Annotated in this window: 83 protein-coding genes, 2 pseudogenes, 2 riboswitches and 1 other annotated feature (2 of these 88 cut by a window edge); of the genes and pseudogenes, 25 read left to right on the top strand and 60 right to left on the bottom strand. The window is 42.1% G+C overall.

The features are described 5' to 3' along the window. The 3 genes from putP to NSS76_RS03555 all read left to right on the top strand — a co-directional run. Positions 1 to 1,273, top strand: the 3' portion of a protein-coding gene (putP, locus tag NSS76_RS03565) for a sodium/proline symporter PutP (RefSeq protein WP_206534018.1). 209 nt of this gene lie to the left of the window's left edge; 1,273 of the gene's 1,482 nt are visible here — the last part of the coding sequence; the start codon falls outside the window, past its left edge; it ends in the stop codon at positions 1,271 to 1,273. Between the two features lie 167 nt (positions 1,274 to 1,440). Then, the gene (locus NSS76_RS03560; protein ID WP_024424547.1) at positions 1,441 to 2,133 is read left to right on the top strand and encodes an MgtC/SapB family protein; all 693 of its coding nucleotides are present in this window, start codon (positions 1,441 to 1,443) and stop codon (positions 2,131 to 2,133) included. Between the two features lie 112 nt (positions 2,134 to 2,245). Further along, positions 2,246 to 3,652, top strand: a complete 1,407-nt coding sequence (locus tag NSS76_RS03555) for an alkaline phosphatase (RefSeq protein WP_024424546.1) — start codon at positions 2,246 to 2,248, stop codon at positions 3,650 to 3,652. 40 nt (positions 3,653 to 3,692) lie between these two features. On the opposite strand, the gene NSS76_RS03550 is transcribed toward NSS76_RS03555, so the two are convergent. The 19 genes from NSS76_RS03550 to NSS76_RS03460 form a co-directional block, all read right to left on the bottom strand. Then, positions 3,693 to 4,700 carry a phosphotransferase enzyme family protein gene (locus NSS76_RS03550; protein ID WP_024424545.1) on the bottom strand — a complete coding sequence of 336 codons (1,008 nt, stop codon included), beginning with the start codon at positions 4,698 to 4,700 and terminating at the stop codon, positions 3,693 to 3,695. Next, on the bottom strand, positions 4,693 to 11,103 hold the full coding sequence (locus tag NSS76_RS03545) for an HAD-IIIC family phosphatase (protein WP_341080808.1): 6,411 nt from the start codon (positions 11,101 to 11,103) through the stop codon (positions 4,693 to 4,695). Before NSS76_RS03545 ends, NSS76_RS03550 begins: the two co-directional genes overlap by 8 nt. Continuing rightward, positions 11,096 to 18,328 carry an SDR family NAD(P)-dependent oxidoreductase gene (locus tag NSS76_RS03540; RefSeq protein ID WP_341080805.1) on the bottom strand — a complete coding sequence of 2,411 codons (7,233 nt, stop codon included), beginning with the start codon at positions 18,326 to 18,328 and terminating at the stop codon, positions 11,096 to 11,098. Before NSS76_RS03540 ends, NSS76_RS03545 begins: the two co-directional genes overlap by 8 nt. Positions 18,329 to 18,346: 18 nt before the next feature. Next, positions 18,347 to 22,849, bottom strand: coding sequence for a type I polyketide synthase (locus NSS76_RS03535; protein ID WP_341080802.1), 4,503 nt, complete (start codon positions 22,847 to 22,849; stop codon positions 18,347 to 18,349). Next, the gene (locus NSS76_RS03530) at positions 22,842 to 25,511 is read right to left on the bottom strand and encodes a non-ribosomal peptide synthetase (protein ID WP_341080800.1); all 2,670 of its coding nucleotides are present in this window, start codon (positions 25,509 to 25,511) and stop codon (positions 22,842 to 22,844) included. Before NSS76_RS03530 ends, NSS76_RS03535 begins: the two co-directional genes overlap by 8 nt. 20 nt (positions 25,512 to 25,531) lie before the next feature. Continuing rightward, on the bottom strand, positions 25,532 to 34,621 hold the full coding sequence (locus tag NSS76_RS03525) for a non-ribosomal peptide synthetase/type I polyketide synthase (RefSeq protein ID WP_341080796.1): 9,090 nt from the start codon (positions 34,619 to 34,621) through the stop codon (positions 25,532 to 25,534). A 19-nt stretch (positions 34,622 to 34,640) separates the two neighbouring features. Then, on the bottom strand, positions 34,641 to 35,783 hold the full coding sequence (locus NSS76_RS03520; protein ID WP_103132282.1) for an acyl-CoA dehydrogenase family protein: 1,143 nt from the start codon (positions 35,781 to 35,783) through the stop codon (positions 34,641 to 34,643). Then, positions 35,770 to 36,039, bottom strand: a complete 270-nt coding sequence (locus tag NSS76_RS03515) for an acyl carrier protein (protein WP_024424539.1) — start codon at positions 36,037 to 36,039, stop codon at positions 35,770 to 35,772. The genes NSS76_RS03520 and NSS76_RS03515 overlap by 14 nt, the downstream gene beginning before the upstream one ends. Before the next feature lie 27 nt (positions 36,040 to 36,066). Further along, positions 36,067 to 37,119 (bottom strand): HAD-IIIC family phosphatase, encoded by a 1,053-nt coding sequence (locus NSS76_RS03510; protein WP_025092642.1) that lies wholly within the window; start codon positions 37,117 to 37,119, stop codon positions 36,067 to 36,069. A gap of 14 nt (positions 37,120 to 37,133) precedes the next feature. Next, entirely contained in the window at positions 37,134 to 37,991 is an 858-nt protein-coding gene (locus NSS76_RS03505; protein ID WP_024424537.1) for a 3-hydroxyacyl-CoA dehydrogenase family protein, read from the bottom strand. Continuing rightward, positions 37,988 to 38,698, bottom strand: a complete 711-nt coding sequence (locus NSS76_RS03500; RefSeq protein WP_212048713.1) for a thioesterase II family protein — start codon at positions 38,696 to 38,698, stop codon at positions 37,988 to 37,990. Before NSS76_RS03500 ends, NSS76_RS03505 begins: the two co-directional genes overlap by 4 nt. Next, positions 38,695 to 39,675 carry a C39 family peptidase gene (locus NSS76_RS03495; protein WP_341080788.1) on the bottom strand — a complete coding sequence of 327 codons (981 nt, stop codon included), beginning with the start codon at positions 39,673 to 39,675 and terminating at the stop codon, positions 38,695 to 38,697. The genes NSS76_RS03500 and NSS76_RS03495 overlap by 4 nt, the downstream gene beginning before the upstream one ends. Then, positions 39,638 to 41,179, bottom strand: a complete 1,542-nt coding sequence (locus tag NSS76_RS03490) for a serine hydrolase domain-containing protein (protein ID WP_122631732.1) — start codon at positions 41,177 to 41,179, stop codon at positions 39,638 to 39,640. The genes NSS76_RS03495 and NSS76_RS03490 overlap by 38 nt, the downstream gene beginning before the upstream one ends. Next, on the bottom strand, positions 41,176 to 45,645 hold the full coding sequence (locus tag NSS76_RS03485; RefSeq protein WP_341080783.1) for an amino acid adenylation domain-containing protein: 4,470 nt from the start codon (positions 45,643 to 45,645) through the stop codon (positions 41,176 to 41,178). The genes NSS76_RS03490 and NSS76_RS03485 overlap by 4 nt, the downstream gene beginning before the upstream one ends. A gap of 101 nt (positions 45,646 to 45,746) precedes the next feature. Continuing rightward, on the bottom strand, positions 45,747 to 46,937 hold the full coding sequence (locus NSS76_RS03480) for an MFS transporter (RefSeq protein ID WP_341080781.1): 1,191 nt from the start codon (positions 46,935 to 46,937) through the stop codon (positions 45,747 to 45,749). A gap of 133 nt (positions 46,938 to 47,070) precedes the next feature. Then, positions 47,071 to 48,267: a CamS family sex pheromone protein gene (locus NSS76_RS03475; RefSeq protein ID WP_024424532.1), complete on the bottom strand. Its 1,197-nt coding sequence runs from the start codon at positions 48,265 to 48,267 to the stop codon at positions 47,071 to 47,073. Positions 48,268 to 48,282: 15 nt separating this feature from the next. After that, positions 48,283 to 50,289, bottom strand: a complete 2,007-nt coding sequence (gene ligA, locus NSS76_RS03470) for an NAD-dependent DNA ligase LigA (RefSeq protein ID WP_039176982.1) — start codon at positions 50,287 to 50,289, stop codon at positions 48,283 to 48,285. Between the two features lie 40 nt (positions 50,290 to 50,329). Next, positions 50,330 to 52,552, bottom strand: coding sequence for a DNA helicase PcrA (pcrA, locus tag NSS76_RS03465; protein ID WP_341080779.1), 2,223 nt, complete (start codon positions 52,550 to 52,552; stop codon positions 50,330 to 50,332). A gap of 57 nt (positions 52,553 to 52,609) precedes the next feature. Beyond that, on the bottom strand, positions 52,610 to 53,302 hold the full coding sequence (locus tag NSS76_RS03460; RefSeq protein WP_056767551.1) for a heptaprenylglyceryl phosphate synthase: 693 nt from the start codon (positions 53,300 to 53,302) through the stop codon (positions 52,610 to 52,612). Between the two features lie 272 nt (positions 53,303 to 53,574). Between NSS76_RS03460 and NSS76_RS03455 the strand changes: the two genes are divergently transcribed. Further along, positions 53,575 to 53,940 (top strand): DUF2283 domain-containing protein, encoded by a 366-nt coding sequence (locus NSS76_RS03455; RefSeq protein WP_024424526.1) that lies wholly within the window; start codon positions 53,575 to 53,577, stop codon positions 53,938 to 53,940. 23 nt (positions 53,941 to 53,963) lie between these two features. Here NSS76_RS03455 and NSS76_RS03450 read toward each other — a convergent pair whose 3' ends face one another. Next, positions 53,964 to 54,194, bottom strand: coding sequence for a hypothetical protein (locus tag NSS76_RS03450; RefSeq protein WP_003214314.1), 231 nt, complete (start codon positions 54,192 to 54,194; stop codon positions 53,964 to 53,966). A gap of 139 nt (positions 54,195 to 54,333) precedes the next feature. Here NSS76_RS03450 and NSS76_RS03445 point away from each other — a divergent pair, with 139 nt between their 5' ends. Then, positions 54,334 to 55,914 carry an FMN-binding glutamate synthase family protein gene (locus NSS76_RS03445; protein WP_341080777.1) on the top strand — a complete coding sequence of 527 codons (1,581 nt, stop codon included), beginning with the start codon at positions 54,334 to 54,336 and terminating at the stop codon, positions 55,912 to 55,914. Between the two features lie 240 nt (positions 55,915 to 56,154). Here the strand turns inward: NSS76_RS03445 and NSS76_RS03440 are convergent, their stop codons facing one another. After that, a complete protein-coding gene (locus NSS76_RS03440; RefSeq protein ID WP_024424524.1) occupies positions 56,155 to 56,469 on the bottom strand; it encodes a YerC/YecD family TrpR-related protein in 315 nt (104 codons plus the stop codon). 561 nt (positions 56,470 to 57,030) lie between these two features. Beyond that, the gene (locus NSS76_RS03435; protein ID WP_025092632.1) at positions 57,031 to 58,773 is read right to left on the bottom strand and encodes an adenine deaminase C-terminal domain-containing protein; all 1,743 of its coding nucleotides are present in this window, start codon (positions 58,771 to 58,773) and stop codon (positions 57,031 to 57,033) included. Between the two features lie 125 nt (positions 58,774 to 58,898). On the opposite strand from NSS76_RS03435, the gene NSS76_RS03430 reads away from it, so the two are divergent. Continuing rightward, a complete protein-coding gene (locus tag NSS76_RS03430; RefSeq protein ID WP_197172077.1) occupies positions 58,899 to 59,120 on the top strand; it encodes a YgaP family membrane protein in 222 nt (73 codons plus the stop codon). A gap of 32 nt (positions 59,121 to 59,152) precedes the next feature. Here the strand turns inward: NSS76_RS03430 and NSS76_RS03425 are convergent, their stop codons facing one another. From NSS76_RS03425 to NSS76_RS03410, 4 genes are read right to left on the bottom strand one after another with little or no spacing between them, the layout of a single operon-like run. After that, positions 59,153 to 60,418 carry a peptidase gene (locus NSS76_RS03425; RefSeq protein WP_213404873.1) on the bottom strand — a complete coding sequence of 422 codons (1,266 nt, stop codon included), beginning with the start codon at positions 60,416 to 60,418 and terminating at the stop codon, positions 59,153 to 59,155. A 14-nt stretch (positions 60,419 to 60,432) separates the two neighbouring features. Beyond that, positions 60,433 to 61,098 carry a 3-oxoacid CoA-transferase subunit B gene (locus NSS76_RS03420; RefSeq protein WP_044335241.1) on the bottom strand — a complete coding sequence of 222 codons (666 nt, stop codon included), beginning with the start codon at positions 61,096 to 61,098 and terminating at the stop codon, positions 60,433 to 60,435. Next, positions 61,074 to 61,760 carry a CoA transferase subunit A gene (locus NSS76_RS03415; protein WP_213404872.1) on the bottom strand — a complete coding sequence of 229 codons (687 nt, stop codon included), beginning with the start codon at positions 61,758 to 61,760 and terminating at the stop codon, positions 61,074 to 61,076. Before NSS76_RS03415 ends, NSS76_RS03420 begins: the two co-directional genes overlap by 25 nt. Before the next feature lie 12 nt (positions 61,761 to 61,772). Then, positions 61,773 to 63,137 (bottom strand): aspartate aminotransferase family protein, encoded by a 1,365-nt coding sequence (locus tag NSS76_RS03410; RefSeq protein WP_213404871.1) that lies wholly within the window; start codon positions 63,135 to 63,137, stop codon positions 61,773 to 61,775. 191 nt (positions 63,138 to 63,328) lie between these two features. On the opposite strand from NSS76_RS03410, the gene NSS76_RS03405 reads away from it, so the two are divergent. Further along, positions 63,329 to 64,987, top strand: a complete 1,659-nt coding sequence (locus NSS76_RS03405; protein WP_341080758.1) for a PucR family transcriptional regulator — start codon at positions 63,329 to 63,331, stop codon at positions 64,985 to 64,987. On the opposite strand, the gene ablB is transcribed toward NSS76_RS03405, so the two are convergent. The 21 genes from ablB to NSS76_RS03300 form a co-directional block, all read right to left on the bottom strand. Next, positions 64,982 to 65,827 (bottom strand): putative beta-lysine N-acetyltransferase, encoded by an 846-nt coding sequence (ablB, locus tag NSS76_RS03400; RefSeq protein ID WP_212048692.1) that lies wholly within the window; start codon positions 65,825 to 65,827, stop codon positions 64,982 to 64,984. The two genes, NSS76_RS03405 and ablB, sit on opposite strands and share 6 nt — an antisense overlap. A 21-nt stretch (positions 65,828 to 65,848) precedes the next feature. Next, on the bottom strand, positions 65,849 to 66,043 hold the full coding sequence (locus NSS76_RS03395) for a hypothetical protein (protein ID WP_212048690.1): 195 nt from the start codon (positions 66,041 to 66,043) through the stop codon (positions 65,849 to 65,851). Between the two features lie 111 nt (positions 66,044 to 66,154). Continuing rightward, complete coding sequence (gene purD, locus NSS76_RS03390) at positions 66,155 to 67,429, bottom strand: phosphoribosylamine--glycine ligase (RefSeq protein WP_046314136.1); 1,275 nt, start codon at positions 67,427 to 67,429, stop codon at positions 66,155 to 66,157. Positions 67,430 to 67,441: 12 nt separating this feature from the next. After that, positions 67,442 to 68,980, bottom strand: coding sequence for a bifunctional phosphoribosylaminoimidazolecarboxamide formyltransferase/IMP cyclohydrolase (gene purH, locus NSS76_RS03385; protein ID WP_025092624.1), 1,539 nt, complete (start codon positions 68,978 to 68,980; stop codon positions 67,442 to 67,444). A gap of 15 nt (positions 68,981 to 68,995) precedes the next feature. Continuing rightward, the gene (purN, locus tag NSS76_RS03380; RefSeq protein ID WP_095407892.1) at positions 68,996 to 69,565 is read right to left on the bottom strand and encodes a phosphoribosylglycinamide formyltransferase; all 570 of its coding nucleotides are present in this window, start codon (positions 69,563 to 69,565) and stop codon (positions 68,996 to 68,998) included. Then, positions 69,562 to 70,602, bottom strand: a complete 1,041-nt coding sequence (purM, locus tag NSS76_RS03375) for a phosphoribosylformylglycinamidine cyclo-ligase (RefSeq protein ID WP_341080746.1) — start codon at positions 70,600 to 70,602, stop codon at positions 69,562 to 69,564. Before purM ends, purN begins: the two co-directional genes overlap by 4 nt. Before the next feature lie 96 nt (positions 70,603 to 70,698). Then, on the bottom strand, positions 70,699 to 72,129 hold the full coding sequence (gene purF, locus NSS76_RS03370) for an amidophosphoribosyltransferase (protein ID WP_024424615.1): 1,431 nt from the start codon (positions 72,127 to 72,129) through the stop codon (positions 70,699 to 70,701). Then, positions 72,105 to 74,336, bottom strand: coding sequence for a phosphoribosylformylglycinamidine synthase subunit PurL (gene purL, locus NSS76_RS03365; protein WP_341080744.1), 2,232 nt, complete (start codon positions 74,334 to 74,336; stop codon positions 72,105 to 72,107). The genes purF and purL overlap by 25 nt, the downstream gene beginning before the upstream one ends. Beyond that, positions 74,320 to 75,003 (bottom strand): phosphoribosylformylglycinamidine synthase subunit PurQ, encoded by a 684-nt coding sequence (purQ, locus tag NSS76_RS03360; protein WP_024424510.1) that lies wholly within the window; start codon positions 75,001 to 75,003, stop codon positions 74,320 to 74,322. The genes purL and purQ overlap by 17 nt, the downstream gene beginning before the upstream one ends. Then, positions 75,000 to 75,254 carry a phosphoribosylformylglycinamidine synthase subunit PurS gene (gene purS / locus NSS76_RS03355; RefSeq protein ID WP_003214349.1) on the bottom strand — a complete coding sequence of 85 codons (255 nt, stop codon included), beginning with the start codon at positions 75,252 to 75,254 and terminating at the stop codon, positions 75,000 to 75,002. The genes purQ and purS overlap by 4 nt, the downstream gene beginning before the upstream one ends. Next, positions 75,247 to 75,969 (bottom strand): phosphoribosylaminoimidazolesuccinocarboxamide synthase, encoded by a 723-nt coding sequence (gene purC, locus NSS76_RS03350; RefSeq protein WP_171464016.1) that lies wholly within the window; start codon positions 75,967 to 75,969, stop codon positions 75,247 to 75,249. Before purC ends, purS begins: the two co-directional genes overlap by 8 nt. A gap of 72 nt (positions 75,970 to 76,041) precedes the next feature. Then, positions 76,042 to 77,337, bottom strand: coding sequence for an adenylosuccinate lyase (gene purB, locus NSS76_RS03345; protein ID WP_008355754.1), 1,296 nt, complete (start codon positions 77,335 to 77,337; stop codon positions 76,042 to 76,044). Continuing rightward, entirely contained in the window at positions 77,334 to 78,476 is a 1,143-nt protein-coding gene (purK, locus tag NSS76_RS03340) for a 5-(carboxyamino)imidazole ribonucleotide synthase (RefSeq protein WP_151863240.1), read from the bottom strand. Before purK ends, purB begins: the two co-directional genes overlap by 4 nt. Beyond that, a complete protein-coding gene (gene purE / locus NSS76_RS03335) occupies positions 78,469 to 78,957 on the bottom strand; it encodes a 5-(carboxyamino)imidazole ribonucleotide mutase (protein WP_024424506.1) in 489 nt (162 codons plus the stop codon). Before purE ends, purK begins: the two co-directional genes overlap by 8 nt. A gap of 169 nt (positions 78,958 to 79,126) precedes the next feature. Further along, a riboswitch (purine riboswitch) is annotated at positions 79,127 to 79,228 on the bottom strand. A gap of 79 nt (positions 79,229 to 79,307) precedes the next feature. Next, entirely contained in the window at positions 79,308 to 79,508 is a 201-nt protein-coding gene (locus NSS76_RS03330; RefSeq protein WP_012009137.1) for an NETI motif-containing protein, read from the bottom strand. Beyond that, complete coding sequence (locus NSS76_RS03325; protein WP_024424505.1) at positions 79,505 to 80,059, bottom strand: DUF2179 domain-containing protein; 555 nt, start codon at positions 80,057 to 80,059, stop codon at positions 79,505 to 79,507. Before NSS76_RS03325 ends, NSS76_RS03330 begins: the two co-directional genes overlap by 4 nt. A 204-nt stretch (positions 80,060 to 80,263) precedes the next feature. Then, entirely contained in the window at positions 80,264 to 81,055 is a 792-nt protein-coding gene (locus NSS76_RS03320; protein ID WP_172881459.1) for a hypothetical protein, read from the bottom strand. Between the two features lie 222 nt (positions 81,056 to 81,277). Continuing rightward, positions 81,278 to 81,457: a YezD family protein gene (locus NSS76_RS03315; protein WP_024424503.1), complete on the bottom strand. Its 180-nt coding sequence runs from the start codon at positions 81,455 to 81,457 to the stop codon at positions 81,278 to 81,280. A gap of 11 nt (positions 81,458 to 81,468) precedes the next feature. Then, the gene (locus tag NSS76_RS03310; RefSeq protein WP_166644707.1) at positions 81,469 to 81,630 is read right to left on the bottom strand and encodes a hypothetical protein; all 162 of its coding nucleotides are present in this window, start codon (positions 81,628 to 81,630) and stop codon (positions 81,469 to 81,471) included. A gap of 207 nt (positions 81,631 to 81,837) precedes the next feature. Continuing rightward, positions 81,838 to 83,163 carry an NCS2 family permease gene (locus tag NSS76_RS03305; protein ID WP_034282847.1) on the bottom strand — a complete coding sequence of 442 codons (1,326 nt, stop codon included), beginning with the start codon at positions 83,161 to 83,163 and terminating at the stop codon, positions 81,838 to 81,840. A 144-nt stretch (positions 83,164 to 83,307) separates the two neighbouring features. Beyond that, positions 83,308 to 83,409: riboswitch (purine riboswitch) on the bottom strand. Positions 83,410 to 83,524: 115 nt separating this feature from the next. Continuing rightward, positions 83,525 to 84,421: a LysR family transcriptional regulator gene (locus NSS76_RS03300; protein WP_151863242.1), complete on the bottom strand. Its 897-nt coding sequence runs from the start codon at positions 84,419 to 84,421 to the stop codon at positions 83,525 to 83,527. Positions 84,422 to 84,521: 100 nt separating this feature from the next. Between NSS76_RS03300 and NSS76_RS03295 the strand changes: the two genes are divergently transcribed. Next, on the top strand, positions 84,522 to 85,709 hold the full coding sequence (locus NSS76_RS03295) for an MFS transporter (RefSeq protein WP_341080734.1): 1,188 nt from the start codon (positions 84,522 to 84,524) through the stop codon (positions 85,707 to 85,709). Positions 85,710 to 85,727: 18 nt separating this feature from the next. Here the strand turns inward: NSS76_RS03295 and NSS76_RS03290 are convergent, their stop codons facing one another. Next, positions 85,728 to 87,173: a DUF4179 domain-containing protein gene (locus NSS76_RS03290; RefSeq protein WP_024424500.1), complete on the bottom strand. Its 1,446-nt coding sequence runs from the start codon at positions 87,171 to 87,173 to the stop codon at positions 85,728 to 85,730. After that, positions 87,142 to 87,687: a sigma-70 family RNA polymerase sigma factor gene (locus NSS76_RS03285; RefSeq protein WP_024424499.1), complete on the bottom strand. Its 546-nt coding sequence runs from the start codon at positions 87,685 to 87,687 to the stop codon at positions 87,142 to 87,144. The genes NSS76_RS03290 and NSS76_RS03285 overlap by 32 nt, the downstream gene beginning before the upstream one ends. 179 nt (positions 87,688 to 87,866) lie before the next feature. Between NSS76_RS03285 and NSS76_RS03280 the strand changes: the two genes are divergently transcribed. Further along, positions 87,867 to 88,040 carry a hypothetical protein gene (locus NSS76_RS03280; protein WP_024424498.1) on the top strand — a complete coding sequence of 58 codons (174 nt, stop codon included), beginning with the start codon at positions 87,867 to 87,869 and terminating at the stop codon, positions 88,038 to 88,040. Between the two features lie 148 nt (positions 88,041 to 88,188). Here the strand turns inward: NSS76_RS03280 and NSS76_RS03275 are convergent, their stop codons facing one another. Then, complete coding sequence (locus NSS76_RS03275; protein WP_335343421.1) at positions 88,189 to 88,656, bottom strand: hypothetical protein; 468 nt, start codon at positions 88,654 to 88,656, stop codon at positions 88,189 to 88,191. Between the two features lie 139 nt (positions 88,657 to 88,795). Here NSS76_RS03275 and NSS76_RS03270 point away from each other — a divergent pair, with 139 nt between their 5' ends. The 5 genes from NSS76_RS03270 to NSS76_RS03250 all read left to right on the top strand — a co-directional run bounded on the left by NSS76_RS03270 (position 88,796) and on the right by NSS76_RS03250 (position 92,618). Beyond that, positions 88,796 to 89,362: a GNAT family N-acetyltransferase gene (locus tag NSS76_RS03270; RefSeq protein WP_185854148.1), complete on the top strand. Its 567-nt coding sequence runs from the start codon at positions 88,796 to 88,798 to the stop codon at positions 89,360 to 89,362. Between the two features lie 748 nt (positions 89,363 to 90,110). After that, positions 90,111 to 91,040 carry a S8 family peptidase gene (locus NSS76_RS03265; protein ID WP_024424495.1) on the top strand — a complete coding sequence of 310 codons (930 nt, stop codon included), beginning with the start codon at positions 90,111 to 90,113 and terminating at the stop codon, positions 91,038 to 91,040. 1 nt (position 91,041) lies between these two features. Further along, positions 91,042 to 91,890: an SAR2788 family putative toxin gene (locus NSS76_RS03260; protein WP_073204090.1), complete on the top strand. Its 849-nt coding sequence runs from the start codon at positions 91,042 to 91,044 to the stop codon at positions 91,888 to 91,890. Further along, entirely contained in the window at positions 91,866 to 92,336 is a 471-nt protein-coding gene (locus tag NSS76_RS03255; protein WP_024424493.1) for a DUF7878 domain-containing protein, read from the top strand. Before NSS76_RS03260 ends, NSS76_RS03255 begins: the two co-directional genes overlap by 25 nt. Positions 92,337 to 92,408: 72 nt before the next feature. Further along, positions 92,409 to 92,618: a hypothetical protein gene (locus tag NSS76_RS03250; RefSeq protein WP_341080721.1), complete on the top strand. Its 210-nt coding sequence runs from the start codon at positions 92,409 to 92,411 to the stop codon at positions 92,616 to 92,618. An 812-nt stretch (positions 92,619 to 93,430) separates the two neighbouring features. Here the strand turns inward: NSS76_RS03250 and NSS76_RS03245 are convergent. Continuing rightward, a pseudogene (locus NSS76_RS03245) lies at positions 93,431 to 93,619 on the bottom strand (glutamine-hydrolyzing GMP synthase); the annotation flags it as partial. A gap of 104 nt (positions 93,620 to 93,723) precedes the next feature. On the opposite strand from NSS76_RS03245, the gene NSS76_RS03240 reads away from it, so the two are divergent. The 4 genes from NSS76_RS03240 (at position 93,724) to NSS76_RS03225 (ending at position 98,397) form a co-directional block, all read left to right on the top strand. Then, entirely contained in the window at positions 93,724 to 94,611 is an 888-nt protein-coding gene (locus NSS76_RS03240; RefSeq protein ID WP_163115526.1) for a helix-turn-helix domain-containing protein, read from the top strand. Between the two features lie 219 nt (positions 94,612 to 94,830). Further along, positions 94,831 to 95,094 (top strand) — a binding site (T-box leader). 57 nt (positions 95,095 to 95,151) lie between these two features. Further along, positions 95,152 to 96,813 (top strand): 2-isopropylmalate synthase, encoded by a 1,662-nt coding sequence (locus tag NSS76_RS03235; RefSeq protein ID WP_341080716.1) that lies wholly within the window; start codon positions 95,152 to 95,154, stop codon positions 96,811 to 96,813. Then, on the top strand, positions 96,814 to 97,893 hold the full coding sequence (locus NSS76_RS03230) for an AraC family transcriptional regulator (protein WP_341080713.1): 1,080 nt from the start codon (positions 96,814 to 96,816) through the stop codon (positions 97,891 to 97,893). An 18-nt stretch (positions 97,894 to 97,911) separates the two neighbouring features. Continuing rightward, a complete protein-coding gene (locus NSS76_RS03225; protein ID WP_257802951.1) occupies positions 97,912 to 98,397 on the top strand; it encodes a YbaK/EbsC family protein in 486 nt (161 codons plus the stop codon). A gap of 79 nt (positions 98,398 to 98,476) precedes the next feature. On the opposite strand, the gene guaA is transcribed toward NSS76_RS03225, so the two are convergent. The 5 genes from guaA to NSS76_RS03200 form a co-directional block, all read right to left on the bottom strand. Further along, positions 98,477 to 100,018: a glutamine-hydrolyzing GMP synthase gene (gene guaA / locus NSS76_RS03220; protein ID WP_024424487.1), complete on the bottom strand. Its 1,542-nt coding sequence runs from the start codon at positions 100,016 to 100,018 to the stop codon at positions 98,477 to 98,479. Positions 100,019 to 100,205: 187 nt separating this feature from the next. Next, positions 100,206 to 102,407, bottom strand: a complete 2,202-nt coding sequence (locus tag NSS76_RS03215) for a DUF4129 domain-containing transglutaminase family protein (RefSeq protein WP_341080710.1) — start codon at positions 102,405 to 102,407, stop codon at positions 100,206 to 100,208. Between the two features lie 9 nt (positions 102,408 to 102,416). Next, on the bottom strand, positions 102,417 to 103,502 hold the full coding sequence (locus NSS76_RS03210; protein WP_341080705.1) for a DUF58 domain-containing protein: 1,086 nt from the start codon (positions 103,500 to 103,502) through the stop codon (positions 102,417 to 102,419). A 101-nt stretch (positions 103,503 to 103,603) separates the two neighbouring features. Next, positions 103,604 to 104,566 (bottom strand): AAA family ATPase, encoded by a 963-nt coding sequence (locus tag NSS76_RS03205; RefSeq protein WP_025092747.1) that lies wholly within the window; start codon positions 104,564 to 104,566, stop codon positions 103,604 to 103,606. Between the two features lie 102 nt (positions 104,567 to 104,668). Continuing rightward, complete coding sequence (locus NSS76_RS03200; protein ID WP_257802948.1) at positions 104,669 to 105,568, bottom strand: cation diffusion facilitator family transporter; 900 nt, start codon at positions 105,566 to 105,568, stop codon at positions 104,669 to 104,671. A gap of 482 nt (positions 105,569 to 106,050) precedes the next feature. On the opposite strand from NSS76_RS03200, the pseudogene gabP reads away from it, so the two are divergent. The 3 genes and pseudogenes from gabP to NSS76_RS03185 all read left to right on the top strand — a co-directional run. Beyond that, positions 106,051 to 107,447: pseudogene (gene gabP / locus NSS76_RS03195) on the top strand (GABA permease); the annotation flags it as partial. An 89-nt stretch (positions 107,448 to 107,536) separates the two neighbouring features. Next, a complete protein-coding gene (locus NSS76_RS03190; protein WP_073204075.1) occupies positions 107,537 to 109,069 on the top strand; it encodes a multicopper oxidase family protein in 1,533 nt (510 codons plus the stop codon). A 272-nt stretch (positions 109,070 to 109,341) separates the two neighbouring features. Beyond that, the gene (locus tag NSS76_RS03185; RefSeq protein WP_044335638.1) at positions 109,342 to 109,713 is read left to right on the top strand and encodes a carboxymuconolactone decarboxylase family protein; all 372 of its coding nucleotides are present in this window, start codon (positions 109,342 to 109,344) and stop codon (positions 109,711 to 109,713) included. Positions 109,714 to 109,927: 214 nt separating this feature from the next. Here the strand turns inward: NSS76_RS03185 and NSS76_RS03180 are convergent, their stop codons facing one another. Further along, complete coding sequence (locus tag NSS76_RS03180; RefSeq protein ID WP_073204073.1) at positions 109,928 to 110,977, bottom strand: hypothetical protein; 1,050 nt, start codon at positions 110,975 to 110,977, stop codon at positions 109,928 to 109,930. Positions 110,978 to 111,050: 73 nt separating this feature from the next. After that, positions 111,051 to 111,419 (bottom strand): RlpA-like double-psi beta-barrel domain-containing protein, encoded by a 369-nt coding sequence (locus NSS76_RS03175; RefSeq protein ID WP_024424478.1) that lies wholly within the window; start codon positions 111,417 to 111,419, stop codon positions 111,051 to 111,053. Between the two features lie 209 nt (positions 111,420 to 111,628). Between NSS76_RS03175 and NSS76_RS03170 the strand changes: the two genes are divergently transcribed. The 3 genes from NSS76_RS03170 (at position 111,629) to NSS76_RS03160 (ending at position 113,385) form a co-directional block, all read left to right on the top strand. Continuing rightward, positions 111,629 to 112,303 (top strand): hypothetical protein, encoded by a 675-nt coding sequence (locus NSS76_RS03170; protein WP_341080689.1) that lies wholly within the window; start codon positions 111,629 to 111,631, stop codon positions 112,301 to 112,303. Positions 112,304 to 112,428: 125 nt separating this feature from the next. Further along, the gene (locus NSS76_RS03165; protein ID WP_044335644.1) at positions 112,429 to 112,896 is read left to right on the top strand and encodes a hypothetical protein; all 468 of its coding nucleotides are present in this window, start codon (positions 112,429 to 112,431) and stop codon (positions 112,894 to 112,896) included. A 138-nt stretch (positions 112,897 to 113,034) separates the two neighbouring features. Further along, complete coding sequence (locus NSS76_RS03160) at positions 113,035 to 113,385, top strand: DUF4064 domain-containing protein (RefSeq protein ID WP_024424475.1); 351 nt, start codon at positions 113,035 to 113,037, stop codon at positions 113,383 to 113,385. 30 nt (positions 113,386 to 113,415) lie between these two features. On the opposite strand, the gene NSS76_RS03155 is transcribed toward NSS76_RS03160, so the two are convergent. Further along, positions 113,416 to 113,850, bottom strand: a complete 435-nt coding sequence (locus NSS76_RS03155; protein WP_341080686.1) for a hypothetical protein — start codon at positions 113,848 to 113,850, stop codon at positions 113,416 to 113,418. Between the two features lie 245 nt (positions 113,851 to 114,095). On the opposite strand from NSS76_RS03155, the gene NSS76_RS03150 reads away from it, so the two are divergent. Next, on the top strand, positions 114,096 to 114,632 hold the full coding sequence (locus NSS76_RS03150) for an LptM family lipoprotein (protein ID WP_024424473.1): 537 nt from the start codon (positions 114,096 to 114,098) through the stop codon (positions 114,630 to 114,632). Between the two features lie 130 nt (positions 114,633 to 114,762). Here the strand turns inward: NSS76_RS03150 and NSS76_RS03145 are convergent, their stop codons facing one another. After that, positions 114,763 to 115,343: the 3' portion of an FMN-binding negative transcriptional regulator gene (locus NSS76_RS03145; RefSeq protein ID WP_024424472.1), read on the bottom strand. The gene runs 25 nt beyond the window's last position; the window shows 581 of its 606 coding nt (coding positions 26-606); its start codon lies off the right edge, out of view — the gene reads right to left on this strand; its stop codon occupies positions 114,763 to 114,765.

Here is a 115,343-nt window from a genome sequence, read left to right as displayed (position 1 = left end):
TTTATCGACAGCCTGGCTTGCAATTGGTTTAATCGCTGGTGCTTACTTGAACTACCTCATTCTTGCACCTCGTTTACGTTCTTATACAGAGATTGCGGATGATGCGATTACGATTCCTGATTTCTTTGATAAACGATTCAAAGGATCATCTGCTTTATTAAAAGCTGTGTCAGCCGTCATCATTTTAATTTTCTTTACGCTGTATACATCATCTGGAATGGTATCAGGCGGACGTTTATTTGAGTCAGCATTCGGTGCTAACTACACGTTTGGACTGATTTTGACGTCAAGTATTGTTATTTTGTATACATTGTTCGGCGGATTTTTGGCAGTGAGCTTAACGGACTTTGTCCAAGGAGCTATCATGTTTTTAGCATTAGTGCTCGTGCCGATCGTTGCCTTTACACAATTAGGCGGACCTGTTGCTACAATCCAAGATATTCAACAGATTGACCCTAAATTGCTTGATATTTTTAGAGGAACGAGCGTCATTGGCATTATTTCCTTCCTTGCTTGGGGACTAGGTTACTTTGGACAGCCGCATATTATCGTGCGCTTTATGGCCATTACGTCCGTTAAAGATTTAAAACCAGCACGCCGAATCGGAATGAGCTGGATGATTATTTCAGTGATTGGATCACTGTCTGTCGGTTTAGTGGGAGTTGCCTATGTTCATGAAACGGGTATGAACCTTGCTGACCCTGAAACCATCTTTATCGTCTTTTCTAAAGTCTTGTTCCATCCATATATCACTGGATTTTTACTTTCTGCCATTTTAGCTGCGATTATGAGTTCAATTTCGTCTCAGTTGCTTGTCACAGCAAGTGCGATGACAGAGGATTTATACAGAACGTTCTTTAGAAAAACAGCATCAGACAAAGAGCTCGTCATGATTGGCCGGATGTCTGTACTCGTTGTCGCTGTGATTGCTCTCTGCCTTTCACTTAACCCAAGTGACACCATTCTTGACCTTGTCGGTTATGCGTGGGCGGGATTTGGTTCTTCATTTGGTCCAGTCATCTTGCTTTGCCTATACTGGAAACGAATGAATCATCACGGTGCCCTAGTTGGAATGATCGTTGGTGCGGTTGTGGTTCTGACATGGATTACGACAGGCCTCAACCATGCCACAGGTATTTATGAAATGATTCCAGGCTTTACGCTTAGTGGATTAGCTGCCATTATTGTGAGCTTATTGACAAGTAAGCCGTCAAAAGCATCAAAACAGCTTTTCAACAAAATGGAAGATCATCTTGAAGAAGAAACAAAATAAAGAATTGAAGAGTCATCTGCCCTATGCGGATGACTCTCTTTTTAAATAAAATAAAAAGCTTTTCTTTCTTCAGAAACTGAATAAAATAAGAGTTGTGCAGCCATATGGGCTGTGAGAAGATCATATACATGTTGTGAAACGTACATGAAGTGAAAGGAGCGATACGCATGTTTTGGACAATTGAATGGGATACAGTCTTAAAATTAGCCGTGGCCACCTTAATCGGTCTGATTATCGGGCTTGAACGAGAGCTGAAGAAAAAGCCCCTCGGCTTAAAAACGTGTATTGTCATTGCTGTCAGCTCCTGCGTCTTAACCATCATCAGCATTGATGCAGCCTACAATTTCCCTCGAGTCTCTAAGCTTCAAATGGACCCACTCAGGTTACCGGCGCAAATTATATCTGGTGTTGGTTTTATTGGAGCAGGTGTAATTCTTCGAAAAAGCAATGATGTCATCTCAGGACTCACGACTTCTGCGATGATCTGGGGAGCAGCAGGACTTGGGGTTGCAACAGGTGCAGGGTTTTATAAAGAAGCCTTCCTGAGTCTTTTCTTTATTCTCATTAGTGTCGAATTTCTACCATGGCTCTTCCAGCGGATCGGACCGATTCGCCTGCAGGAAAAAGAAATCCGCATCAGAATGTCTCTTTCTGACCGAAACCGCATGACCGATATTTTAAAAGAAATGAAAGCCCTCAATATCCGCATTCATTCTGTACGAATTGATGATTTAAAAGAAAAGGACTATCCGATCATGGAAGTACGCGTACGTGTGCATAAAGACCGCTATACAACCGATGTGTACTTTGATATTAAAGATCTAGAAGGCGTCGTTGGCGTGAAGTGTGATACGGTATAAAAGGTGATGAGACAAAAGGCTCATCACCTTTTTTATGGGATAAGGGGTTGAACCATTTTGAACATTCAAATAAAATACAAATTATGAAATAAATGATAAAAGGAGATTTTTCATGGGCTCTATGGATCGTAAAAAACGTATATTTTTTTTCAGCGGAATTCTAGCAGTACTCTTATTAGCTGTCCTTTTCACCTCACATTATGTCACTCCCGTATCAACGAATGCAGCAGACAAGAAACAAACGAAAACACCAAAAAATATTATTTTTATCGTTGGTGATGGAATGGGGATGCCCATGATCAAAGCCTACCGTACATTCAAGCAGGAAAAGCATGCTTCTGTAAAAGGAAAAACCGTCTGGGACCCTTATTTAGTCGGGATGCAGACCACACATCCAGATGATCCTCGAGATAATATTACTGACTCAGCTGCCGCAGCAACAGCCATGGCGACTGGAAAAAAGACATACAATGATGCCATCGCCGTCAATCATGAAAAACAACCTCTTAGAAGTGTCGTTGAAGCAGCGAAGGAAGCAAAAATGAAAACAGCCTTTGTTGTCTCATCTGACATCACCGATGCAACACCTGCCGCTTTTGGTACACATAACGTCTCCCGAAAAAATAAAGAACAAATTGCAGACCACTTTTTTGATGAGAAAATAGGAGGAGAGCACAAAGTTGATATCCTTCTAGGTGGCGGAATGCAATATTTTGACCGAAAAGACCGTAATCTTGTTCAAGAATTTAAGAAGAGCGGGTATTCCATTCTGCGATCAAAAGATGATCTAACCTCTCAATCATCTTCGAAAATGCTCGGCTTATTCCAGGAGGACGAGCTGGATCGAGCCATCGACCGTCCGAAGCATGTGCCTAAGTTAAAAGACATGACGCAGGCAGCACTCACCCAATTGAATCAAGATAATCAGCATGGTTTTTTCATGCTACTTGAAGGCAGTACCATTGATTCTGCAGGACATGAAAATGATGTGGTTGGCGCAATGAGTGAGATGGAGGATTTTGAGAAAGCAGTTCAAACAGCCCTCCAGTTCGCGAAAAAAGATCAAGAAACACTTGTCGTCATCACGGCAGACCATGCGACTGGCGGTTTTTCGTTTGGCACAGATGGGATGACAAGTGAGACTGGCTACAAATGGGACCCAGTGCCCATCTTAGCTGCTAAGAAAACACCTGTTTATATGGCTAAGAAAATCGCAGACGGACAATCTGTACGTGATGTCCTTCAGACCTATATTGAAGTTTCTCTCACAGAAGGTGAAATATCACAGGTAGAAAAAGCAGCACAGTCAGGAAAGGCCAGTACGATCCAACTCAGCATTCAACATATTTTCGATCAGCGTTCTTTCTCAGGCTGGACAACCTTTGCCCATACAGGTGAGGATGTCCCTGTCTATGCATACGGACCTGGAAAAACAGCCTTCCAGGGCTGGATCGATAATACAAAGCAAGGAAAAAACCTGTTTCAAATCATTGAATCACCATCCACCTATCGTCCATAAAAACAATCCCCGCCTCATCATATAGGCGGGGATGTTCATTTTAAGATTGACTTAGCTTTGTAAAGTCAAACGTCGTTATAGGTGCTGCTTCTTCAATGTCGGAACGGAAGCCGGCGAGCATCGCCTTTTCTTCTTCTCCGATGTCAGCCAAATCAAATGCTTGATGCAGCAAGCCATAGATCAGCATGTGACGTAAACGAAGGAAATCAGGAATATAGGCAAGCCACTCATCTCCAAGTTCATTCTCTTCACGATAGCCTTTTAGGAACTGTTTCATAAAGTTTCCTGCAAAAGCAGCTTTGTCTTCGTATGGAATTACTGGGTACCACAAGACATTGTATAGCAAAATACTAATGTCATTCATAAACCAGTTGTACCCAATATCATCGAAATCGAAGGTCGTAATTTTCCCTTGATCCCAGTGGAAGTTTCCGTGATGAAGATCCGCATGAACCAATCCGTACGTATCTTGATTTTTCGGAAGCTTTGCCAGCTTTGCCATCAACCGATCCGCTTGTTCGAAAACAAGGGTCTGATCTGCTGGTACATATTTACGCAGTTTCAGCTGCTCCTCTTCATCCCACTCTTGTCTTTTATAACGCGGGTCTGACAAATGATAGCTTTTTGTCAGTTTGTGCATGCGACCTGTGTACTGCCCAAGGGCATAAAATAATTCATCGTTCCAGTCCGCCTCTTCGACTTTACGACCTGGTGCTTTTTCATAGACTCGAAGCAGAAATGCGCCGCCCTGCCCATCGTCTACTTGCTCGATATCACGGCCATTTAATGAAGCAATTGGTTTCGCAACGGAAAGTCCGCCCTTCGCTAAGTGATGCAGCCATTCCATTTCACCTAAAATATAATCAGGTGATCTGCGGATGGTATGAGTAATTTTTAAAATGAAAGACTCTCCATCTTTTTTTAGTTCATACACATAGTTTTCTGCATCTGCGATAAAGTGGATATCACTTCGCTTGACCCCGTATAAATGAGTAGCCTCATCTAAAATTTTTGATTCTTCATATATGGCTTTTACATCTTTATGCATGCTGATTCTCCCTCTTCATATATTTTGCTAATTCGCGAATGGTGTGTTTTTCAGCAAAATTCAAATCATCAACATACCAACCCTTCTTTTCAATCTCTACTTCCATTTTGACAGCAAGTAAAGAATTTCCTCCTAAATCGAAAAAGTCGTTGTCAATTCCTACTTTTTCCACATGAAGAATGTCACACCAAATGTCTAAAAGTAATGCCTCACGTTCATTGGTTGGCTGTGCATAAAGTCCTTGATCCTGTGTAACTTCTGTCGTTAATAATGAACGTAGACTATCTTCATCATGTACCTCAAGGGCTTTTACATAACCGCTATGCAGCGTTTGATCTGTTTGAACCGTTTCCCATGTAAAACCTTTAGAAGCGAGATGACTTGCTGCCTCCATCTTGTGACCCTCTTTTTCTTCAGTCGAGTGCTGAGGAGGTGACAGGTGACCGGCGATTTGAATGTGATCACTCAATGAACCGATTTCCGCCACTTGTATACGATACGTTTGCTGCCCCTGGATCTCCTGGATCTGTTGCTCTTCCATAAATGACTTGAATAGTTCATTACGTCCGGTCGATACAAACGTAAATTCAATGGAAGAAAGCTGGTGCTGACGGCTGTATTCGGCGAGCCATTTCAGACATTTTTGCTCAATCCCTTTCCCTAGAGCACGGCAGCTTAGCATCCATGCATCAATTTTCAACGTGTCGCCTGCATGATGAGCCAAGATCGCTCCTACAATCCCTTCATGACTGAAGCGGTCTGCTGCCTCAATGAGCCAGCCCTGAACATGCGCATTTTCCATCCGCTCTCTCAGCTGCTGTTCATCAAAGTGCTGATCATTTAAGCGGAATTGGTTAATGCGGCTGCTCATTTGTGCCACACGCGCAAGGTGCTGCTCTCCCCACTCTGTTATACTCATGTGCAAGTTCAAATCTTGTAAAAATTGTTCCATTGACGGCGACTCTGCTTTCTCTTTTTGACGAGCTTTTTCAGCCTTGTAGCTCATGGTTCGCCCTCTATCCTCATCTGTCACATCATAACGGTCAAAAGCCCAAGCATGCTCAACAAATAATGGAATGGCTTTTTCATTGGCAGGTAAGAGCAATGTCATCACTTCTGGCAGCTCTTCATTCATTCGCAAGCACTGAGCTGGATCATCATCTAAGAAAATAAACTGAGATAATGAAAGGTTCAGTGAATCTGCCATTTCTTTTAGATGTCCCGGTTTACTTTCCCAATTGATCCGCCAGTCGACAATATCGTCTTTTTGTAAGACCATATCTGGGTGGTTTTCAAACACACGCCACACATCTTCTTCATTATTTCTGCTGCTTAACACAAGCAGCATTCCCTCTTGTTGTTTTTGCTTTAAGAATCGCTGAAGCATTTGATGTTCTGGCGTAATGTCGATGCCTTCCACACCGTCTTCTGAAACAATACCTCTCCACAGCGTATGATCACAATCAATGGCCACTACCTTAAATGGTGCACCTTTCCATGCCATAATCTCTCGCGCGACTTTTGTACCGATGGCACCGCAAAAGACTTCAGTGAATGGGAGATGTGCGGCTTGCTCTCCTTTTTCATCAAAAATGTCATCGAGCTGATATTGCTGAGCAAGCTGACGACAGTCGATCAACTGAACACCGCCTATCTTAGATAACTGAGCAATCCACTCTTGTTCCACGTCTTGCAACGTGTCCCTAAGAGCCGCACTTATCGGGAGAATACCAACAAAATATAGGTTATGTTTTGTTTTTGATTTCAGAACATTTACAAGTTCTTCTGCATGCTCTGAAGCCAGTTTTTTCTTTTCATCCAGTGAGAGATGGGCTGGACCAGCGATATCCTCTAGACGAATGAGGAGAAGATTTGCACCGTTTTTCTTCTGTGAGATAAGGCTGCGCTCATTTAACAGCTCCTGATACACCTGCCCATACGGTGCAAACTGAATATCGAACTGCACATCAAACTGCTTGGTCCAATACTGAATGTAAGGAGCAACTGGATCTGCTGTAAATGTCGAGCTGATTGTGAGCACAAGTGGTTCTTTTTTCTCTGCACGATCTCTTTTCTCTTTTGCTGCTTGTTCTTCTTCCTGTGAAAGCACAGCGAAATCCTTGAGCAGTTGATCTGGTGTTTGAACAGCTTGTTCGATCAAGTGCTGGAAGTGCTTGACGAAAGCTTGCATCGTTTCATGTTTAAACAGAGCAAGGTTGTATTGAAGGACGCACTTTAACTCACCCGTTACCTCTCTGACAACATCCATTTTCATATCGAGTTTGGAAATTCCCTTTGCAAACTCATGCGTTTCAAAGGTCAGTCCATCAGCTTCAATTTTAATATTCGGATCGTATTCATTGTGATAGATAAGCATCGTATCAAAGAATGGATTGCGATGCGGCCTTGTTTTTGGATTCAAATGCTCGACCATTTGGTCAAACGGGTATTCTTGATGGTCGTACGCATCGAGTAGAACTTGTTTTGTCTGTACCAATTGTTCTATAAAGGATGCTTCTTGTGCCATGTCAAGTTTGATTGGCAGGAAGTTCGTAAACATCCCAATCGTATGCTCAATATCTGCATGACGTCTTCCAGCCACAAGAGAACCGACAATCAGTTCTTGCTGATCGGCATAACGTGAGAGCAGCAGGCCATAAAGCTGGAACAAGATGACGTTATTGGTCAGCTGATATCGTTCAGCGAGCTGTTCAATTTTCTCAACGATGTGCGGTTCAATATTAAATTTGATCGCTCTTCCCAAAAAGGATTGTTCCTTTCGTTCAAAATCATATGGCATTGTCAAAGTCGGAACATTTGAGCCCATTTGCTCCTTCCAATAATCCTGCTGCTTTTGAAACATCTCGCTGCGGAAATATTTGTCTTGCCACACTGCATAATCTTTATATTGCACAGTAAGTTCCGGCAAGGTTTCCCCGCGATAGAGCTCAGTAAATTCTTTAATAAAGATGTTCATGCTCGCTCCATCAGCGACAATATTATGCATATCAACTAATAAAAGATGATCATCTTCTACAATTTTCACAAAACGCACACGAATCAATGGTGCAGCCTTTAAGTCAAATGGACGAATGAATTCATCGATTTGTGCTTCTAATTCTTGCTCATCAGCCTCAGTCATTTCAACAGCAAATTGAAAATCATCATGGACGCGCTGAACAGGTTCTCCATCCTTTAACTCAAAGGTCGTTCGCAAGGTTTCATGACGATCAATCAATTGCTTAAAGGTCTGTTCAAAGCGCTCGACGTCGATTTCACCTTTACATCTCAGAGCCATTGGCATGTTATATGAAGTCACTTGACCAATACGCTGATGAATGAGGAATGTTCGTCTTTGAGCGGCGGATAATGGGTACGTGTCTTTCTGTTCCACCTGTTCAATTTTGAAATATTGATGCTTCTCTGCCTTTTCAATGAATGCTTGGAGCTTCTCGATCGTCGGATGGTTGAACATATCTGTGAGCGTTAGTTCTACACCAAACTCTTTGTGAATTTGAGAAATAAGACCGGTCGCATTTAACGAATGTCCTCCAAGCTCAAAGAAGTGATCGTCTCTTCCCACCTTTTCAATTCCTAAAATATCTTTCCACATCCGCTGTAATGTTGCTTCTATACCATTCGCCTCGGTGGATTGATATTGATTGCTTTCTTCTATTTCCTGCCCTTTGTTTTCCTTCGGCACGACCATTTGCACACCTGAAGACGAGGATAACGCGGCTGTATCTACCTTTTCAATCCAATATCTTTGTCGTTCAAACGGATAAGTTGGCAGGGATACTTTTTGATTCGATTTCTGATTTCGTAATTTTGTCCAGTCCACAGGCACTCCTTGAAGCCAGATGTCACCCAATCTTCCCAGCAGGTAGCGGTCATCTGCTGCCTCTTCTTTCGGGTGACGCATCAATGGAATCGGCTGCTGATGATGAACCTTTGAGACTTGGCGAATAAAGGCGCTTAACGTATTCCCCGGTCCAACTTCAATAAAAATGGGATCAAGCTCCGTTAATAATGTCTCTGCTCCATCACGGAAACGAACTGCTTGCCGCAAGTGATCAGCCCAGTATGCTGGATCTTGCACTGCTTCATGTTCAATCCACGTACCTGTGACGTTAGAAATATACGGGATAGATGGCGCATTCAATTGATACTCAGCTACCTTTTCTTTGAATGATGGCAGGATATCATCCATCATTTTAGAGTGGAAGGCATGAGAGGTGTGAAGCTTTCTGCACCCATGTCCAGCTGCCTCCAGCTTCTCAGCGAGTGCATCAATAGATGCCGTCTCACCAGACACCACACATAACTCAGGCCCATTTACTGCCGCAAGTGAAAGGTCATCCGTCAAATATGACAGCACTTTCTGTTCACTCAAAGGTACGCTCAGCATAGAGCCTTTTGGAAGCTGGCTAATCAGCTGTCCACGATAACAGACGAGATCTACGGCATCTTCAACAGACAGTAAACCAGATACGGCAGCAGCAGTGTATTCTCCAATACTGTGACCGATCATCGCCTGCGGTTTGATGCCAAAATGAATCAGCAATTTAGCCAAAGCGTATTCCATACTAAACAGAAGCGGCTGTGTGTATTCGGTTTGGTTGATCAATTGAGGATCATCGCTTGCTTCTGTTGAGAATAAAATGCTGAACGGGTCAACTGAGACATGCTGTTTGAATTGATTCAAGCATTGATCCAGCGCTTTCTTAAAAACTGGATACTTGTCATAAAGCTGACGCCCCATGTCCACATACTGAGATCCTTGGCCTGGGAAAAGAAAGACGATTGGTCGGCTCGATGTTTGAGAGCTGGCCGTCTTGACCACCTCTTTTGACCTTTGATTCAGCGCCTGTAACATGTCAGCTGTATCACTTCCAAGAATGACACGTTTATGCGGGAAATGATGGCGCCCTGTTTGCAGCGTATAGGCGACATCGCTTAAACGGATATGCTGCTGATGCTGAAGTAAATAGTCAGCAAGGCGATCCGTCATTTTTTCAAGGGCTGCCGGTGTTTTCGCAGATAATAAAAGAAGTTCACTATCTTCTGTGCGATCTGCTGGGACACGTGCAGCAGGTGCTTCTTCTAAAATGACATGAGCGTTTGTTCCACCAATCCCAAATGAGCTTACACCTGCCCTGCGAGGAGAGGTCTGCTCGCTCCATGGCGTCAAATCCGTATTAACAACGAATGGAGAATCAGCAAATTCAATTTTTTCATTCGGTGTTTCAAAATGAATCGTTGGCGGAATCACTTGATGCTTTAAGCTTAATACGGTTTTAATAAAGCCGGCGACACCTGATGCATCATTCAAATGACCAACATTTGATTTGACAGAACCAATGCGGCAAAAGCCTTTTTTATCTGTATCAAACGCTTGCTTGAGTGCTTCAATTTCAATCGGATCTCCTAGTGTTGTTCCGGTTCCATGTGCTTCAATATAAGAAATGGATTCAGGTTCAACCTCGGCCATTCGAAGTGCTGTCTTAATAGCTGATACTTGGCCTTTCGTACTCGGTGCCGTATACCCTACTTTTCTATTTCCATCATTATTAATAGAAGATCCTTTAATGACAGCATAAATGTGATCGCCGTCTTCAATTGCATCCTCTAAATTTTTTAAAATAACAGCTCCTGCACCATCTCCAAAAACGGTTCCATCTGCTTTATTATCAAAAACGCGGCAGTGACCGTCGGAAGAATGGATCATTCCTTCTTGATATAGATAACCCGATTTTTGCGGCAGGCGAATGGACACACCGCCTGCAACAGCCATATGACAGTCTCCGCTTAATAAAGCCTGAACAGCTAAATGAATCGACACCATCGAGGTCGAGCAGGCGGTTTGCACCACCATACTCGGTCCTTTTAGATTTAATTTATACGAAATCATCGTCGCCAAATAGTCACGCATATTTAGAACAGCAGCTTCCAGCGTTTTTGAATCCTCACCTTGAGCTGCCCCTTGAAGTGCTCTCATGACCCATTCTGTATTGATTCCTGCACCTGTATAAAGACCGATTTGCCCTTTATATTCAAACGGATCATACCCAGCATCTTCAAGTGCCGTCCAAACACATTCATGAAACAGTCTGAACTGCGGATCCATCATAGCCGCTTCCTTCGGAGTATAGTCAAAGAAATCCGCATCAAATAAATCGACATCGTCAAGCATCCCTTTTGCTTTGACAAAACGAGGGTTTTTCAATAAGGCTTCATCTGTACCTTCACTTCGTAATTCTTCCTCTGTAAAAAAGGAGATTGTTTCTTTTGCTTTTTTCAGATTCTCCCAGTATTCATCTACGTTTTTGGCACCTGGAAAACGACCTGCAAGACCGATAACAGCAATTTCTGCGCCATGATAGTGATTCGTTGTATCATTCATTCTCGATTCCGCCTCTCAATCTTTTATTCCGTTGCTGTTTAAAACGAGCTCTTCGATCACCTGATGTGACGACGGCTAGTTCTTCTTCCATCGTATCTTCCTTCGATTCCTCAGAAGGCTGAATATATTTTGCAAGCTCTGCGACAGATGGGTACGTAAACAAGGTCACCACGGCTTCATTTGTTTGAAGTGCTTGATTTAACCGATTGGTCACTTGAACAATATCCAGCGAGCTTGCACCTAAATCAAAGAAGTTATCGTGAATGCCCACTTGCTCCATGCCCATAAAATCCTGCCACACTTGACAGATCACTTTTTCAGTTTCATTTCGAGGAGCCACATACGGATTGCCCAGCTCTGGTCTTTCGTGCTTAGACACTTCATATGAATCCGCACTCACTGCAGCCTTCGATTCTAATGACAGCCATTGATCTATCCGTTCTTCAAGATTTCCTGTGGACACGAGCATGTGACGATTCTGCCGGTTAGACAGAACATATTGGAACAGCTCAGCACCCTCTTCTGGTAAAATCGCAAGCTCATTAATCGATTCACCAATTGTGGATTCTAGCTCACCCCAGAAATTCCACGCATCCCAGTTCACACACATCCATGGAGTTTGACTATTTTGATTGAGTCTAGCTGCAAATGCGTCCATATATAAGTTAGCTGCTGAGTAAGCAGAGAATCCTAAGCCCCCGAGCAGTGCACTTATGGATGAAAAGAGGAGACAAAAATCCGCTTGTTCTTGCTCCAGCAGCTGCTCTAGCACATCGAGCCCTTTCACTTTTGATTGGAATTGATCCTCTCCCTGCGCCAGTGTAGATGGGATATCTTTAATGGCTCGGAAGGATGTACTTCCTGGTAATCCTGCCGCATGGAACACACCATCAACGCCGCCATGCTTTTTGCGAATGATTTCAAAAACATGTTTCATCTGCTTAAGATCTCCTGCATTCGCCTGCACCGCTTCTACTGTTGCACCTAATCTTTCAAGCTCGAGTACCTTCTTAATTCTCGTACGCTGCGCTTCATCGGCATTCTCTTGTTGAACATATGACGCCCATTCATCTCTTGGCGGCAATGCCGTTCTTCCTGTTAAATAAAGATGAACATTTCCTTCTTTCGCCAGCATCTTTGATAGAACAAATCCAATGCCGCCTAAACCACCCGTGATGAGATACACACCATTTGGCCTGATCAGTTTCGGAAGTCCATCTTCTTTTTGCAGCGGCAAACGTTTGTAGCTCTGCACCCAGCGTTGACGATTGCGATACGCTACAAGCTGGTCTTTTCCAGGCTGCATAATTTCCTGCCCAATAAGATCGACAAGCTCCTGTTCCTTCCAAGTCATAACATCCGGTACATCTTCCACATCGATATTCCAGCATTTAATGTGATGGTATTCCTGTGAAATGACTTTAACCGGACCAAGCATTGCGCTTTTCTCTGCACATATCATCTCATTCCCTGTAACTGGCTGAATTCCGCTAGTGACAGTAAACAAACGGCATTCTCGAATATTTTTTTGTGCAGCAATCGCTTGAGATAAGAAAATTAAGCTGTAATAGCCCTTTTCAATGTGCGTCTGAAAGGCCGCTTGGCGATTCAAGCCGTCCTCTTCTTTCGCAGATTCCCATAAATGCAGAATCCGATTGATATTGATACCTTTATTAGACAATGAATCTAGCATGTTTCTGTAGTGCTTACCTTCTGCCGGATTGATCGTAAACGCCTGATCCAGCTCTTGATAGACCTCACCCTTTGTGACAAAAATGACCTTCATTCCTTGTTCTTTGAATGATTGTGCAAACAGTTCATGAAAGGCATCCTGTTCCTTGAAAATGAGCCACGTTTGCTCTTCTGGTTCTTTTTCGAAAACTGGTTTTAGCGGCTGCTGCTCCCATGAAGGCAGATAGAACCATTCTTCCATCTCTTTTTTCTTCGTTTCCTTAGGAATGGACAGCTGCTGAGAAGCGGGCTTTCCTGCTTCAATCCAATATCGTTTTCGTTCGAATGGATATGTGGGAAGCGATACAAGCTGTCGTTCCTCTTGAGTTGGACGCGGCTGCGTTTTGACCTCATAACCGCCTGCCCATAGCTCTCCTATACGTTTTAAGAAATACGCATGGTCATCCGCTTGTTCCCTTGCATGCCTCACCATATTTAGGACATCATGATGAGACTCTTTGTTTTCATGACGTTTCGCTAATGCCGTCAAGCTGTTTCCAGGTCCGACCTCAATGAGAGCTCGTACTTCATCGGTTAACAGCTGTGATAAACCTTCATGAAAACGAACGGTTCCACGCAGATGGTTAGTCCAATAAGATGCTGTCATCACCTCTTCATTTGTCGCCCAAGTGCCTGTCACATTTGATATGAACGGGATCGTCGGCTCATGCAGTTCTACTTTCTCTACGAATTGTTGAAACGCCTCAAGCATCGGCTCCATCATATAGGAATGAAAAGCATGAGAAGTATGGAGCTGTCTTGTCACAATTCCTTTGTCCTGTAATTTCTTTTCAAAAGCGGTGATATGCTCTTCTTTACCAGAAACGACACAAAGGTCTTTTGCATTGACTGCAGCAATCGAAAGCGATTCATCGATGATCGAATTCAGCTCCGCCTCGGGTAGTTGCACACTAAGCATGGCGCCTTTTTCCATTCCTTGCATCAATCTGCCTCTTGCCATTACGAGTGTTAATGCTGACTCCAGAGAAAAGACCCCTGACAAGCAAGCGGCAACATATTCGCCGATACTGTGCCCAATCATTGACTCTGGCTCAACACCGCTATGCTGAAGTAATTTTGCTAATGCGTACTCAAATATAAAGAGAAGCGGCTGAGCATTTGACGTTTTTGTGATGTCTTCATTCGTTTCATTCTCTGGAAAAACAATGCCTTTTAAATCAACTTGCTCCGTCTCCATTACATATTTGAAGCATCTATCCACTTCCCATTTGAACACTGGTTCTGCATCGTATAATTCGCGCATCATGCCAGCATATTGAGCACCTTGACCTGAAAACATAAAGGTAGCTTTACGCCATTTTTTGCTTCGGAACACACTGGTTTCAAGATGTTTCTGCTGCAGCCATTCATCAGCAGACGCAAGCACGATCGCTTTTCGATATGGAAATTGCTTTCTGCCATAACGCAATGTATAAGCAATATCTTCAAGCGGAACTTCAGGATGCTGTATCACATACTGCTTTAATTGATCTGTCATTTTCGCTAAAGCGGTATCCGTTTTTGCAGATAAAACGAGCAGCTGCTTTTGCTTAGAAGCTGACTTTTGTTTCACACGTATGCCTTCTTCTATGATCATATGGGCATTTGTCCCGCCGATACCGAAAGAACTAACCCCTGCTCTTCTCGGCTTATCTGATTCCTTCCAATACAGCGCCTTTTGATTCACATAAAACGGTGTATCTTTAAAAGGAATCTCCTGATTGGGTGATTCATAATGAATGGTTGGCGGGATCGTTTTGTGCTGAATAGCCAAAATGGCTTTAAACAGACCTGCAATCCCTGCCGCACTATTTAAATGTCCGACATTACTTTTAACTGAACCGATTGGGATTGTCAGCGGCTCTGTTCCTTTGAACACTTGGCTAAGGGCGGATACTTCAATTGGATCTCCCATTTTTGTCCCCGTACCATGCGCTTCTAAATAACCGATAGACGCGGGATCTATACCTGATTTTTCATACGTTTCTTTTAATACCTCTGCCTGCCCTTCCACACTCGGAGCGGTAAAACCAGCTTTTCGGCTGCCATCATTGTTTACGCCAACCCCTTTGATGACCGCATGAATCGGGTTGCCATCTCTTATCGCATCTTCATAACGTTTTAACAGAACGATCCCCGCTCCATCTCCGAAAATGGTTCCGCTCGCCTCTTGGTCGAACGGACGGCAATGGCCATCTTTTGATTGAATCATTCCATCTTGATAAATATAGCCGATATTTTCTGGAGAACTAACCGTCACACCTCCAGCCAGTGCTGCATCACATTCTTGATTCAATAATGCTTGACAGGCCATGCCAATGTTGACAAGTGAGGTCGAACAAGCTGTCTGCATCGTCACACTAGGCCCGTGTAGATTCAATTTATAAGAAAGTTGCGTACTAAAGAACTCACGATCATTTAACAGCATTGCGCTGAATTGCTCGGTTGCTTCCATTTGATGTGCAAAGCGTGTCAGCCATTCATGATTTGGGCTTGTTCCTGTATAAACTCCAATTTTCCCTGCCATTCTATCAGGGTCACAGCCAGCATCCTCCAGCGCTTCCCAAGCACATTCATGCAAGAGCCTGAATTGTGGATCCATTAGCTCTGCCTCTCTAGCAGAATAGTTGAAGAAATCTGCATCAAAACCTTCAATTTCTTGTAAACGTCCTTTTGCTCCAATGAAATTCGGATGCTGATAGACTGACGCATCCAGCCCTGCTTTCTTGAGTTCTTCTTCTGTGAAAAAGTGAATCATTTCCTCGCCATTCACAAGACGCTGCCAAAAGTCTTCTAGCGATGAAGCCCCTGGGAATCTTCCTGCCATTCCGACAATCGCAATATCTGAATTTTCCTGTGATGTATTTCTTTTTGGGAAAGAAGCTGGTGTTTGCTCACGTTCCGTTTGTTCTTTAAATAAGTATTCAGAAAGACTTGCAACTGTAGCAAATCGATACAATTGAACAGTGTCAATTTGTTGATCCAATCGCTCAGAGATTTTTGCTGCAAGCTGAGATATATCAAGTGATGTCGCACCAAATTCAAAAAATGGCGAGTCATCATCCATTTGATCAAATCCAAAATGAGTTTGAACAATGGTGTGAATATCTTTTTGTAAAGAGGCGAGTGAAGGAAAGTCACGCTTCACAGCCTTCGGCTTTTGTGGTTCAATAGCTGCCATCGTTTTTGTTTGTACAGAGAAATCTGTTTTATGAAATGGATAGCCTGGAAGCGGAATGCGCTGCCTATTCTTCTCCTCTGTTAAAGGAAAAGCTAAGTCGACCCCCATTTCCCAAAGAACACCTGCGACTTGCATCAGGTCTCCATCAAGTGGTTCGGTTGTTTTTTCTGCTCCCTTTTCAACCACAATTCCTTGTTTCTTTGAAAGATCAATCATCAAGGCTGGTGATTCTTGCTTGAACAAAGGCGATTTTACAGGCTGTTCTATATCAAGGAAACGCATTGCAGACGATGGATCGAAAGCAGTTAGTTCCTCCCCTGTCTGCGCAATGTAAACAGGCTGTTGGAGTGTCTTCTGAGGCAATGCAGCCAGCTTTTGATTGATCATCTGGTTGTCATGAAGGCGGTATACAATAGATGCCGCCTCTGTTAGCTCAAGCCCATCTGCTGCACATAAAGCTGTCCACACCCCGCTGCCCTCTCCAATCCATACGTCTGGTTCAATTCCAAGTGATCTTAGCTGGCTGGCAAAAGCCAATGTCATGATCAGCATAGCCACTTCTGCGTGACCGTTTTGTTTGAAATGGAACAGATCGTCTTTTTTAATAGGTATCACGGATTGGACGAGGCTCATTAAACGATCCACTTCTGTTTTAAATGAAAGATCTTTCTCATACAGCTTGATGTAATCACGTAATCCTGCTTCATGAAAACCAGTCAGCCTCATGTTTATCCGCTTATAAAGAAGACTTTCTCTGCCTGGCGTCTCTTCGTTTAGCACATGCAGCTGTTCTAATAATTCATCACGTGTGGAACAGACAAGCGTTTTTCGATATTTGAAGGCTTTTCTTCCCCTTTGTAAGGTATAAGCTGCTTGACCAAGTGAGAGTTCATGATGTGAGGAGACATATTCCTTCAAGTTTTTTGTCATGTTCTTCAAATCATGCGTTGATCTGGCTGACAGCACGATTAATTCTTTGGAGAAGGTCGTGCTGTTTGCTTCTCTCGGCTTTGCCTCTTCTAAGATGACATGGGCATTTGCTCCCCCTATACCAAAGGCACTGACTCCAGCTCTCCTTGGCAAATGAGACGTCTTCCACTCCTCTTTATCTGTTCCAACATAAAATGGCGTTTGATCAAATGGAATACGGTGATTCGGCTTCTCAAAGTGCGGCATTGGAGCAAATTGTCGATGATGCAGCATCATGACTGTTTTGATAAAACCAGCTACACCGCTGGCGGCATCTAAATGCCCAATATTGGCTTTGACTGACCCAAGTCGGCAAAATCCTTTTTGCTCTGTTTGAAAAGCACGAGTAAGTGCCTCAATCTCAATCGGATCTCCAACAGGCGTACCTGTTCCATGTGCTTCGATATATGAAATTGTCTCTGGCTCTGTTTCGGCCATTTCTAAAGCAGATTCAATGACACTTGCCTGTCCACTGACACTAGGGGCTGTATAGCCGACTTTGTTGCTTCCATCATTGTTCGTTGCAGATCCTTTTACAACGGCATAAATAAAATCTCCGTCTTCTATCGCATCTTTTAAACGTTTTAGTGCAACAACGCCTGCACCTTCACCAAAAATGGTCCCTTTTGCTTTTTCATCAAACGGACGGCAATGTCCATCAGGGGAATAAATCATTCCTTCTTGGTATTGATATCCTGTGATCTGTGGCTGATGGAGTGTGACGCCCCCCGCTAGTGCAAGGTCACATTCGCCGCCGATTAATCCTTGGCAGGCCATATGGATAGCAACAAGCGACGTGGAGCAAGCCGTTTGCACTGATACACTTGGTCCTTTTAGATTTAATTTATAGGCAACCCGGGAAGCGAAGGACGGGTCATTGAGATGCATGATTTGAAACACATCTTCATTCTTTTCAAGAGACGACATATGCTGCCCCATCCACGATAAATTGCTAGATGCCCCGGCATAAAGGCCAATTAACCCTTCGTATTGCTCAGGCTCATAGCCAGCGTCCTCTAGCGCATGCCATGTGCATTCGTGCATCAATCGAATTTGCGGGTCCATAATGGATGCCTCTCGCGGAGAGTAGCCAAAAAAGTCTGCATCAAAAGAAGATGCATTCTCTAAATATGGCTTCGCCTTCACATAATCAGACCGTTTTAACAGCGTCTCATCTACACCCGCTGCCTTTAATTCTTCATCAGTGAAAAACGTAACGGATTCTTTCCCTTGCGATATATTTTCCCAAAACGATTGGACATTCGGTGCTCCGGGAAACGTACCTGCTAATCCTACGACTGCAATTTCAAATCCAGATTCGATCCATTGCTCTTGATCAGACATACGCTGCATTTCTCCCATCTATTTTCGTTTTAATCTCTGTTTACGTCGATTTTTCCCTTCTGCCATCGCCTGTTTTCGAAGATTGGTTGATTCAGTAACAGCTTGCTTTTCTTCCTTTACTCCATGAATCTTCTTTAGTTCTGCTGCCAATGCCGCGATGGTCGGATGGCTGTACATCATGACCACCGGAACCTCTATGCCATAAATTGATTTGATTTGACCGCTCATCTGCAATAAATCAAGGGATGTCGCACCCATTTCAAAGAAATTCTCATTCACATCCGGCTCATGAGGAAAAAAGGAGCTGAGTACATCACTTAAGGATGCTTCTAGACAATCATCTATGATCTGAGATATCTCTTGAGACGGCTCTTCTTCTTGCTGCAGAGAGGTTAAGCGTTGTTTCATTCTCTCGCCCATATCTTGAACGGATACAAGAATTTGCGGATAATCTAGACACAGCACTTCCTGGACGGCCCTTATTCCTTGTTCTGGTGAAATTCCATCCTGTTCCTCGAGCGCCATCATGTCATTGACTTTGGCCGCTAATGCCGACTCGTGTGCCATGCCGACTTTCTCCCACCGATCCCAATTTAAGGAGATAACCGGCTTCCCTTCCTGCCTTTTGGCATGAGCAAAGCTGTCCAGAAAAGCATTTGAAGCTGCATAAGCCACTTGTCCAGCCGCTCCAAGAAAGGAAACAAGAGAGGAACAAAGTAAAAAGAAGTCGAGCGTTTCATCCTTGAGGGCTTCATTCAGCACATAGGTTCCATTGATTTTTGCCTGACACATACGAATTTCATCGTCTGCTGTTCTTGCTTGAATGATTTTCCCATCTGCCTCTCCTGCCGCGTGAATGACACCATGCAAATGACCAAATGCCGTATGAGCCAGCTGAACCGCTTGCTGCACAGCATCTTTATCTGACACATCACCTTGTACAGCTTGTACATCAGCTCCTAACTCTTCAAGAGTCATCAGCTTTTTCACGATCTCAGCTTCTTTCCCATTCGCATCACGCAGCTCATGCCAGGCAGCGCGTTCACGTATTTGCGAACGGCTCATGATCACAAGTTTTGCTTGATACGTTTCTGCTAAATGTTGAGCTAGTGTGAAGCCAATACCGCCAATACCGCCAGTAATGAGATAAACGCCACTAGACCTGAAAGGCTGCTTGGACGATCCCTCTTTTCTTAAAGGTGTTCTCGAAGCTTTTCGAATCCATCTGCTGTTCACGCGATACGCAACGACTGCTTCTTGATCGTGCATTGCGATCTCGTATGAAAGGAATAGCGGCCAATTCGCCTTTGTATCCTCACATACATCAATATGCTGACACTCAATATGCTGATATTCTTGAGGAATGGTCAAAGCTAGCCCTGTAAATGTTGCTTGAAGTGGATTGACCTTCTCCATGCCGATCACATCATGTGCTTGGCTTGTCACAAGGTGAAGACGTATGCTTGTGTTATGATACTGACTGATTAGTCTGACGAGATCGAGCACAGATAAGTAGTTTGGCTGATCATCGGTATCTTTCGTCAGTTCATCATGCATCCAGATGATCTCTTCAGGAATAAATCCAGATTCCTGCAATTCAGCCATAACCCACTCTAAGTGTGACAGCATATAAACGTCAGCCTTCAGCAAATGGTCATTTTCTTTCATCGTATGATCACTTTGACATACGCTGATCACTTCTGCATGCCGTTCTTTCAAATAGGTGCCAATATGACCATTTTTTTCAAATACCAAGATGCGTTTTCCTTGATGATGTTGCTCCTTTAGTACAGGTGAAGAGCGCTCCCATACCGGAATGTAAAACCAGTCTTGAAAATCAGCTGATCGTTTCTCCATCTTTTCTGGCGTTAAAGCAGTCATCATCTGATCTGCTTTAAACTGCGGTGAAGGGAATATTTGATGCTCAAATGGATACGTTGGCAGTGAAACTCGATATGAGGCCTTTTCTTTTCTGACAGCGCTCCAGTTTAGCTCCACTCCGTAACTCCACAGTTTCCCTATCGCCTTTTCCATATATTCATCATCAGCTGCTTGTTCTTTTGGATGTCTCACCAATGAAACAGCTGCTGCTTTGTTCACATCATAGTGATCATGGCGTCTCACGAATTGAGTTAACGTATGACCTGGCCCCACTTCAATGAAAACCATCTCTCCGAGTCCAAGTAATGTCTCTAATCCTTGACTAAATAAAACAGGCTGCCTGATATGAGATGCCCAGTAATCAGGTGATGCGGCTTGTTCATTCGTTAACCAGCTCCCTGTCACATTCGAAAGGATCGGTACCTCTCCCTGCTGATAGGTGATCTCTGAGAGAACGTTCTTCAACTGTTCGGACGCTTCGGCCATCATACTCGTATGAAAGGCGTGAGAGGTTTTCAATATTTGGACAGAAGCTCCTCTTTTTTCAGCTTGTTCGATATATACCTGTAACCGATCTGACGGACCGGAAACAACGGATAATTGTGAGCTATTCACAGCAGAAAGCTCGACACCTTCTGGAAGATCATGTTTAATCTCTTCGGCAGGGAGTGACACACCGGCCATTTCACCTGGAGGCATTTTTTGCATCAAACTGCCTCTTTTTAAAACAATACGGATTGCATCTTCAAGATGGATCATACCAGCCACACAGGCAGCCGTGATTTCTCCAATACTATGACCAATGAAATAATGCGGACGTATGCCTAGTCCCATCAGCTTCGACGCAAGCGCATACTCAAAACTAAACAAGATGATTTGTGTATATGACGTTTGCTGCATGAGTTGTTCAGCTTCTATAAACTCTTCTTCGGTTGTTGGATATAACACGTTCTCGATCTCAACACCTGATAAGGATAAAATGATGGCAAAACATTTCTGAAGCGTTTGTTTAAATACAGGGTCTTTCTCATATAAATCCTTGCCCATATTCACATACTGAGCACCTTGTCCAGAGAACATCCAAACGACCGCAGGCTGTTGAAAGGCCTTTTGCGGCTGGCCGGCTGACTGGAATGTGCGGTCAGGACCTGCAAGAAAAGCTTGGCGATAAGGAAAATGTTTTCGTCCCTCTTGCAGCGTAAATGCTGCATCGGATAGTGAGACGCTCGTTTGTTCTGTTAAATAAGATGTGATTTGTTCAGTAGACTTTTGTACCGCTTGCTTCGATCTTGCCGAAATCACCATTAGTTCATGACCTCTGTCTGCTGACGGCTTATCGGCGGCGGGTGCCTCTTCCATGATCAAGTGTACATTCGTTCCGCCCACTCCAAATGAGCTGACACCGGCACGCAGTGGGGTCTCTGATTTCTTCCATGGTACAGGTGTTGTATTCACATAAAATGGGCTTGATTCAAAATCAATTTTCGGATTAGGTTTTTTATAATGAAGGCTTGGCGGCAGCATCTGATGGTACAGACTAAGTGTTGTTTTGATAAAACCTGCAATCCCTGCAGCTGAGTCAAGATGACCAATATTGGTTTTCACAGACCCAATCGCACAAAACTGTTTTTTATCTGTTTGAAAGGCTTGCTTCAGCGACTCAATTTCAACCGGATCTCCAAGAGTCGTCCCTGTGCCATGTGCTTCAATATAAGAAATACTCTCAGCTTCTACACGACTGATGTTGAGCGCCTTTTTAATCACTTCGCTTTGTCCTTCTATGCTTGGCGCTGTGTAGCCAACCTTCCGCCCGCCGTCATTGTTATAGGCTGACCCTTTAATCACGCCATAGATATGGTCCTTATCTTTTAGCGCCTGCTTTAAGGATTTGAGCACAACAACTCCACAGCCCTCACCGCCAACGGTTCCTTCCGCCTGTTCATCAAAAGCCCGGCAGTGCCCATCCGGCGACATGATCATGCCCTCTTGATACATGTATCCTTTTTTGTGAGGGGTCGTAATGGTGACGCCGCCTGCGAGTGCCATTTTACATTCTCCAGTAATCAGGGCGCGCGCCGCCATATGAATTGCAGTCAAAGAGGAAGAACAAGCTGTATCAATAGCTACGCTCGGTCCCTTCAAATTCAATTTGTAGGATACCTTTGTGTTCATGAAATCTTTATCCGTTAATTGAACAGCCGCAAATTGTTCAGATGAGTGATTGGATCTCATCAGCATGGAAGCAGCTTGCCAGTATAAATTAGCAGAAGCAGCTCCAAATAAACCGATCGGCTCCTGATACGTTTCAGGGTTATAGCCTGCATCTTCTAGGGATTCCCATGCGACCTCATGAAACATGCGGATTTGCGGGTCCATTACTTCTGCTTCACGCTGTGAATAACCAAAGAAATCTGCATCAAAGTGATCATGCTGATCGACTGCTCCTTTGGCACGAACATATTGATTATGATCTAATGCTTCTTGTTCAACTCCTGCCTCAAGCAGCTCTTCTTTAGAAAAGAACGTAATGGACTCTCTCCCATTTGCAAGGTTGTCCCAGAAGTGATGAATATTTTTCGCTCCCGGAAAACGGCATGCCATCCCAACCACTGCAACCTCTAATCCTGTGAACTTACTCATCTATCATCCCGCCTAACAGTTGTGCGGCACTTTCTAAGTCATCCGCTTCATTTTCTCCATCACCCTCTGTTTGTTGCTCTTGCCCTGATGCTTTGTGTTTTAATTGAGCAGCTATTTGTGAAACCGTTGTATATTGGAACAGCTCCATCACAGTCAGCTCCTGCTGAAATTCCTCTTTCACTCTATTGGACAGCTCAACGATATTAAAAGAGTTCCCGCCTAAATCAAAAAACGGTTCATCTATACGAATCTGCGAAGCAGGGACTTGTAATATAGACGCGAAAATACGAACAAGCTTCTGCTCTGTTTCATTGTGAACTTGAATGGTTACCGGCTCTGCTTTGCCTTCTAACTGATCTTCTGGATTCGGCAGTGCTTGAATATCCAATTTCCCTGATAGATTCAGAGGAAATTGCTCTACTTGAATGACATGCCTCGGCACCATATAACCTGGTAATCTTTCACTTAAAGATTGTCGAAGTGCGCGCTGATCTATCACTTGTTTTGCCATAATATATGCGCAAATATATTGGTCCTGATCCTTCGTTTCCTTAGGAATGACAATGACATCTTGGACCAGTCCTTGTATGTTTGGATCATCAAGAAGGGCTCTGCGGATTTCCTCGAGCTCAATTCGATATCCTCTGATTTTCACTTGGCCGTCGTTTCTTTTAGCAAATTCTAATAAACCATCAAACCGCCATCTTGCAAGGTCTCCCGTACCGTATAACATCCCGCTGCTCAGCTCTGTTTTTTTGATAAACTTCTCCTTGTTGAGATCAGGATGATTGATGTACCCACGGCCTACACCAGCACCTGCTATATACAATTCGCCAAAAACACCAATCGGCACCGGCTCACCTTGCTTGTCACATATGAAAATATGCTCATTTGGCATCGGCTGCCCAATAGGGATGACTTGCTCATCCCAGTCATGAGGAATCAAAAAGGATGACGACTGAACCGTACATTCAGTAGGCCCATATGCATTAATCATCATGAGTTTTTCACCTGATACATGCTGTAAAAATTGATCCATCAGCTCTTTTGTGAACACTTCTCCGCCCACAAGCAGCATGTTCAAAGCAGGCAAGTCTTGTTTCGATTGCGCTGCTGCCTTGTTCATCAGCTTTAAATGAGAGGGGGTCACATCTGACAGCTGAATGTGGTTGTCTCGATAAAATGACCATAACGCATGCCCATCCATACGGACTTCATCTTTGGCAATATGCAGCGTATGCCCTAGCAGCAATGCCGGGAACAAGGTTTGAACAGATGCATCAAAAATATGAGAAGCGAGCATCCCTACTTGCAAATCACCAGGGAGTAGATCAAAAAAGCGTGTTTTCATTCCGTATACCAAATTAATAACATGACGATGTTCAATAACGACCCCTTTTGGATGCCCAGTCGTACCCGATGTATACAAGACATACGCCATGTCCGAAGGCGAAATAGACCAAGTGAGTTTCTCTGTAATTGGGGATTCTTGAAGCATGTCTTGAATAACATGAACCTCGACATCCAAACCTTCGTGTCCGTCTTCGTCCGATACTATGGCTGTAGCGCCGCTGTTTTTGAGCATATACCGAATTCTTTCAATCGGCAGATGGACATCAATCGGTAAGTAAGCATAGCCAGCCTTTAAAATGCCAAGAATGGCAATGACCAGTTCAGCAGACCGATTCATTCTGAGACCAACTGGAGTCTCACGTGTCATCTGACTTTGAGACAGTCTAAGCGCAATGCGATCCGATAAATCATCAACCTCTTCATATGTATAGGAGGTGGTGCCAAACACAACGGCCGTTCGTGCTGAATGCAATTGGACTTGCTGTTGAAATAATGACACAATATCACGATCCACTGGATAAGCGAGCGACTCACCTTGAAACGAATCAAACAGCTGACTTTTCTCGATATCAGATAAAAATGAGTGTGTGCTCATCGCTTGTTCAGGCGTTTTAAGAAATTGCTCTGTGAGTGTCATGAAATGTCTAGAGAACTGTTCCATCATTTGATCTTCATAAATGGAAGCATCCCAGTGAACTTCAGCATGAAGGTGATCTTGTTCTTTCTTCCAAACAATGAGCACATCCGCGTGCAGCTGCTCTCGATCCGTATGCCCATGCAATGTCTCAAACGCACATGCCAGATTGACACGCTTCTTGTCATCTCCTACTGAATGCCAAAGCTCATCCATTAAAATATGAACAGGATAGTTTTGATGACGCACTGCCTCCTGAAACGATTGTTTCACTGCGTCTAACCCTGCGCTAAAGCTCATATGAGGATCAATCTCTGCCTTAAGCGGCAACATATGATTAATAGTGGATTGATTGGCGGACTGTTCCATTGTAGGAACAGTCACCATCAACTCAGTTTTTCCGCTATAACGCTGAAGCAAGCCAAAAGCGGCTGTGGTCAGCACGATAAACAAGCGCAAATCAGAATCTCCACATAATTGCTTTAACGAATGGTTTACAGCCATCGGGAAGGACGAATGAAGCGATCGGTTCATAGCAGCAGGCTTGGCTTGTGAAACCGTATGAGGAATGCGGCCATCCAGCTGAACATCTGATAAAATAGATGTCCAGTAGGCTCTTTCCCTCACCCTTTCCTTCGCCGCTGCTTTCAGTTGAAAATCATCATGTTCAATCACTCTTCCATTCACCTCTTTACTTATATTTTTAAGTCATCTAATTCGAAAAGAGATACGTCGTCTAATTGCTTGAATGAAGAAGTCAGTTCAATTTCCTCTATTCTCACCGGATCTACTGAAACAGCCCGCATGATGTCTTTCAGCAAACCTGCAATCCGCTCTATGGTTTCCTCTGTGAAAAGCTCAGTATTATATTCAATCGTTGAAGAAAGACCGTCTTCCTGTTCATACGCAATCCAGAGTAAATCAAATCGCGACGTTCCTGTCTCGTACGGATAATCACTAAAGGTTAAACCGCCAACTTTCAGTTCTGGCTGATTCATATTTTGCAAGGCGAACACAGCATCAAACAATAGATTCCGGCTGACACTCCGGCTCAGCTGGAGGTCTTGCACCATTTGTTCATATTGATATTCTTGATGACCGAAATCATCGATCACATGCGCCTTTACATCCTGAAGGAATTGCTGATAAGTCAGCTCTGCTTTAGGATATAAACGAAGTGGCAGCATATTGACAAAGATACCAATGACTTGCTGCAGCTCCTCTTGTTTTCTACCTGCTACCGGAACCCCAACCGTGATATCTGATTGTCCGCTTAATTTATGAAGCAAAATCTGATACAGACTTAACAGACCCATAAACAATGTTGCGTCTTCCTTTAAAATCACCTGCTTAAACGCGTTCAGCTCCGCTTCTTCTATACGGAACGTATAATGTCCGCCGCGGAATTGTCTCACCTCTGGCCGATCGAAATCTGTTGGCAGATCAAGCAGCGGGGCACCTTCTAACCGGTTTTTCCAGTAATCACTCGATTCTTTCAATGCTTCAGACGCAAGTATGTCATTTTGCCATTCTGAAAAATCTTTATATTGCAAAGCGAGAGGCTCAAGCGTCCTGCCGTCGTATAACTGCATAAAGTCGTTGACCAAAATATCTTGAGAAAGACCATCCGAGATAATGTGATGCATGTCCAGCATGAGCACGAATTCCTCTTCTGCCAGCTTCATCACACCAACTCTCATCAATGGAGCCTCACTTAACGTAAAGGCAGTCAAAAATTGTTCAATCACTTGTTTTTGATCTTCCTCAGATCCTTGTGTCGATCCCTCTGTGAGGTCAAACAACGTGACTGCAAATGGTACCTCTTCTTCAATCTTTTGATAAGGGACGCCATTCTCTAGTACAAACGCTGTCCGCAAACTTTCGTGTCTCTTTATAAGCTGCTGAAATGCCCATTCCAACCTGTTGATATCGAGCCTTCCTTTAATTCGTCCTGCTTTAAATTCGTTGTATCCTGTGCTGCTTACATCCATTTGCTGCATGAGATACAACCGTTTTTGCGCAGACGACAGAGGATAATGCTCCTTCATTTCGGCTTTTTCAATCGCATGATAAGCAGCAGTGTCTGCTTGGTCGATGTATTCTGCCATTAATCGGATCGTTGGTATTTGGAAGAATTGTGGAAGCGTCAGCTCTACACTGAATGCGCGATGAATGATGCCAATGAAAGTAATCGCCTTTAGAGAATCTCCACCCATTTCAAAGAAATGATCATCTATGCCAATTTCATCAATTTTAAAGAAAGCTTGCCAATGCTGACTTAATTCCTTCTCTAGCTCCGTTTCAGGTGCAACATAATTCGTTGACAGCGCTGGCCGAGAATATAAGTTTCCATCTTGTGCATGCTCTCCGGCACTCTCTTCCTCACGGGATAAACGGTCTACATATCGGTGAATTCGATCATGTAAAGACGTTGTTGAAATAACCATTTGTTCCACTTGATCCAGTGAAAGCAATCGTTCAAAGATCCTTCTTCCTTCTTTTTCTGTAATTAACGTTTCGGTGACATCATCTCCGATAGGGAGATCAAGCTGCTTCCCCTGCTCAAATTCCCAGCCGTCAAAGCTAATGACAGACCACTGCATTTCTGAACGAAGATTTCGTTCATACACGTACGCATCGATGAAATGATTCACAGCTGTATAGGCTGTGAAACCGAGTCCGCCTAAGATCGGTGACAAAGATGACAGTACAAAACAGAAATCAAGTGATCGGTCACCTAAGGCGGCATCAAGATGAAGTACACCATTCATCTTCGCTTCAAAGTGGGATTCTGAGAATGTGACATCTGTTTGCTCCATCACTCTGAAGGATTGATCACCCGTCACTCCAGCTGCATAGATCACACCGTCAATCTGTCCGTAGGCCGCATCCACCGTGTTGATCAATTGCTGGATATCTTCCCTGTGGCGAACATCTACTTTCTTTATGAGAACTTCTGCACCAGCCTCTTCAAGTGCCATTACCTTTTGTATTTTTTTCTTAGTTGGATCCTGTTCATCGTGCGTAGCAAGCCACTCTTGCCACTTGCTTCTATCAGGCAGTCCAGACCTGCTCGTTAAGATCAACGTTCCCTTCGTTTGCTCGGTCAAAGACTGTGCAATATTCAATCCAATAAACCCAAGACCGCCAATTAAAATGTATACACCATCTTTTTTAGCCAACTGAGTATGTCCTGTTTCGGGAACTATAGCTTTGGCATACTTTTTCACATATCGCTTATTTCTTCGATAGACCGTGAGAAGCTGTCCAGATGTTCGATCTAACTCATCGCTAATTTGTTTCAGCAACCTCTTTTCCTGCACCCCATTTGCCACCGGGCGATCGACATCAAGAATGCGGTAACGCAAGTTCGGTGTTTCTTGTGAAATAACCATGGCAGGTCCAAGATGGATTGCTTTTTCAGGATAAAGGATAGACTCACCGCCAACGGCATACGTCAATGAGGAAAGAACTGTAATGGATACTTTTTGGTCCAAAACAGATTTTTTCAAAGCCTGTCCGATATAAAGCAAGGAGTAATAAGCATCTTGCTGCGTTTGTTTCACCCATTCTTCTTCCGATTGAGACGGCTGTCGTTCTGAAAGCCCCCATAGATGACAAACTTCTGACACGTTGATTTGGTCATCTGCCAGATTTGATATGAGCTTTTCATAATCAGATGGCTTATGTGACCGAATGGTGTAGCTTTTTTCATCATGCTTCGTAAATTCATTTCCTTTCTGAACCACTACGAACTTGTTCCGTTTCGTCAGAAGCTCGGCTGCAACCTTCTCTCCGAAGGCAGATGAATCCGCAAACAAAAGCAAGGCTCCAAAAGAGGAATCATCTGATGACACATAAGGGGAAAGGTCCGCCTCCCAATAAGGGGTATAGAACCATTCATCCATTTGCTCCTTTCGTCCAGACTGCTTAGGTTTATCGCGTTTTACACGGTCTGATGCATCATACCAATAGGAGGTTTGATCAAACGCATACGTTGGCAGCGGCATTTTCTGCGGCTGACGGTTTAGATGGAACCTGTTCCAGTCGATGGTTATTCCGTGTGTCCAGAGACGTCCAATCTGCCCAAGTAAAAATTCAGTATCCGTCACATCTTGTTTTGCATGTCTGAGCACATGACATACATGCTGATTCATGCCGTTCAGTGACCGGTTGACCATCACGCTTAAATCTTGACCTGGTCCAATCTCAATTAATTGAATATTGTCCTGCTGTAAAATATTTGTGATGCCTTCAGCAAAACGAACCGTATCGGTCATATGCCTTTTCCAATAGGACATATCCTGAGCACTCGCACTTGTCATCCAATCTCCTGTCAAATTCGAAATGAATGGAATACGTAGCTGCTTGGCTTTAATATCCTTTAATTTTTCACCAAATTGCTCCGCTGCTTCCTTCATGACATGTGAGTGAGCAGCAATGGTTCCACCTAATCGCATACACATCAATCTGTTATTCTTCAGCTCTTGTTCAAATTCACTTATCGCTGCTTCAAGACCTGACACGATACATGAGGAATCATTGACAACAGCGAGAGAAATATCTTTTGGAAGCATCGGTTTTAACTCTGCTTCAGGTAATGGAACACTCATCATGATGCCAGCTGGCGACGACTGCATCGCATTCGCCCGGCAGGCGACCATCGACATCGCTTCCTTTAAGCTGAAAAGGCCTGATATAGCGGCTGCCGTTAATTCGCCAAAGCTATAGCCGATCATTGCATCAGGACGAATCCCCCATTCAATGAAGAGCATGGAAAGGGCATATTCAATGGCAAAAATGGCTGGCTGTGCATATTGAGTGCTTGCCAATTTTTCGCGTGCCTTTTCTGTTTCAGCCGCTAATGGATAAAGAATGCGGGCAAGACTTTGCCCTGTTGCTTCTTCATATGCTTGAAAACAAGCATCCATTTGCTTCTTAAAGTACGGCTCCTCCCGGTACAAATCTAATCCCATATTGAGGTATTGATTGCCTTGTCCAGAAAACATAAAAATAATCTTTTGTTTCTCCACATGTGAATGCATGAGCTTCCCAATACCCTTGCCTTGCTTTTCTGTTAATACACGCAATGCATCTTCTCTGCTGGCCGCAACAAAGGCTTGACGGAATCCAAAGGACTGCCTGCCTGTTTGCAAGGTATAAGCTGCGTCTGCCAAATTGAGAGAAGGCGTGTTTTCCAACTGATTCACAAGGTTGTCTTTCATTCGTTCCAAACTCGTTTTGCTCTTTGCTGAAAGGACAAGCAGCTCAGCCGAACGAGGCATTTGCTGACGATCTCTTTGCGGCGCTTCTTCTAATATGACATGCGCATTGGTTCCGCCCATTCCAAATGAGCTCACACCAGCCCTCCGCAAATGTGATACTGGCTGCTTCCAGTCGGTCAGCTCAGTGTTTACAAAGAAAGGACTATGCTCAAATGCAATGTTTTCATTGGCTTTTTTGAAGTGAAGACTAGGCACAAATGTGTGATGCTGAAGAGAAAGCACAGCTTTAATCAAGCCAGCTGCCCCTGCCGCTGCATCCAAATGACCAATATTTGATTTCACAGACCCAATGCGGCAAAATTGTTTTTTCTCTGTGTCGAAAGCTTTTGTGAGCGCCTCTATTTCAATCGGATCTCCAAGTGACGTTCCAGTTCCGTGTGTTTCTATATATTCAATCGTATCTGGTGAAACATCTGCTTGATGTAAGGCATCCTGGATGACCCTTGTCTGACCTTCAACACTTGGAGCATTGAAGCCAACCTTTTGATCACCATCATTGTTGATGGCAGAGCCCTTAATGACAGCATAAATATGGTCACCATCTTCTATGGCTTCACTAAGTGCTTTTAAAGCAACAAGACCCACACCATCTCCGCCAACAGTTCCATCTGCTTGATCGTCAAAGGCACGACAATGACCATCGCTTGATTTCACCATGTTCTGCTGATAAATGTAGCCTGATTTCACTGGGTGTAAAATCGACACGCCTCCCGCAAGCGCTACATCTGAATCACCATTTGCAATGGATTGACAGGCCAAATGCAAGGCGACCAAAGAAGTCGAACAAGCGGTTTGCAATGTGAGCGCTGGGCCTTTCAAATTCAATTTATGGGCAATTCTTGTACTCACGGTATACGTATCATTGAGCGAGCCCACTTCAAACAGCTCTGACATGCTGCTATCAAGCGAAGATGCAAAACGCTGAATCCATTGAAAGTTGGATGTGGACCCAGTAAACAAACCGACCTTACCTTGATAATCTTCCTGCACATACCCCGCATCTTCCAGCGCCTTATAGGCGTATTCATGCAGCAGCCGTATTTGAGGATCCATCATTTCTGCCTGACCTGGTGAATAGCCGAAGAAGGATGCATCAAATAAATCAGGTCCATCAATCACACCTTTTGCTCTTACATAATCGGAACGCTCAAAGGTTTGGCGGTCAATTCCAGCTTCTAGCAATTCTTCATCGGAAAAGAATGAAATCGATTCTTCTCCATTCTTCAAATTTCGCCAAAATGCCTCAACATTTTCTGCACCAGGGAATTTACCTGCCATTCCAATAATCGCAATCGGCTCGTTGGCTTTTCTTTTCTTTTGATTCGCAGGCTGTGTGCCAGATCCCTTCTGCTCTGTTGCACCGCTTAAATATGCAGCTAGCTCTCTAATCGTTGGACGGCGGAACATTTCGACCATTGGAATGCTTTGATTCAATTGCTTAGCGAGCTGTTGATTGACATGAATCAGGTTTAGAGAATGCCCGCCAATGTCAAAGAATTTGTCATGAACACTTACCTCATCTAAGCCGAGGACTTTTTTCCAGATGTCTTGAATGACTTTCTCAGTATCAGAAAGACTGTCAGAGCCCGCCTGCTTTTTCATTTGTTGCCCCTGTTTCAAAGCAGGTAAAGCCCGTTTATCTAATTTGCCGTTGGCAGTCAGCGGCATATCATCCAATTGAACAAAGTGAGTTGGAATCATATAATCTGGCAGCTGATCGGCTAGTGCTCGTTTCATTGCAGCTTGATCGAGTATGGCTGTCGTGACAACATATGCGGCTAAACATGGTGTACCAGAAACATCTGGCTTTACAGCAACAGCTGCTGCTTTGACCCCTGGCTGTTCATTCAGCCAAAATTCAATCTCACCTGTTTCAATACGATAGCCTCTCAGCTTCACTTGATCATCATTTCGGCCTAAAAACTGAATGAGCCCATTAGGCAGAATGCGGGCTGCATCACCTGTTTTATAAATTTTTTCACCTGGCTGGAAAGGATGATCGACAAACCGCTCTTCGGTTAGCTCTGGACGATTCAAATACCCTTTTGCAACACCTTTCCCCCCAATATATAATTCACCGATGGTTCCTTCCGGCATAAGATTCATATGTCTGTCAAAAAGAAGAATATCTGTATGCTGTGCAGGTTTTCCGATCGGTACATACACGTCTTGATCAAGGTCCTGGTCATATCGATGAATCATGCAGCCAACCACTGTTTCAGTTGGTCCATATTCATTCACAATTTCTATAGGCTGCGGGAATGACTGCTGAATGGATTTCGCTAAAGATGTTTCCAGCTGTTCTCCGCCTAAAATAAAACATTTCATTTGGCTTTCCGGGAAAGACAGGTGCTTAATAAACTGTAAATGAGATGGTGTCAGTTTCATCACATGTACGCGATTATCTTTTATGATATCTTCGACAAGCAGCTGCCGGTTTTCATGGTGATAAATCATGATGGTATTTCCTGAAATGAGCGGTGTGAAAATTGAAGTAACTGTCAGGTCAAATGACAACGATGTGTACAAAGCAAAATGCCTTGTTTCTCCTCGAACATATACTTGTTTCGCCCAATCAATATAGTTGGCTAAACCAAGATGATGAATGAGTACACCTTTAGGTCTTCCTGTCGTTCCTGATGTATAAATGCAGTAGGCTGTTTGGTCTGAGGTGATGGCTTCTGCCAAGTTATCTGATAATCCGGTATATAGATCCGGCTGTGTGATATCAATTTTTTCTCCGTTATAGGCATAGGTGAGTCCTTTAATCGGTTGAGTTAGGAGCCATTCTACTCCGCTGTCTTCTAGTAGATACTCTATTCGTTCCTGCGGGTATTCAGGATCAATTGGCACGTAAGCCCCGCCAGCTTTTAAAATAGCTAAGCATGCTATCACCATTTCAATGGAATGCTCTGCTAAAATGCCGACACGCTGCTCCTGTTTGACCCCTTTATTTTGTAAATAGCGTGCGAGCTGATTCACTCTCTTGTTGAGTTGTTCATATGTAACCGTCGTACCGCCAAACTCAACTGCGGCTGCCGTTGGCGTTCGCTCCACTTGCTCTTCAAATAGGTCAATCACCGTTGGTTCATTGATAGACGTTGCCCCGCCATATTGCTGAAAAACTGTTAACTGCTTTTCTATCTCTTCTTCTGATAGCAGCTGTAACTGAGCAGCAGATTTTTGTGGGTGAGCACAAGCATCAGACAGGAGATGAAGAAAATGCTGACACCACTTTTCAATTTGTTCAGCAGAAAAGCTGACGGGGTTATACACCAATGAAAAATGCAGTTGTTCATCAAACGCCTGTACACTAAGCGTGAGATCGAATTCCGTCTGTTCTTTCATCTCAAATCTGCGAATACGCACAGGCTGATCGCTTTTCGTGAGCATTCGATCTAGTGGATAGTTTTCAATGACGACGATTGAATCAAATAATGATTGCTCTGCCGTCATTCCTGCATATTTCTTTAAGTCGGATAGCGGAGTATGTTCATATTCATTTCTCACTGCGATTTCCCGGCTCACTTCCTGCATCTGTTCAACAATCGGTCGATCCTGTTCGAATGAGACACGCAGCGGTAATGTGTTAATAAACAAACCTGTCATCTTTTCAATTTGAGGAACATCCGCATTTCTTCCTGAAACTGTTGTTCCAAAGACAATATCATCTTGGTTGGCGTACTTAGATAGCAAAACTCCCCACAGCGTATACATGACAGATGCCAATGTCACATCATGTTGATTCGTGAATTTGCTCAGCCTCTCCGCAATGGAAGCATCCACTTGATGTTCATATTGATGAAAAGCACCTGAATCTTCATATGCACCGCCTGACTTTGGAAGCAGTTCTGCATAACTCCAGCCATCGAAAACATTTTTCCAGTAGACAGCTTGCGCTTCTGTCTGTTGAAGATTTTGCTGCTGCCATTTAACAAATGATTGATAGGACGGTCTTTTTTCAAGAAGAGGTTGGTCTTCATTTGATAAGCGCTCATATGCACTCATCCAATCACTTAATACAATCCCAAGACTCCACCCGTCCAATAAAATGTGATGAAAGCTAATGAGAACCCAGCTGACTTCTTCATTTACTTCACATAATGTCAGGCGAAATGGAACTTCCTGTAGATCAAATCGTTCCTCTCGATCCTGTGCTGTTATTTCCTCTTTCAGCAAATGAAGAGGCTCCTCAGCTTGGGTCAAATCACGGTATCGAATGTCAGGCTGATGCTGCTTCAGCACAATTTGTACTGGCCTTGCGAGTTCCTGCCATCTAAACAATGTTCTAAGCATTTCATGCTGTTTGGTGACATGCATCCATGAATGTGCAAAGAGATCTCGCTCAACCGGCCCGTCTATTTGGATCAGCAGTTGTTCAAAATAAGCCGTTCCGTCCGGTTGCATTAAATGATGAAAAAGCAGTCCTTCTTGGATCGTAGTGATACCTAACATATTTTCAATGTTCTGTTTATCCAGCTTCTTCGGCTGTAATGCCATGGGATCATCTCCTTTCTTTCTAAGAATGTTTCACGAAATAATGGCGTAAACCATAGTTAGCAATGACCTGCTGCTGAATTTGCGAAGTCCCTTCAATAATTTCAAGTACCTTCGCTTCACGATATAATCTTGAAGCTGAGTTTTCCCGGCTAAATCCACTCCCACCATGGATTTGGACATTTGTATTTGTAATGTCGACAGCAATTTTGGAGGTGAAATATTTTGCAATGGATGTTTCTGTGATCGCATCAGGATGATTCGCTTCTCGCATTTCTCCAGCCTTTAGGCATAAAGCTCTCGCTGCATGGAGCTGAGTGACTGCATCTCCGATCATTCCTTTGATCATTTGATGCTTGTATAGTTTTTCATTAAACTGAGTTCTTTTGCGTGAATACGTAACGAGAGAATCAACGGCTTCTTGTGCAATGGCAAGCCCTGCCCAGGCAACACTGTATCTTCCATGGTCTAAAGCCAGAGACACTACGTGGTTAAAACCGCCCCCAACTGGCCCTAAGACACAGTCTTCGTGTACCTGCACATGATCAAGAGTGATTTCTGCTAAATAAGATGCTCGATTTGCCATCATTCCAGTAATTCTCTCAATCTCTACACCCGTCTGATCTCGATCGACAAGGAATGCCGTGACCTGTTCGCCGTCTCGTGCAATCACAATAAAGAAATCTGCAATCGCTCCGAAGGAAATCCACTTTTTCTTCCCATTTAATACATAGGACTGTCCTTTTTTTTGATAGCTAGTTTCAACATGATTGGCATCTGAGCCAATATTCGGCTCTGACAAAGCAAAGGCACCGATTTTTTCCCCTTTAGCTAATTCAACGAGCCAGCCTTGTTTTTGTTCTTCTGTTCCATAACGAAGAATGGCTTCCCCTACGAGTGAATTCACTGTTAATAATGTCCGTACGTTACAGCAAGCTTTCCCCACTTGTTCCGTGAATTGTCCATATGCAATCGGATCAAGCCCCAATCCTTGATAGGAGGATGGGATACCTGCCGCCAAATAGCCTCTTTTCGCCATATCTCGAATCAGCGACTCCGGCAAATGTTCTGTCTCATCGAATTCATTGGCAAATGGACGGATATGTTCATTGCAATATTGTCGTATTTCTTCAATGGCATCGATTGTTTGTTCAGCTGTTTTCATGAAGAGCCGCCCCCTGTTGTTTTTTCTCAATTAAGGCGACAATACGGTTGACCGTACTAAAATTAGCAATGTCGAGGTCTTCATTGTCTAATTGGAAGTGAAAGTCATGTTCAATATAGTTCACTAGTTTCATCGCAAATAGTGAATTGACAAAGCCTTGTTCAAAAATATGATCATCATTTCCAAGCTCCATTTCCTCATCAAATACCACTAGGTTTTGCTCGATATATGCTCTTACTTGTTCGTGTAGGTTCATCATTCAATCTCCTCGCTTTTCGCTTTTTTATTTGGCAGGGTCCTTCTGCTTTATCTCAATGTTGACATCTACGTATTCTGGGAAGGGCTGAATCATGCTTAAATCGTTTTCGAACAAAATATAGCCATCTTCCCCATTCTCGATCTCTTTGAAATTCGCAAACTTATAAGTGATATACATCATGCGGTTTCGATCGGTTTGTTTAAAATCAGCTACAAGCCGTTTCCCTCTCTTTTTCGCCTCTTGCAAAATCGTTGTCAGTAAAATGGTCCCGACTCCACGTGACATAACACGGCAAGACATAAGCAGTAGTTTGACATGCCATGTATCACCTGTTTCTTCTATTAAAGAGAGTCCTATTTTTCCATATGAACCGAATTTATCTTCAAGTTCACAGACGAGAAGCAAGTGATTGTCTGATTGACGGAAATAATCAAGCTCTGCATAATCGTAGGTTTTCCCGCTTGCATTTAATTGATTGGTTCGAACGGTAAGTTCTTCGGCTCGCTGGAGATCTTGTTCTCCTGCTTCTGATATAACGAATTTCATATTTAAAGAGGCCAAAAATTTTTCAGGCGGCCCTTCATATTTCTCTTCTTCCTGCTGCCTTTGATCTGCTTCCATGTACATTTCTCTGCGCCGTTTTGCATCCTCTGTGATAAAAGCTGGTCGCAGTCGATCATCTGTGAGCAATGTCATATAATCCACCGCATCCCAGCAAGTAATCTCTGGATGAACCGCCTTCACTTCTTCTCGTTCAAATGGCTGATCATCGATAAAGAGAATGGTATCTTTATGAATATTTAAGCGCTCGCTGATTCTCTCTAATGAACTAGATTTGGCATTCCAATGAATCTCTGGATAAAGAAAGAAATGTTCGATCCCAAAGGCGGAGAGCTTTTCCCTCACAGCAGCTTCATCATTCCGGCTTGCAATGGATAAAAGGATACCGCGCTCATCTAGTTCTGTTAGCACTTCCTTCATCGATGGCTTTAACGTCACTTCATCTGATTCAAGTAAAATTCCATCCCATAATGTATGATCTAAATCCCAGACAACACACTTGATTTGTTTAGCCATTTGTTTTTCTCCTTTCACATGTCATATTGGAAAAAGCCTTTACCTGATTTTTTGCCATACTCACCAGCATCGACCATTTTGACAAGCAGAGGACATGGGCGGAACTTCGGATCTTTGTAGCTCTCGTATAAAACAAGCAATGAATTCAAAATCGTATCAAGCCCAATTAAGTCTCCTGTCGCAAGCGGCCCCATTTTATGGCCGAAGCCCCCGCGGAAAATTTTATCGACATCAGCTGGTGTCGCGACTTGATCTTGCACCGCCCAAATCGCTTCATTGATTGTCAGCATGAGCACACGGTTGGAAACAAACCCTGGAAGATCATGCACCACAACAGGTGTTTTATCAAAGGATTTCAAGAAACCTTTTGCCGTTTCAACTGTTTCATCAGAAGTTGCTTTTCCTCTAATCACCTCAACTAACGCTTTAAGAGGAACAGGGTTCATAAAATGTGCACCAATAACTTTTTCAGGATGATGCATAAGGGACCCTACCTTTGTAATGGAAATGCAGCTCGTGTTTACAAAATAGATGGTTTCTTTCGAACAAATATCTCGCAGCTCTTCATAAATGGGTTTTTTTATCTCCCAATCTTCCGTCACATTTTCAATGACGATATGTGCGTCATGTAAGCCTTCAAATGAAGTCGATAGCTGAATTTGAGACAATACGTCTTCTAAGGACAATGAGATTTTCTTTTTTCTCACAAATTGCACCAATTGATAGGTTTTCTTGATCTTTTCTAGTGCTTCGTTTAGTTTTTCTTCTGTGACATCAACCAATGTGACTTGATAGCCATTTGCTGAAAGGTCTAATGCCATATCAGCCCCCATCACACCTGCCCCAATCACGCCTACGTGTTTCGTGTTCATTTCTCCAACACTCCAATTCGCTTTAAAATGACATTGATTTTTTCTACGACTTCATTTGTTAATGAATGAATAAAAAAGTGATCTCCATCGAATTCAAAAAACGCACAATCTTTGCTTGTATATTGATCCCAATCGTCTAAATCAAACAGCACAGAAGGTAGATCACGTGTACCATAAAAAATAGAAATTGGGCATGCAGCTGGAACGACTTCATCACACTGATAAGTCTCCAAAAGCTGAAAATCTGCTCTTAAAATCGGCAGAAAGAAATCAAGCACTGCATGGTTATCGGCAAGTTCCTCAGGAACGCCCCCCATCGCAATAATCGCCTCTTTTAATTTGGCATCTGACAGCTGATGATAGACTTTCTTCTCTGGAATATGTGGTGGAAAGCGTCCAGAATAAAAAACATGGCCAGGCTCTTTGTTTAATCTTGTTTTCATTCTTTTTTGTAATTCGTATGCAAGTACAGCTCCCATGCTATGACCGAAAATGGCATAGGGTTCTCCTTCTTTTAAGGAAGAGGACGCCTGTAGATAAAGATCATCTGCGACTTGCTGTAAATTTGTCAGCACAGGCTCTGTCATTCTTGTCCCGTGCCCAGGGAGTTCAAGGGCATGAATTTCTATAGACCGGTCTATATATGATTTCCACTTACTGAATACGGTACTTGCTCCACCTGCGTACGGTAAGCAAAATAACTTCACGACACGCCACACTCCCTTTTGCATTTGATTTTCAACATTTCCAGCCATTTTTTTTCATCTTGGATGATTTGTTGTAAGGAAGCTTTAATGTTGGCTTGGTACCGACTAGACATTTCCCCTGAAAAAAAGAGTTTTGCTGCCTGGTGCCTCGCTTTCTCCCATTCTGCTAAAATAGTTTCCATCCATTGAAACAGCTCAGGTAGATCGCCTTTTATGAGTCTCAGTCGATACATCTCTACTTTCTTCGTATTGATGATCTGATTGAAAGATGCTACGAGCTTCTCGATATCATCCCATTGAGGAAACTGTTCATAAAATGTTTCAAGAGCTGTAATTCCTTTTTCGATTGCGTCAATCTGACCATGCATATTTCTCAGGAAATAAGCCGTTTTTTGATCAAATAATTCAGTCGAGACCTTGACCGGATCAAAGTGGAAGGCCGCATAGGAATGGAATTGATCATTCGGCTGAAAATGATCATGAAAGGTATCATACCCTTTCTGCACATCTCCATATGACAGCACTTGATGCTCATACGACAAATTATCTAAATGACGATTCTCTAATACCTGAAAGGTTTGCTGATTTTCATGAAAACCCGTGATTAAAATCGAATGACGGCTATGTGTTGTCAAATACTCTTTTCTACCTCGCTGAACGTAAGGGTCTACCCATACAATCACCGGGCGGTCACGCCTCACATCTTGTTTGACCTTTTCAATGAGATGGGTACAATGCGTCATTTTTTCAACTTGAATGCCCTGTAAATTCATAATCTTTTCTGGATCGTGTGCCGACATCCAGTCAATCTGCAGCAAACCGTCTTCTGTAAGTCGATATGCAAATTGATCATTTAATAAATATGGAGCGACTTCTTGACCATGCAGCATCACAATTGGAAAAAAGCAATTGAAGAAACAGCTGCGATAAAACAAATCATTATAAGGATGAATGCCTGAAATCTGTTTGACGGTCATCTTCTTGTCCTCTCTTTCCAGCAGTAGATGTCACCATAAATCCTTTGATGAAACCAATCGTACAAAACCAAATGAAAAACAAATAATAAGAAATCGCTAATTCAATGAGAGAGAAAGGTCCCCATACAAAAGTCATTTTCCAAGGCAGTCCCTTAAAGGCTAGTTGTGAAAGAATCATTGGCAGAAGCAATATCCCAATTAGGAGCAGTACCCAGCCGATACTTTTCAGCCATACGCCAAGTGAAATGTGCCTGCGAACCAGAACGCCATTTCTTACACGTTTCCTCCATTTGATAAAACGAACGACTGACACTATTTGCAGCAAAATAAAAAGACATGTGGCTGCCACACTCAATTGATCAATGAGCTGAAATGGATCCATGGATGACTCTGCTTCTTCATTTGTACCCGTCATCGTTTTGGCAATAAGACGTGCCGTTTTCTCTGTGTAGCTGCTATTCATGTTGGCTAACACTCCGATAGCAACGTCTTCTTTTGGCTGGATCAGAAAAAATGACGAATAATTCGGATTAGATCCAGCATGAAATAATGATTCCACCTGCCCATGCATTTTTTCTATATACCAGCCGGCATTGTAATAGACATGCTCCCCTTCTTCTGGGACTTTCACAGTTAACTGATCAGGATTTTTTACAAAACGAGACCAAGTTGAATCGGTCAATTGATATTGCAGCCAAGTCCCCACATCCTGATTATTCATCACAATATAGCCTGCAGGGGTGTTGCCTCGATATTCTGGTGCTTCATAAGCATGTGGAGCAAGGAAATGCAGTTTAAATCCTTCTGAAACAACACCAGATTTCATGCGTTTTAGCCCAGCTTCTGTTTGGTTAAGATGATGCGTTTTAAACAGTCCTTTCATATATGCCTCATATGACGTTCCTGTCACATTTTCAATGATGAGACCAAGAACATCATAGTTGATGGTGGCATATTCAAAGGAGCTGCCAGGCTTGTGATGGAGCTCAATTGATTTCAGTTGATGGACTGTTTTCTTTAGCGCATCTTTTGCATGATCTGGCTGGATAAGCGCAATGGATTGAAAGGGGATGCCGCTTGTGTGATGCATTAATTGCTCCACCGTCAAACGCTGAGGCTTTCCATGGTATGTTGGAAAAAAGCCTGGAATATAGCTGCTCACCGGTTCTTTCAAATGAAGTTTCCCTTGCTTTTCTAACTCCACAATAGCAAGAGCGGTAAACGCCTTTGATGTAGAACCAATTTCAAAGAAAGTACTGGCTGTCACTTTCTTCATTTTCTTTCGATCCGCATAGCCAAACCCTTTTTGGTACACCACTTCGTCTTTTTTCACAACCACAACGGACATGCCGGGAATGCGCCCAAGCTCCATCTGTTCCTCTATCACTTGATCAATGGCTTTAGATGAAATCACTGCTTTTGCATGTGCCCCCCCGGCAAAGCCGCTTATCCATAAGACAGCTAACAAAAATGAAATGTAGATAACATGCTGATTTTTCCTCATGTAAATAATGAATCCATTTCTTCAAGAGACATATCAACTGTTTCAAAATCAGACGGTGTAAATTCGATCCCTTCTTGTTCTAAGCAATGCTGTACCATACGCTCAATTTGCTGTTCTATCTCTTGCAATAGCTGCATCATATCTGTTTCACACAGCTGTTTTTCGCTGAAAGAAAGATGGAAAATCAGCTGACCGCCCTTGATGGTAGCGACCATATCGATGACGGTTGTTAACGGGTTATCCAATGACGAATCTATCCCCGATGTAAAGTAAGACATCTCATAATCAGATGATTGTTTAAGCACCTGATCGATTTCACCTAAATAATTAAACCGTAATTGCGGCGCTGAATGATCAGGAAGCTGCCTATTGATGAGTGACAACAGCCCATATTCTGCACCTTTATTCGGCACCTCACGTATCGTTTCTTTGACAGCCCGTATGTGATCTGAGAGAGATTCAGAAACATGAACATTCACAGGATACATGGTGGTGAACCAGCCGCACGTTCTAGATACATCAATATTTTCCTCCACAGCATCTCTGCCATGACCTTCTAATTCCAGAGAAATCCGTTTTTGATTCGTTTGCTGATAACAGGCTTGCGTTAAGGCTGAAATTAACAGTTCGTGAGGCTGCGTTTGGTACGCTTTATTCGCTTGATTGGTCAATTGATCCGTCAGTTCCACTGATAAAGCCTTCGTTAATTTGACTTCGTCTTTGACATATCCCTCATTAGATGAAACTTGATACAGAGGCTGAATACCCTGCACCGCATTTTTCCAATAGTTGAACGCCTCTTTTACATCTTCTGATACTGCATACTCGTTAACCCGCTCTGTAAATGTTTGATATGAATGAGTTTTTGGCGGAAGCACTTCTGCTGAACCCTTCTCTGCATGAAATAATTGAATCAAATCCTCCACAAGAATTTGCCAAGACATACCATCAACTAAAAGATGATGGGCGGCAAAAATGAGATGTGATTGAGAAGCAGTTTGACAAAGCGCTGCCTGAATTAATGGTCCTTGATAAAGATGAGTCCTTTGCTTGATCTGACATCCTACTTCTTGCAGCGCTTCTTCCACCTTCTCTTCTGACAATGCCGTAAAATCGTGTATCGTCAGCGGGATATCCTGAATGTTTTCATCATAATAGAGTGTGTTTGTCGCCTCATGTACTTTTAACCTTAATCCGTCGTGATGAATGACCAGCTCTTTTAAAGCACTCTGCACGATTCTTTCATCCATCTTTTTCTTTGAATGAACAATGATAGATTGATGCCAGAAATGTTTATCTTTTAACCGCTGGGACCAAAACCATTCGATGATTGGGATCGATTTCACATCGCCCACAGCCTGTTCTTGTGAGATATGTAAGACTGGTTCCTGCTGAACGACTTGTGCCATTTCTCTAAAAATGGGATAAGTAAATAGATCTTTGGTTTTTAAATAGAGTCCTTTGTCTTTTAACTTCGCAATAAATTGAATCGCCTTTATGGAATCGCCGCCAAGCTGATAAAAATGATCAGCCGGTTCGACCTTTTCATGCCCTAAGATGGCTTTTGCTGTGTCTACTATGATCCCTTCAATGTCCGCTGTTTCCTTCGACCATTCAACGGCTGTTTCCACTTGAGACAACAATGGATCAGGCAGTGCTGCCCGATTGATTTTTCCATTTTGGGTGAGCGGGAGTTCTTTTAATACAACAAAATAGGCAGGTACCATATAAGCTGGCAGCTGATCTGATAATTTCTTCCTTAGTAAAAAGGAGGTTAGCTCTTCATCTTTCAATTCAATATAAGCAGCCAGTTGTTTTTCTCCAGATTCATCAGTTAGATCAATGACAGCTGCTTTATCCACTTCATCGATTGCCATAAGCGCAAGTTCGATTTCACCCAGCTCTATCCGGTAGCCCCGAAGCTTGATTTGATGGTCAATCCGGCCAATGTATTCAATCTTTCCATCACTTGCACGTTTCGCAATGTCACCGGTTCGGTACATGCGGCGTTGACTTACAAATGGATTGGGCAGAAAGCGTGATTTCTGCAAATCAGGTCTTTGCCAGTATCCTCTTCCAACACCCGCGCCTGAAATATATATTTCTCCTATTGTCCCTGGCAGCACCACTTGCTGATTTTCATCTAAAAGGTAAATCTCTGTATTCGGCATCGGCACTCCAATTGACACCGATGTCCCGCCATCATCTTGATGGAACTGATGGATCATACAGCCAACGGTTGCTTCAGTTGGTCCATATTCATTAAAGATGGATATCCTTCCATCACTTGCCTCAGTAATTCTTTTAGCCAAAGAAGTCGATAATTGTTCTCCTCCTACAATCATCCGTTTAACCACTGACTGAGACAGTGCAGCATCTGTTAACAGTGCCATATGAGCTGGTGTCAGCTTGATCACCTTTGCTTTTTGGTCAAACAAAATATGTTCTAATAAAAAGCCTGGCTGATCCTCTTGACGATAGATGACTACTGTACTGCCAATAACCAATGGCGTATAAATGGAGGTAATGGTTAGATCAAATGCAATGGACGAATACAGAGCAAAATGGTCATCTTCTGAATCTGTATAGTTTGTTTTGGCAGACATGATATAGTTCACTAAGCTTTGATGCTCAATCATCACTCCCTTTGGCTGTCCTGTAGAACCAGACGTATAAATCATGTATGCGACGTCTTCATCATCTCCAATGAATGAATGTTCCGCATCATACGAATCCAACTGATCCCACACGTTGTAGATATTGTACGTATCACCATTAAAATGGTACGCAGATGCATGATCTGTAAAAAACAGCTTTGCCTGACTGTCATCCAAAATAAACTGAATGCGTTCCTGCGGATACTCAGGATCAATCGGTACATATGCACCTCCAGCCTTTAAAATCCCCAGCAATAGTACAATCAGTTCTGGTGAATGATTCATACATATTGCAACAAAGTCATGTCTCTGTAAGCCATGTGCTTGCAGGAAATGCGCCATTTGGTTGGTCTTTCTCTCAAGTTCACCGTATGTCATGATATGAGAGCCGTCCTGAATCGCGATTCGATCAGGAGAAGTCTTTGACATGTCTGTGATTAATTCATGAATTTTTTGCTTTTGTGGGAATAGCACGCCTGTGTCGTTCCATTGATATAGCTCTCGATGTTCCTCTTCCTCTGTCATAAGCAGTACGTCTTTTAAGAGCTGCTTGGGCTGGGTAAGTATGTTCTCGACAAAGAGAAGCATCCTTTCATGCAGAAAGTTGATGTCTTCATTGCTGTAATCTGAGATTTTGTAGTCATATTGCAGCTCGATTTGCCCTTTTTCATCCCATTCTTTCACAGCTACTTGCAAGCCATATGGCTGGAATCCATTGTAAAGCTCCATGTATTCCACTTTGTATCCTTCCATCTCCTGCACCATATTTGTGCTGTAGGAGTTGATATAGATTTGAAAAAGCTGATCATACCCTGCCTTTGCAAGCTCTAAATCCTTGACAAGTGCGTCATAGGGATAACGCTGATGCAGGAAGTAAGTCTTATAGCTTTTTTGAACGTCTGACAAACTTTCTAATAGAGATAAATGAGGGTTCATCTTCATTCGATATGGCATTGTGCTAACGGTCATACCGGACGTGGCTTTTTCCTTTTGCCCGGAACGATTGAGAACTGGCGTCCCAATAATAAAATCTTTTTGCTGGTATCTTTTATGCAAGTAAACGAAGAGTCCTAAAGTAAATAAAGAGTTGATTGAACAATGATGGGTATCTATAAATTCATAGATTCGTTCTGAGAGTTGTCGATCAAGGTAATGGCTTTGCCGATGGCCTTTGATTTGGTCAGTTCCCTGTACCAAATAACTGTCAGACACATCAGATAATGTTTCTTTCCAAAATTGCTGATCTTTTTTAAATCTTGGGGAGTTCATATATTTTGATTCTTTATCAATAAAAACAGAATGATTGTCTGCTTCTTGTTCAATAGAGGAGCTTTGTGTAAGAGCAGTGTAAAGCTGGCTAATTTTATCGATGATTACTTTCATCGACCATCCATCTGCTACTGTATGATGGCATTTGATGAAATAACCGGATTGTTGTTCACCGATTTTTAATACAGCAAATTCGGCGAGAGAGGTTTCTAGTAATTGAAATGGTGTTTTGAAGGCTTTTTCAGCCCATTCCAGCATGTCTTTATGTGTGGAAAACTCATAGGCAGGAATATGATGATCGGCGTTTGGATCAACGTATTGAAGTATCTCATCATCTTTCTCTACTAGCTTAAGACGAAGAGATTCTGTCGTCATGATACATGTTGCAATGGCCTGCTTCAGTTTATCGAGCTGCAACGGCCCATTGACGAAAATAATACCGCCAATATGATTAATTGGTGTTTCTGGATAAAATGTTTCCATGTTCATCACGCGCCGCTGCGGATGTGTTAATGGCCAATATACTAAACTACTAGTCAATTACGCCACCTCTACTTTTCATATAGTTAACATTTCTACGAACTTATTAAATCACATAATGGTATTTTTGTAAATAATTGAGATAAACTGTCTAAATTTGTTCATTTTTTTAATCTAGACGCTAGGAAAGCCGACACAGTAAACAGGACAACGTTGATAAAAAAGACGACTCTTGCCCCAAAGAGATCGGTCATGGTGCTCATAACGAGGATGGACATTCCATATATAAAAGTCGATAGTGTATGTTGGGCTGATAGTATTTTAGGCAATTCAATTTGACTCAGTGTATCTTGTACATAGGTACGAATAGAAATACTGCGAAGCTGAAAAGCCGGCCCTAATAAAAAGACAAACAATAAACTCATCCATGCTGAATGATTCAACCCTAAGCACAGGGTTAACAGAGCTACGATCACCGAGCTGTAAAAAATGTGATCAAACAAACGCTGTTCCACATGCTTTGCGAACCGCAGCACGAGCAGACCGCCTAGAATGGTTCCGCCAAAATAGCTTGCGTTAATATAGCCCCACCATGTTTCAGGCTGGTGTAAGACTTCAGTGACATACACAAGAATAATAGCACCAGTCCAGATACTTCTGCCGCTCATGGACAGCATTTCTAAAATCGTTAATGTTCGAATGGTTGGCTTTTCATACATGATCTTCCAGCCTGAAAAGATTCGTGTACCAAATGATTCAGACTGTTGCTCTTGTTTAGCTGCAGCCCCAGTATCAATGATAAAGAGCATAGATATGAGCGACAAACTATATAAAACAAGTGTCGTAATGAGGAGAAACTGCGGTCCAAGAATGCCAATAAACAGCCCTCCTAAAAGCCATCCTAGTAAAAGGACAATTTGGTCAGAAGTTAAGATATAGCTATTGGCTTTTAGTAAAAAGTTCTTTTCTACTAAACGCGGGATCATCGAATTTCGAACAGGAATGGTTCCCCCATCTATCAAAGAAAGGAAAAATACAATGATAAAAAAGAGAGGAATAGTAAATGTTGATAGTTGTAAAATATAAATGAAAATCAAGCAACCGAAGAAAGCAATTTGACACATTTGCAAATAGATAATGAGTCTTTTCAGCTTAAATTGATACATAAAGAAAGGAATGAGTACCGCTCCAAGTGCTTGTCCAACAAACTGGGAGACAGCCACCATTGAAGCAATTAGTGTAGAATTTGTTAATTGGTATGTCAGGATGGTCAGAACGAGGACATATAGTGAATCCCCGAAATTAGCTAGGGATTGTCCCCCTAATAAAAAGTAAAATGATTTGTTTTTCATATTTATCTCCATTTTCTCTTCATTATCACCCATAATAATACATTATTTTCTACACTTCTACTTTTTATAACAATATTTTCATAATTTGATACATTTTTACTAATTTAAAAAACCGCCAAAAGGCGGTTTTTATTTAGTCATATATATGAACAGTCGGTTCTTTGTCTTCAGCATTTTTCGTAATCAAGGCTTCTTGTTGATCAGAAGATGTAATGTTGATTTCGATATTGGTACTCTTGTAGTAATCCATGACTTCACCGGTTAAATATTGTGTGAAGGCTACGACTTCCGTTTTTCCATAGAACTGCATTGGAATTTCGATTTTCATTTTTTGCAGGTTGCCGTTTTTGTAAAAGCCTTTTCCTACAACACCAGTGTAATTCGGGAAGTAGTCTTCGACCTTTGTCTTGAAGCGGTCAAATCGCTCTGAATCATCTTTGTAGCTGCTTTTCGCATTATCTGAAGGGAAGAATACATTCTCCTCATCGATCGTATCCCAATTTCCGATATCAGCGGAGCCTGCTTTTACATCCGTTTTGGCGATAAAGTTACCTGGAACGATAGATGATTTTGGTGCTTGCTTATAAAGGGCAATCATGACAGGCACTTTTTGCAGACCGTCCATTTGACGAATGCGCTTGATCACTTGTTCAGCGATTTTTTCACCCTCTGCCAAAAGTTTCTTTGAATTTTTCGATGAATCGATGGTCACCTCTTGCTGCGGGTCACCGATCTTTTCACGGTAATAATAAACAGAGTTCAGTGCAAGACCAATGACAACTCCGCCAAGCTGTAAGCTGTTTTTGTCTTTTCGAATTAAGTAATTATGCTCTAGCATTGAAGCTAAGTAAATTGGACTATTTTCATTTTTAGACTTTGTTGAACCTGAGTTTGGAAGAGCAGGATTTAAGCCTAGATTCTTAAAGTCTTTATCTTCTTTTTCTGCCTTTTTTAGATCACTGCCTGTTTTTTTGCGTGCCAGCCAGCTGAGAACGGTGTCCTCATCTAAATGCTGTCCTTCTTGGAAAAGATAGTCGTTTGTATTAAATGACTCTGTTGCGAGGCGCATGAGTCCTGTTTCAAATTCATCAATGTCCAAGCGTGTGTTGAGACGCTCCGCTGTTAAACCTCTCGCAGCTCCTTGTTTAAACGGCAGCACCATTTTGTAATAGGAGTCTGAGATATTGTACATCGGGATGATGGCTGTTTCCTTTGTTTCCTTCGTTTCATCCGTTTTTTGTGTGACCTCTTCCTCTTCCTTTCCCCCAAAAGGTGCACACGCTGACAATACCAGTGTGAGCATTGTCAGCAGCAATAACAACTTTTTCAATAGAAAACACTCCTCTTATTTCTTTAGCTCCTCGAGCATTTTAGCTTCGTCCCAAATTTCAATATTGAGTTCTTCTGCCTTTGTCAGCTTACTCCCCGCTGCTTCTCCGGCAATGACTAGATCTGTTTTTTTACTCACACTGCCTGCCAGCTTGCCGCCTAACGCTTCGATCGCTGCTTTTGCATCGTTTCGCGCCATTTCTTCTAACTTTCCTGTCAGCACAATGGTTTTTCCTGCAAAGTAGGAATCACTTTCTTCTGCTTTTACCGGCTTTGGCCCTGTATAGGTCATATTGACTCCAAGCTCTTTTAGTTCGTTCAGCAGATCGAGTATTTCTTCTTTCTCAAAGTACGTGACGACGGCATCAGCCATTTTTTCACCAATTTCGTCGACTTCAAGTAATTGTTCTTTCGTTGCTTGCTTTAATTGATCGATGTTTTCGAAATGCATCGCCAAGGTCTTTGCCGCCTTTGATCCAATAAATCGAATGCCGAGTCCAAATAGTAAACGCTCAAGAGAGTTTTCTTTTGACTGCTCAATCGAACGCAGTAAATTGTCGACAGATTTTTCGCCCATTCGTTCAAGCTGAATGAGCTCTTCTTTCGTTAAACGGTAAAGGTCGGACACACGAGAGACTAGCTGTTCCTTGAAGAGCTGTGTAATGACCCGCTCGCCAAGCCCATCAATATTCATTGCATTACGGGAAACGAAGTGAATGAGCCCCTCACGTATTTGGGCAGGACATTCTGGGTTGATGCATCGCAAGGCCACTTCGCCTTCGATTCGCACCAGCTCACTATGACACTCTGGACATTCAGTTGGCATGTGAAACGGCTTTTCTTCGCCTGTACGCTGATCGACAAGGACACCTGCGACTTCAGGAATAATATCGCCGGCTTTTTTCACAATCACTTGATCAAACAAGCGAATATCCTTTTCTTTGATCAAATCTTCATTATGAAGAGATGCACGCTGAACTGTCGTCCCTGCTACTTTGACAGGCTCAAGAATCGCTGTTGGTGTAATCACGCCTGTACGTCCGACACTTAGTTCAATATCAAGCAGCTTCGTTACGACCTCTTCAGCCGGAAACTTGTACGCAACCGCCCAGCGCGGGCTTTTTGCTGTGAAGCCGAGTTCTTCCTGCTGAGCGAGTGAATCGACTTTAATGACAATTCCATCGATTTCATATGAAAAATCGGCACGCTTTATTTTTAATGTTTCAATGAGGTCGATGACTTCTTCGATCGTTTGGCACATCCGTCTTTCTTTGTTTGTTTTAAAGCCAAGTTCGTCGAGAAAATCAAGTCCTGCACTTTGCGTTTCAACACCAATTTCATCAAGCTCCGCTATACTGTAGACGAATATATCAAGGTTTCGTTTCGCTGCAATTTTCGTATCAAGCTGACGAAGTGAACCTGCAGCCGCATTACGCGGGTTTGCAAACGGCTCTTCTTCGTTTTGAATTCTTTTTTCATTTAATGCTTCAAAAGAAGGTTTTGGCATAAATGCCTCGCCTCTCACTTCAATCGACAGAGGGCGTTTGATTTTAAGCGGGATGGAACGAATCGTTTTGAGATTTTCTGTAATATCCTCCCCCGTTGTTCCATCTCCGCGTGTCGCTCCTCGGACAAACACGCCATTTTCATAACGGAGAGAAACAGCGAGTCCATCAATTTTCAGCTCGACATTGTATGCGATATCGTCACCGACTGCTTGACGAACTCGGCGGTCAAAATCAAGAAGGTCCTGTTCATTAAACGCATTCCCAAGGCTGAGCATCGGTGTGCCGTGACGCACTTTTTGGAAGGCGTCTAAAACAGCGCCGCCTACTCTTTGTGAAGGAGAATCCGCTGCTTTTAAGTCAGGGTGTTCTTCCTCCAGAGAGATCAGCTCACGCATCCGCGCATCATATTCAGCGTCAGGAACACTTGGACGATCAAGTGTATGATATTCGTAGTTGTATTGATTCAAAATCTGGTGCAGTTCCTCGATCCGGCGTTTCGCTGCTTCTTTATCCATCTGCTTCTTCCTTTCAATTCATCCGTTTTGTCCTATCAGTTTATTGCTTCTCGATTGGTGCAAATGCTGCGAGAAGACGCTTAATGCCTGTAGGGCTTGGGAACGCAATATCAAGCTCTGTGCTGTCTCCGCTGCCTTTCACACTCACAACCGTACCAACGCCCCATTTTTTATGGGACGCTTTATCGCCCACAGCCCAGCCAATACTGCCGCCGCCTGTGTTTTGAATGGTTTGTGTTTGCGGACGTGAGACAGGTCCCCGTCTTTGCGGTCTTTCTCTTGTTTGGCCAAACGGTGTTTTTGTTTCTTTTTTCTCATTTAGGTTGTCCAATAAATCGGCTGGTATTTCTCGAATGAATCTAGATTCAAGGTTCATGTTTGTCCGGCCGAAAAGTGTTCTCATTTTCGCACTTGATAAATAAAGCTCTTCTTCAGCCCGTGTGATGCCAACATAAGCGAGGCGGCGCTCTTCTTCCATCTCTGCATCTTCCATTAATGAACGGCTGTGCGGGAAGACACCTTCCTCCATTCCCATTAAGAAAACAACAGGGAATTCTAGACCTTTTGCGGCGTGAAGTGTCATTAAGATGACAGCATCCTGATCTTCTTCTTCATTCTCATCCAGTTTATCAATGTCTGCGACGAGGGCGAGATCTGTCAGGAAGGTCACAAGTGACTTGTCTTCATTTTGTTCTTCAAAGTTCTTAGTGACGGATAGAAACTCGTCAATATTTTCTAAGCGGCTTTGTGCTTCAATCGTTTTTTCGAGCTTCAGCGCTTCACGATAGCCTGTTTTCTCTAGAATTTCTTCTGTTAATTCAGTGACAGATAAATAGTCCTGCATGTTCGTCATTTGATCAATGAGCTGTTTGAACTCATCAAGCGCATTGGCTGCCCGTGCACTCAGTCCAATGAAATCCACCTGACCAAGTGCTTCAAACATAGACAGGTCATTCATCTCCGCATATGCTGCAATTTTATCAACAGATGTCGCACCGATTCCGCGCTTTGGTACGTTGACAATTCGTGCAAAACTAATATCGTCATCTGGGTTTGCCACTAGGCGTAAGTATGCCAAAATGTCCTTGATCTCTTTTCTGTCATAGAACTTTGTGCCGCCGACAATGTTGTATTGAATGTTGGCTTTCATTAACGTTTCCTCTATGACACGAGACTGGGCATTTGTCCGGTAAAGGATCGCAAAATCGGATAATTTGCGCTTTCCGCTCTGATGAAGCTGACGAATCTTTCCTGCGACAAATTGACCCTCACCAAATTCATTATCTGCACGATAATAGGCAATCTTCGCTCCTTCATCATTTTCTGTCCAAAGATTTTTCGGTTTCCGGTTTGCATTGTTTTGAATGACCGTATTTGCGGCATGCAAAATGCGTTTCGTCGATCTGTAATTTTGCTCAAGCAGAATCACTTCACTGGATGGATAATCTTTTTCAAAGGAGAGAATGTTTGTAATATCCGCTCCGCGCCAGCGATAAATAGACTGATCCGAGTCACCGACAACACATATATTTTGAAAGCGCTGCGCGAGCAGTTTCACAAGCATGTACTGTGCTCTGTTCGTATCCTGATACTCATCGACATGAATGTATTGGAATTTCCGCTGATAGTGCTCTAACACTTCAGGAATGCGCTCAAACAGACGAATTGTCATCATAATTAAATCATCAAAGTCGAGTGATTGGTTTTTGAGTAAACGCTTTTGATAATCTGTATAGACATCGCTGACCACTTGATCATAGAAATCACCAGCTGTTTTGGCGTATTCCTCTGCGTCAATGAGTTCGTTTTTTGCACTGCTGATTGATCCTAAAATACTGCGCGGGTCGAACTTTTTAGGATCGATATTCCGTTCTTTTAAAATGTTTTTGATGACTGAAAGCTGGTCAGATGTGTCTAAAATAGAGAAGTTGCGATTCACACCAATGCGGTCAATATCACGTCTTAAAATGCGGACACACATGCTGTGGAACGTAGAGATCCAGATGTCATCAGCGCCAGGCCCTAAAATAGCTTGGACACGTTCACGCATTTCACGGGCTGCTTTATTTGTAAATGTAATCGCTAAAATGTTCCACGGAGCCACATGCTTTTCTGCCATCAAGTAGGCAATTCGATGTGTGAGCACCCGTGTCTTCCCGCTTCCTGCTCCTGCCATCAACAATAAAGGACCGTCTGTTGCTTTGACTGCTTCTTTCTGTGCGTCATTCAGCCCTTCTAATAGATGATTCGATATTTCATTCATTCCATTCACCGCCAATTCGAACTTATGTTCTATTTTAACCCGTTTCGTCTTATTTGACTATGATGACTTTTTGACTGCATCCACTGTTTTTAATGCTTCTTTGAAATTGTCATAAATGACATTTCCTACAACCACGACGTCTGCATGCTGGGAGAAGTCTTTTGCCTGCTTAGCGTTCTCGATGCCGCCGCCATAAAAAAGAACTGTTTCATCAAGCACTGCTTTTGTTTCTTTGACAAGCTCTATGTCTCCAAGCGTTCCGCTGTATTCCAGATAAAAAATGGGCAGCTTCATCAAATGCTCTGCCACTCTTGCATATGCCCTGACGTCATCGATATCCAGCGCTGTATTTGCCTCTGTGAGCTTGGCCGCTTTACAATCTTCATTTAAGATGACATAACCTTCAGGCACAATCTCTTCCATTGACATCAAATCACCGAATTCCTTCATCGCGTCCTTATGGAGCCCAACAATCCAGTCAGGGTGAGAGCTGTTTAAAACGGTCGGGATGAAATACAGATCAAAGCCAGGCACAATCATCTCATGTGTGGAGATTTCGAGCACACATGGCACTAGAAACCGGCGGACCTTTGACATCAATTGAAGCACGTTGTCCTCTGTCACATGATCACTTCCGCCAATCAATATGGCATCCGTCCCAGATTCGCAAATCGCTTCTAGCTGTTCATCGGAAATTTCTTTATTTGGATCGAGTTTAAAGACATGCTTCCACTCGGTAACATCATACATGAAAACGTTCCTCCATTCGTTTCATTCCATTTAAATATTATAACAAAATCAGTGTCTGCAAAAAATGGGTAACCTCCTTTAGCTAAAAGTTTCATTCTTTTGAAAATGGGTGATCGTGACTTTACATAAAATTGCTGGAGAATAGATAAAAAATCCACTAGAAGAGGAGCTGAAAGAGGTTGATATTTTGGCACTTTGTCACATGCCATTATACAATAAAGGAATATTTTACCATAGATTTAAAAACCATCTATTGAACAGAGGTGACCCCATTGAAAAGAACGATCACATATGAACAAAATATAGACATCGGATACATCTATATCACCCCGCAAGCGGAGCATATGAAAATCAAAGAAACCATTGAATTAGATGTCAATGAATGTGTCAATGTAGATATCGACAAAGAGGGCCGAGTGGCTGGCTTGGAGTTATTTGCAGAAGAATCCAAGGTCCTGCGGAACGTACCGGTATATGAGGATGAGCTTTCTTTACGTTTGACGGATCAGGAAATTCTCTCAACCTATCAACTGTCAGGCGTTGAATTCCAATTCTCAACACCTGATCACAATGGGCTGATCGGTTTTACTATTGTCGATCCTCTTCGCTATAACATCACAAGAAAAAAACCGTTTTGATCTTTCAAAACGGTTTTTTCAAACTATTGTCTCACTTCATTAAAATAATGAACGGATGTCATGGCCCCTTCGTCGACCATTTTGTTGTCTTGGATATCTAATGGATCTGGGTGGCCGGCTTTTTCAGGAATCTTTTCATCTGACCGGAACATGCTTGCCCATTTTTTCAGATGCTGTTTATTTTTTACCGCTAATAACACAGCACCTCCAACCCCTAATCCTGCAAGTACATACGCATTTGGACGCTTATTCATGTATGTTCCCTCCCCTTATGATCTTATTTGTAAGTTACCCCGCCTTTTCATTTCTAAACGTCACAATATGCTGGTGTGGTTTCTCTTTCATTAAAAAGTGGAATAACAACAGCAATGAAAGAGAAAAGAGGGGATCTTCGTGACAACAACTTTAATTGTCATCGGCACATTGCTAGTCATTTGTTTGATCATCCCAATCATTCTATTGATCTGGATTTGGATGAGAGATGAAAAACAAGAAGAACATTCAGTTCTGCGAAATTATCCGGTCATTGGAAAGCTGCGGTTTATCTTTGAAAAAATAGGACCTGAGCTTCGCCAATATCTGTTTCTGAATGACCGAGAGGAGCTGCCCTTCTCAAGAAGAGAATACGAGCAGGCGGTCATGTCTGGGAAGTACAAAAGCCGGACGATGGGCTTTGGATCAAAACGTGATTTTGACAAGCCAGGCTATTACATTCGAAACGTCCTGTTTCCAAAGCAGCGAGATGAACTACGAATCGATCAATCTGAAAAAATCAAAACAAAAGTGTATCAGATTGATCAAGACAATTTACTGCGAAGAAGTGAACATTTCAAAGAAGTCGAAGCAAATCCTTACTTTCTCCATCAAGAGGATGTACAAGTCATTGGCGAACACACATGTCAAAAGCCTTTCCATGTGAAAGGACTGATCGGTCAATCTGCCATGAGCTACGGCTCCTTAGGCGACAGGGCGATTACAGCTCTATCCTCAGGATTAAAAATGGCCGGCGGGACGTGGATGAACACAGGTGAAGGCGGGCTTTCTCCTTATCACCTCAAAGGCGGCGCAGATATCATTTGCCAGATTGGGCCCGGTTTATTTGGCGTCAGAACAGAGGATGGCGCATTTTCCTTTGAAGAATTCAAGAAAAAAAGCGAACACGAGGAAGTCAAAGCCTTTGAACTCAAGCTGGCACAAGGAGCAAAAACACGCGGCGGTCATATTGACGGCGAAAAGGTGACGGAAGAAATAGCGAATATCCGTAAATTACCGCCTCACCAATCCATTGACAGCCCAAACCGCTTTGAGATGTTCCACTCCATTCCTGACATGTTTGATTTCATTGAACAGCTGCGGAGCATAGGCGGAAAGCCAGTTGGAATCAAACTTGTTGTCGGACATAAAGAAAATATTGAAGAGCTTGCCAGCTATATGAAAAAAAACGGGAAACACCCTGATTTCATTACAGTGGATGGCGGAGAAGGCGGTACAGGGGCGTCCTTTCATGAATTGGCAGATTCCGCCGGGCTCCCGATTTTCACGGCACTCCCCATGGTTCATCAAATATTGAAAGAATACGGTGTCAGAGATCAGGTGAAGCTCTTTGCTTCTGGCAAGCTTCTCTCGCCTGATAAAATTGCGATTGCCCTTTCAATGGGAGCTGACTTTGTGAATATTGCCAGAGGTCTCATGTTTTCAGTTGGATGCATTCGCGCCCAAGTCTGCCACACGAATAAATGCCCAGTCGGGGTCGCCACGACTGATCCAAAGCTGCAAAAGGGTTTATCAATTGAAGAAAAAAAATACCGAGTGTGCAATTATATCCTGTCTCTTAGAGAAGGTTTGTTTAACTTATCCGCAGCTGCGGGAATAGAATCGCCTATTCATTTTAATGAAAAACATATTATTTTTAGACAAGAGAATGGTGAAACAAGCGAAGTGCCGATGTTCTCAGGCACACAGCCATCTGTCTAGCTCGAAAAGGTGCGGAAACGCGCCTTTTTTATTGACATTTTCGTATAAAGTTAGCAAGCAGTAGAGTTTAAGGAAATCATCTCAAGCGAAGATGGCATCTCCTATGAGGGAGAAAGATGGTTTATGGGCGAGCTAAAGTAAAAAACAGGGACACTTTATCAGCCCCTGCCCTCCTTTTCATAAAAAAACTGCAAACAAGTCCATTTTTCGTAAAAAGGATTGTTTACAGTGAAAGCTGCTTTATTTTGTTTCGTTATTTTCCTGCTGTTCTGCTACGCGGTCAAGAGCCATCGTATAGGCATCGTTTCCGTAGTTCAAGCAGCGTTTGACACGTGAGATAGTTGCAGTGCTTGCACCTGTTTCCGTCTCAATTTTATGATACGTGTTTCCCTCGCGAAGCATACGCGCTACTTCAAGACGCTGTGATAAAGATTGGATTTCATTGATGGTACATAAATCATCAAAGAATCGATAACATTCTTCCAGGTCTTTAAGGGATAAGATGGAGTTGAATAACTGATCTAAGCTTTTGCCCCTTAATTTATCAATTTGCATCTTAATACATCTTCTCCTTTACTATTGCCACACCGCTTCGCACGATCTTCTTCTAAGAAAGCGGTATCTTTCCTGACTAATTTTTTTAAAACCTTAGCAATGAGCTTTGAACAGATCATGACAGGTTTGGTTCTACGCTGAAAATGCCGTCAGGTTCTTTCGTAAGCCGAAGCTTCTTTATCGTAAACAAATTCGACAAGTTCTGTCATTTTCCTTGTATGACAATCTGACAAACTTGTTTGCTTCCAGTATAAAGATGACTTCTGCTTGGTTAGGTCTTCTGCCCTCATATACAGGCTTTGCAGAAAGCTCGGCGAGACCACAAATATGCGCCCCGCCTTGCTCGGGTTATTCAAAATATGTTGGCCGGTCAGCGTAACCGGCAAATTCATTTTACAATTAGAGTACTTCATTCGTCATGTCAAAGCCCTCTGCTTTGTCAACAGCTCCACATAAGATCATGATCACTTACATGGCAGTGAAGAGAACCATGGCTCACTTCTGCCCTATAACAGCAGTCAGAAATCCAGCAAAGATGATACAGCTCCACTCTGTTATATTTTAACGCATTATAGACGGAAAGAGTACAGTTTTTTTCATGACATCAAATATTCCTCTTGGTGTCACTCGAATATACGGCAAATGTGTACTTTGGAAAAAGACAAGTGTATCAATTGGACAGTCAAATGGATAGCCGCGCTCAATGAGCAGCTCGCGTAATGTTTGTTCCTGCTGAAGAACAGTCTCAAATGGTTCAGCCGATGCACAGCCTGATAATTGCAGCGGGATTTCGTGCAAAATTTTCCCGTTCTCTGTGAGGACGATTCCTCCGCCAATTTCTTTCATCCGCTTATGTGCCAGCATCATATCTTCTTTATTTTTCCCGATCACTAAAATGTCACCAGTGAGCGAAAATGAGCTGACAAAGCCCTGCACTTTATTTGCGAACCCTTTTAGCATCGTATTCACACGCCACTCGCCTTTTCGGTCAATCAGGCTAAAGAAGCTTTGATCATGGTCACATGAGAGCTGGTTGATTGAGTTATCAATTTCCACTGTATAAGGCTCCATGATGACGGCATTTCTCATCTTGACACCTAGCGGCATAGAGAATTGCAAATCACTCATCGTGAGGTCGTAGCTTAAATCTAATGGAAGAAGCCCGCCATTTTCCCATTTTGTTTCTTGGAATTGATGCTGGTTCTCGCCATCTAATTTGAGAATAACCCCTTTAGATATCACCGTTTCAGGATTTGGGTTCATTGGATCATCTAAAATATTTATAGAAGCCAGCCGGCCTGGGCCAACAACGCCTAATAAATCATCGATTTGATGGTATTTTGCAATGTTAAATGTCGCCATATTATACGCATCAATGATCGGCACGCCTTCTTCAAGGGCAATCGAAATCAAACGGTTAATCATGCCTTCCTCATAAAAGTGAGGAGCAGCACCATCTGTTGTATAGAAAAAGTGGTCATAGTGTCTAAAATCACGCTCATGCAGTTCTCTTAAAATGTTCACTAAATCTGGGCGGATGGAAGAATGCCGCAATGAAACATGATAGCCAAGGGACAATCGTTTTAACACATCGTCCGCATTCATCGCTTCATGATCACTGTCCGCGCCAAACAGCTTCATTTTTGTTAGCGTTTTCTCAGAAGCTCCGGGAAAATGCCCTTCAATTCGTTTTCTCTGCTTCTTCGTTTCTTGCATGCAATATAAAATGAGATCATCACCGTCCATCAATCTTGGCCAGCTTGTTAATTCGCCGCCTTGGAGGACGTCAGGATGATCAATCCATTCCTTCCGGTAGTTGACTGGCAGCATCTCATCTTCATATCTGACTTCCGTTTGAAGATCATATCTAGACCACCAGAAATACTGAAATGGCTGCTTTTTTAATTCACATAGAGTGGAAAGCGCTTTCTTTTCATTGCTTTGCAAAAGAAGAAATAAGTTATCGCTGACCATCGTTGTTGTGCCAAATTGAGACACATATTCTGCAAGTGATTGGGGATTATAAATATGGAATGGATGCGCGTGAGGCTCTATATACCCAGGCACAATGTATTTCCCTTCACAATCAATCACACGTTTAGCTGATTTATTTTGAGGAAGCTCTGCTCCGACATAAACAATTCGATCATCATGTATCCAAATATTTGCCTTCACCCATTGCTTCAAAAACGGGTTAAGCACGAGTCCATTCGTTAAAAGGAGTGTTGGAACTATTTTTGAGTCGACTACATCGATTTGTGTGCGGATGTCATTGTTTCTCCAATTAAAAGTACGTTCGGACATTCACATACTCTCCTTCATTTGTATTAGCCCTATCGTAACATAACGAACTACGTTACGCATTAATGAAACGTTACAATTTCTTGAAATCACACTTAAAATAATTTAAAAAAGGAGATTCACCTTCAATGAAACCTAATCTCGGCTTAATGGAAGCGCTCATTAGAATTGCCTGCGGAATGACAATATGTACTGCGGCTGGATCCTTATATGCTAGAAAACCATGGAGTAAAATGCTGCTTTTGGGCATCATGTTTGGCGGTATGAAACTGGGATCTGGCATTCTTCGTTTTTGTCCAGTGACATACATGTGTGAGCAGCAGGACACACATAAAGAGAAGGCTGAGTAAGGCAGCCTTCTTTTTTTGTGATCATTTTCATCTCATTCCGCTGCTTCACACCATTCTACTATTGTCCCTGCAATAATTTCTGCTGCTTCTATCACATGCTCAATGTCGATAGATTCATTCGGAAAATGGGCAAGCTCCGTTGTTCCAGGTCCAAACACGATGATCGGAATACCAGCCGCCTGTGACAGTAATCCGCCATCCGTTCCCCAAGGGGCGGCTTCGATCTTCGGCGGCTGCTTCATGACCGCTTCATATTGTTCCTTCAATAAATCTAAAAGCGGATGATCCGTATCGATTGAACCCGGAAGCCATCTTGCACCAAACCATTCGACCTCAACAGGATGCTCTTGAAACCATTCATCTTTTTCTCCGAGTCCTGCCATCCAATTTTCTAATTCCTTCTCTGCCTGTTCTACCGTTTCACCCGGCATCACCCCGAGCCTGCCTTCCATTGTGACAAGGTCTGCTACGGAGGATGGCCAATCACCGCCTTGAATTTTCCCGATATTGATTGGGATCGGGATTGGGATATGCTGAAACAGCGGCTCAGTGATTCGCTGATTTCTTTCTTCTTCAAGTTCCGCTATATGTGAAAGGACTATCGTGCTCTTTTCAATAGCCGAAACGCCGTGATATCTTGTTCCGCCATGAGCAGCCCTTCCTTTAATATGCAATCTGAACCATTTAGATCCTTGCTGAATCGGAAAGATTTTCATATGACTTGGCTCTGGAATGATGGCTGCATCTGCTGTATATCCTCTCAGTATGGCTGCAAGGGTGCCTGCGCCGCCGCTCTCTTCTTCGACAACACTATGAAACACGACATCTCCCTTCAGCGGAATCTGAAGCGCATGCAGTGCTTCAAGTGCAAAGAGTAAAGAAAGGTTTCCACCTTTCATATCTGTTGCCCCGCGTCCATAAAGTCTCCCGTTTATGATATGCCCGCTGTAGGGCGGATATGTCCATTGTTTGTGATCACCTGCCGGGACAACATCCACATGCCCATTTAATAAAATAGATTTGCCTCCGCCTTTACCTTTCAATCGTCCGGCGACATTGGGACTTCCTTTAAAGGAACGCCTCGGGGAATAAAAATACGGGTGGTTCAGCAAGTCATCCCCGCCAATGTCCCATACGTCAACATCAAAGCCAATGGCAGAAAGTTTATTTGCTACGATTTGCTGTACTTCTTGCTCATTTCCTTGTGTGCTGTCACATTGCACCATTTGCTGAAGAAGCGCCATGGCTTCCTCCTTATGCTCTTTCATCCAGCTTCTGATACGTGTGGTTGGCTGCAAGTCGGTCATCCTTTCTACACAACAGATTTGACATCAGGCGCTAAAATGAGCGGCGCCTCTGTCGCCCTCATGACATCTTCCGGCTGAAACGGCGGCATGACTTCACGCAAAATGAGCAGCTGTGATTTGACCTCAATGACTGCCATATCCGTAATAATCAGATCTACACAAGACTTAGCAGTTAAAGGCAGCGTGCAGGCTGCTTTTATCTTAGATTGTCCATGTTTATCAAGGTGGCTCATCACAACCACCACCTTTTTCGCTTTTTGCGCAAGTTCAATGGCTCCACCCATACCCGGCACTCGTTTCCCTGGCACAATCCAATTGGCAAGATCCCCATGACTGCTGACTTCAAGTGCACCTAAAATGGTCATATCCAGCATCCCTTTGCGAATGATGCCAAAAGCGGTTGTGCTGTCCATATATGATCCGCCTTTTGTTAACGTAATGGGAAAACCCCCGGCATTGCACAAATTCGGGTCTTCTTCCCCTCGTGCTGGTGAAGCGCCTGCTCCCATAATGCCGTTTTCTGCATGCAGCCACACCTCGTAATGTGCTGGGATGTAGTCAGCTGCAAGGGTCGGGATGCCGATCCCAAGATTCACAATCATGCCATCTTCAATTTCCTGTGCCGCGCGTTTGGCTATGCGGTGTCTTAAATCGATGTCTCCCATGCCCATGTCCAGTTCACTCCTTTTGATTGCACGATCTGGTTCACAAATACGCCTGGCGTGACGATTTCCTCTGGATGAAGCCCGCCCACAGGCACAATCTCTTCTACTTCCGCAATGGTCCAGTCTCCTGCCATCGCCACAATCGGGTTTGTATTCCGTGCACTTTTATCAAAAATCAGGTTGCCTGCTTCATCTGCTTTGAGGGCATTCACAATCGCGATATCCGCAGTCAGTGCAGGCTCAAGGATATACTTCTTTCCATCCAGCTGAACCAATTGTTTCTCATCAAGATTGAGACTATCCATGCCGACATCTGTCACAATGCCCGCTAAACCCATCCCGCCTGCCCTGATCTTTTCCGCTAGGATGCCTTGCGGGTAAAAAAGAACGTCTAGTGTCCCTGCCTGCATTTTCTGCCCGGCAATTGGATTAGAGCCAATATGTGAAGCAATGATTTTCTTCACTCTTCCTTCTGTGATCAGCCTGCCAACACCGATTTGCGGGAAGCCTGCATCGTTCCCGATCAATGTCAGGGCTTTAATATTGGCTTCTAGAATGGCATCGATCAATGATGGCGGGGAGCCTACACCGCCAAACCCGCCAAACATAATGGTCATTCCGTCTCTAAAATGTGTGATGACTTGATCAAAGTTCGCTGTTTTGTTCATCATCTTTCCTCCCTACATGGCAGATGGGAAAAACCCTCGATTGATGACTTCTTGCTCGACCTGCGTCATTGTCTGCCCGAATAAATGAATCAGTTCATCCATCTCCTGCTGCGTAATGGAAAGCGGCGGTGCGATCATGACCGCTGCACCTCCCACACCATCCTCTCCAGCGCTTGCTGGGTAAACAAGCAAACCATTTTGCTTGGCCGTCTCCACAACTAAATGTGTCATTTGAGCATGGGCAGGAAATGGTGTTTTCGATAATCGGTCTGCGACAAATTCAATGCCAATGAGCATCCCCTTTCCTCTCACATCTCCTATGATGGAATGTTTTGTTTGCAAATTCTTTAAAGCATTCATTAAATATCGGCCAGACAGATCAGCCCGTTCTGAAAGCTGATGTTTTTTCATATATCGAATGACAGCCAGTGAGACGGCTGCTGAAAGCGGATTGCCGCTATAAGTGTGGCCTGCCATCACAGAGCCCGAACCACTGAGAATCGGTGCAATCACATGATCCGCTGAGACAGCTGCAGCAATCGGTGAATAGCCGGCGCTCATGCCTTTTCCGAGTACCATGATGTCTGGTACGACGCCCCAATGTTCCATGGCAAACATTTTCCCAGTTCGTCCAAAGCCTGTCATGACTTCATCTGCAATCATTAAAATATCGTTTTCCTCACAAACTCGCTTCATCGCCGCAAAATATCCGTCTGGCGGAACAAGCGCCGCGCCCGCTGCTCCAACAATCGGCTCTGCAATAAAAGCCGCAATCCTCTCTTTTCCTATACGCTGGATGACGGTTTTAAATTCCTGTACATACCATTCGACCTGCTTGCTTTCTTCCTTTGGCAGCCACGAACGGTAGCTGTATGGCGGAGACAGCACCGGGTGTTTTTCGAGCAGTGGTTCAAAGCGCTCTCTCCTTGCAATATGACCTGACATCGACAGCGCACCGAGTGTGATGCCGTGATAACTCATCCATCTTGAAATGATGTGATTCTTCTCAGCCTTCCCCTGCTCCTGCCAATGCTGAATGGCAATTTTCATGGCGGTCTCTGTTGCCTCTGATCCGCTTCCGACAAAAAAAGACCAGTTCAGGTTCCCTGGGCAGAGCGTACTCAATTCATAGGCAAGTTCTTCTGCTGGTTCATTTGTGAATTGTGACCTGTACGTAAAGCTCACCTTTTCCGCTTGCTCTGTCATGGCATCAATGATGTCTCGTATGCCATGTCCAATACTTGCCGTGACAGCACCCGATGAGCCGTCTAAATATTTTTTCCCGTCCCGATCATATAAATAAATTCCCTCTCCTTTCACAGCCACAGGATAATGCTGATTCAACATCGGTTTGATTAAGTAATCCCGGGTCTCCACTTTGTCATTCCTCCCTCTCTCGTCAGCAGCTGCATCTTTCTTTTTTCATGAATCGCAAGAAAATTTTGTATACTTGTTATAAGATTAGCTTAATCAAGAGGGCAGTCATCCTCCATTCGCCACATGCCCGAATTTCACACGCATTTTTTATACATCGTGTATAAGAGTGTTCAAAAGGAGGTCATGAGTCTATGGCGATTCTCGTCAAAGATGCACTCTCGCTCGATATCATGAAGGAAACAAAGCTGCTTGCTGGGGAAAATGGACTGGACCGCCTCATTCAGTGGGTGACCATCGTGGAAATTATCGAAGATACTTCAAGGCTTTCAGAAGGGGAACTGCTCGTCACAACCGGCTTTGGGCTTGCAGACAATCAGGAAAGGCGCACCCGGCTTGAGGAGCTGATTCAATCTCAACGTCTATCGGCCATTGCGATTTATAAAGGCGTATACTTAACGGAAATTCCGGCATCACTGATCGAAGCTGCCAAAAACAGCGGCATTCCACTCATCGAGATTCCTTCACATGTCAACTTCTCAGACATTACAAAAGCCGTCCTAGAGCAAATCGTCAGCAGCCAGCTCCATCAGCTTAAATATTCTTCAGCCATTCACCAAAGACTAACCCATTTAAATGTCAGCAATAAAAATGTCACACAAATTACAGATGAGCTGGCACACCTCACTTCGGCGAACATCGTTGTGCTAGATGTTTTTTTACATCAAACCGCAGCTCATCTCATAAAAGATGAAGTGACGTACTCTCCTGCTGTTGGCTTTTTGACAGATCATGAACCAATCGAAACGATGCCTCTTCTCAAGCAGGCTGAGGAGAAAGGAAGGCTCGTTTATGACACGTGCGGTGCGTTTGTCCTTGCTGCATGTCCGGTGATTGCGATGGGTGATATTTTCGGGTTTATTGTGTCTTTGAAGAAAAAGGAAGCATGGCATCATCTCGATGCGATTGCCATCGAGCATGCCGGGGCGGTGTATGCGATTGAATGGCTGAAGCAAAAAGCCATTCAAGATACAGAAAACCAAATGCAAGGTCATTTGTTAGATGATATTTTGCAGCAGCAATACACAGAAGAAAGCTATGTGGTCGAACAGGCAACAAAGCTGCAATACGATATGAGCGATGAGCAGGTGGTCATCTACTTTCAATTTCAGCATCAGCACACACAGCTCGATCACCAAATGATGCAGCGTCTCTCTCAATTGCTCACGTCGATTTTTGAACGCAGACATATTCCTTATTTACTAAAGACAAGGCTCGATTCTATTTTTGTTCTTACACCAGCAGAAAAAAAAGCGTTTCAAGAAGCGGAGTGGTATCGTGCAGCAGAAGAGTGCCGGAGCACTTGGTCTTATTTTTTTCCCGTCCACCCGATTGTGATTGGCATTGGGAGAGCCTATGACCAGATCGGTCTCTTTTCAAAAAGCGCAAAGGAAGCGCAGTATGCAGCAAGGCTTCTTCCGCTTTTAAAGACAGAGGAATGCATCATTCATTATCAAAAGCTCGGCTTATACGGGATGCTGCTTGAAATGAATGAAGCGGGTATGAATTTGCATGACTTTTACGTGGAGCTGTTGAGTCCCTTGCTTTATACGAAAAAACAGGGGGCTGACCTGATCCATACACTCGAAGTGTATTTGGCACACAATGAAAATATTCAAAAATCTGCGGGAGAATTGTTTATTCATAGGCATACATTAAGCTACCGCTTAAAACAAATTGAAACGAGAACAGGCTGCAGCCTCAAATCCACAGATGATCGGATGAAGCTGCAGCTCAGTATCATGGCGTACCGCCTATCTGGTCTGCTTGATCAGATGAGAACCATTTCATGATTCATTCGGCGTTTTCACCCATAGATTCATATCTTCAATTTTGTCAAAAATATAGCAGTTGTTTTGGAAACGCCCGGTATACGTATAGCCGAGCTGATAAAACACTTGGTTCATTCCATAGGACAGTGCACGTGCAAGAGAATAAAAGACATAGATGTGCATGGATTGAAGTTCTTTTTCGAGTGCTAGAATCAAATGATGCATGAATCCTAGTTTTCTGTATGATGGAAGGGTCGCACAATCTGTTAATTCCGCATGACCATACGGCTCATTGATTTCAGCGGATGCTGCACTCACAATGTGACCGTCATGTTCAACGGCATAAAAGACGGTCCCTTCCTCCATCACCTTTTGGATGTAATCTGGCTCATTCATTGGCGTAGGATACGTTTCAAAAACGGCATCATAGAGCTTTGCCAGCTTGTGAATATCCTGCGTATCCGCTTTCCTCATCACATACTCATCCTGCCACGTGCCTTGGTCTTTTTTGAGAGGCTTTTCCTGAATAGACACAACAATTTCATCTTCCTTCAGCCAATACGGGCTGTTCATCCGATCCTCCGTCAGAAAGAGCGACATGCCGTACGCATCACTTCCAAGAAAATAATGAGAAAACACGCCTTCAAGCCGAAAGCCTTTTTCTAAAAAAAGAGGCATATGCTCACGCCTGACTTTCACAATGACCTTAGAAGCCTTGGAGTCTGCCGCTTCCTGAAGAACCGACTGAATCACATCCCGCACCCTGCCGCTGTAGTCATCCAAACGGATTCGCTCATTAAATGAATCAATACAGATCGAGGCAGAAAAACGCTCGTTCGCAAGTTCCTTCAATTGCACCATATACTCATCCTCTCTTATAAATCAGCTAATAAAAAAAATCCAAATGGAAAATGAAACAATGACGATACCAGAAAAAATCGACATGATCATATACCGAATGGCTGAGCCTTTTTTGACTTTGTTTTGCTTTCTCGCTTCATACATGATGAGATTTGAGAACAGTACAAATAAAATAAGTAACACGATTGCAAATAGAATGATTCCTTGAATGACCATGCTGCCTCCTCATAAACTCGTCATCCCATACTACTTCTTCATATTCCGCCGGCATCCCTTCTCATGAACAAAAAACACCTTTCCATCTCGTCAGATAGAAAGGTGTTTTGATTAAACGTTTTTCCCCGCAGCCTTCAGTGCACGGGCACCGATGTCACGGCGATAAAATAGACCTGGCTGAATGATTTCTTCAACCGCTTCATACACTCTTGATCTTGCCGCTTCAAATGTGTCGTCAAATGCGGTTACATTCGCTACACGGCCGCCATTTGTGACGAATTGATCGTTTTCTTTTTTTGTTCCTGCGTGGAAGGTCACAACATCAGACACAGTCGTTTGCAAGGCACCGATCGGTGTGCCTTTTGCATAGTCTTCTGGGTATCCTTCTGATGCAAGAACCACACTGACAGCCGCAGTGTCTTTCCACTGTAAGTCCACATCTTTTCCATCAAGAATATCGAGGAATACTTGGACTAGATCTGATTCAAGACGAGGGAGAACCACCTGCGTTTCAGGGTCGCCAAAGCGTGCATTGAATTCAATCACCTTTGAGCCTTCTGGTGTCAGCATTAAACCTGCATATAAAATGCCTGTAAATGGACGCCCTTCCTGCACCATCGCGCGAGCTGCCGGTTTGACAACATCTTCCACAGCTTTCTGAACCACTTCATCTGAAATTTGCGGAACTGGTGAATAAGCGCCCATTCCGCCAGTGTTCGGCCCTTTGTCATCTTCAAAGGCCCGTTTGTGATCCTGCGCAATCACCATCGGATACACCTTTTCCCCGTTGACAAAAGCCATGAGTGAAAATTCTTCGCCTGTTAAAAATTCTTCGATGACAACAGATGCACTTGCATCGCCAAACTTTTCATCCTCTAAGAAATCATGCAGACAATCGACCGCCTCTTCAAGCGTCATAGCCACTGTGACGCCTTTTCCTGCGGCAAGCCCGTCTGCTTTAATGACAATCGGCGCACCTTTTTCTTCCACATATGCCTTTGCTTCTTCAAACGATGTAAAGGCAGCGTAAGCGGCTGTTGGGATATCGTAGTTCTTCATTAAGTCTTTTGCAAATTCCTTTGAGCCTTCAATGACCGCAGCTTTTGCATTCGGTCCAAATACTTTTAGACCTGCTTCTTCAAATGCATCAACGACACCTGCGATTAAAGGGACCTCTGGACCGACAATGGTTAAGCCGATTTCGTTTTCTTTTGCAAAACGAATTAATGACTCATGATCGCCTTCGTCGATTGGTACAAGCTTCGCAGCATCTGTCATTCCATCATTGCCGGGTGCGACAAATACTTGGCTGACAAGTTCACTTTGATTCACTTTCCATGCGATGGTATGCTCTCTTCCGCCTCTGCCGATAATTAATACGTTCACACTGTCATCCCCTTAATGTTTGAAATGTCTAACGCCAGTGAAGACCATGGCGATGCCGTATTCATCTGCTTTTTGAATCGATTCTTCATCACGAATAGATCCGCCTGGCTGAATGATCGCTGTGACGCCTGCCTTTGCAGCAGCTTCCACTGTATCGCCCATTGGGAAGAATGCATCAGAGCCTAGTGCGCTTCCTTTTGCCTTTTCACCAGCTTGCTCAATTGCAATGTTAGCTGAGCCCACGCGGTTCATTTGACCAGCACCGATTCCTGCTGTCATTTGATCTTTCGCAAGGACAATGGCATTTGATTTCACATGCTTGACTACTTTCCAAGCAAGCTTTAAGTCTTTCCATTCGTCTTCTGTTGGTTCTCTTTTCGTTGGAATAGAAATCGTTGCTTCCTCTAAGCCGTACGTGTCAATATCCTGAACAAGCAGTCCGCCATGGACACTTGTCAGCTGCTTTTCTTTTTTCCCGAGATCCGCTTCTACATCTAATGTTAATAGACGAAGATTCTTTTTCGCCGTTAACACGTCAAGCGCTTCTTGGCTGAACGATGGGGCGATGACAATTTCTAAGAAAATCGTATGCAGCACCTCAGCCGTTTGTTTGTCTACTTCACGGTTAAGTGCCACAATGCCGCCAAAAATAGACGTCTCATCTGCTTTGAATGCTCTGTCAAATGCTTCTGCAATCGTTTCTCCTGTACCAACGCCGCACGGGTTCATATGCTTCACAGCGACAGCTGCCGGCTCCGTGAATTCACGTACGATTTGGAGTGCTGCATCTGCATCTTTAATATTGTTATAGGAAAGTTCTTTTCCATGTAATTGCTTTGCAGTAGCCAAAGAACCTTTGGCTGGAAGAGCATTTTCATAGAAAGTCGCCGCTTGGTGCGGGTTTTCTCCATAACGAAGGGATTGTTTTTTCTCAAACGTGACAGTGAACTGTTCTGGCTCTGTTTCGCCCACAAAATTTGTTAAGTAATCCGCAATCAGAGCATCGTATGCAGCCGTATGACGGAATACCTTTGCAGCGAGCTCACGTTTTTTCTCGAGTGACACGCCGCCTTCTTTGATTTGCTGGATGACTGTATCATAGTCACGAGGATCGACAATCACTGTGACGTCTTGGTGGTTTTTTGATGCCGCACGAAGCATTCCCGGTCCGCCAATATCAATGTTTTCAATCGCCTCTTCATACGTCACATCGTCTTTTGAGATCGTCTCTTTGAAAGGATAGAGATTCACGACAACAAGATCAATCGGCTGAATGCCATGCTTCTCAATCTGTGCCATATGCTCATCGTTTTCTCTCACTGCTAAAAGTCCGCCATGAATGTTCGGGTGAAGTGTTTTGAGTCGTCCGTCCATGATTTCAGGGAATCCAGTGACTTCTGAAATTCCAATGACATCAATGCCGTTCTCTTGAAGAAGCTTATGTGTACCTCCAGTTGAAATCACTTCAACGCCAAGTTCTGTTAATTCTTTCACAAAAGGTACAAGATTCGTTTTATCGGAAACACTGATTAATGCGCGTTTGATCGTCATGCCTTCGTCACCTCATTAAGATAATTCTAAAAGTGATTTGATCACTTTTGGATATAGTGTGTGTTCTAGTTCATGCATTCTTTTTTCAATCGATTCAAGCTCTTCCCCTTGTTCGATATAAATCGACGCTTGGTCAATGATCGGACCTGTATCCATGCCTTCATCGACAAAATGGACGGTGATACCCGCCACTTTGACGCCTGCTTGATAGGCTTGTCCAATGGCATCCAGCCCTGGGAAGGCTGGCAGCAAGGACGGGTGGATATTGACAATTTTCCCTCTGAATGCTTCAAGTAATGTCGGACCAATCAGTCTCATATACCCAGCAAGGAAAATCCATTCCACTTCATGCAGCCTAAGCTGTTCAATGATCGTTTGTTCAAAAGCGGCTTTATTCGGAAAAGCCTTCGGTGTAAAGGCAAAGGAGGGAATGCCCTCTTTCTCAGCACGCTCCAGCACCTTTGCACCCGGTTTATCACAAATCACAATGGCGGCCTCTGCCTGCCACTGTTCTTTTTTTAATGTATCTATAATGGCTTGAAAATTCGTCCCGCTTCCAGAGGCGAAGATCGCAAACTTCTTCATGAGAGGCTTCCACCGCCGAATGTGACACCTTCTCCTTTTTGAACACGGCCGATGAGAAATGCTTTCTCTCCGTCTTTTTCAAGTCCTCTGATCACTTCGACAAGGTCATCTTCTTTTACCGCTAAGACAAAACCAATGCCCATATTAAACACGTTGAACATTTCTTCTGCCTTTAACTGTCCTTTTTCTTGAATAAAGGAGAAAATTGGCGGTACTGGCCATGAGCCGTTATCAATCTCAACGCCAAGCCCTTCAGGCAGCATACGCGGTAAATTTTCAATAAAGCCGCCGCCTGTCACATGTGCCATGCCGTCAATCTTGCCGGCTTTCACTTGTTTGAGAACAGGCTTCACATAAATTTTGGTCGGTTCAAGAAGCTCTTCTCCAAGCGGTCTTGTAAAAGGTTCATACGTTTGATGCAGATCCAGACCAGCGTCTTCCAGCAATACTTTACGAACGAGAGAGTACCCATTGCTATGAATTCCGCTTGAGCTGAGTCCAATAAGCAAGTGCCCCTCTTTGATGCTCTCTCCTGTCACGATTTCATCCTTTTCAACGACGCCTACTGAAAAACCAGCAATATCATATTCATCTTCTGTGTAAAGACCCGGCATTTCTGCTGTTTCTCCGCCGACAAGCGCTGAACCAGACTGCTCACAGCCGTCAGCCACACCTTTGACGATTGATTCAATTTTTATCGGATCTGCTTTTCCAACTGCTAAGTAATCTAAGAAAAAGAGCGGCTCTGCCCCTTGTGCCAGCACATCGTTCACACACATTGCCACGGCATCAACACCGATCGTATCGTGTTGATCCATTAAAAAGGCAAGCTTTAATTTTGTTCCGACACCATCTGTTCCTGAGACAAGAACGGGCTTTTTGTATGGCAGCTCAGATAAATCAAACATACCGCCAAATCCGCCTAGAGCACCCATGACACCTGCTCTTTTTGTACGTTCCACGTGTGTTTTCATTCGTTTGACGGCTTCGTATCCTGCTTCGATGTCGACACCGGCGTTTTTATATGCTTCTGACATCCCATTCACTCCTTTTAGCTGCTTCTCTTCCATTTATTTTCAGCAGAATGAAAGAGCAGCATATCAAATCATCTTGACTGCTGCTCCTTTATTCGATTATTTCGTCAGTGCTGTTTCCTTCACATGCGGAAGAACAGTATCTTCATAAATTTCAGTCGGATATTTCCCAGTAAAGCATGCTAAACATTGACCGCGCTGCGGATCATCATACTTCCTGCCAATCCCGTCCATTAAACCGTCTACGGATAAAAATGCAATGGAGTCTGCACCGATTTCCTGTCTAATTTCTTCCACTGAATGAGAAGAAGCAATCAGCTCTTCATGTGTGGACGTATCAATTCCATAAAAACATGGATGTGCGATGGGCGGTGAACTAATGCGGACGTGGACTTCCGTCGCACCCGCTTCTCTTAGCATCGTCACAATGCGGCGGCTCGTAGTTCCGCGTACGATGGAATCATCCACCATCACGACACGTTTTCCTTCGACGACCCCGCGCACAGCTGACAGCTTCATGCGCACGCCCTGCTCACGCAATGCTTGAGACGGCTGGATAAAGGTCCGTCCGACATAACGGTTTTTAATTAAACCGAGCTCATATGGAATACCTGTTGCTTCGGCATATCCAATCGCTGCAGAAATACTCGAATCTGGTACACCTGTCACGACATCTGCTTCGACATGCGCTTCCTCAGCAAGCTTTTTGCCAAGGTTCTTTCTCGCACTATGCACGTTGATGCCGTTAATATTGCTGTCAGGTCTTGAGAAATAAATGTATTCCATGCTGCACATGCTGCGGTTAATGTTCATGGAGAAGCGTTCAGATTTGAGGCCTTCATCATTAATGATCAGCATTTCTCCAGGCTCAACATCTCGTAAATACGTGGCACCGACAACATCAAATGCACATGTTTCAGAAGCAACAACATACGCGTCCCCAAGCATACCAAGTGAAAGCGGACGTAAGCCGTTCGGATCAAGAGCCACAATCATTTCTGTTTCCGTCATAATTAAGAAAGCATATGCGCCTTTAAGCATGGACAGGGCATTTTTGATCTGCTCTTTCAATTCAACATAGCCGCTGCGCTTAATTAAATGAGCAAGCACTTCAGTGTCAGAAGATGTTTGGAATATACTCCCCTGGTTCTCTAGCTGCTGCTTTAATTGCGTTGCATTCACTAAGTTCCCATTATGAGCAAGGGCAAGACTGCCGTTGTTTTGCGAGCGGAAGAAGAGGGGCTGCACATTTTCAAAGCCGCCTCCGCCTGCTGTCGCATACCGAACGTGTCCGATCGCACCTTTTCCTTTCAAATCCTTTAGCTCACCGTTTTGAAAGACTTCCGTAATCAGTCCAAGGCCTTTATGTGCCGTCAGGTTTTCACCATCTGTTGCAATGATTCCCGCACCCTCTTGTCCTCGGTGCTGAAGACTATGCAATCCGTAATATGTGATTTGCGGGGCTTCTTCGTGTCCCCAAACCCCAAAGACGCCACACTCTTCGTTTAAGCCTCTGATTTCAGCAAGCATGGGATCGCTCCTTTCCATGCGCGTTCAAGCTCGTTGACCGCTGCATGAATCCATTGTTGTCCTTCTTGATTTTTGACAGTGAATACCCCATCATTTGTGACCGTTCCAACTTCTTTCGCATCTTTGACAGCCGCAGCAAATGCTTCGCGGTCCTCTGGTTTCACTGTGACGACAAAACGTGACTGTGTTTCACTGAATAATGAAGCTTCACTGTTTAAATCAATTTGGATATGAGCGCCAAGACCGTCTGTTCCAAATGTACTTTCAGCAAGTGCTACACCAAGACCGCCTTCAGACACATCGTGAGCTGATTGAACAAGTCCGTTTTGAATCGCAGCAAGAAGGGCTTCCTGACGCGTGAGCTCTACATCCAAATCAATTTCTGGTGCTTTTCCGTAAATACGGCCTTCTGTCATCTTTTGAAGCTCACTGCCTGCGAATTCTTCCTTCGTCTCACCAATGACGAAAATCACATCGCCAGCCTGCTGGAATGACTGCGTCGTAATATGAGCTGTATCTTCCACCAAACCAACCATCCCAATAACTGGTGTTGGATAAATCGCTGTTCCATTTGATTCGTTATATAAAGAGACGTTACCACCGATAACCGGTGTGCTTAGCTTGCGGCATGCTTCGCTAATACCGTCAGCAGATTTTTCAATTTGCCAGAAAATTTCTGGTTTTTCTGGGTTACCGAAGTTCAGGTTATCTGTTACTGCAAGCGGACGAGCGCCTGAGCACACAATGTTACGTGCTGCTTCTGCGACTGCGATTTTCCCGCCGACCTCTGGATCAAGGTAGAGATAACGTGCGTTACAATCGGTTGTCATCGCAAGGGCTTTTTTCGTTCCGCGGATTCTTAAAACGCCCGCATCAGAGCCTGGTGCAACGACTGTATTTGTCCGAACCATGTAGTCATATTGGTCATAAACCCATTCTTTACTTGCAATTGTCGGCTGCTGGAGAAGCTGCTTTAACGTTTCGGCTGCATCTGTGATAGCAGGTGCTTCAACTTTTGTTTCTAAAAACTCACGATAGTATGCAGGCTCACTTGACGGCTTGTGATAAACCGGCGCTTCTTCTGCAAGGGCATCAACAGGAAGCTCACATACTACTTCACCTTGATGAAGTAAACGAAGCATTTTATCGTCTGTCACATGTCCGACTGATACCGCTTCAAGATCGTATTTTTCAAAAATATCAATGATTTCTTGTTCACGGCCTTTTTCAATGACCAGAAGCATTCTCTCTTGAGATTCAGACAGCATCATTTCGTATGCTGACATGCCTGTTTCACGCTGCGGGATAAGGTCTAGATTCATCTCGATACCAGAACCTGCTTTACTCGCCATTTCCGCACTTGAGCTTGTTAAGCCAGCCGCTCCCATATCCTGAATTCCAACGAGTGCATCGTTTTTGATGACTTCAAGGCACGCTTCAAGCAGCAGTTTTTCCATGAATGGATCACCGACTTGAACTGCTGAGCGTTTTTCTTCTGATTCATCAGAAAATTCCTCAGATGCAAATGTTGCACCGTGAATTCCGTCACGTCCCGTTTTGGCACCAACGTACATGACCGTGTTGCCGACACCTTTTGCCTGCCCTTTTTTGATGTCTTCATGGTTGATTAATCCAACACACATTGCATTTACGAGCGGGTTGCCTTCATAGCTTTGATCGAAATGAACCTCTCCGCCGACTGTTGGAATTCCGATACAGTTTCCATAGCCTGCGATCCCTGCCACTACTTCTTCAAACAAGTACTTCACGCGCGGTGAAGTCAGTTCACCAAAACGAAGAGAGTTTAATACAGCAATTGGACGCGCACCCATGGAGAATACATCACGGATAATTCCGCCGACACCTGTCGCCGCTCCTTGATACGGTTCAATCGCAGATGGATGGTTATGTGATTCGATTTTAAATACAACCGCTTGGTTGTCTCCAATATCAACGATTCCAGCGCCTTCCCCAGGACCTTGAAGGACGTGCTCTCCTTTTGTCGGGAATTTGCTTAAAACAGGCTTTGAGTTTTTATAACTGCAATGCTCTGACCACATGACAGAAAAAATGCCCGTTTCTGTGTAGTTTGGCAGCCTGCCAATAATGGATTCGATTAAAGCGAATTCTTCATCACTCAATCCCATTTGCTGATACAATTTCTCTTCTTTAATTTGCTTGTGACTTGGTTCAAGCAGTAGTGACATGAGTGTCCCTCCAATTTTTCACGATAGATTGAAACAATTTAAGTCCGTCTGCGCTGCCTAGTAATGAATCAACCGCGCGCTCAGGGTGCGGCATCATGCCGAGTACATTGCCCTCTTCATTCGTTACACCTGCAATACGATTCACACTGCCGTTAATATCGTCTCCATAGGTGAAAGCGATTTGGCCGCGTTCAATGAGCTTCGCTAAAGTGTCTTCATCACAGTAGAAGTTGCCTTCACCGTGCGCTACAGGAATCGTAATGGATTCGCCTTTTTGATAACCGCTTGTAAATTGCGTTTCGTTGTTTTCTACAATGAGTTCAACTGGGCGACAGATAAACTTCAAGTCTTTATTTCGTCTCATCGCACCCGGAAGAATGCCAAGCTCCTGAAGAATTTGGAACCCGTTACAAACACCAAGAACAGGTTTTCCTTCCTCAGCTGCTTTTTTCACCGCCGGCATGATGTTTGAGAAGCGGGCGATCGCACCACATCTTAAGTAATCCCCATAAGAGAAACCGCCTGGTACGAGTACACCGTCAAATCCGTCAAGACTCGTTTCGTCGTGCCATACATATTCAACTTGTTCACCTAACTCATCTTGAATCGCATGGTACATGTCGATATCACAGTTAGAGCCAGGCAAGACGATCACTGCAAACTTCACTGTGCGACAACCTCCTCCACCTCATAGCGGTAATCTTCAATCACCGTGTTGGCAAGTAATTTTTCGCACATTTCTTTGACGACTGTGTCTAAATCACGATCTGATTTTTCAATGACAAGCTCCATGTATTTTCCGATACGGACATCCTTTACTTCCTGATAAGACATGCTGTGCAAAGCGTGCTGCACGGCACTTCCTTGTGGATCAAGAACGCTCTCTTTTAAGCTGACAAAAATTTTCACTTTATACATGTTTATGGCCTCCAAGTCTTTTGAAAATTTCTTCGTATGCATTCGTTAAGCCGCCCAGGTTTCGTCTGAACACGTCTTTATCAAGCTTTTCGTTTGTATCTTTGTCCCAAAGCCTGCACGTATCAGGTGAAATCTCATCAGCTAGCAAAATACGTTTCTCGTGATCTATTCCGAATTCAAGCTTGAAATCAATTAAATTCACATGACAGTCTGAGAAGATTTGCTTTAACTCTTCATTCACTTGTCTTGTGATTTGTTTCATTTCCTCGACCTGCTCTGGTGTCGCTGCATCTAAAATGCGGATATGATCTTCTGTAATGAGCGGATCGCCGAGCGCATCATCTTTGTAGTAAAACTCAATCAAAGGTGTGTCCAGTTTCGTTCCCTCTGGAATGCCGAGGCGTTTTGACATACTGCCTGCCACTACATTTCGTACAACCACTTCAAGCGGAACAATCTGCACCTTTTGAATGAGCTGCTCTGTTTCAGAAAGGCGTTTCACAAAGTGATTGTTGATTCCTTTCTCATGCAGCATTTGAAAGATTAAGCTCGAAATTTCGTTGTTCAGTCTGCCTTTGCCTTCGATTTCGGCTTTCTTTTCGCCGTTAAATGCTGTAGCTGAGTCTTTATATTCGACATATAAAATATGCTCGTCATCGGTCTGATAGATTTTTTTCGCTTTGCCTTCGTAGAGAAGTTCTTGTTTCACAGTCATTCAGGTTGGCCTCCTAATTTGAATGTTGGCAATTTTCAGGATTGGGCGCCTGGCAAGCAGGCGGCCCATTTCTTACGCAAGACCTAGACGTTCGAAAATCATATCGACATTTTTCAAATGATAGTTGTAATCGAAGCAGTCAGCGATTTGTTCAGGTGTTAAGCGTGACGTGATTTTTTCTTCTGCTTCTACTAATGAACGGAACGGCACTTGTTTCTCCCACGCTTCCATCGCCTTTGGCTGAACTGTGTCATATGCCTCTTCACGTGCCATGCCTGTATCGATTAATGCAAGAAGAACGCGCTGTGAGTAAATTAAGCCAAGTGTGCGGTCCATGTTGCGTTTCATGTTCTCAGGGAAAACCGTTAAGTTTTTCACGATGTTTGAGAAACGGTTGAGCATATAGTTCAGTGCAATCGTTGCATCTGGTAAAATGATGCGCTCAGCAGATGAATGAGAAATATCACGCTCATGCCAAAGCGGTACATTTTCATAAGCTGTCAGCATATATCCACGGATCACGCGGGCAATTCCCGTCATATTTTCAGAACCGATTGGGTTACGCTTATGCGGCATCGCTGATGATCCTTTTTGTCCTTTGGCAAAGAACTCTTCTACTTCACGTGTTTCACTCTTTTGAAGACCACGAATTTCAACAGCAAATTTCTCAATGCTCGTTGCGACTAAAGCAAGAGTAGCCATGTAATCTGCATGGCGGTCACGCTGCAAGGTTTGGGTTGAAATTGGTGCAGCTTTGATGCCAAGCTTCTCACATACATATTGCTCAACAAACGGGTCGATGTTCGCATATGTGCCAACAGCTCCAGAGATTTTGCCATATTCAATGCCAGCTTTTGCTTGTTTAAAACGTTCTAGGTTACGCTTCATTTCCTCGTACCAAAGAGCAAGCTTCAGGCCAAATGTTGTCGGTTCAGCGTGTACACCGTGTGTACGGCCCATCATGACGGTATATTTGTGCTCTTTTGCTTTTTCTTTTAGTATGTCAACAAATCTCTCAATGTCCTTGAGCAGGATATCGTTCGCCTGTTTTAATAGATATGAAAGCGCCGTATCCACTACGTCTGTCGATGTTAATCCGTAATGAACCCACTTTCTTTCTTCTCCTAGAGATTCAGAGACAGCACGCGTAAAGGCAACCACGTCGTGGCGCGTGTCTTGTTCAATCTCTAAAATACGTCCAATATCAAAGCTTGCATTTTTGCGCATTGTCACAACGTCTTCTTTCGGAATGACGCCAAGCTCTGCCCAAGCTTCACAAGCGAGAATTTCTACTTCAAGCCATGCATTAAATTTGTTTTCCTCTGTCCAGATTGCTGACATTTCTGGTCGTGCGTAACGTTCGATCATTTCCCGTTTCCTCCATCTCTTTCAGTCCATATCTTTGTGATGTTTGTCATCCACTCATCATCGAGCTGTTTCATAAACGTCATATGCCCCATTTTGCGGCCGGCTTTTACTTCATGCTTTCCATATAGATAAAGCTTCGCTTCTTTGAGAAGCTCAGGATGCTCTTTTGGAATGTCCACTTCATCGCCTAATAAATTCACCATCATTCCCTCTGATAAAAGGGCTGTACCGCCAAGCGGCAAACCACATATAGCGCGGACGTGCTGTTCAAACTGACTTGTCTCACATAAATCGAGTGTATAATGACCAGAATTATGCGGGCGCGGTGCCAGTTCATTGACGAGCAGCTTTCCGTCATTTGTCAGGAACAGTTCTACAGCAAGAGTACCAACCAGCCCCAGCTTTTCAGCCAGTGTTGTTGCCAATTCTTTCGCCTTCTCCTGAATGCGGTTCTCTACCCTTGCAGGCACAATGCTTTGGAACAAAATATTATGCTTATGAATGTTCTCAGCGACTGGGAATACTGCAATCTCTCCATGAACAGAACGAGTGACGATCACTGATAGCTCCATTTGGAATGGAACCCAGCTTTCTAAAATACAAGTTCCATGTGTGAGCAGTGCAGCTGCTTCCTGAAGCTGTCCTTTTTCTTTAATGACATACTGTCCTTTTCCGTCGTAGCCGCCTCTGCATGTTTTCAGCACGGCTGGCAATCCGAGCACGTCCACTGCGTCTTCCAGCTCTTTTTCATCATGAATGATGCGGTAAGGCGCTACTTCACAGCCTGCGTCTACAATTCCTTTTTTCTCGGTCTCACGATTTTGAGTTAAAAGGAGAAGGTCGCTTCCTTGTGGTAAATAGGATTCTTCCTTCAGCTGATTGAGTGCATCATAATCAATATTTTCAAACTCATAAGTCACCACATCGCTGATGTCTGCCAGCTTTCGAATCGCTTCAAGGTCACTATATGCGGCCGTGATTTCTTTATCGGCAACCTGTCCGCAAGGAGATTGTGCGACTGGGTCTAGAACTGCTGCCCGGTACCCCATTTGCTTTGCGCTGACAGCCATGTATCTGCCAAGCTGTCCGCCGCCAATGATACCGATGGTTGCGTTTGGAAAAATGGTCTGCTTAGCCAAGCTGATCACTGCTTTCTAGTACAGTCTGTTTTGTCTGCTCTCTTCTTTCTTCAAGGCGAGCTGCGACCTTTTCATCAAATGCTGAAATCATTTGTGCGGCAAGAAGGCCTGCATTTGTTGCACCGGCTTTGCCAATGGCTACTGTAGCAACTGGTACACCGCCTGGCATTTGAACGATGGATAATAAGGAATCCAGCCCGTTTAGTGCCTTTGATTGTACAGGCACACCAATGACCGGCAGTGTCGTTTTTGCTGCGACCATCCCCGGTAAATGTGCTGCGCCTCCAGCACCGGCAATGATGACCTTTAGTCCTTTACCTCTTGCTTCAGTCGCATATTCAAACATCAAATCAGGTGTCCGATGTGCGGATACTACCTGTTTTTCATACGGAATGTTTAATTCCTCTAAGATGTCGCACGCATTTTTCATTGTTTCCCAATCAGATGTACTTCCCATGATGACACCTACAAGCGGCTTCATTTTGTCCCCACCTTTAAGCTGATATTCGATTTTGTATCGTTTGACACGCTTCCCAAACCTAAGCAGCTTGTCAAACGCCGAACAAAAAGACCCGGTCTGTATTGCAATGTTAGGAAGCAACACAAACCGGGCCATGGTAAGCGCTGTTCGCTTTTGAAACGCCATGTCAGTTTTGTTCACTATCCTGCATAGTCCAGTCATTTACGGTAACTGGGTAGAAACTTATGGGCCATATTCCCAAGATTATATGAGGCTCGTGTTTTGATTTCATGTTTATCTTAACAACGGATGTTCATGATGTCAACGGATTTATCGAACAATCTATGAAGTCGTCGTTTTAATGTTCGGATTTAGACTATTTTTCCTTCAAATACGATTTTTTTCCCAATCGGAATGATCTGAATCGACCCATTTTCCTTCTTTTCTTGAAAAATCGGTTCCTCCATTCGACGGACAGGCGAGTAGCCTTCCGCTGCCATCTGGGACAACACTTGATCAATCGTCATGTTGTCTTCCACATAGAATTTTTTCTTCTTTGGTTTTGCGGTCATTCTTTAATTCTCCTTTTCTTCACAGCCTTCACCCAGAAGCCGCCGTGAATCGATTTGGGCTCATATGAAATGATAAACGCCTTTGAATCCAGCGTCTTAATCGTTTCATATAATTGCAGTTCATATTTTCTCGGTGTTAAAATTTGCAATGCTGTCCGGTCTCCTTCAAGACCGCCTGCTACCCAGCTGGTGACACCATATCCTTTTTCTCTCAATTGTCTTGGGAGATCGACATCCAATTCTTTTGTGATCACGTTAACAGTTGTGTAGCCAAGTGCCAGCTTCTCTTCAATTTTCATCCCGACAATGATCCCCATCCCATAACCTAGCGCATACGCAATGACATTTTGTATTTGATCTAAGTTATCTAAAACGATACTTAACCCAATGACATAAATGAGCATTTCGATCGTACCCGCAAAAGCAGCTGCGTACCGTCTGCCTTTCATCGTTAAAATTAAACGCATGGTGGAAAAAGAAACATAAACAATATTAATCACTAAAATGATTAAAACCATGGTGAACGCATTGGATAAAAGTTGTTGAAGCACGATTCGAACCCCCTGCACTAAAAAATCAAATAAAGCACCCCATATTCTACTAGAGAACATACCTTGATACAATCAAATTTACGCGATAAAAACACATATATCTTTCGACAACAAGGATGGTGTTTGTTACCAAGAGTTTACCCGTTTTTTTCTCATCTCAACATGAAAACCTCCTTTTTCAAAAAAGGAGGTTTTCAGTGTGTTTTATCCGAATCGAACAGGAACAAGTGATGGAATCAAATACTCCCCGACTATGCCCCAGAGCAGCGCAATGATAACAAGCTCAACCAATAAAAAGACCCAGCCTGCATACATCAAATCTCCACGTACGGCATCATGCTCCGACTGAATCGAGCGAAAGAGCACGACCGCAATCAACTGAAGACCGACAAACATCATCACGGATAATATGACGGTCACATATGGAATATTCAGCATGGCAAATACAAGCCAAAGGATGGATAAAACCAACACCGGCACAAGCGCAGCGCCAAACTTCATGATCACTTCTTTCAGTGATATGTTTCCTTTTAGCATGTACTTTCCGAGCAGCCAGACGGTAAGCATCATCAATGTCAACAAAATGAGTGTAAAGACCGCAATCCTCAAAAAGGCGTCACCAAAAGAATAATGAATGCCAAAGCCTAATAAACGGGTCTTTGACGCCTTTAATTGAACATAGTTGCCTAAAGCAAAAAACACGCTGAATAACACAATCGAGATCCAGGCGTACTTCATACGCAATGTTTCCGCTTGATTAATGGCCCGGCTCGGTGATTTTAACATCGCCAGTCCATATGAACCATAACGCTTAAACGCGCCTCCTACACCTTGCAGTATACGCTGTATAGCTGAGCGCTCATCATCCGCTGTTTTTGAGGTTCTTCCTCGTTTTGCAGCGCTGCGGCTGAGGCGGGATTGCCTTGTTTCTTGATCTATTGATGACTCTTCGTTTTTCTTTTCAGATGTCCCCTGATCTTGATCTTTCTCTAACATCTCATATCAACTCCTATCCAATCCTTACAGTGCTAAAAGTGCATGAACTGTTCGGATGACTCCTCTTAAAGTAGCGGAGTCTCTCTATTCAGTCAAGATTCCTTGACGTTCATACGAATAGACGGATAAAAGGCAGCAGAGGTTTTAAAATGGAGAGAAAATAAGACAAAACAAAAAAGCTGACGGCCTCCATCAGCTTTTTATCAATGTTGAAATTCATGGTCAACGATATTGACTCCGCTTTCCTTGCTGGACCCGGAGATTCTCCTGATGAGCGGGGAACCGAGTCTTTTTGGTCGTATCAACCTGTGTAATATGTCCATTATGAATGGTGATGACCACTGATCCATAGTCGATCCCTTTTAAGGCAGATAAAATATAATTCAGCTTTTGTTCATCCATCGCTCATCCCCCTATTTTTGTTTTCGCTCTTTTAAATAGAGAACCTCGTTTTCCAGCTCATGAATTGTATAATGCATGAGCGCTTCCTGTTTTTCTTCATGCCCCCATAAAAGGAGCTTTTGAATTAGCACCTGCTTTTTTCGTTCAATCACCTGTCGAAGCCAGCGTGACAAAAGACATCTCCTCCCCTTTTGAATGTCTGCAAGAAAAAAAGGCACCCTGAAACCTTCTATTAAAAAAGGAAATCAAAGCGCCTTTGGTGATCCAATCAGCGAATTATGTCTTTTTATCATAAACACATAATTCCTATAAGTCAACTATGTTTTGATTTTTTTAACAAAAAACAGCAGCTTCCATGAGCTGCTGTTTCAAATGTTCAATTAATGATTTAAGAAAGCAAAATATAGAATAAAGATGACAAACAATCCGTACATAATTGGATGTACTTCTTTCGCTTTCCCTTTAAAGATCATCGTAATCGGGTAGAAAATAAAGCCAACCGCAATCCCTGTTGCAATACTGTATGTCAGTGGCATCATAATCATCGTTAAGAAAGCTGGTACCGCAATTTCAAAACGATCCCATGCAATCTTCGCCAGCGGAGCGACCATCAGCGCACCGACAATGATCAAAGCAGGTGCTGTCACATTCGATGTAACGATGGATAAAAGTGGTGAGAAGAACATCGCAAGCAAGAAGAAAATCCCTGTGACGACAGCTGCAAAACCAGAACGCGCACCAGCAGCAACACCTGAGCTAGATTCAACATAAGATGTGGTTGTAGATGTACCTAGAACAGAACCTACAACAATAGAAGAAGAATCCGCCAAGAGTGCTCTTCCTGCACGAGGCAGCTCATTATTTTTCATTAAACCAGCCTGTGTTGCCACAGCCACAAGTGTACCAGCTGTATCAAAGAACCCAACGAATAGGAACGTTAAAATTACGACAAGCATTTGAATGGAGAAAATTTCTGGCAAGTGAATCAAGGCTTGACCAAAGGTTGGAGACAAGCTTGGAATACTTCCCACAATTTGAGATGGTACTGGCACAAGACCAAAAATCATCCCGGCAATAGCTGTCACAAGCATCCCAATGAAGACACCCGCATTCACTCGAAGTACCATTAAAATGACCGTCACAACGATACCAAATACCGTTAACAGAACCGGACCACTATGAATATTTCCAATCGAAACGAGCGTATTATCATTATTGGCGATAATGCCAGAGCCTTGAAGGCCGACAAACGTAATGAACAAACCAATACCTGCCCCAACCGCCAGCTTCAGCTCAGCCGGAATGGCATTGATGATTTTTTCACGGAAACCTGTTAAAGAAAGGGCAACGAAAATCAATCCTGAAACAAACACACCTGAAAGTGCTGCTTCCCATTTAATGCCCATGCCAAGCACAACCGAAAAGGCGAAGAACGCATTCAGACCCATACCGGGGGCAATCGCAATCGGATACCTGGCGATCAATCCCATCAGGATACACCCTGCAGCAGAAGCTAACGCCGTTGCTGTAAAGACTGCCCCCTGATCAATTCGTAATTTATCTGGAAAATCCGGCACAGACACTAATGCAAGTGTGATCGGATTAACAAACAGAATGTAAGCCATCGACAAAAATGTGGTTAAACCACCGATGATTTCTCTGCGGTAATTCGTTCCTAACTCATCAAACTGAAAAAACTGTTTCAAGCCAACTGACTCCCTTCATGTCCTTTTGCTTTAGCCTGCCCCATTCACTAGTCAAATAAAAAACGCCCCAACAATTTTGGGACGCTTGACTACATATGTGAATTCAGACTGTGACATAAAACAAGAACAATGCATGATTTATATCAAACGAGTGTGAATTGACGTAGTCAAGCCATTTACGGTAGCTTGGTAGAAACTTGCGGGCCATATCCCCGCGATTATACGACTTCTATCTATTTGATTTCTGTGTCTATTGTACCAACTTCATTTTTAAAACACAATACGAAAAACGAACATTTTTCAAAGAAATGTCCGCTTCATTCGTCTTATTACACGAATTTGGAAATTCACATCTAGTTCTTTATACACCCTTCCCCAAATCCTTCTCTTTTGCAAAAACCGCTTCGGCTACATGGAAAAACTCTTTCACTGCCGGAGAAGCTTGAGAGAGCGACGGACAGGCAAGCGCAACCTCACGATGATGAGAGACATTCAGGTGACGAATATGCACAAGCTGCTGCGTTTTTAAAAACAACTCCGGACCAATCGTGACGCCAAGTCCTTCTCCGACCATACGGGCAATCGTCGTACAATCATGAACTTCAAATAAAACAGCCGGCTTCATTTGCGCCTCCGAAAAAATATCCTCTACATGTGATTGATACATGCCAGTCGGCATAATAAATGGTTCACCTGCCAAATCTGTTATATCTACAATGGGCTGCTGCTCATATCGATGATTTGGGTGATAGGCGACGACCATCTCATCTTTCATAAGCGGCAGTAAATCAAAAGCTTCATCCGCATGGCCTTTTACAACAAATCCAACATCAATGATGCCAGAATCCAGCCACTCCAATATTTCTTCATACGTTCCCTCATAAAATTTAAATTCGATTTTCGGATGTTTTTTCTGATAGCTTACAAGCAGTTTAGGCAATAAACAAGCAGAGGCACTGGCAAATGTGCCGATACGAATCAGGCCTGTTTCAATATTTTTCGTTAACGCAATTTCTTGCTGGATTTTCTCCACTCTATTTAGCACTTCTCTAATATGCGGGAGAAGCGTTTGACCAATGTCCGTCAGCATAATGCCCTTTTTTCGGTCACGAATGAATAAAGACACACCCCACTCTGACTCTAAATTCGCCACTGCATGACTCACAGCTGACTGCGTCATATTTAATGCTTCAGCTGCTGCTGTAAAACTGCCAAGCTCCACAACTTTTGCGATAATATCAAAGCGAACAAAGCTCATGAGTATTTACTCATCTCCTTCATGAAAAACATCAATTTTACTTATGTTAGCACGGAATTTAAACTAAAGACAACGTATCAACATGAAGGAAGGGTTCAAAATGAAAAACACATCTCATCAGCTATTGATCATTCTTTTAGCTGTCGGTTCATTTGTCACAGGCACGTCAGAATTCGTTGTGTCAGGCATTCTAGATATCATTGCTGTTGATTTACACATCTCTATTCCTGCTGCCGGACAGCTCATCACCGTCTATTCTCTTTTTTATGCAGTGGGCGCTCTCTTTTTAGTCATGGCAACGTCGAAGCTGAACCGAAAAAAGGTTTTGTTATCAGCTATTTTTGTGTTTATTTTAGGCAATATGCTCGCCTTTTTCAGCCATCATTTTGTACTGCTCCTGCTCTCTCGGGTCATCATGGCCATGAGCGGCGGCTTATATATTGTCGTCGCCACGAATTATGCAGCGCAGATCGCCCCGCCAGAAAAAAGGGGAAGCGCAATGGCGACTGTCATCACTGGATTCACTGTTTCACTCGTATTTGGTGTGCCGATTGGAACATTTCTATCAGGCCATGTGGATTGGCACTATATTTTTCTCATCATTGCACTAGGTACTGCTTGTCTCTTCTTGCTTCTTTATCAATTGCTGCCACGCATAGAGGGACACTCTCATCTGCCATTGAAGCAGCAATTACACATCCTTCAAGACCGCAGAGTGATCAGCGGATTAGCCACGACGGTCTTTTGGATCTTAGGCTACACGATGGTCTTTGCTTATATCTCTCCTTTATTACGACAGACCGCCGGCTTTTCACTTGAAATGACAAGCATGGCCTTGCTCGTCTTAGGCATTTCTGCTTTTATTGGCTCACGCTTTGGCGGATTCGCCGTCGATCAATGGGGACCAAACCGAACCATCTCGATCAGCATCATGATCCAGATGTTCGCTCTCTTTGCCTTATTCTTTACGCAATTCTCTACAATTAGCGTCTTGATCACACTCGCCATTTGGGGCATCGCCACATGGACAACAACACCAGCGAAGCAATACTATCTGATCTCCCTTAAACCCCAAGCATCAGAAACCGTGCTGAGCTTTAATACAGCGATTATGAACATCGGCATGATGCTTGGATCGTCTATTGGCGGTGTGATTATACAGTATACAAATGTCACGAATTTAAGTTGGATTGGCGGGTTAGCTAGTTTTGTGGCGTTGATGTTGATTCGGTATTCGTTTAATCGTCATCGACTGGTGGAACAACAGACAAAAAGCGAACATGTATAATCATGTTCGCTCTCTTATTTATCGACTAGCTTTTGAAGTTTCTTTTTTGACTGGAATGGTTACCTTTATCGCTTTCTGTGGTGCCAACATGTTCAGTTCAGTCAAATCTAGATAAAGCCCATATTCTTTAAAAGAAAAATGGTTTAATGATAAAGTCTCTAAATTCTTATCATCAAATTCAAAGGTGGATTGCATGGAAGCTGTCTTTAAATTCGTCATCTTCGCATGGTTCCCCTTCAAGTAATATCCGCTTTCATAGTCTGCTTGTGGATCGGGCCATGATTTCATCTTTTCAACATCGCCTAATCCAATGAATTCACCGATATTCTTCATCACATCCTCATCTAATTCTTTCTGGTCTACTCCAGTAAATTGATAATCAACAATCACAGAACGGTCTTTTTGCTCTATCTTATTGATTTTGATTCCGATGCCATTGTGTTTTGTTTTGAACTGAACAGGCAGCTTTGTCTTGAGAGGAATGATGTGGCTGTATTCTCGTTCGTTTCTCACATCTGTGTAAAATGTCAATTCAGTCGCCTTTGGATTGATCGGCTGATTCAAAATTGTCAAATGATCTTTTCTAGTTTTGTCAGAAGTGAGTTGTTTTTTTCTTAAAACGGTTCCAATCTCAAGCTCATACTCATTCCCTAAATTATCCTTCATTCCATCAATACTAACTCTATCATCTTTGGCAAAACCATTGTAATCAATGGCATATTGAATAGCAGAGCCATTCACTCCATTTTCTACCTTTACATTTCTTATTTGATAACGTCCATTTAAAATAGACACGTCTTTTTGTCCCGCTAGTAAGGTGGTTTTTTGCTTGACCACAGGTAACTTGAAACGCCAATTCCCTGCAATATCCCCAATCTTCGAAATGACAAGTGGCACTTGCTGACCTTGTTTGATCGTTTGTCCATTTGTATAGACTTCCGTCTGCCCAACATAGCGGCCATCTTTTAATTTTTTCAACTCTGTTTTATCATAATTAAGTTGGAAGTTTCCATCGATTTTTTCTGCATTCACTCTGAACGATACAGAATCTTCTTTTGTATGGAGATTCTCCACCGTGAACGTATAAACAAGCCGCCCGGCATCATAGTACACACTGTTTACTTTCACAGTCACCCCTCTTGATTCAGCCCCCTCATTGACATGCTTCACCAAATCACTCTGAAAAAGAGACATTCCTACTTTATCGTGAAACATCATATAAAACTGCCCAATAATCGGTACACGAGCCATTGCTGTATTAAGAGAAGGAAAAAGGAAACCTGATGAAAAGTAAAGGACGATGAGAACGAGGACAGAGTATATTGGCGTTCTCCAGTTCCATTTGAACCAATGTCTTTTCTGTTCCGCTTTCACATCCCCAATGGCTTGGCGAATCGCAGAGGTCACTTCCACCGTTGGTACATCAATCTCATCATAAAGCTTTTTCATTTCTTTTCGTTCCATCAACACTCTCCTCCTTCTCCAATGTTTGCTTTAATAACTTTCTTGCTCGATACAAATGAGTTTTAACCGTTCCTTCAGGCACACCCATCTGCTCAGAAATCATCGAAATTGAATAATCTTGAAAATAAAACAACTGAATGACCACCTGGTATTGCTCATCTAACACTTCAAGTGCATTTTTTAAATCGAGCTTGTCTTCCAAAAAATCATGGCGCTCAACGCTTTCGTGCTGCTGTTCAAACGGAACAACATCTTGCTGTTTTTTCTTCATCGCAAAAATTGTATGAATCAAAATTCTCGTCAGCCAGCTAGAAAAATAAGCCGGTTCTTTTAATCCAGATAGATGCTTAAACGCTTTAATGACCGTTTCTTGAACAACATCTAACGAATCCTCTTTATCTCTTGTATAGAGAAAAGCCGTTTTATATAAACGCTCTTGATACATCAGCATTAATTTCTCAAATGCCGGGACATTCCCTTTTTGTGCTTTTTTAATTAGACGCACTTGCTTCATCTCATCCACACCTCCTACACCTGTTAGAGCAAGGTTTCTCACAAACGGTTTCAACAAATGGAAATTTCTTTTCCTTAGCATATGTCGGACAAAAATAGAAAAAGTGAATAACGGGCCGCAAAGAACATGTCGAACATTTGATATAATGGAAGAAATATGTACAAAAAGGAGTAAGTCGATTGTTTCTATTTGAAAAACCCACGTGTGCTAGCTGTCAGAAAAAGATAGAAGGAAACGAAGAAGTGTACGTCAAGCTGGTCTATCCAAAAAGAAAAGGAATGACAGAGGTAAAGGCTTGGCTCAGGAATGAAGGGGTTTTTTATTGTAAGACATGTTATGGAAAAGAAACATAAAAACAAGCATTTCAATTGAAATGCTTGTTTTTACTTTCTACTTTTTTATTTCCGTTTACTACGAAGTTCAATGAGTGCTAGTTTATTGTCATTGAAAAAGAACTCTAGAATGATACCGTTTGATTGATCTTGATATTGTATACCTTTGCTATAACCCTTCGACAAACCAGAGCTTCTTGAATTGATCTCCATATGTTTGTATCACAGATGAATAATCGTCTCCAATAGTGATTCCCTTAGATGTTTTGAGTTTTTTCTGTTTTGACTGATTGTAAATAGATGTAATTCGATGATATTGATCAGCTGAAACTACAAAATCTTGATTTTCTTTTTCCATATAGACCCTCTGTTTAGGATGAGAGAATTGAGTATTCTCCACAAAAGTATGATCTCTCTCAAATTTTTCACCGATCTTAAAATGACCTAGCGATTCATTTGTTAAAGATACAGAGTGAAAATTAAAAAACATAGCCACCCAAACAAATAGTGCGGTTCCTCCTAAAACAGAACCTACAATCACTAACACTTTAGAATGGATGATTCCCTTTTTAAACAAATAGATCGCTAAAGATACGATGATCATCACGATGACGATCATAATTAGAAAAATGCCCATTTCAATTATCCTCTTTTGCTTTTAATCGAATTCTGTATGTGAATTATTCCCACAATCATATTCTCATATTATACCAAAGCATTACACAAAATCGACCAGTACAGGTATAATTTAAATAAAATTGCACAAGGAGAAAAATATGACTAGACGTAAACTGATATTCCCGCAATCATTTCCAACAATACATACCGAAAGACTAATCTTAAAACAAGCGACGATCGAAGACGCTGAGGATATGCACATCTATTTATCCAATGAAACCGTGTGCCGCTACATGGGAATTGATGCTCATGAAACAATTGAAGACACAAAAGGAGAAATCAAGTGGTATGACAATATCTTCAAAGAACAAACAGGCATCCGCTGGGGCATTTCTTTAAAAGATGATCCTGCGATCATCGGCAGCTGTGGATTTCTTAACTTGGAAAAACAGCACTGCCGCACGGAAATTGGCTATGAATTGCATCACGATCATTGGAGAAAAGGCATCATGAGCGAAGCGATTGCAGCGGTGTTACGATACGGGTTTCAGGAAATGAACCTGAATCGGATTGAAGCGATTATTGATCCAGCAAACACGTCTTCTGTTCAATTATTGGAGAAGGTTAATTTTGTACGAGAGGGTTTATTGAGGGAGTATGATCTTGGTCAGAATGGGTTTGATGATGTGTTTATTTATTCGATTTTGAAGAGGGATTTCAAATAAACTGAATGATTTTTAAACAGAAGCGTTAAAGTGAATGAATTAAAATTGCACAATTACCCAGTAAGAAACCTCTAGTCAAGTTTATGACTAGAGTTTCTTTGCATGGTAACCCTTCTAATTTACTTACAATTCCAGCAATATTCAACACCCTTTCTATAATTATAGTATCAGTAATAGTAAAAATTTTTGAACAAAATGCAGATCCACACTTAAGTAATTACACTATTTCACTTACTTTTCTTTTCTAAGTACAAGATTCAAATAAAAATAGCCTATTCTTTAATCTGTTTTAGTTGGAATAATTCATATTCCAAAAAAAGAGCTTTTGTCCATTTGCAATTTCACTGATTAATTTAGATTTTTCATTTTCAAAATCTATTTTAGTGACATTATTTTTACGTTTACTTGTTTCGCTTTCAATTTTGGAGAACGTTGGACATGTGGAGTTGGAGTGAGGTTACAACAAGTAATGAATAAACTCATTGTGTTATCAGGTCATAGTTGGCAGTGGCAAAACATTTTTAATCAAAAAATCATAGATAATTATTAAGTAAACGAGTCAAGAAGAAGAACTGGCATATTTACAGTAGTACACGCATGGGAAATTTTAAATATATAAGGATATATTACCTTAAATAACATTTACATCAAAATAAATATAGGTTAATATATTCTTGCATTTCATAAAAAGGGAAGGGAGGTATATTCTGTATTAATTCTAAATACTGCATGTGAGAAGGAAGCTTGAATGAAAAAGTCAAAAGCCTTATTACTATTTGTTTCGTGCCTAGTGATTCTTGCAATTGTATTATGTTGGGGACTATCTGGCGATGTTTCTGAGGATAATAGTAAATCATACAAGACAGAGAAGGAAAAAGACCTGCTATGGGGATATAAAGTTATAGGTCATGAAAAACCTAATAATCATAAGAATTATGTCAAAATTGCTATCCTTGATAGCGGTATTAATAAGTCACATAAAGAGTTTAAAGATTTAACTTTTTATGAGTACAATGCTATTAAACCAAAAAAATCTATCGAAGATGATTATGGTCATGGTACAGCAATTGCCGGAATAATCGCTGCAACTGGTGAAGAAATAAAAGGTATTTCACAGAATCCCATTATTTATGATGTCAAGGTACTAAATAAAAATGGCAAAGGAAAAGTTGAAGATGTTGTCAAAGGGATTAAATGGTGTATTGAGCAAAAGGTAGACATAATTAATATAAGTTTCGGATTTGGAAAAGACTACGATGAATTACGAAATGTTATAAAAATTGCTTTAGATAACAATATAACAATTACAGCTGCTTCTGGAAATACATTAGGTCTAACTGTTGAATACCCTGCAAAATATGAAGGCGTCTTATCGATATCCTCACTTAACGAAAAACTAAAAATTGATCCAATTTCAGCAAAAGGAAAAATTGACTTTTCTGCGCCTGGAGTAAATATTAAAACAACTGATATACACGGAGGATATACAAAGGTAAAAGGTACATCCTTTGCAACTGCGTTTGCAACAGGTGCTATAGGCTGTTTGTATTCTAAAAAATACAAATCTAAAGAGAATGTTCATCAAACACTCAAGAAAAATACAGTTGATCTTGGAAAGCTAGGTTATGACAGAGAGTATGGCAATGGGATGATTATTTGTAACAAGGGAGAGAATTAGATTGAAAAAGGTTTTAATAAAAATTCTTGTGTTAACATTGTTTTTGTGTGGAGTTGTTCCTGAATTTGCAAGTGCAAAATCAGGCGAAATTGATTCTGATGCTTTAAGAATAGAAGAGAATGCTAGTAAAGAATATGAAGTGAATGTTGAAAAAGAATTGGGGATAGAGCTAGAACAAGATATGTTAATGGAAGTTAAGGAAAGCCTAGATGAAGTTAATGTATCTACTCAGCTTGAAGCTGAGAGTATGAATGTCCAAACTGACATGAAAATTAATCATGAGACAGGTGAAATCACAGTTGATGGTATTACAGAGTTAGAAAATGGGGAAAAAGAAACTAACAAATTCAACGTGTTAATTGAAGAGATTGAAGGAAATGATTTTACAGCAACCTTTGTGGATGATGAAACAGGAAAAGAGTATAAAGTTAGCACCATAGAAGCTCAGTCATCAATTGTTCCAGCAATAATAGTTGGAATTGTTTCTAGGTTTGGTATTCAATATGCTATTAAAAAATACGGAAAGAAGCTAATAATAAAAACTTTTAAAAAACAGGTAATTAAACAAGGTATAAAAAAAGTTTCTAAGTTTTCTGTTAGCAACAAACATCTTAGTAATGCAAAAGGTAGATACAGAAAATTTGATACCAAAAGCAAGAGCACAGTAAATAAATGGATAAAAGAAGCTTTACAATCTAAAAATGTTTCGTTTACTATAAACAATAATAAAAAACTATCCTTTGTCATCACTGCAAATCTGAAAAAGAAAATCGGAACAAAAGGTGAGACAAAAATAAAAATAGTTATAGGTTGGGATGGTAAAATATGGACAGCTTATCCAATCAAGTAGAATTTGATTATATGTTCACATCTGATGAGAAAGATATTCCAAAGAACATGAAGAAAGATCCATCAACAGCTCTAAGAGTAGAGGGAGAGTTTAAAATAGTTATAAATGGCGAAGTATATTTTGAAGAAAATATCGCCTTATTAGAATTTTATGCATCTTTGCACGACTGGATTAAAAAGATAAAGAAAAAAAACAAAGTTACAGAGTATAGATATTACACAATGGAGTATGAGGAAGACGACCCCATTATTTCAGTAATACCATTTGATAATAAGGCTCGACTCACCACTATTTGGGAAACTCAACAGTTATATAATGTATTCGATCTTAATTATATAATTGAACAAATGAAGGTATTACATGAAAACCTTGGACGTGACATTGAACAACATTATAAAATTTCACTAAAAAACTTTATTGGAAATATCCCATTAAGAAAATATTGAATAGAGAAAGGAACTCCTGGTTAGGGGTTCTTTTCAATGTTTTAGTAGGATGTTTTTAGAGGAGGTGTATTTTTGATTTTATATTTCTTAGCTGGTTTTATAGGAATCATAATAGCCACAATTATGCTAGGTATTGAAATTGAAGGATATACATTTTTGACAAGTTTTATTTTAAAGATGTTTGGGATGTCTATATTTGTAGAATCGATATGGCTAATAAATCAAAACAGAGAAGATTGCCCAAAAATAGCAATAAAAATGAAGAATGAAAGCTCATTGTAAAATTCGTCGTTACAAATATCTTTTATACCTATATCTCGAATTGCAAGCGGTCTTCCATCATTAATTACAAAAACCTTTATTTGATTTATTTTAGATAACTCATTAAAAGCATCATCTCTTGAACTGAAATTATGATAAAAATATCTCTTCCTTATTACTATTATCTATAAAAAAAGATTGTTCTATTAATCTTACATGGTAAATATCCCAAACTGTATTTAAAATGGGCTCAACAGTTTTTTTAGAGTACCCTCCAAATATTCTTATCAACACCACTTATATCGGACATTGAGCGTTCCATTAATGCAGTAGTAATATTATAATTGAATTGATTATTTTTAAAAAAATTTAGATAATCGAGAAATTCATTCTTCTGAATATTTTGTCTATAATCATTTAATAACCTGTTTAAATACGTCAAAATATTCAAATCAAAATGTACAACTTTACCAACTTTTATTTTCGGTAATCCCCTCCAATATAATTACTATCAAGAATCCACATTTTTGTATAGTCAGGAGAAATATTTTATAACCGTTAATTTCCCTATTTTTAAAACTTTCATTAATATTTGAATATTTTTATATGATCTGATTTATTAAAAAATTTTTCGAATATGATATTCTTTTCAATTGTATTATCTGCTTTAATTATGAGATCAATAATAATTTTAAGTTGTTCATTCATTGTATCCCCTTCACATCTGATTTTCCTTCAATATCCCTCAACCTACATTTATCTAATTAAATATTTTTTGCAGTTCTGCTGAAACTGTAATTAATCAAAGTGATAGCACCGATACCAATTGTTTAGTCGTATATTCTGGCGTCATCCATGGCACCTTTGTTGTGGATGTCTGGGAGAACCTCAAAATATTGTCAGATGTCTCACTCAAAGCCTAAGATGGAAATTTCTTCGAGTAGAATTAAATATTATTCCCGGATGATTTCTAGATTTTCTTCAGAAACTCCACCCAGTACACGGATACCCAGTCCTGAACCTAGGACTATAAGGTCCATTCTAAAATTGCAACATAGCACAAAAAGTCAAGTTTCCTAAAAAGCATTTCCGCTATACTAAACTCGTAAGGCAAGGAGGTGCTCGGTTGTCCTATCAAGAACATGAGAAAACGATTCAAGAAACATTAAATTATATTGAACAACATCTGAAAGATGATTTACCGCTTCAAACTCTAGCGAAACACGCTGGTTATTCTAGGTTTCACTTTCACCGTATGTTCAAAAAAGTGATTAAGAAGTCAGTTGTTGACTATATACGGGAACGTCGAATGACCCAAGCGGCGAAGGATTTAATTCATACGGACCAACGGGCGATTGACATCGCATTGCAGTATCGTTTTGGTTCACAGGAATCCTTCACTAGAGCCTTTAAGAAAATATATGACATGTCACCCGCACGTTATCGGAGATTATTAAGGAATGTGATTAATGAGGAGGAAACAATTATGGCTGATCATCAGAACACACCTACTGGCTGGATTATGACGGGGGACACCCCATCTGACTATGAAACAGGTTTGGATAACAGAATTGTTCACAGTGGTACTAACTCCGCTTATTTAAAATCAAAAGATGAAAAAGCTCGAGGTTTCGCGACATTGATGCAGCAAATTAAGTCTGATCGTTACCGTGGAGAACGCCTTCAATTTTCTGCTTTTGTCAAAAGCGAAGATGTGAAAGGTTCAGCTGGTTTATGGATGAGGATTGACCATTCTTCAGGTGAAGTTCTTGCGTTTGACAACATGATGAACCGCCCCATTACAGGAACAAACGGCTGGAATCATTTTAGTATAGTATTGGATGTTCCAGTCAAAAGTGAAGTCATTGCGTTTGGCATATTACTACATGGTCAAGGTCACATTTGGATGGACGAACTTAGTTTTAAAATTGTAGATGAAAGTGTCCCCGTGACAGAACAAAATACTGTGGATCATTTAGAGGATGAACCAGTGAATTTAAATTTTGAAGGCTAGCAGATCGAATTTAAGAGGAGGTTCATTGTCATGAAAAAAATTGGTGCGATTTTATTGTTCGCTATGAATTCACTCACCTTTATTTGTGGCCTCGGAATTTTATTTGGTGAAGAGGATTAAAGATAAGCACCCATAGAACAAAAAAAATCAATTAAAAAAGATATCCCTATCACTATCTCTTTTTTATAGACTTGGTATAATAGAAAAAATCAGAAAAATGAGAATGCGATGATAAGGAATAGTACTTGCCGAAATGTTTTCAGAAAGTTGCTGGTTGATGAGAAGCAATAACAAAAAAGCAGGGAACTCACCTTAGAGTAGCCTTAGTGAAATGAAAAGTATTGATGTAGTTAAGGTCGGCACCCCACCGTTATATGGGAAGGATACAGATCAAACAATCTGTATCCGAATAAGGGCATGATAATGTTTGTTTATCATGAAACAGGGGTGGTACCGCGTAAGAAGAAGTCTTTCGTCTCCAAGGTAAATATTGGGGATGAAAGGCTTTTTTTATATTCTATTTTCTAGGAGGAATCGATGATGTTTAACCACAAAAAATACGAAAAGAAATACTTTTTGCCACCGAAGCTTACTTATGATTGGGTGAAGAAAGAAACATTAGAAAGTGCTCCGATATGGTGCAGTGTGGACTTACGGGATGGTAATCAAGCATTACCTATTCCTATGAACTTAGAAGAAAAATTAGAAATGTTTCAGTTACTAGTAGAGATAGGTTTTAAAGAAATTGAAATCGCATTTCCAGCTGCTTCTGATACGGAGTTTAGGCTGTTACGGACACTGATTGATCATCATATGATTCCAGACGATGTCACGATTATGGTGATCACACAAGCGAGAGAGCATATTATCCGCCGAACCTTCGAAGCCATTAAGGGAGTACCGAAAGCGATTGTTCATTTATATAATTCGACTTCAGAAGCGCAGCGCAGACAAGTATTTAAGAAAACAAAAGATGAAATTAAACAAATTGCCATTGATGGAGCTATTTTAGTAAAAGAACTTGCCGAAAAAACAAATAGTGATATTTATTTTCAATATAGTCCTGAAAGCTTTCCAGGAACAGAAGTTGATTATGCGTTAGATATTTGTAATAGTGTTTTAGATATTTGGAAACCGACACGAGCTCATAAAGCCATCATCAATATTCCGACAACAGTAGAATATTCAATGCCTCATATCTTTGCAAGTCAGATTGAGTATATACACAAAAATCTGTCTTACCGAGACAGTGTGACATTATCTGTTCATCCTCATAATGACCGCGGCTCTGGGGTGAGTGATGCAGAATTTGGTGTTCTGGCTGGCGCAGAAAGAGTCGAAGGTACATTATTTGGTATCGGTGAACGTACAGGGAACGTTGACTTGATTACCTTGGCGATGAATATGTATTCACAAGGTTATGATCCAAAATTGAATTTCAATAACCTAGAAGCGATTCGTAAAAAATATGAAAAACTAACAAAAATCACTGTTCCTGAGAGGCAGCCCTATTCTGGGGAAATGGTTTTCACCGCATTCTCTGGGTCACATCAAGATGCGATATCTAAAGGTATGAAATATAGAAAAGAAAATAAAGTTGATAAATGGGACGTTCCGTATATCCCAGTAGATCCCGTTGACTTGGGGAGGAATTATCAAACGGATGTGATTCGAATCAACAGCCAGTCTGGAAAAGGCGGCATAGGCTATATACTAGAAACAAATTATGGCATTCAACTTCCTTATCAAATGAATGAAGCCATGGGATATGAAGCGAAGAAAGTATCTGATCAGACAAATAGGGAATTGTCTGTCGAAGAAATATATCATGTTTTTAAAGAACAGTATGTTGATTTTCACCCTCATTTCCAGCTGCTTGATTATCAATTTCATAAAGGAGAGAAGCAGGAAGTTACCTTAACTTTGCTGAGAGATGATCAACAAATTGAAATACAAGGAATTGGCACTGGAAGTTTAGATGCCATCAGTAATGCATTAAAAGCATATTTTCATCTCGAGTATGTTTTGGAAGTCTATGAACAGAATTCTTTGGGCAAGGATTCCCAAGCAAAAGCCTGTGCACAGATTGGAATTTCATATCAAGGAAACATGCATTGGGGTGCTGGAATTGATAAAGATATTATAGAAGCAACAGTGAAGGCCCTGGTGGTTGCAGTAAATAAACTAGAGGTTTGGATGTAGATGGAAAAAGGTAAACTTGAAAAACATGAAGTGATGCAATATTTAAGAGAATATAACGAGCAAGAAATCTTTTATCAACAATACCAACAGAAAAAGCATGACAATCAATCATTGCAATTATTTTTGAAGGATTATGATAAACACAATTTAATGCATAAGCAAATATATATAGAAGAATTTTTGCAAAAAGGGCAGAACGAATTTGAAAAGGAAGATACTATGTGGTTAGGTCAGGAGAAAGATATCGAAGTGAGAAAGTATAGCCGTTTTATGCCTCAATTGTCGGCTATCCATGATTTCTTTGAAATGATCTATGTTCTGGAAAATGAGATGTATGTAGAAGTGGAAGATAAAAAAATGACTTTAAAATCAGGAGATATTGCCTTTATTCCACCTGACACCATACACAAGCCAATTGTAATGGAGAATACAATCGCCATGCAAATCATGATCCGTAAGAGTACTTTTCAAAAAGTGTTTTTTAAAATGTTAAAAGGAAATAATGTCATTTCAGAGTTCTTTTTGAATGCATTGTATATAAAAGAAAATAAAAATATTCTTATTTTCCATAGTCACTTGGATAAACATTTGCTAGACTGCTCTCTTCAACTATTTACAGAAAATTATAATCGGTTTCCTAGTTACCAGTTGATTATGAATAATTTGTTTGAGATATTATTATGTCTCTTATTAAGATTCAAACCAAGTCATATGAACGTCAATCAGGTCAAACAATATCGTGATATACGTATTATTGAAATGCTCCAATATATTCAGCAATGTTGTGAGCATTTAACAATCCAGAAGATGGCAGAGGAATTTAACCTTTCACAGTCTTACCTGTCAAAATATATAGCTCGTAAGCTTGGCAAATCATTTCGTGAGATTCGACAAGAAATAAGATTGGAAAAAGCCTGCGAAATGCTCACTGGCAGCCATTCACAAGTAGATCATATTGCGGCAGCCGTAGGTTATCAAAATGTAGAGCATTTCATTCGTTTATTTAAGAGAAAGTATCACTTAACACCACATCAATATCGTTTAAATAATAAAGTCGAGCAAACTTCAAATCAATACTAATAAAAAGGAGACATCATCATGTCGATCGAGAAAGTAAAAGATTATTTTAAACAATATGATATGGATACTCGAATTCATGAATTTTCAGTATCTAGTGCAACTGTAGACTTGGCTGCTTCTGCATTGGGCTGCGAACCTGAAAGAATTGCAAAAACACTCTCCTTTCTAGTAAATGGACAAGCTATTTTAATTGTGACCTCTGGCGATGCAAAAGTTGATAACAAAAAATTCAAGGAATATTTTAAAACAAAAGCTAAAATGCTTTCTCCTCATGAGGTCGTTGACTTGGTCGGTCATGAAATTGGCGGAGTATGTCCTTTTGCTATAAAGAATGGCGTTTCTGTTTATTTAGATATTTCACTCAAACGTTTTGAAACAGTCTATCCAGCCTGCGGAAGCAGTAACAGTGCTATTGAACTCACAATAAAACAATTAGAAAAACACTCCGGTTATTCACAATGGATTGATGTGTGTAAGGGATGGAATGATTCATTAACACATTAAAATGGAAGGGAAAAGTGCAGTTAAAAATAAAAAAGAGCTAGAAACCCTTGATACAAAAAGGTTTTTAGCTCTTTTACAATTATTCCCATTCTATCGTAGCAGGCGGCTTACTCGTAATATCATACACCACGCGGTTAATATGCTTCACTTCATTGACAATACGAGTTGAGATCTTTTCAAGCACGTCCCAAGGGATTCTTGCCCAGTCACTCGTCATACCATCAATAGATGTAACAGCACGGATGCCGATTGTGTAGTCGTATGTTCTTGCGTCACCCATGACACCTACGCTGCGGATGTCTGGGAGAACCGTGAAGTATTGCCAGATGTCGCGCTCAAGGCCGAAGTTGGCAATTTCTTCGCGTAGAATCGCATCCGATTCACGGACGATTTCTAGTTTTTCTTCAGAAATTTCACCTAGTACACGGATACCTAGTCCTGGACCTGGGAATGGCTGTCTCCAGACGATGTCATCAGGAATGCCAAGCTCTGAACCTAAGGCACGGACTTCATCCTTGAATAGCGTATTGAGTGGCTCAATCAATTCGAACTGCATGTCTTCTGGAAGACCGCCTACGTTGTGGTGAGATTTGATTGTTTGTGCCGTTGCTGTTCCGCTCTCAATGATGTCTGTGTAAAGTGTTCCTTGCGCTAAGTAGTCGATTCCTTTTAGCTTGTCCGCTTCGTCATCGAATACATAGATAAATTCGTTACCGATGATTTTACGTTTTTGCTCAGGATCAGACACACCTTTTAGCTTGTTTAAGAAACGATCTTTTGCATCTACTTTAATCACGTTCATGTTGAAACCTTCGCTAAATGTTTTCATAACCCCTTCTGCTTCGCCTTTGCGAAGAAGACCGTGGTCAACGAAAATACATGTCAGCTGATCGCCGATGGCTTTGTGGATCAATACCGCCACAACAGATGAATCCACACCGCCGCTTAGTGCGCACAATACTTGCTTGTCGCCTACTGTTTCACGGATTTTCTGCATTTCGATTTCAATGAAGTTCTCCATTGACCATTTGCCATCGCAATCACACACGCCGAAGACAAAGTTTTTCAATAGGTCATTTCCGTACTCAGAGTGACGAACCTCTGGGTGGAATTGAACGCCATAGAAATTCTTCTCAGCTAAGCTCATGGCTGAGTTTGGACAATGTGCACTTGTTGCATCGACTGTAAAGCCTTCTGGTACTTCAACAACGAGGTCACCATGGCTCATCCAAACGACTTGATCAGTTGGAAGGTCTTTGAATAAAGCAGGTGTTCCGTTAATATGGATATCTGCTTTTCCATATTCACGCTGGCTGGCCGCTTCTACTTTCCCGCCTAAATAGTGAGTCATGAGCTGCATGCCGTAGCAAATACCTAGAACCGGAATGTCCAGATCAAAAATCTTTTCATCACAGCGGAAAGATCCTTCATCATAAACACTGTTTGGTCCACCAGAAAGGATGATTCCTTTAGGTGCCATTTCTTTAATTTCTTCAGCAGTTAAAGTGTGCGGATGAAGCTCACTGTACACACCAAATTCACGAATACGGCGTGTGATCAGCTGATTGTACTGACTGCCGAAATCGAGAACCAAAATCATTTCATTTACTAAATTTGTCATGGTGTCACCTCTATGTCCAATATAGTTTTTTTATAAACGCACAGAAAAAATGAGAGGAGAAAACCTGCTCTCAGAGTGAATCACGCTTTTGAAGCGCCCAGACTCACATCCGAACGCTTCAATTTCATGTATTTTAGAAGGTTTTAATATTCACCTATTCTAACAACAGGAAGGTACGCGGTCAAGACTATCTCCTGTTTATTAAATTTTCCCATAACTTTGCCGATTGCTGCCAAAGCGCCGAGGCATCCTCTCGCCGGTAGAGCGCACGTTCATAAAACTGCGTCAGCTCTGACATATGATGATCTCCATTCTTCTCATCAATCAACGAAGCGAATTCTCTTAGCGTCATACCTGGCTTTTTCTCGATTCCTCTGCGCCCTAGCTGCTTTAATAGAGCTGCATACGCATAGAAGAATGCTTCATCCTCTGGCAGACGTTTCACCTTTCTTACAATAAAGAATGGCAGCCATCTTGTTCTAAATCGATAAAGCATCCAGCTGATGAATCCAAGCAGGACAATAGCTCCTGCCGCATAACCTATAACCCAACCAGCATGCACCATATTTGGCTTTGCCTGCGCTGTTTGTTCCTTTGGTTGTGCCGGCTGCTCTGTCTCCTGCTGAGGCTGGTCTTGCTGCTTTTCTTCACTTGCATCAGAACTAGACTGATCTTCTTTTTCTTTTGGATCATCCGTTTGATCGCTTGAAACAGCTTCATTCGTAAATGTCTCTGGGTTTGTAAATCCTTTTGTCGGTTCAAAGGTGACCCATCCTCTGTTTGGAAAATAAACCTCTACCCATGAATGCGCATTGTTATTGGTCACTTCATACACATTGTTTCCATCCATTTGTGTTTCATATAACTGGCCAGACGTATACCCTTTCACCCATCTCGCCGGAATTCCGATCGAACGAAGCATCACAATCATAGAGGTTGAAAAATTATCACAATAGCCGATCATCGTATCAAATAAAAATTGATCCACATAATCTTCATTACGACCAGGCACAGCGACATTCTGCGTTTCATATGAAAACTTCGCAGATCCTAAATAATCCTCGATGGCTTTGGCTTTATCATACATATTGTCCTTCGTTTCCGTTAAGCTGTTTGCCAAAGTTTTCACACGCTCTGGAAGTGACGATGGAAGCTGCAAGTATTCACGGCCAACCTGCTGATTCACCTGCTTCTTTGTCGGTACTTTGATTTTCTGTAAATCCTCCAGAATAAATGTAGGAGATAAAAAGCTGACTTGATAGTTTCCTAAATTTTTGGGTGGGTTTTGCATAGACGGGACAATTTTCTCCGTTTTGCCCATGATTTGCAGCGGAATGTTTTCCATTGGCGTCAATGAAATCATCCCAATTGGATAGACGGCATGATTAAATCGATAGTCCGATTCTATATCGACTCTTGTTTCATGTACCTCTGTTTTCACACGATTGGTAAACCATCTATTCGTAACCTCGGCGCCTTTTAGCCGAGTAGGCTTCGTATCATTTGAAGCATCCTCCCATCCCTTCCCTGTGTAAATACTTTTTGTTTCTACACGAAAATAAGTCGGCTCCTTTCCGCTCCACTTAAAGACTGGTGTACGGTCCTCACTAAACGGGCCGCCAAGCGCCGAATCATCTGCACTATATCCCACTTTATTCTGCCCAGCTGCCCCATCTTGATTCGTGACCGCCTTAAAAAACGGGACAGGATCGGGCCATTTCGGATCTGACTTCGGCAAAGAAGCACCCAGTGCCGCTGATAGAAGGACAAGCGCCAGCATAGGCAAAAACCACTTTAGACGCGCTTTCTGTGACACCCGAACGCCCTCAGCCGAACGCAGTCGATCGAAATACAGCAATCCAAGCAAACAAAAGCCAAATACCATAATACGAACGATCGCAAAAGTCGCATCATATGGCGTAAACGTATCAAGAATCGTGACATACACAATCGTCATCAGTAAAAAGAAAAAGATACGCTGCTGATAGACCACCCAATAATGAAGCAAGTAGACAAGCAGCCACAGCAAAATATAAAACAACAATGTGCGGAAAGACGGATACATGTCACTCCACATGCCCATGCTCATTAACGTGATATTATCCTTGATATCAGCAAACAAAGCTGCCGGATAGCCTGGCGCTGATTGATAAAAGATCAAATATAAGGCGAGCAAAATCAGTCCAGCACAAATAGGAAACGTCACATACCACTTCAGACGAAAGAACGTAAACAAACACGTAAGCCCGATAAAAATGATGAAATAAGACGTATGGCTCGTCTCTGTAAAATCTTGAAGTGGACGCAGCCACTCCCATAGCAGCAGAAAAGCTACAGCATAATAGATGAACAATTCAAAACGGCTTTGCCGCAGATGCGAATGCAGCATAAATGTTTGTCACCTCACAGTTCTTTCGTGCAGCCGGTCTTCAAATAAAAGGGTGATGCGTATTCCAGAGGCCTTGAGCCGGTCTGCAAGCTGTTTTTCTTTTGTCGTGAAATGGTCAACGGCTTTCTTCACTAAAAGCACGGTGATGTTCTTTCTGTTTCGATTTCCAAAGAGACTTGCCGCAAGCTCCTCCTGCAGCTGACCTGTGACGACATATTTTCCTGAATGCTGGTACTCACTCGCTGCTAACGGTTTATATTCTAGTGCGCGGGAAGGCTGATGCTGCACCCTTGTTAAATAATAAAGCATGTCCTGTAAATGAAGTTCTCCTTGATCGACTCGAAAGGCATGCTGATCTCCTAGAGGGACAAGACCTGACGGCACGCCTTTTTTCACAGCCGTTTGAAGAACAGATGCCGCAATAGAGACGACTGTTTCAAAAACAGCTTGATCAGTAAAATCAGCAAACACGACAAGGTCCTTTGCTTGATTCTGTTCAAATTCCTTCGTCATCAGCTGGCCTCTCCTGGCCGTCGTCTTCCAGTCCACCCAAGCAAAACGGTCTCCTTGCTGATATTCCCGTACGCCTGTTGTCACATGGGCCGGTTCATTAAACCACGAGTGAACCGCTTTGCCTCCATTTTCACTCACTGACTCAGCAGGCTCTACAGGGATATCCAGCACTTTTGGGTAGACAAGCAGCTTTTTCTCTAACGGAATGATGATTTCTTTTTCAACAAACCCAAACATATCACCCGTTTTAATTCTAACCGCTGTCAAATGATGCTCTCCTCGCATGACATCATTCAATTGATAGGAAAATCGCCAAGTTTTCCGAAACCAAGGAAAAAGCATTTGCTTCATTTCAATCTGTTCCTGTAAGTGAAAGGTCTCTGGCGGAGCATCCTCTATCATGACGTAAACGTACGGAAATGGATGGGTCCGCTTGATTTCAAGGTCAACGGACAGCACATCCCCCGCCTTTAAGCTTGTTTGCTGTATTGTCCTCTTGGCTGTCGCGCGAAGCGGAATAAGTGCAAACAGCAATGCATACAAAGCATATGGTAAAAATGCATAAAAAAGGAACCAACTCACAAACCCTCCCTGAAACATGGCATAACAAAAGGCTGCCGCAGTGAGAATGATGAGCATCATCACCCTTAACCATAATGAAATTGCTACACGATGACGTGACTTCATTGAGTCATCGACTTTTGAACTGGCACGCCAATTTGCTCAAGCATTTGCCGCAGCAGTGTCTCCGCCTTCTTCCCTTCATATGTCGCTTCTGATGTCAAAATCATACGATGCGGTAATGTATAAGTCGCCAAATACTGTACATCATCAGGAATCACATAATCGCGCTGATTCAAAAGTGCATACGCCTGTGCCGCTTTCATCAAGGCGATCGATCCCCTTGGACTCACACCTAGATAAACAGATGGGTGTTTACGCGTCGCTTGAGCAATTTCAACAATATATTCTTTAATGGATGCATCCACATGAATGGTCTGAACTGCCTGCTGCAACGCATGGATATGTTCCCTTGTCAAGACAGCTTGGAGCGTATCAATCGGGGATTGCCTCTCCTGCAAGTTGAGCACCTCCAGCTCCTCGAGCATGGTCGGATATCCCATCTGTAGCTTGAATAAAAACCGGTCCATTTGCGCTTCTGGCAGCGGATAAGTTCCTTCATATTCCACTGGATTTTGGGTCGCCATGACGAAAAAAGGATCCGCAAGCGGCATCGTTTCTCCGTCCACTGTGACACTGCCTTCCTCCATCGCTTCAAGCAATGCTGATTGTGTTTTAGGAGAAGTCCGGTTGATCTCATCAGCTAAAATAATCTGCCCCATGATCGGTCCTTGCCTAAATTCAAATTCATTTGTCTTTTTATTGTAAATCGACACGCCTGTTACATCTGAAGGCAAAAGGTCAGGAGTAAATTGGATTCTCTTAAACTCACAGCCAATGGATTTTGCCAAAGCACGAACCATCATCGTCTTCCCTACACCAGGCACATCCTCTAGCAGCACATGCCCCTTCGCCAAAATCGCAACAAGGCTTAATATCGCAATGTCTTTTTTCCCAACCATGACTTTATTGATGTTATCTACGATTTTTTGTAAATCTGAATGCATCGGTTCATCAAATGCCATCCTGATCCTCCTATCACGTTTCTGTCAAATTTCATATAGTCTAACTTTACCATACAACGCGCATTTGCATATAACATCAGCACGTATAAAAAAGAAGCCTTCTCACGACGGGAAAGACTTCTTCTCTTCTTTTGACTTACTTGCTGGCTCCATATGAACATGAGAGTGTAAAATATCATGCTCCTGCTTCATTCTTCGTTCAATTTCATCTGCAATATCATGGCTTTCTGCTATGTTCAAGTTAGGCTCGACCTCAACCACTACATCCACATGGACTGTACTTCCAAGATAACGCGCTTTTATATCCTTTAAATCGCCTACTCCTGGTGTTGCTTCAATGGTCTCTTTATATTTAGACATATCTTTGATATGAAAACCGTCTGTTAACGAATGAGAGGCATCTCTGAAAATTTCCCACGCAGTTTTACAAATAATTAAGCCAATGACAAAGGCTGCTAGCGTATCAATCCATGCCAGCTGAAATTGAGAGGCCATGATTCCTACAAATGTTCCAATACTCACATACGCATCTGATTTATTATCAGCAGCTGCCGCATGAAGAGCCTGGCTATTGATCCGTTTGGACAGATTGCGGTTATAAATATACACACCGTACATCACAACAGCACTTCCTGCTGCCGTCCAAGCCGCGATCATATCCGGCGTTTGATGCTCAGATGAGAAGAGCGACTTGCCTGCACTCAGCAAAACCTGAAGCCCAACAAGCATCATGATAAAGGAAGCCACAAGAGACGCAATATTTTCCGCTCTAAAATGACCGTATGGATGATCTTCATCAGGCGGCTTTTGAGAAATACGCAGCCCAATCAACACAGCAAGGGATGCAATAATATCCGTCGTGTTATTCAATCCATCTGCTGAAAGAGCCTCTGAATGAAACACATACCCAATAATGAGTTTGACCGCAGATAAGATCACATAGGCAATGATGCTGACCCAAGCACCTGTTTCACCTTGTCTTAATTCGTTATAGCGCTCCATGTTGAACCGCGCCTCCTCACACATCACTTTTCTATTATTTATCTTACAAAGCAAAGCCCGTGTGGGTCTACAGCAACATGATTCGCTTATGTCAGCAAAATAGGATATATAGAAATGTGTTGACCTAAGTAAACTTATTTTTACAAGGTCAAATGACCTCAAGACCTACTCCCATCAACCTTTTTCCAATTCTCTTCGAAATGGACATATCGTCAAATCACTCTTCTCTGGTAAATTATCAGAATAATTTTATTTTGAGACACAACTTCCCTCCTTCCTTTTTTATGCTATTTTAAAAATAAACAGAGGGAAAAGAGGGAACATAATCTCTCAAATCCTTTCTACTTTTTAACATCATGTTAAGAGGTTTGAAATGTCAGTTTGATAACCTGTCCAATGCTGAATGACAATTCAGTATGATAAAATTTAAAATATTCTAAAAACAAATTCTCTATTCATGAGAAATGTTTGGAGGTAAAGAAATGTCCAACATGACAAACGGTCTTCAAAAAAACCTTAAAACAAGACATATTTCGATGATCTCCATTGCTGGGGTCATTGGGGCAGGGCTATTTGTTGGTAGCGGCGCTGTCATTCATTCTGCAGGGCCTGGATCCATTCTTTCCTATTCTTTTGCCGGACTTCTGGTGATCTTTATTATGAGAATGCTTGGAGAAATGGCATGTGCCTATCCGACAAGCGGTTCTTTCTCACAATATGCGAGCGATGCCATCGGTCCATGGGCCGGGTTTACAATCGGCTGGCTTTACTGGTTCTTCTGGGTGATCGTCATCGCCATCGAAGCCATTGCCGGTGCTGCCATTATTCAATATTGGTATGGAGATGCACCTGTTTGGCTCACAAGTCTTATCCTCACAATCCTCTTAACATTAACAAATATCTTTTCTGTTAAATCTTTTGGCGAATTTGAATATTGGTTTTCATTAATTAAAGTCGTCAGCATCATTCTCTTTCTACTTATTGGTTTTGCATTTATCTTTGGTTTTGGCGGTCATCATACTTCAGGTCTTGCCAATCTAACAGGGAACGGCGGTTTTCTTCCAAATGGATTCAGCTCTGTGTTACTCGGAATCGTCGTCGTCATCTTTTCCTTCATGGGAACGGAGATTGTGGCCATAGCGGCCGGTGAATCAGCAGACCCAGTCAAATCTGTGACGACAGCCACCCGCTCTGTTGTATGGCGTATTATCGTATTCTATGTCGGATCAATTGCTGTCGTTGTCACCTTGCTTCCGTGGAATTCCGCAAGTATTTTAACAAGCCCGTTCGTTGCGGTATTAGAATACATTGGTGTTCCATCAGCCGCTCAAGTCATGAACGTCATTGTCTTAACAGCTGTTCTATCTTGTTTAAACTCCGGTTTGTACACAACGTCCAGAATGCTTTATTCATTAGCAGAAAGAGGCGAAGCGCCGAAACGCTTTATGAAAATCAGCAAACGTGGTGTTCCTGTAGCGGCTACAGTCGCAGGTACCTTCTTTTCCTACATTGCCGTCATGATGAACTACTTTTATCCTGAAACCATCTTTTTGTTCTTAGTCAATGCATCTGGCGCTATTGCCCTTCTTGTTTACTTGGTCATTGCCGTTTCACAATTAAGAATGCGACGCAAAATCGAAAAAGAAAATCCAGAACAGCTCAAAATCAAAATGTGGCTGTTCCCATACCTCACGTACTTTACCATTTTGGTCATTTGCGCCATCTTGGCATCGATGCTGTTTATCGAATCCATGCGGCCACAGCTCATTTTGACGAGTATCATTACCTTTGGCGTACTGGCTGCTTATTTCATCTTTAAACCGAATAAAAAAGTGCCTGCAAATGCGGCGCTTGAAAATAAACACCCGTAATTCTCCCGCTGAAAAGCGGGTTTTTTTATTTTATTCACCTATTTGGATGTCCGCACTTATACTGTATCAAATTGAATTTAAGTGAGGATTAGTCAACATGAACCTAGAAAAATTTGTTGACGAGCTTCCAATTCCAGAAGTCGCGAAGCCCGTCAAAAAGAACCCAAGACAAACGTATTATGAAATTGCTATGGAGGAGGTATTCTTAAAAGTTCATAGAGACCTGCCCCCAACCAAGCTATGGACCTATAATGGCAGCTTGCCTGGTCCAACCATTAAAGCCAATCGAAATGAAAAGGTCAAAGTGAAATGGATGAACAAATTGCCATTGAAACATTTTCTGCCTGTCGATCACACTATTCATCATGGGCAACACGATGAACCAGAGGTCAAAACAGTCGTTCATCTGCATGGCGGCGTCACACCAGCAAGCAGTGACGGCTACCCAGAGGCCTGGTTTTCACGGGATTATGAAGCAACCGGCCCTTTTTTTGAAAGAGAGACTTACGTCTATCCAAATCATCAGCAAGCCTGCACATTATGGTATCACGATCATGCGATGGCATTGACACGACTAAATGTGTACGCCGGTTTAGCTGGATTTTATTTGATCTCAGATGCATTTGAAAAGTCTTTAGAGCTTCCGAAAGATGACTATGACATTCCTTTAATGATTATGGACCGGACGTTTCAGGAGGATGGCTCACTGTTTTATCCTAGCAGACCAAACGATACACCAGAGGACAGTGACATACCAGACCCATCCATCGTGCCCTTTTTTTGTGGAGAAACGATCTTAGTCAATGGAAAAGTATGGCCATATTTAGAAGTAGAGCCGCGAAAATACCGTTTTCGTATTTTAAATGCGTCCAATACTAGAACTTACGAGTTGCATCTAGATAATGACGCTACAATCTTGCAAATTGGTTCCGATGGGGGGTTTTTGCCAAGACCCGTTCGCCATCAATCCTTTAGCATCGCGCCTGCTGAACGTTTCGATGTCATCATCGACTTTTCAGCTTACGAAAACAAAACGATCACTCTCAAAAATACAGCCGGCTGCGGACAGGATGTGAACCCTGAAACAGATGCGAACATTATGCAATTCAAAGTCACACGTCCGCTAAAAGGGAGAGTACCTAAAACATTACGTCCGATTTTCAAACCGCTGCCGCCGCTTCGGCCAAGTCGAGCTGATAGAGAGCGTACACTCACACTTACCGGCACACAGGATAAATACGGCCGCCCTATCCTATTGCTCGATAACCAATTTTGGAATGACCCTGTCACAGAAAATCCTCGTCTTGGCAGTCTAGAGGTTTGGTCTATTGTCAATCCAACCAGAGGAACACACCCTATTCATTTGCATCTTGTTCAATTTAGGGTTTTAGACAGAAGACCATTTGATACAGAAGTCTATCAATCGACAGGAGAAATCGTGTATACCGGACCAAACGAAGCGCCTCCTTTACATGAACAAGGCTACAAGGACACCATTCAGGCGCATGCAGGTGAAGTCATTCGGATCGTTGCTCGATTTGTTCCATACAGCGGCCGGTATGTGTGGCATTGTCATATTTTAGAGCATGAAGATTATGACATGATGAGGCCTATGGATATCATTCAGTAAAAATGAAACCACTCTTCCACTAAATGCGTAGAACTTATGAAACTGCTGATTACAAAGGGGCTAACGGACATCCAGTCATTAGCCCTTTTATGATCCATTTCAAAATGGAAAAATAAATCGCATGAATCATTCCTTTGAAGAGCGTTCCATACTTAAAAAGTTGACGCAGCAACCGATAATACTACTATATACCCATTACATCTATCAAAAGGCACATAAGCCATAATGAACGAACAAATGGAAAATTGCGATAAAAAACGGAGGAGTTCAATTTGAATGAAGAAAAAGAGACTTGCCAGGTCAAACAAGAAACAGCGGCAGGTAACAGAGAGAAGCTTTCAATTTATGAAAACGAGAGCATTCGGTCAAACATTGAACAACTAACCATTGAACTCAGTGAACAAAAAGAATTCAATCACTTCATATTAGATGAAAAACAAAAGGCCATCAGCACATTATCTTCCCTCATCACAAAAGGCAATTGTGATGAAGACTTAAAGACTCATTTTGAACAAGCATTACATATCGGACTTTCTGTTATAGAGATTATGGAGATTATTAAACACTGTACAAAGGTTGCTGGCTTCCCTCACTCCATTAATGCCCTGTTTATCTTTCAAAACTTATTAGATGAAAACAAATAAAACAGAGAAAACGAGATGTCATCAGTCCTCTCGTTTTTTTATGTTCACTCATATTACTCTTTTTCTTTTCCTCTGTCACATAAGCAAAATAAGAAAATAGCACTCGTATCCCTGCATAAAAACTGATTTTCCTTCTATAAATCCACCATTTCTCCAGCATATCAAGTGACAAAATAAAAAAACGTCCAGTTATATAAATAACTGAACGTTTCCTTTATCGATTGACAGTGAAATTATTAACGATTCCGCCATCCTTCTCCCAAGCGGCTTCCACTGTTTTCTTCTTCATATTGTATTCAAAAATCGTTCTTACTTTCGCCTTTCGTCCGGTGTCATCCTTTAATTCTTCTGCGTCTTTTGCAACACCTAAGAAATAAACAGACGACCCGTCCGTAGAAAATTGCGGCTGTGCAGCACTTAAAATATGAACATCCTGGCTGTTTTTAACGAGTGTCGTCGTTTTTCCTGTTTCTACATCAAGCAACTTAATCGAGGATATTTCTTTTTCTTTACGAACCTTTACTTCTGTATAAATCAATTTCTTATGATCTGGAGAAAATGAAATATCATTGATCGTTTGTGAGATACGTGCAATGCGTTTCCCCTTCTCACCTGTTTGAAGGGTGATCTTCATGGTTGTTGGTTCAGGATCTCTGCCCTTTTCATTTGCTTCATCGGTTTTTTGATAATCTTCTTTTAAAGAATAATGCTGGATTGCCAAATCATTTGAAGTCGGATCATATGCAAAAGAACTCACCGTATCATCCTTGCTTTTTTCCGGATACAGCTCTTTCATTTTGTGTGTTTTCAAATCAAAAGATGCGACATAAAATTGCTCTCCAGAATCCTTGTTATACCTTAGAAATAACTTCTTTCCGTCACCAGTCAGTCTCATACTGTCGATAGAATCATCACTCGTAAACAGTGTTTTTTCTTCGTCAGATTTCACATTTAATTCCCGAATACTCACCTTTTGCGTGTCTTCATCCGTATACGTGTAATATAAAACCTGTTTCGTAGAATCATAAGCAATCGAAGGATATGCTGTCAGTTTCTCCGTATGAAGCGCCCGATCATGCAAGTAATAAGTATTGTTTAACTTTTGATCTGTAAATGAAACGAGCAATTCGTCTTTTGCATCTTGATTTGTTTTGACCTTTCCTGTATGTTTCGCCTCTTGCCCAGGCTTCATCATGAAGAAAATAACTGCCGCAATCACTGCGACGCCAATGACTGTGATGATCCACCATGTTGATTTTTTCATTGCCTTTCAGACCCTCTCTACAAGAAAAGAAGCCAGAAAATGAACTTTTCCCGCTTCTTTGCATGCCTATGTATTAATAAGTGTAATGCCCTTTTACGACACCTTTACTTGTTTTATACCCAAGTGCTTTGAATGCTTTTGGACTTACGTCTAATACAGCATTTGGCATTCTGCCTACATCATATTTATATACTGTAATCACTTTATGTGGTTTCGCTTTTGTTGTCACTCTTAGTTTTGTACCTTTTTTCGGTACGTCAAAGCCCATTTTAGTTGCTGCATCCCAATGACCGAGTTTTTTTCCATCTGCGCCTTTTTTGCCGACACCATTATACCAAGTAATATTGCCGCTTACTTTTTTTGCACTTGCTCCATGTGAGAAACTGAATGCTAAAAATAAACTAGCTACTGTTACGATTGTCGTGATAAGCTTTTTATTCATTAAGAAATCCTCCGTTTTTGGTTTCTGCACTCATTATACATGAAGATGAACCCAGTTATTTTACAGACACATTACAATTCAAATACAAGTTGACCACTTTATGACCGATAAAGTTCATAAATACTACCATAAACAGTCAGAACATTGTAAGCAGCCCCCCTCTTTCATTTTATATAATAAAAGTGAATCAAATTTAAGGAGGAATTTTCATGAAAAAGTGGTTCATCGTTTTGAGTGTAAGTTTAACCTTCGTTTTGATGCTATCAAGTATCCCAGCCTCTGCGGCTAGTCCTCGTCACGGCGCTATTGTGACGCAAACAGATGAAGCCAAATGGTCAGGTATCTCTGCTGATATTGTCCTGCCGAAAACAGCCACCATTAAAAACGGCTATGCGGACTGGTATCTCGGTCTCGGCTCTGCTGTTGTAGAGAGCGGTATTTCAAAAACGTCTTCTGGCTATAAAGTTTTTCTGGGCAGCGGCTCACAAGGCGGCAGTAAATACTGGAACAGCGAATACGATACAAGTATTAAAGATGGCGCACGTGTCAACTTAAAGCTCATCAACAATGGTGATGGCACGGTGTCACTATATGTCAACGGGAAACTGCGCTATAAGCAGCCTTTTTACAACCCTAGCCGTCTGAAAAACCTTGATGTTGTCAAAATGGTACATGGCGTACAGGATAATGGAACAAACAGCTATTCACAAGCAAGCTTTTCGAATGTACAGCTTCGTGCAAATACATCAGGAAGTGTCTATAAAAATTGGGACGGGTCAATCAAATCGTCACTTTTACGTAAAAATTTAGAATCCGGTGCCGCAGCTCCTAAATTCACCGTCATTTCTTCTATCCCATTAAGTACAAGCCTTTCAGCACAATAAGAAATAAAGCACCCTCCATTGGGTGCTTTTTATTGTTCACAGCTTATCAACACTTCTCTTTTAATCAAAACAACGATTCGTGGTAACATAAACATACAACATTCGACGAAAAAAGGAGAACGAACGTGAAAAAAAGTCTACTTGTTTTCATGAGTCTAGTTGCAAGTCTCTCCATTCTAGCAGCTTGCTCAAATACGACAAAAGAGCAAAAACCAGAATCTAAGGCACTTCCTACGATTAATGAGCGCATTCAAAAAGAAACAAAAGAAGTAATGGAGCAGTCTAAGCTCATCAAAGACACTGACATCACCGTGGATCAAAAGAAAAAAGTCATTTCTTTAAACGTAACGGCTTCCTCTGATACCAATAGTGATTACGCGGAAGTCATCGGTTTAAACTTTGCAAAAACGCTGGCCATTGGAGCATCAACTGAAAAAGAAAACAATCTTCATAAACCGGAAAATGACAGCCTCGGCGCCCTCTATTCCTTTTATGACCTAAACATCACCGTGAAACAAGAAAACGGCAAGATGCTGGCAAAGGGAACGAAAAAAACAAATGAAACAAAAATTACTTGGGAAAGAGCCCAATAATTGGACAAGAAAATCCTTTATGGATTTTCTTGTTTTTTTTAACAAAACTATTAACTTTATGAAAAGAATGCCGATTAGTAAGATTGTGTTGGTTCTTAAGTACCAATAATTCTTATTTACATATCGGAGGAAAGTATTATGAAAAGAACAACAGAATTTGTTTTAGGTTTAATTGGAGGTATTTTTGGATTTTTCGGCGCAATGTTTGCTCTTGCTTTCGGAGGAATCGATGCGGCATTTAGCGATTCAGGCACAAGTGAAATTACGGGGTTAGGCTGGGCAGCAATGCTTTTCTCTATTCTTGCCATTGTCGCATCTGTCATCGTAAAGAAAAAAGCAAAGCTTGGTGGAATTTTATTATTAGTATCTGCTGTAGGCGGCATTATTTCTATTTCTATGTTCTTCATCCTTCCAGCTGTATTAATCATCATTGCAGGCTGCATGGGCGTGTTTAGAAAAGAGCCTGTCGTCAATAACACAACTGCATAAGAATAGAGAATAAAGCTTGTAGGGATTGCTCTACAAGCCTTTTCTCTCTACTCTTTGTAATTCATATTGAATGGCATCAACTAACTCTATTAAGTTTTCATCTATCCAAAGATCCAACATAAATAATATATCATTCACCATGTGTGACAAATCTTCTTGGCTCATCAATTCTTCTTTGTAAGCAGGGACAACAAAGAAATAGAGTAGATCAGCCAATTCAAGAACGACACGTACATCTTTTTCATCCATGATGGCTTTATGCAAAGAATGAATCAGCCATTTGAGGTCTTCATGATTTTCAATAGGAACATACATCAATTGGTGTATTTCATCGGTATCCCTCCCGCTTAGAATCCTCTCAGCAGATTCCTTTGAAAGAGCCCCAACTGTATTTGAAGATATATTCAGAAACAAGAATTCATGTTGATCCTCTCTATTAACCGTCTTGATTGACGAACCTTCCATCTCAATCACTCCCAATCCCTTATAATAATTCTATTATAAGGAAATTCAAGTTCGTTTTAAGTCACAAGAAGTGGATTTTATGTAATTTTAAGCTAACTGGTTTATAAAAAAACACTTAAAAACAATTATTTTCTATTTTTATCATTTTTTGTTGATTCGAAAGTACTTTTATCCTATTATAATAGTCATGGTCAATGTATAAGCACAAGACGCTTATATAAATTAAACAAAAGGGGATTTTCATTTTGAAGAAATTCTATGCTTTATTTTTAGCTTTAGGGCTAACATTTACACTGGCTGCTTGCGGCTCAACAGAAGATGTGTCTACAGGTGCATCTAAAGAAAAAGAGTCTACAAGCACAAAAACACAATCAAAAAACAAAAAAGACGATGGTTCAAAGAAAATAAATGCGAGCAAACACAAAACAACGGCTCAAGGAATGAAAGTAAACCTTGGCGAGATTAAAATTATGAAGGATAGAATCAATGTTGGAATGAATATCGAAAATACGACAGATAAAGTTCTAAACTTCTATCCAGATCAAGGAAAAGTTGTAGCTGGAAGCATGCAATTAGATGCGAATATGTTTATGACTGACGGTGATATTGGTGGCGAAGTTGAAGGTGGCGTTAAACAGGATGGTGTTATTCAATTCTTAGCTCCTGAAGGCAAAGAGATCAACATTAAAAACATCAAAGAATTAAAACTGAAATTTGGAGATGTCACAACTGACGATTACATGAATAGTAAAGACGTGACATTCACAGTTAAAGTAAAATAAACTTTCACTCATTCCCTTGAATGATGAGGGCTTTTTTTATCACCACTAAAAAACACTTTCCTAGAAGAAAGTGTTTTTGTTTATAAGTAACGTTTCATTCTTTTTATTAACTAATCTTTCGAGAAGTCTCTTAAATGGAACTCTTTTTCATCTCCTCAGCCATTTCCACTTCATCCTCTGCTTCCAGGTGTTCAATGATGCGGATATAATCCCTTTCGTGGCGATTTTGGCTTAATTTAAAAGCAGCCTGAACTTCATCAATGATGATCTTAAAGCCTACAATGCCTTTCATTTGCTTCTCTAACAGTTCCTCAGACAACGTCTCCCATAGCACCGGCTGTTCTCTGTGACTTTCGTATGTCTCCAGCATTGTGGTTAATTCCTTAACCAGTTCCGATTTTTCAAGCAGTTCCGCCTTTCCATAAACATGAACAGCCTGATAATTCCATGTTGGTACTGCTTCTTTTTCATACCATGAAGAAGATATGTAGGCATGCGGCCCTTGAAAGATGACGAGCACCTTTTCATTTTCTTCAAAGGTTTTCCATTGAGGATTCCCAATCGCCATATGCCCCGAGATCACATACGAATCTCCAACTTGATGAAAACTCACTGGAATATGTGTCGCAATGGGCTTTTCATTCATTGTCGTCACAACTGTAGCAAATGAATGAGATTGAATAAATGATTTGATTTTCTCCATATCTTTCA

This window comes from Bacillus sp. FSL R5-0654 (genome assembly GCF_038008745.1).
GTDB lineage: Bacteria > Bacillota > Bacilli > Bacillales > Bacillaceae > Bacillus > Bacillus safensis.
The sequence above is the reverse complement of the archived record's forward strand: the minus strand, read 5'-3'. Positions and strand labels throughout refer to the sequence as shown.

Excerpts from the sequence above, each read along its gene's own strand:
- guaA (WP_024424487.1), bottom strand. The coding sequence starts at position 100,018 with ATGACAAATTTAGTAAATGAAATGATTTTGGTTCTCGATTTCGGCAGT.
- NSS76_RS03395 (WP_212048690.1), bottom strand. The coding sequence starts at position 66,043 with ATGGTCATTCAAGGAATCATTCTATTTGCAATCGTGTTACTTATTTTA.
- NSS76_RS03545 (WP_341080808.1), bottom strand. The coding sequence starts at position 11,103 with ATGAATGATACAACGAATCACTATCATGGCGCAGAAATTGCTGTTATC.
- NSS76_RS03405 (WP_341080758.1), top strand. The coding sequence starts at position 63,329 with ATGGCGATTCTCGTCAAAGATGCACTCTCGCTCGATATCATGAAGGAA.
- NSS76_RS03235 (WP_341080716.1), top strand. The coding sequence starts at position 95,152 with ATGTTTAACCACAAAAAATACGAAAAGAAATACTTTTTGCCACCGAAG.
- NSS76_RS03230 (WP_341080713.1), top strand. The coding sequence starts at position 96,814 with ATGGAAAAAGGTAAACTTGAAAAACATGAAGTGATGCAATATTTAAGA.
- NSS76_RS03170 (WP_341080689.1), top strand. The coding sequence starts at position 111,629 with ATGAAAAAGTGGTTCATCGTTTTGAGTGTAAGTTTAACCTTCGTTTTG.
- NSS76_RS03155 (WP_341080686.1), bottom strand. The coding sequence starts at position 113,850 with ATGGAAGGTTCGTCAATCAAGACGGTTAATAGAGAGGATCAACATGAA.
- NSS76_RS03440 (WP_024424524.1), bottom strand. The coding sequence starts at position 56,469 with ATGCAAATTGATAAATTAAGGGGCAAAAGCTTAGATCAGTTATTCAAC.
- purM (WP_341080746.1), bottom strand. The coding sequence starts at position 70,602 with ATGTCAGAAGCATATAAAAACGCCGGTGTCGACATCGAAGCAGGATAC.
- NSS76_RS03190 (WP_073204075.1), top strand. The coding sequence starts at position 107,537 with ATGAACCTAGAAAAATTTGTTGACGAGCTTCCAATTCCAGAAGTCGCG.
- NSS76_RS03515 (WP_024424539.1), bottom strand. The coding sequence starts at position 36,039 with ATGAACCTACACGAACAAGTAAGAGCATATATCGAGCAAAACCTAGTG.
- NSS76_RS03275 (WP_335343421.1), bottom strand. The coding sequence starts at position 88,656 with ATGGGCATTTTTCTAATTATGATCGTCATCGTGATGATCATCGTATCT.
- NSS76_RS03180 (WP_073204073.1), bottom strand. The coding sequence starts at position 110,977 with ATGAAAAAATCAACATGGTGGATCATCACAGTCATTGGCGTCGCAGTG.
- NSS76_RS03460 (WP_056767551.1), bottom strand. The coding sequence starts at position 53,302 with ATGTATGATGTTACCGAGTGGAAGCATGTCTTTAAACTCGATCCAAAT.
- NSS76_RS03510 (WP_025092642.1), bottom strand. The coding sequence starts at position 37,119 with ATGGCTAAACAAATCAAGTGTGTTGTCTGGGATTTAGATCATACATTA.
- purE (WP_024424506.1), bottom strand. The coding sequence starts at position 78,957 with ATGAAGCCGCTTGTAGGTGTCATCATGGGAAGTACATCTGATTGGGAA.
- NSS76_RS03505 (WP_024424537.1), bottom strand. The coding sequence starts at position 37,991 with ATGAACACGAAACACGTAGGCGTGATTGGGGCAGGTGTGATGGGGGCT.
- NSS76_RS03495 (WP_341080788.1), bottom strand. The coding sequence starts at position 39,675 with ATGACCGTCAAACAGATTTCAGGCATTCATCCTTATAATGATTTGTTT.
- NSS76_RS03320 (WP_172881459.1), bottom strand. The coding sequence starts at position 81,055 with ATGTTAGAGAAAGATCAAGATCAGGGGACATCTGAAAAGAAAAACGAA.
- NSS76_RS03535 (WP_341080802.1), bottom strand. The coding sequence starts at position 22,849 with ATGAGTAAGTTCACAGGATTAGAGGTTGCAGTGGTTGGGATGGCATGC.
- NSS76_RS03315 (WP_024424503.1), bottom strand. The coding sequence starts at position 81,457 with ATGGATGAACAAAAGCTGAATTATATTTTATCTGCCTTAAAAGGGATC.
- NSS76_RS03420 (WP_044335241.1), bottom strand. The coding sequence starts at position 61,098 with ATGGGCATGGGAGACATCGATTTAAGACACCGCATAGCCAAACGCGCG.
- purN (WP_095407892.1), bottom strand. The coding sequence starts at position 69,565 with ATGAAGAAGTTTGCGATCTTCGCCTCTGGAAGCGGGACGAATTTTCAA.
- pcrA (WP_341080779.1), bottom strand. The coding sequence starts at position 52,552 with ATGAATGAAATATCGAATCATCTATTAGAAGGGCTGAATGACGCACAG.
- NSS76_RS03330 (WP_012009137.1), bottom strand. The coding sequence starts at position 79,508 with ATGACCGCAAAACCAAAGAAGAAAAAATTCTATGTGGAAGACAACATG.
- purB (WP_008355754.1), bottom strand. The coding sequence starts at position 77,337 with ATGATCGAACGTTACGCACGACCAGAAATGTCAGCAATCTGGACAGAG.
- NSS76_RS03480 (WP_341080781.1), bottom strand. The coding sequence starts at position 46,937 with ATGAAAAACAAATCATTTTACTTTTTATTAGGGGGACAATCCCTAGCT.
- NSS76_RS03490 (WP_122631732.1), bottom strand. The coding sequence starts at position 41,179 with ATGAGGAAAAATCAGCATGTTATCTACATTTCATTTTTGTTAGCTGTC.
- NSS76_RS03270 (WP_185854148.1), top strand. The coding sequence starts at position 88,796 with ATGACTAGACGTAAACTGATATTCCCGCAATCATTTCCAACAATACAT.
- ablB (WP_212048692.1), bottom strand. The coding sequence starts at position 65,827 with ATGGTGCAATTGAAGGAACTTGCGAACGAGCGTTTTTCTGCCTCGATC.
- NSS76_RS03450 (WP_003214314.1), bottom strand. The coding sequence starts at position 54,194 with ATGAATAAGCGTCCAAATGCGTATGTACTTGCAGGATTAGGGGTTGGA.
- NSS76_RS03175 (WP_024424478.1), bottom strand. The coding sequence starts at position 111,419 with ATGAATAAAAAGCTTATCACGACAATCGTAACAGTAGCTAGTTTATTT.
- NSS76_RS03415 (WP_213404872.1), bottom strand. The coding sequence starts at position 61,760 with ATGAACAAAACAGCGAACTTTGATCAAGTCATCACACATTTTAGAGAC.
- NSS76_RS03265 (WP_024424495.1), top strand. The coding sequence starts at position 90,111 with ATGAAAAAGTCAAAAGCCTTATTACTATTTGTTTCGTGCCTAGTGATT.
- NSS76_RS03215 (WP_341080710.1), bottom strand. The coding sequence starts at position 102,407 with ATGCTGCATTCGCATCTGCGGCAAAGCCGTTTTGAATTGTTCATCTAT.
- NSS76_RS03550 (WP_024424545.1), bottom strand. The coding sequence starts at position 4,700 with ATGCATAAAGATGTAAAAGCCATATATGAAGAATCAAAAATTTTAGAT.
- NSS76_RS03225 (WP_257802951.1), top strand. The coding sequence starts at position 97,912 with ATGTCGATCGAGAAAGTAAAAGATTATTTTAAACAATATGATATGGAT.
- NSS76_RS03300 (WP_151863242.1), bottom strand. The coding sequence starts at position 84,421 with ATGAGCTTTGTTCGCTTTGATATTATCGCAAAAGTTGTGGAGCTTGGC.
- ligA (WP_039176982.1), bottom strand. The coding sequence starts at position 50,289 with ATGGATAAAGAAGCAGCGAAACGCCGGATCGAGGAACTGCACCAGATT.
- NSS76_RS03525 (WP_341080796.1), bottom strand. The coding sequence starts at position 34,621 with ATGGCATTACAGCCGAAGAAGCTGGATAAACAGAACATTGAAAATATG.
- purS (WP_003214349.1), bottom strand. The coding sequence starts at position 75,254 with ATGTATAAAGTGAAAATTTTTGTCAGCTTAAAAGAGAGCGTTCTTGAT.
- NSS76_RS03520 (WP_103132282.1), bottom strand. The coding sequence starts at position 35,783 with ATGAAAACAGCTGAACAAACAATCGATGCCATTGAAGAAATACGACAA.
- purL (WP_341080744.1), bottom strand. The coding sequence starts at position 74,336 with ATGTCACTACTGCTTGAACCAAGTCACAAGCAAATTAAAGAAGAGAAA.
- NSS76_RS03160 (WP_024424475.1), top strand. The coding sequence starts at position 113,035 with ATGAAAAGAACAACAGAATTTGTTTTAGGTTTAATTGGAGGTATTTTT.
- NSS76_RS03560 (WP_024424547.1), top strand. The coding sequence starts at position 1,441 with ATGTTTTGGACAATTGAATGGGATACAGTCTTAAAATTAGCCGTGGCC.
- NSS76_RS03200 (WP_257802948.1), bottom strand. The coding sequence starts at position 105,568 with ATGGAGCGCTATAACGAATTAAGACAAGGTGAAACAGGTGCTTGGGTC.
- NSS76_RS03540 (WP_341080805.1), bottom strand. The coding sequence starts at position 18,328 with ATGTCTGATCAAGAGCAATGGATCGAATCTGGATTTGAAATTGCAGTC.
- purF (WP_024424615.1), bottom strand. The coding sequence starts at position 72,129 with ATGCTTGCTGAAATCAGAGGCTTAAACGAAGAGTGTGGCGTCTTTGGG.
- NSS76_RS03285 (WP_024424499.1), bottom strand. The coding sequence starts at position 87,687 with ATGAAGCAAGTGCGTCTAATTAAAAAAGCACAAAAAGGGAATGTCCCG.
- NSS76_RS03295 (WP_341080734.1), top strand. The coding sequence starts at position 84,522 with ATGAAAAACACATCTCATCAGCTATTGATCATTCTTTTAGCTGTCGGT.
- NSS76_RS03255 (WP_024424493.1), top strand. The coding sequence starts at position 91,866 with ATGGACAGCTTATCCAATCAAGTAGAATTTGATTATATGTTCACATCT.
- NSS76_RS03435 (WP_025092632.1), bottom strand. The coding sequence starts at position 58,773 with ATGTCCGAACGTACTTTTAATTGGAGAAACAATGACATCCGCACACAA.
- NSS76_RS03430 (WP_197172077.1), top strand. The coding sequence starts at position 58,899 with ATGAAACCTAATCTCGGCTTAATGGAAGCGCTCATTAGAATTGCCTGC.
- purH (WP_025092624.1), bottom strand. The coding sequence starts at position 68,980 with ATGACGATCAAACGCGCATTAATCAGTGTTTCCGATAAAACGAATCTT.
- NSS76_RS03290 (WP_024424500.1), bottom strand. The coding sequence starts at position 87,173 with ATGGAACGAAAAGAAATGAAAAAGCTTTATGATGAGATTGATGTACCA.
- NSS76_RS03555 (WP_024424546.1), top strand. The coding sequence starts at position 2,246 with ATGGGCTCTATGGATCGTAAAAAACGTATATTTTTTTTCAGCGGAATT.
- purC (WP_171464016.1), bottom strand. The coding sequence starts at position 75,969 with ATGACTGTGAAACAAGAACTTCTCTACGAAGGCAAAGCGAAAAAAATC.
- NSS76_RS03205 (WP_025092747.1), bottom strand. The coding sequence starts at position 104,566 with ATGGCATTTGATGAACCGATGCATTCAGATTTACAAAAAATCGTAGAT.